Below are 112,260 nucleotides of genomic sequence, written 5' to 3' on the forward strand. Positions count from 1 at the left end.
CACCCTCGTCGGCGGCGACGGGGCGGACGTGCTGAACGGCGGCGCCGGCATCGACACGGCCGCCTACATCTTCAGCACGGTCGGGGTGGTCGCCACGATCGGCGGCACCGGTGTCGGCGGCGAAGCCCAAGGTGACAGGATCGGTGCCGACATCGAGAACCTCGCTGGCACCGCATTCGCCGATACGCTGGTCGGCTCGGCCGGCGCCAACACCTTCGATGGCTTCGACGGCAACGATCATTTGCAGGGGCTGGACGGCAATGACGTCCTCGCAGGGGAGAACGGGGATGACCTGCTCGACGGGGGCAACGGCGACGACACGCTCGTCGGCGGCGCCGGGGGAGACGTGCTGAGCGGCGGCGCCGGCAACGACACGGTCGACTACTCCAACAGCGCCATCGGGGTGGATGTTGCGATCGGCGCCGCCGGTTTCCAGGGCGATGCCCAAGGCGACACGGTCGGCGGCGACATCGAGAACTTCATCGGCTCGCAGAGCGGCGACATATTGGTCGGGTCGGCCGTCGACAACATCCTGACGGGGGCCGGGGGCGACGACCGTCTGCTGGGGCGGAACGGCGACGACACCCTTGTCGGGGGTGATGGAAACGATCAGCTCGAAGGGGACGACGGCAACGACAATCTCATCGGGGGCAACGGGGACGATCAGATCACCGGGGGCAGCGGCGACGATGCCATCGTGATCAATATGGGGGCAGCGGTGGTCGACGGCGGCGACGGTTTCGACACTCTTGTCGTCAACCGGGTCGCTTCGACGGTCGGGGGCATCTTCTCCGTCAACGACAGGGACGCCCCCGATGGCCTGCATGCGATCGGCATCGAGAGCCTGACCTACAACGCCGGGTCCGGCATCGACATCGTCATCGGCAGCAGCGGCGCCGATGCCCTCTTCGGCAACGGCGGCGACGACGCACTCAGCGGACGGGGCGGCAACGACACGCTCTCGGGCGGCGACGGCAGCGACGACCTTGCCGGAGAGGACGGGAATGACCGGCTCGACGGGGGCAACGGCGATGACGTCCTGACCGGTGCCGGCGGCGCCGATGCGCTGAACGGCGGCGCCGGCAGCGACCTAGCCGAGTATTCCAACGGCCTGCTCGGCGTGACGGTGAACCTCGCCACCGGAATCGGCAGCGGCGGCGAGGCCCAGGGCGACACCCTGACGGCGATCGAAAATCTCGACGGCAGCCAGGGCAACGACACATTCGACGGCAACAGTGCCGACAACATCCTGCTCGGCAACAACGGCAACGACGTGCTCCGCGGCGGTGCCGGGGCGGATCGGCTCGACGGCGGCGACGGGGTCGACCTGGCCAGCTACTCCACCAGCACCACGGGCGTCTCGGTCAGCCTCATTTCCGGGATCACCAGTGGCGGCGATGCGCAGGGCGATGTCCTGATCAATATCGAGAATCTCGACGGCAGCCAGGGCAACGACACGCTCGAAGGCGATGCCGGGGCGAACACCCTGTCGGGCCTCGGTGGCAATGATGTGCTGCGTGGCGGCGTGGGGGCGGATCATCTCGACGGCAGCGCCGGGATCGACACCGCCGATTACGGGCACGGCATGGCCGGTGTGACGGTGAGCCTGGCCACCGGTACCGGCTCCGGCGGTGAGGCCCAGGGCGATAGCCTGACCGCGATCGAAAGCCTGATCGGCAGCCAGGGCAACGACACCCTTGAGGGCAGCAGCGTCAGCAACGTCCTGTCCGGCGGGAATGGCAATGATGTGCTCCGCGGCGGCGCCGGGGCGGACCATCTCGACGGCGGCGCCGGCATCGATTCCGCGATCTACTCGGAGAACACGACCGGCGTGGCGATCAATCTCGGCACCGGCACGGGCGCCGGCGGCACCGCCCAGGGCGACACGCTGACTGGTATCGAGAATGTCTATGGCGGCAGCGGCAACGATGCGCTGATCGGATCCAACGCCAATGACGGGCTGGTCGGCGGTGCCGGCAACGACGTCCTGGTCGGGATGGGGGGCAAGGACACCCTGATCGGCGGGGCCGGGGCCGACCGCTTCACCTATGGCAGCATCGGCCAGAGTCCGGTCGGCGCCGGGGCCGACCTGATCACCGATTTCAGCCATGTCCAGGGCGATCGCATCGACCTCGCGGCCGTCGACGCCAACACGGCGGCGGCCGGCGACCAGGCGTTCAGCTTCATCGGCTCGGGCGCCTTCACCCACCATGCCGGCGAGCTGCGCGAGGCGGTGGCCGGCGGCGTCGCCACGGTCAGCGGCGACGTCAATGGCGACGGCGTCGCCGACTTCAGCATCACCCTGACCGGCGGTATCACCCTCGGGACCGGCGATTTCGTGCTCTAGCGGGGTAGGCCACCCCGCCCCGAGGTGCCCGACAAGCCGCTGACGTCTGGGTACTCAAATGCCGAAGCTGCATCGAGATTGGATCAGCAGCTACAGATTGTCGCCCTCGGCAAAATATCATCGCCTGGCAAGAGATGTGCGTGGAGCTAGCTTTTCCGCGAATATTTCCAAAATATAGAGGCCAGAAACAAAACAATACCCCAACCACAACGAGGTAGAAAATGAATATCACCGGAGACGACGGCAGCAATTCCATCACCGGCACCGACGATCCTGACTTCATTGTTGGTCAGGGCGGCGACGATTCGCTGTTCGGCGCCGGCGGGGACGACCTTCTGGATGGCGGCGAAGGCAACGATCTGATCATCGGCGGAGCCGGTGCCGATTGGATGGCCGGCGGCAATGGCGATGACAGGTTGGACGGCGGCGATGGCAACGACCTCCTGGCCGGTGGAGACGGGGCCGATCAGTTGACCGGTGGCAATGGCATCGACACCGTCACCTATGCCGTCAGCACGGAAGGCGTGTCGATCGATCTCGCCTTCAACGTGTATGGGGGCGGGGCCGCGGGAGACCAGCTGTCCCTCATCGAGAACGTGATCGGAACCAAGTTCAACGACACGATCACGGCCTCCAACTTCGGGTCCGATGCCGGCAACCAGTTCGACGGCGGCGCCGGCGACGATACGTTGAGCGGCGGCGCCGGGATGGACGGCCTCAACGGCCAGGACGGCAATGACATCCTGCTGGGCGGTGTCGATGCGGATGCGCTGAACGGCGGTGCCGGGCAGGACCGCCTCGAAGGCCAGGACGGCAATGATAGCCTGCTGGGCGGCGACGGTGCAGACACGCTGCGCGGTGGCGCCGGGGCGGACCATCTCGACGGCGGTGCCGGCACCGATTCCGCGCTCTACTCCGAGAACACGGCCGGTGTGGCGATCAACCTGAGCACCGGCACAGGCGCCGGCGGCACCGCCCAGGGCGATACGCTGACCGGGATCGAGAATGTCTATGGCGGCAGCGGCAACGACTCGCTGATCGGGTCCAGCGGCAATGACGGGCTGGTCGGCGGCGCCGGCAATGACGTGCTGACGGGCCTGGCGGGCAAGGACACGCTGATCGGTGGCGCCGGGGCCGACCGCTTCACCTATGGCAGCATCGGCCAGAGCCCGGTCGGCGCCGGGGCCGACCTGATCACCGATTTCAGCCACGCCCAGGGCGACCGTATCGACCTGGCGGGCATCGACGCCGTCACCACGGTGGCCGGCGACCAGGCCTTCCACTTCATCGGCAGCGCCGCCTTCACCCACCATGCCGGCGAGTTGCACGAAAGCGTGGCCGGCGGGGTCACCACGGTCAGCGGCGACGTCAACGGCGACGGCGTCGCGGATTTCAGCATCAACCTGACCGGGTCGATCACCCTCGCCGCCGGCGACTTCGTGCTCTAGCGGGGCGGGGCGGGCCTCGCCGCCCCAGCCAGCATGCCCGTGCGCCACAGCGACCTAGTTCGTTGGCGCCTCAGCGCTGTGGGGCCGGATCTCGGCCATGCCCGAGCGGGCTCTGACCCCAGGTCAGGCCGACTGGTGGGTCAGCCGGGCGCGGAGGTAGCCGACCGCCATCACCAGCAGCAGGATGCCGCCCCAGATGGCCAACGTCAGATGGGTGCTGAAGCCGAGCAGGTTGAAGCCGCTGGAGATGGCCTGGAGGATGACCAGCGCCAGCACCAGCCCGCCGACCTTGCCGAAGCCGCCGAACGGGTCGGTGCCGCCCAGCACCGCCGCCAGGATGGTGACCAGCAGGTAGCTTTCGCCGTAGCTGGCATTGGCCGAGTTGAACCGCGCCATCAGCACCAGCCCGGCGACGCCGCACAGCAGGCCGGACAGGGTGTAGGTCCACAGCAGCATCCGCCGGGTGTCGACGCCGGAGAACCGGGTCGCCTGCTCGTTCGACCCGATCAGGTACAGGTTCACGCCGAAGGGCGTGCGGTTCAGCAGCAGCGCCACCGGCAGGGCGCACAGGATGAAGACGAAGAGCGGCATCGGCACCGGCCCGACCATGCCGTTGCCGAGGAACAGGATTCCGTCCGGGAACCCGCCGATGACGTTGCCGCGGGTGAAGCCGATGGCCAGGCCCTTGAACAGGATCATGGTGCCCAGAGTCGCCAGGATCGGCGACACGCCGCAATAGGCGATGATCACGCCGTTGATGGCGCCGCAGATCGAGGCCACCACCAGCCCGGCCAGGATGGCGAGCAGGATGCCCCCCAGCCCGGCATCGATGCCGCCATATTGAGTCATGATCCACCCCATCACCAGGGCCGCGCAGTTGGCGGTGGAGATGACAGACAGGTTCAGCCCGCCGCAGACCAGGGTGATCATCATTGCCAGCGCCAGCACGCCGAGCTCCGGCAGCTGGAAGGCGATCGACTGCAGGTTGGCGGCGGACAGGAAGCGGTCGCCGACCATCAGCGAGAACACCAGGACCACGGCGACCAGCAGGACCGACAGCCCGGTGAGAACCGGGTCGATGCGCAGCTTCGGGCGGACGCTGGTCTCAGACGACGCCACGGCTCTTCCTCCTGGTCTTCATGCGGTCGCTCAGCGCGGTGATGCAAACGCTCACCAGGATCACCAGGCCGGTGCAGACCTGGGTCCAGTAGGAGGACACGCCGATCATGATCAGCCCGTTCTGCAGGATGGCGAGCAGCGCGATGCCGAGCACGGTGCCCAGCACGGTGCCGACCCCACCGAGCAGGCTGGCGCCGCCCAGCACCACGGCAGCGAGCACGTCGAGCTCGCGCCCCACCAGCACGTTCGGCGCCACCTGCTGCTGCAGCTGGGCGTGGATGATGGCGGCGACCCCGGCCATCACGCCGAGATAGCCGAACACGAAGAGATGCAGCCGGAACACGCCGAAGCCGAGCCGCTTCGCCGCCTCCGGATTGCCGCCCAGGGCGTAGATCTGGCGGCCGATCGCGGTCTGGTTCAGCAGCGCCCAGGTCGCCAGCAGCGACAGCACCAGCGCCAGCATCTGGATGGTGAAGCGGAACGACCCGCCATCCGGCAGCGGCAGCTGGAACAGGATGCCTTTGAAGAAGTACGGCGGCAGGTTGAAGATCTGCTTGCCGCGGGAGAAGAACATCAGCAGCCCGAAGAACAGGTTCATCGTCGCGATGGTGACGATGATCGACGACGCCCTGAACTTCGAGACGATGACGGCGTTGACCAGGCCGAGCCCCAGCCCGACCGCCATGGCCACGGCGAAGACGATCGCCCAGTCCAGCACCGGCACGCCGAGCCCCGGCTTGCCCACGACGTAGAGCGCGAACAGCGCCGCCAGGTACTGCGCCACCATGGTGGTGGCGGCGAACGAGATGTCGATGTTGCCGGAGATCAGCACCACCAGCAGCCCCGCCGCCAGCACGCCGGTGACAGCGTAGGAGTTGGCGAGGTTGGAGAAGTTCGACAGCGTCAGGAAGTTCGGCGTGGCCACGCCCAGCCCGACCACCGCCGCCAGGATCACCACCACGAGATAGAACTCGGTGCGCCGCAGCAGGCGTCCGAGCAGCGGGCTGCGGCCTTCAGACAAGGTCACGGCGCTATCCATTGACGCTCTGCCTCAGCTCGGCCTCCGTGGTCTGGTGCGGCCGGAACTCGCCGGCGATCCGCCCCTGCCGCATCACCAGGATGCGGTGGCAGTGGTACAGCACCTCGGGGATCTCGTCGGAGATCATGATCACGGCCATGCCCTCGGCCGCCAGCCGCTTCACCACCTCGTAGATCCCGTCCTTGTTGGCGATGTCGACACCGACGGTCGGGCTGTCGAGGATCAGCACCTTGGGCTGGGTCGCGATCCATTTCGCCAGCACCACGCGCTGCTGGTTGCCGCCCGACAGGGTACGCACCGCGTTCTCCGGGTCCGACACCTTGATGTTGAGCGACCGGATGGCACCCTGGACCTGGTCGTTCGCCGCCCGGCGCCGGATCAGCCCGAAGGCCGAGGTCAGCCGGTCGAGGATGGTGACGGTGGCGTTGCGCGCGATCGACTGCGGCAGCACCAGGCCCAGCGTCAGCCGGTCCTCGGAGACATAGGCGATGCCCTGGCGGATCGCCTGCTTCGGCGACCCGGTGCGCACCGGCCGGCCTTCGATCCTGACCTCGCCGGCATCGGCCGGGTTCATGCCGAACAGCGACAGCGCCATCTCGGTGCGGCCGGAGCCGAGCAGCCCGGTGATGCCCAGGATCTCGCCGCGATGCACGGTGAAGCCGATATCGGCGAATTCCCCCGCCTTGCCGAGGCCGGCCACTTCGAGCACCGGCTCGGCCCGGGTCGCGCCCGGGTCCAGCACGTCGTAGTGGAATTCCTTGCCGGTCATCAGGAACGCCATGCGCCCGGCATCGATCTCCGCCGCCGGCCAGGTGCCGACCTTGCGGCCGTCGCGCATCACCGTGACCCGGTCGGCGATTTCCATCACCTCGTCCAGGCGGTGGCTGACGAACAGGGTCGAGATGCCATGCGCCTTGAGGTCGAGCACCAGGCGCAGCAGGGCGTCGACCTCGGTCCGGGTCAGCGACGCCGTCGGCTCGTCCATGATCACCAGCTTCGCGTCGGCGGCCAGTGCCCGGCAGATCGCGACCAGTTGGCGGCTGGCGATGTTGAGGGTGCCGACCAGGGCGTCGGGGTCGAGCCGCACGCCGATCCGCGCCATCGCGCCACGCGCCGAGTCGCGGATCGCGGCCCAGCGCGCCGGGCCGAAGGAACGGCCGACATGGTGGCCGATGCCGATGTTCTCGGCCACGGTCAGGTTCGGGAACAGCGACAGGTCCTGATAGATCACCTGGATGCCGCGGCGGACCGATTCGACCGGGTTCAGATGCGTGGTCGCCTCGCCGCCGATGGCGATGCGGCCGCCCGGCTCGGGCGCCAGCACCCCGGCGATGACCTTGATCAGGGTGCTCTTGCCGCAGCCGTTCTCGCCGACCAGGCAATGCACCTCGCCGGCGGCGAGATCGAAATCGACCTCGCGCAGGGCATGCACGCCGCCGAAGCGCTTGCCGATGCCCTGGAGGTCGAGGAACAGATCCGTCATGCGGGGCGGGGCCCCCTCTATGGCCTCCCCCTCCCCTCGCGGGAGGGGGTAGGGGGAGGGGGTTGTTTCCGGAGCAGCGGCGCCGGCCTTTGGTCGCCGCCTTGATCAGCCTGTTCGACGGATCGGAGATCGGGCTTCAACGGCCCGAACCCCCTCCCCCTACCCCCTCCCGCAAGGGGAGGGGGAGTGACGGAGCCAGGGCCGGGGCCGATTCGGCCTCACAGCCCGGCGTCGACCAGCTTGTCCACCGAGTCCTTGTTGATGTGCAGGATCAGGTTGGCGCGGATGTTGTGCGTCGCCGCATCCACCGCGACCTTGCCGACGCCCGGAATCTCCATGCCGTCGGTGATCGGCTTCTTGTCGAGTACCAGCTTGGCCACCGCCATCATGGCGTAACCGGCGTCGATCGGGTTCCACAGGAAGCATTCCTGCACCACCCCATCGGTGATCAGCGCCCGGCCCGGGCTGGGCAGGCAGGTGCCGGTGACGAACACCTTGCCCTGCATGCCACGCTCGCGCACCGCGTTGCCGGCGCCGATCGGGCCGTTCGAGCCGAAGCCGATGATGCCCTTCAGGTTCGGATAGGCGGTGATGGCGTCCATCGCCACCTTGTAGGAGCTGTCGACCTCGTCGGCGCCCGGGAAGCGCTCGGTGGCCAGCTTCATCTTCGGGTACTTCGCCTTCTGATAGGCGATCGCCGAATCGGCCCACAGGTTGTGCAGCGGCGTGGTCAGGGTGCCGACCATGACGATGTATTCGCCCTCGCCGCCCATCGACTGGGCCAGCCGCTCCATCTGGACCTCGCCGAACTCCTTCGAATCGATCAGCTCGATGTTCCAGGTCTTGGTCTTCTGCTCCGGCGCCTCATGGGTGATGATCGGGATGCCGGCCGCGGCGGCGCGCTGCAGCACCGGCTCCATCACGTTGATGTCCAGCGGGATCAGGCCGATGGCATCGACCTTGCGGGCGATCAAATCCTCGACCAGTTTGACCTGCTGCGCCGGGTCGACGGTGTTGGGGCCGACCATCGAGGCGTTCAGGCCGAACTCCTCACCGCCCTTCTGGATGCCCTGCTCGACCGCGTTGAACCAGGGGATGCCGGCGATCTTCACCACCGTCACCACCTCGGGCTTGTCGGCGGCGAAGGCGGCGCCGGCCAGCAGCATCGCGGCCGCCGGCAGGGCGTATTTCAGGAAATTCCGGGTCATGTCTTGGCCTCCCTCTGTTGCGTTCTTGTCGCCGCCGCTGGGTCTTGCGCCCGGTGGCGATGCATCGCGTGGCAAACGTTTGCGTCAAACCCTCGGAATGGTCAAGGCCGCCTTCCGGCGGTTTTGATCCGACAAATGTTCGAGGCGAAGAACGTTTGAAGTCAAGGGGCTGCGCGCAGCGACGGGTGCAGCTCGGGCCGATAGCCGGCGGCGAGCACGGCGACGCTGGGCAGCGGCGTCAGCAGCCCGACCCGGCCGGAGGCGGGGCGGGGCCGGGCGGCGCCATAGCCCGCCATGTCCCAGCGCCGCAGCGTGCCACCGAGCACCAGCCAGGCACCGCCGGGGTCGTCGGGCAGCGCCACTATCGCCGCATCCGGCAGGGTCGCGATCGGGTGCGACACGGTGCGCTGGCGGCGGGTGGCGGGATCGATCCGGGCGGGATGCATCACCCGGTCCATCGCCTCGGCCGAGGGCAGAGCCGCCAGGCCTTCGGCCCGGGCCCAGGCGGCGCGCCAGGCGTTGTAGGCCTCGCGCCGGCATTCGGCGCAGGGGCGGTGGCCGGCGGCGATCGCCACCGCCTCGTCCAGGAAGAACAGATGGGTCCAGCGATTCGGCGTCATCACCTGGCGCCAGCGCCCCTTGAACTGCAGCCGGCAGCAGATCCAGCGCGTGGTCGACCACGGCCGGCGGATGCGCCCGTCGGCATCGTGCAGCACGCCGCGGTTGCCCAGCATGGCGCCGCGAGCGGGGTCGGCGACGATCTCGCCGAAGGGCGTGACGCGGTTGCAGCGAGTCATGCCTGGATCATGGCATGGCGGCCATGCCGCACCAGAGATTGTCACTATACCGACCAGTCGGTATAGTGATCGCCATGAGCAAGCCCGACACCAAGACCCGGATCCTGAGCGCCGCCGAGCTGGTGGTGCTGGAGCGCGGCGTCTCGGCCCTCACGCTGGACGCGGTGGCCGAGGCCGCGGGGCTGAGCAAGGGCGGGCTGATCTACCATTTCGACAGCAAGGAAGCGCTGATCCGCGCCATGATCGCCCGGATCGGCACCTGCATGCAGGAGCGGATGGACCGCCTCTGCGCCAATGACGGCCGGCCGGGCACCTGGACCCGCGCCTATCTCGACGCCGCCTTCCCGCCGCCGGGAACCGAGGACGACAAGGACGCGGCGCGCGAGGCGGCGCTGATCGCGGCGCTGGGCAACGACCCCGCCCTGCTGGCGCCCTACGCCACGCAATACGCCGGCTGGGTCGAGCAGCAGAAGGCGGACGGCATCGACCCGGTGCTGTCCGCCATCATCCGGCTGGCCGCGGACGGGCTGTGGCTGAACGAGGTCTTCGGCATCCGCGCCGTCGGCGAATCCGACCGCGCGGCGCTGCTGCAGCGGTTGCGGGCGATGACACGGCCCGGCGACGCCTGATCTTTCATATCGAGGAGCGACACATCATGGCTTGGGTGATCCTGATCATCGCCGGCCTGTTCGAAGTGGGCTGGGCCATCGGCCTGAAATACACCGAGGGCTTCAGCCGGCTGTGGCCCAGCCTGGGCACCGCCGCGGCCATGATCGTCAGCCTGGTGCTGCTGGGCGTGGCGCTGAAGACCCTGCCGCTGGGCACCGCCTATGCCATCTGGACCGGCGTCGGCGCGGTCGGCACCGCGATCCTGGGCATCTACCTGTTCGGCGAATCCGGCGACCCCGCCCGCCTCGCCTGCATCGGCCTGATCGTCGCCGGCATCGTCGGCCTGAAGCTTGTCACGCCCCACTAACCCCCAATCCGTCGCCGCGAGTCCACTGCCATGACCTGGGTTCTCCTGCTCGCCGCGATCGGCTTCGAGGTCGCCGGCACCGTCTGCATGAAGCTGTCGGACGGGTTCCGCAATCCGCTGCCGTCGGTGCTGATCTTCGTGTTCTACGCCGCCGCCTTCGGCCTGCTGACCCTGACCCTCAAGCGGATGGAGCTGAGCATCGCCTACGCGGTCTGGGCCGGCATCGGCACCGGCCTGACCGTGGTCATCGGCGTGCTGTGGTTCGAGGAGGCGCTGACCATGCTGAAGCTGGTCTCGGTCGCCCTGGTCATCGCCGGCATCGTCGGGCTGAACCTGGGCGGCGCCCATTGAGGACCCCAGAGGAAGGGGCTGGATTTGTTCCGCCGCCTGGGCTCAACTGGCGCCGTTTCAGGCCCGTGTTAGCGCTCGAGGATTCCGAAGGATGCAGGAGATTTCCATTGCCGGCCGCAAGATCGGCCCCGACCATCCGCCCTACGTCATCTGCGAGCTGTCCGGCAACCACAATGGCGAGCTGGCCCGGGCGCTGAAGATGATGGAGGCGGCGAAGGCGACCGGCGCCGACGCGGTGAAGCTGCAGACCTACACCGCCGACACCATCACCCTGAACCATGACAGCGACCAGTTCCGGATCAAGGGCGGGCTGTGGGACGGGCGGCTGCTGTACGATCTGTACCAGGAGGCCTCGACCCCCTGGGAATGGCATGACGCGCTGTTCGCCAAGGCGCGCGAGCTGGGCATCACCATCTTCTCCACCCCCTTCGACAAGACCGCCGTCGACCTGCTGGAGGGGCTGGGCGCCCCGGCCTACAAGGTCGCGTCCTTCGAAGTGGTCGACCTGCCCCTGGTCGAGTACATCGCCAGCAAGGGCAAGCCGATGATCATCTCCACCGGCCTGGCCAACCTGGCGGAGATCCATGAGGTGATCGCGGCGGCCCGCCGCGGCGGCGCCAACCAGCTGGTGGTGCTGCACTGCATCAGCTCGTACCCCGCGCCGATGGAGGACGCCAACCTCCGCACCATGCCGAACCTGTCGCAGACCTTCGACGTGATCAGCGGCCTGTCCGACCACACCATGGGCACCGCCGCCTCGGTCACCGCGATCGCGCTGGGCGGGTCGGTGATCGAGAAGCACTTCACCCTGGCGCGCGCCGATGGCGGCCCGGATTCGGCCTTCTCGCTGGAGCCCGAGGAGTTCACCCGGCTGGTCGAGGACTGCAAATCCGCCTGGGCGGCGCTGGGCCGGGTGCGCTACGACCTCAAGGGGTCGGAGGCCGGCAACATCGTCTTCCGCCGCTCGCTCTACGTCACCCGCGACGTCAAGGCCGGCGAGACGCTGACCGAGGACAATGTCCGGTCGATCCGCCCGGGCTACGGCCTGGCGCCGAAGCACCAGCCCGAGGTGCTGGGCCGCCGCGCCAGCCGCGACCTCGCCCGCGGCGAGCCGCTGGCCTGGGAGATGGTGAGGTAAGAAGGAATGGCCTCCCCCTCCCCTTGCGGGAGGGGAGACAAAGAAGAATGCGGGCCGGCGTCATGCCAGGGTCCACCAAGGCAGGAAGCGCATGTCCGTCGTCGCGGTCCTCGATGTCGGCAAGACCAATCTGAAGCTGCTGGCGGTGACGCCGGAGGGCGCGGTGCTGGAGGCGATCCGCGCCCGCAATCTGTCGCTGCCCGGCCCGCCCTATCTGCGGGTCGACCTGGCGGCGATCGAGGCCTGGCTGCTGCGGGCGCTGGGCGAGCTGGCCCGCCGCCACCGGCTTTCGGCCTTCGTCGCCACCGGCTACGGCTCGAGCGGCGTGCTGGTCGACGAGACCGGCCCGGCCCTGCCGATGCTGGATTACGAGACCGAGGCGCCGGACTGGCTGCACGACGCCTATGCCGCCGAGGCGCCCGGCTTCGCCGAGACCGGCTGCGCCATCGGCGCCGGGGCGCAGCGCCTGGCCAAGCAGCTGCTGTGGCTGGAGCGCGACTGGCCCGAAGGCTTCGCCCGCGCCCGCCACCTGCTGGCCCTGCCGCAATACTTCGCCTGGCGCCTGGGCGGGGTGGCGGCCAGCGAGATCACTACCCTGGCGGCCCAGACCCATCTGTGGAACCCGCAGGCCGGCGACGTCACCGCCATCGTCGACCGGCGCAGCTGGCGCCGGCTGATCCCGCCGCGCCGCAACGCCTGGGACGTGCTGGGCACCATCCGGCCCGACCTGGCCGCCGCCCATGGCCTGCCCACCGACCTGGCCCTGCTGTGCGGCGTGCATGACAGCAACGCCAACTACCATCGCTTCCTGGCCGCAGGCCTGGGCGACGTGCCGCTGCTGTCGACCGGCACCTGGATCATCGGCTTCCGGCCGGGGCTGGCGCTGGACCGGCTGGACGGCCGCCGCGGCATGGTCGCGAATGTCGATGTCGATGGCCGGCCGATCGGCTGCACCCTGCATATGGGCGGCCGCGAGTGGGAGCGGATCGCCGGTGAAGGCCCGGCCGACGCGTCCACGGCCGATGTCGCCGCGCTGGTCGCGGCCGGAACCCTGGCGCTGCCCGGTTTCGCCGACAGCGACGGGCTGTTTCCGGGGCGGGGCGGCCGTGGCGAGATCCTGGGTCCCCCACCGCAGGGGTCGGCGGCCCGTTCGGCCCTGGCCACGCTGTATACCGCCCTGTGCTGCGCCACGGCGCTGGACCTGCTGGACGCCCGGGACCGGGTGATCGTCGATGGCGGCTTCGCCGCCAACCCGCTGTTCGCCCCGCTGCTGGCGGCGCTGCGGCCCGGCCATCGGGTCGAGGTTTCCGCCGCACCGGACGGCAGCGCGGTCGGCGCGGCGCTGCTGTGGGCCCGCCACCAGGGCGCACCGCCGGCCACCGTGGCGCTGCTGCCGGCGCCGCCGCTCGCCGTGCCCGGCCTCGCCGCCTATGCCGAGCGCTGGAGGTCCCTGACTGGCGCGCCGGGCCGTCCGGCGCTATAGATCGGACGTATCAGCGCCGCCCGTCCAACGACAAGCCCCGAGGAAACCGATGCCCGCCCCCAGCCACCTCGCCCTGCGCCAGGGCATCATCGACATCTGCCGCGAGATGAATTCGAGCGGGCTGAACCAGGGCACCTCGGGCAATGTCTCGCACCGCATCGACGGCGGCATGCTGATCACCCCGACCAGCCTGCCCTACGACCAGATGCAGCCGGAGGACATCGTCGAGATGTCGTTCGACGCCAGCTATGAGGGCCGGCGGATGCCGTCCTCGGAATGGCGCTTCCACCGCGACATCCTGAAGAACCGGACCGACGCCAATGTGGTGCTGCACACCCATTCGGTGTTCTCGACCACGCTGGCGGTGCATGAGAAGGGCATTCCCTGCTTCCACTACATGGTGGCGGTGGCCGGCGGCATCGACATCCGCTGCGCCCCCTATGCCTGCTTCGGCACCCAGGAGCTGTCGGACTATGCCCTGGAGGCGCTGGAGGGCCGCACCGCCTGCCTGCTGGGCCATCACGGGCTGATCGTGCTGGCCGAGAATTTCGCCCGTGCGATGTGGCGGGCGATCGAGGTCGAGGTGCTGGCCAAGATGTATGTCCACGCCCTGGCGATCGGCGAGCCGCCCCGGCTGACCGAGGCCGAGATGACCCGGGTGATGGAGCAGATGCGGCGCATGAGCTACGGCCAGGCGCCTGACATCGACGGCGTCGACGACACGCCGCGACCGCGCAACGTCGCCTGAGGCCCCGCTTCCGCATCCGCCCCGCATCATGAGACGCGCTTTTGCCGTGATCGCCGGATGGCTGGTCGCGTTCGGCCCGGCCGTCGCCGCGGCGGCAGACGCGCCGGCGCCGTCGATCGACGTCCAGGTGATCGCCGCGACCACCAGCGCGCGGAACGACGTCAGCCTGGTGCTGATGGTGACCGGTGACGGGCTGGATCCCAGCGCCCTGCCGGCCGATTCGGACCAGTGCGACGGCACTGGCTACACCCGTGGGGAAGATCCGCCCGAGGTCGCCTGCTACAAGATCGTCGCCACCGAGAACGGCCAGCCCGTCTCCGCCCTGTCGTACCAGCAGCTGTTCAACCACGGCACGGTCGGCTACCTGCAGCTGCGCTACCACACGCCGGTCGAGCCACGCTATGCCCGCACCCTGCGCATCGACCTGTCCTTCACGCTGGGGAACGACGTGGTCCGCAATCACAATCCCGAGGCGGGGATCGACATGGCCGGCTTCTCCAGCGACGCCTTCCCCGACCCGGACAACCCCTGGGCTCCGCTCTACGCCTTCCAGGACCGGCGGCTGAACGCGCTCTATGCCGGGCTGACCGACAGCCCGCAGGTGACCGGCGACCCGGCGCTGCGGTCGCTGCTGGTCAAGGCCGAGCGGGACTGGGTGGCGTCCAAGGAGGCCGATTGCACGGCCCCGCTGATGCCGACGCCGCTGGAGGCCGATTGGTGCCGGACGCTGCGCACCACCGACCGCATCAACCACCTGACGCTCCTGCGCCGCAGCGTGGCCGGGGCGACGCCATGATTCGCACCGGGCTGCTGGTGCTGGCGGCCGCCCTGCTGGGGACAGCCCTGCCGGCCCGGGCGGAACAGGTACTGACCGTGGAGATCCTGGCGGTGAAGGCCGCACCGGCAGACACCGGTCCGGCCGAGGTCAACATGCTGCTGCGCCTGACCGACGAGAGCGGCATCGACGTGCTGCGCCCCGAAGGCGACTGCGACAGCACCCTGCCCGGGATCGGCCAGACCACGACCGAGTGTTACGCCCTGGCCATCGTCGAGAACAGCGTGCCGATCGGGCGCTATGCCTATCACATCCTGGAGACCCGCAGCACCGACAGCTTCCTGCTGGTCACATATCCCTCCACCGCCACCGGCGACCGCGGGGTCAGCCTGCGCATCGACTACAACGGCTTCTATAACCACGATCCCGAAACGGTGCTGATGCTGTCGGACTACGACAACGGCACCCTGGACCCGAAGGACCCGTTCGAGAGCCTGCATCGCCTGTATGCCGGCAAGCTGAAGGCCTTCGCCGCCGAGCTGGCGGAGAACCTGCCGTCCGAGGTCAACGACGCCGCGGCCAAGAGCTGGCGCGACGCCTTCATGGCGGCGCAGCGCAAATGGGCGCAGTTCGTCGAAAGCGACTGCGTGCTGGCCGCGCGGCTGGCCGGCGAGGCCCAGCGGAGCCGCTGCCTGGCCGACCGCACCATGGAGCGGATCGACCAGCTGGACACCAGCTTCAGCCCCGATTGATCCCCGCACGGCCCGGCGCCGCACCGATTTCACGGAACTTCCGCGCCGATTGCCCCTTTCTCGTGACGCGTTCGCGATTCCGCGCTTCTGGAGAAAAGACCATGCGTTCCATTCGCCTGCCCCTGGCCGCCCTTACCACCATCGCCCTCCTGGCCGGACCGGCATTCGCGCAGAGCGACGTCCAGAACCTGCTGGATCAGGCCGGCAATGCGCTCGACAAGGCCGGCCGCACCGTGCAGCAGGGCTACCAGGACACCGCCAAGGCGATCGACGAGGCCATCGCCAACCCGCAGGATCCGTCCTACGGCTCGTTGGCCAGCCGCCTGGTGAAGTCCGACGTGCTGGATTCGGCCCACCGGCCGATCGCCGAGATCGCCGATTTCGTGATCGCGCCGAACGGCCAGGTGCTGCTGGCCATCATCCGCATCGGCGGCACGCTGGGCGTCGGCGGCCGGCTGGTGGCGGCCGACTACAGCCAGCTGACCCCGGTGCTGCAGAAGGGCCATCCGGCCTTCGTCTACAAGGGCGACCTCGGCGCCCTGCCGGACTACAGGGTCGCCACCGGCGGCTGAGGGGGCGGGCGGCCGGAGCACACCCGGCCGCCCACACCGCCGAAGGCCCGGCCAGGACCGCCCGGCCGAAGATCACAAGACCGTAAGTTGAATCCATGGCCCCACCCCGCCGATAGTCCTGGCGGGTATGGATTCACATGCCCGCGCGGCCGGCGGATCCGGTCCCGCGGCACCGGATAGCAGAAGACGGATAGTCATCGCACGGGCTCACCCGGCCCGATTCCGGTCAAGCACAGCGACGGTCGGAATCATGCGGGTGAAACCCCTTGCCAGCCCGGCGCAGAGTGCCGGTGTGACTGGCACCGCCAGTCCGGCTCCTTGGCTGGACGGCGGCGCGGAGGATCGCTCGTGATCCCGCGCCTCGTCATGTCGCTGCTGCTGCTCCTGCCGCTGCTCGGCTGCCTTTACATCCTGGCCGGCGCGGTGGCGGTCGGGCGCTATGCCCGGCGCCGGCCCCATCCGGCCGCGGCCTTCCCCTCGATCACGCTGCTGAAACCGCTGCACGGCGCCGAGCCCGGCCTGTACGAGAACCTGGCCTCGTTCTGCGCCCAGGACTATCCGGGCCCGGTCCAGCTGGTGTTCGGCGTCACCGATGTGCGCGACCCCGCCGTCCTGGTGGTCGAGCGGCTGCGCCACGCCTTCCCCCTGAAGGAGCTGACCCTGGTGATCGACCCGCGCCGGCACGGGTCGAACCCCAAGATGTCGAATCTGGCCAACATGGCGGAGGTCATCCGCCACGACACCGTCATCCTGTCCGACAGCGACATGCGGGTGGGGCCCGACTATCTGCGCCGGGTGGCGGGCGAGCTGCAGCGGCCGGGCACCGGCGGGGTGACCTGCCTGTACCACGGGGTTGCCGCCGCCGGGGTGTGGTCGCGGCTGTCGGCCCTGGCGATCGACACCCATTTCCTGCCCGGCGTGGTCACCGGCCTGGGCTGCGGCCTGGCCCAGCCCTGCTTCGGGTCGACCATCGCGCTGGGCCGCGGCACCTTCGACGCCATCGGCGGGGCCGAGGCCTTCGCCGACCAGCTCGCGGACGACCATGCCATGGGCGCCGCGGTGCGCGCCCAGGGACTCGGCGTCGCCGTGCCGTCCTTCACCATCGGCCATCTCTGCAGCGAGGCCTCGCTCGGCGCGCTGTGGGCGCATGAGTTGCGCTGGGCCCGGACGATCAAGAGCATCGACCCGGCCGGCCATGCTGGATCGATCATCACCCACGCCTTTCCGCTCGCGCTGGTCGCCGCGGCGCTGGGCGGCGGCCTGCCGGCCCTGGCCCTGGCTGGGCTGGCCGTGGTCGGTCGTGTCGCATTGTGCCTGCGGCTGGAACGTGCCTACGGTCTGCCACGCCATCCCTATTGGCTGATTCCGGCCCGCGACCTGTTGTCCTTCGCGGTGTTCGTGACCAGCTATCTGGGCCATGGCGTGAACTGGCGGGGACATCTCTACCGGCTGGTTCCCGACGGCACCCTGATGACGGATCGGCGGCCCCCTTCGCGATGACGCACCCTTGGTTCCTGCAGATCCTGCCGACCGGCGGCCGCGATGCCCGGTCCGGGCCGCTTCTGGCGCCCGGCCGGCTGCCGTGAAATTTAGCGATTCCCTAAAGTGAGCCGACTGCGTAGCCTGCCGCCAATGATTCCGGGTGCGGGCAGCCTGTGCCGGACCCGGCATGGACGACCGGAGAGCCCGTCGGGCCCGGCCCCTCGCGCCGGCGGATCGGTGCGGACGGCACAGGGGAAACGCGCAGGAACCGGACGATGACGACGCTCGAATCCCTGCCGGCGATTCTGCTCATGGTCATGGCCCTGGCCGGCTGCCTGTATCTCGGGCTCGGCATCGTGATGATCGGCCGCCACATGCGCCGCCGCGCCGCCGATCCCGGCAGCTTCCCGTCGGTGACGGTGATCAAGCCGCTGCACGGCACCGAACCCGGCCTGTTCGAGAACCTGTCCTCCTTCTGCATCCAGGACTATCCCGGCCCGATCCAGCTGCTGCTCGGCGTCGCCGATGCGCGCGACCCGGCCATCGCCGTGGTCGAACGGCTGCGCCACGCCTTCCCCAAGGTGGCGCTGGAGCTGGTGGTCGACCCGCGCCGCTATGGCTCGAACCGCAAGGTCTCGAACCTGATCAACATGTCGGAGGCGATCCGCCACGACGTGGTGGTGTTCTCCGACAGCGACGTGCGGGTGCGGCGCGACCATCTGCGCCAGGTGGTGGCGGAGTTGCAGGCCCCCGGCGTCGGCTGCGTCACCTGCCTGTATCACGGCCTGCCGACCGGCGGCCTGTGGTCGAAGCTGATCGCGCTGGGCATGGACGCGCATTTCACCCCCAGCGTGATCGTCGGCCTGGGCCTGAACATGGCCGAGCCCTGCCTCGGCACCACCATCGTGATGGAGCGGACCATGCTGGCCGAGATCGGCGGCATGGAAGCCTTCGCCGACCTGCTGGCGGAGGATCACGCGATCGGCGTGGCGATCCGCGCCCGCGGCCGCACCGTCGCCATCCCGGCCCAGCCGATCAGCCATCTCTGCAGCGAGGATTCGCTGCGGGCGCTATGGGCGCATGAGCTGCGCTGGGCGCGGACGATCAAGAGCATCGACCCCCTCGGCTATGCCGGGTCGATCATCACCCATCCCCTGCCGCTGGCCCTGCTGGCCTGGGCGCTGGGCGGCGGGCTGCCGGCCCTCGTCCTTGCAGGGCTGGCCCTCATCGGCCGGATCGCACTGTGCATCCGGCTGGAACGCGCCTACCATCAGCCGCGCCATCCCTATTGGCTGATACCCGCGCGCGACATCCTGTCCTTCGCGGTTTTCGTCGTGAGCTATCTCGGCCACGGCGTGAACTGGCGAGGGCATCTCTACCAACTCGTCCCTGACGGCACATTGATGACGGATCGGAGGCCCCCCTCCCCATGACCATGAAAACACTCTTCCTGCAGGCCCCATCCTTCGACGGTTTCGACGGCGGTGCCGGGTCGCGCTACCAGGCGAAGCGCGAGATCAAGTCCTTCTGGTACCCGACCTGGCTGGCCCAGCCGGCCGCGCTGGTCGAGGGATCGAAGCTGATCGACGGCCCGCCGTCGCGCATCACCCCGGCCGAAGTCGCCGCCCAGGCCAAGGATTACGACCTCGTCGTCCTGCACACCTCGGCCCCCTCCTTCGGCTCCGACCTGAAGATGGTCGAGGCGCTCAAGGCGGTGAACCCGTCGATCAAGGCGGGCTTCGTCGGCGCCAAGGTCGCGGTCGATCCCGATGGCGGGCTGGAGGGGTCGCCGCTGGTCGACTTCGTCGCGCGCAACGAGTTCGACTTCACCATCAAGGAAGTGGCCGACGGCCGCGACTGGTCCGGGATCGACGGCCTGTCCTATCGCAACGCCGAGGGGGTGATCGTTCACAACCCCGAGCGGGCGATCCTCGAGAACATGGACAAGCTGCCCTTCGTCACCCCGGTCTACCATCGCGACCTGAGGATCGAAGACTACTTCATCGGCTACCTCAAGCACCCCTACGTCTCGATGTACACGGGCCGCGGCTGCAAATCGCGCTGCACCTTCTGCCTGTGGCCGCAGACCGTGGGCGGGCACCGCTACCGCACCCGCAGCGTCGGCCATGTCATGGACGAGATCCGCTGGGCCAAGCAGGCGATGCCGCAGGTCCGCGAGTTCTTCTTCGACGACGACACCTTCACCGACGACCTGCCGCGGGCCGAGGCGATCGCCCGCGAGATGGGCAAGCTGGGCATCACCTGGTCGTGCAACGCCAAGGCCAATGTGCCGCGCGAGACGCTGAAGGTGATGCGCGACAACGGCCTCAGGCTGCTGCTGGTCGGCTACGAATCCGGCAACCAGCAGATCCTGTTCAACATCAAGAAGGGCATGCGGATCGAGGTCGCCAAGAAGTTCACCAAGGATTGCCACGAGCTCGGCATCCAGATCCACGGCACCTTCATCCTCGGCCTGCCGGGTGAGAACAAGGACACGATCCAGGAGACGATCCGCTTCGCCACCGAGATCAACCCGCACACCATCCAGGTGTCGCTGGCCGCGCCCTATCCGGGCACGCACCTGTACAAGGAAGCGCTGGAGAACGGCTGGCTCGACGCCGCCAACGCCGAGCTGGTCGACGACAAGGGCGTTCAGATCGCGCCGCTGCACTACCCGCATCTGAGCCACCAGGAAATCTTCCATTCGGTCGAGGACTTCTACCGGCGCTTCTACTTCCGCGCGCCGAAGATCGCCTCGATCGTCGGCGAGATGGTGCGCAGCCCGGAGATGATGAAGCGCCGGCTGCGCGAGGGCGTGGAGTTCTTCCGCTTCCTGCGTGAGCGTAAGGCCGCCTCGCTCTGAGGCTGCTGGCGGTCACGGCCGATGACTTCGGCATCGCGCCCGAGGTCAACGAAGCCGTGGAGCTGGCCCATCGCGACGGCATCCTCAGCGCCGCCAGCCTGATGGTGGCCGGGCCGGCGGCGGCAGACGCCGTCGCCCGCGCCCGCCGGCTGCCCAACCTGCGGGTCGGCCTGCACCTCGTGCTGATCGAGGCCTGGCCGACGCTGCCGCCGGAGCAGGTGCCGGACCTGGTCGACGGCAACGGCCGCTTCCGCATCGACATGGCCCGGCTGGGGCTGGAGATCGCCCTGCGTCCGGCGGTGCGGCGGCAGCTGCGGGCCGAGATCGAAGCCCAGTTCGCCGCCTATGCCGCGACCGGCCTGCCGCTCGCGCATGTCGACGCCCACAAGCACTACCACCTGCATCCGGTCATCGCCGCGGCGGTGATCGCCATCGGCAAGCGCCATGGCATGCGCAACCTGCGCGTGCCGGTCGAACCGGCATCGGTGCTGGCGGCGGTCGAGCCGGGATCGCGGCGCCCCCTGGCCACGTCGGCCGGCCCCTGGGCCCGGCTGCTGAGCCGCCGCGCCCGCCGCGCCGGGCTGACCACGCCGGATGCGGTGTTCGGCCTGGCCTGGTCCGGCGCCATGACCGCGGAGCGGGTCGCCGGCCTGCTGCACCGCCTGCCCGAGGGCCGGGTCGAGATCTACACCCACCCCGCGACCTCCGGCGGCTTCGACGGCGCCGCGCCGGGCTATCGCTATGCCGACGAGCTGACCGCGCTGCTGGCGCCGGAGTGCATCGCCGCCGCCCGCCGGCCGGGCGTGCGCCTGGGCGGCTATGGCGACCCGCAGCCGCGATCCGGCCTTCCCGCCGCCTGACGAAAACCATCTTCCCCGGGCATCAATGCTGTGCCCGGCGGGGGTTCCGGCGATGATCCCGAACCGGTCCGGGCTCAGGGAGGGGCATCCAATGCGTGCGACCCGTTTCGTCATCAGCCTGCTGGCCTTGCTCGCGCCCGGCAGCGCGCTGGCCATGACCACTTATGTCTACTGCATCAACGACCGGATCGAGGTCGACCCGCGCGACCCGCAGGAGATGCGCTCCGACCGTGGGGATTCCGAGATCTGCATCATCGGGCCGAGCTTCGATTTCGGGCCGGATGCCACGCGCTGGGTCGAGGCCAATCTCAAGGCCGGCGTCGGCGGGGCCTGCAGCTGCAAGTGATCCATCAGCCGGCCAGGAGACATGTCGCCTGCTGACCGTCGCCGAGGTCGACCGGCGGCGGGTCCTCCACGGCGCAGCGGTCGAAGGCCAGCGGGCAGCGGGTGCGGAAGCGGCAGCCGGACGGCGGGTGGCGCGGGCTGGGCGGGTCGCCCTCCAGCAGCATGCGCTCGGCCCCCGGCCGCGGATGCAGCCGCGGCACCGCCGACAGCAGCGCCCTTGTGTAGGGATGCCCCGGCCGGGCCCAGACCCGCGCGGTCGGCCCGGTCTCGACGATGCGTCCGAGATGCATCACCGCCACCCGGTCGGCGACGTGGCGCACCACCGCCAGGTCGTGGCTGATGAACAGGTAGGCGAGGCCGAATTCGGCGCGCAGCTCGGCCAGCAGATCGAGCACCTGGGCGCGGATCGAGACGTCGAGCGCCGACACCGGCTCGTCGCACACCACCAGCTTCGGCCGCAGCGCCAGGGCCCGGGCGATGGCGACGCGCTGGCGCTGGCCGCCGGACAGCTCATGCGGGTAGCGGTCGGCAAAGCCGCCGCCGAGCCCCACCCGGTCCAGCAGCCAGGCGACCCGGTCGCGCCGCTCGGCCCTGGGAAGGCCGGAGACGCGCAGCGGGTCGTCGACCGCGCGGCCGACCGTGTCGCGCGGGTTGAGCGAGGCGTAGGGGTCCTGGAACACCAGCTGGATCTGCGCCCGCAGCGGGCCGAGGGCGCGGCCCTGGCGGTGGGTGACGTCCTGGCCGTCGAAGCGGATGCTGCCGGCGTCGGGGTCGGCCAGCCGCGCCACCAGCCGGCCCAGGGTCGACTTGCCGCTGCCGGATTCGCCGACCAGCCCGACCACCTCGCCCGGCGCGATCGCCAGCGACACGCCGTCGACCGCCTGCACCGCATCCGGCGCCCGGCCGAAGCGCTTGACCACCCCATCGAGCTGCAGCAGCGGCGCGGTCATGCCGCCGCCCCGCCATCCAGCGACAGCGTCGCCGCCAGCAGCTGCCTGGTGTAGCCGTGCTGCGGCGCGTCGAGCACCCGCCGCGCCGGCCCGGTCTCGACCACCCTTCCCGCCTGCATCACCGCCACCCGGTCGGCCAGCTCGGCCACCACGCCGAGGTCGTGGGTGACCAGCAGCAGCGCCATGCCGCGGCGGTCGCGCAGGCGGCGGAACAGGTCGAGGATCTGGGCCTGGATGGTGACATCGAGCGCCGTGGTCGGCTCGTCGGCGATCAGGATCGCGGGGTCGGCCGCCAGCGCCATGGCGATCATCGCCCGCTGCCGCATGCCGCCCGACAGCTCATGGGCATAGGCGCCGGCGCGCGACGCCGGATCGGCGATGCCGACCTCGGCCAGCAGTTCCACCACCCGGGCCCGCACCGCCCGGCCGCGGCCGAGGCCATGCGCCTCCAGCACCTCGCGCACCTGCTCGCCGATGGTCAGCACCGGGTTCAGGCTGGTCATCGGCTCCTGGAACACCAGGCCGATGCGGCGGCCGCGGAGGACGCGCAGCGCCGGCTCGGCCAGTCCCACCAGCTCCTGCCCCGCCAGCCGGATCGAGCCGGCGATCCGGGCCGAGGGCGGCAGCAGGCCGGGCACCGCCAGCGCCAGGGTCGACTTGCCCGAGCCGGATTCGCCGACCACCGCCAGGGTCTCGCCGGGGTCGAGGTCGAGATCGACGCCGTCGACCGCGCGCACCGCCCCGCCCTCGCCGAAGAAGTCGACCACCAGGCCGCGGATCGCGAGCATCGCCGGCTCTCCGCTCATCGCCGGCCCCGCCTCGGGTCCAGCGCCACGGTCAGCGCCTCGCCCAGCAGGCTGATCGACAGCACGGCGACGGCGATGGCGAGGCCGGGGATGGCGGAGAGAGTCCAGGCGGTGCGCAGCACGGCGCGGCCATCGGCGATCATGCTGCCCCAGCTGACCCGGTTGGGGTCGCTGAGGCCCAGGAAGGCCAGCGCCGATTCGATCAGGATCGCCGCCGCCGCGGTCACCGTCGCCAGCACCAGCACCGGCGCCAGCGCGTTGGGCAGCAGCTTGGCGAAGGCGATCTCGCCCCACCCCATGCCCATGCAGCGATAGGCGTCGACATAGTCGCGGCGCGACAGGGCCATGATCTCGGCCCGCACCACCCGGGCCGGGCCGGGCCAGGCGCCGACCCCGATGGCGACCACCACGCTGGCCAGCGACGGCCCCAGCACCAGGATCAGCGCCAGGGCCAGGACGAAGCTGGGCACGGTCTGGAACGCCTCGGTCAGCCGCATCAGCGCCTCGTCGGCCCAGCCGCCGAGGAAGCCGGCGACGGTGCCGACCAGGGTGCCGATGCCGATCGCCATCGCCGCCGCCGCCGCCCCGACGCTGAGCGAGACCCGGGCGCCGTGGAACAGCTGGGCCAGCACGTCGCGGCCCAGCCGGTCGGTGCCCAGCCAATGGGCGGGGTCCTGGAACGGCGGCAGCTGCGCCGGGCCGGTGATGGCCAGCGGGTCGCCCGGGAACACCCAGCCGGCGGACAGCGCCATCAGCACCACCAGCCCGACCCCGGCGAGGCCGAGCCAGCCGTTGCGGTCGCGCAGCAGGCGGCGGAGCACGCGCATCAGCGGCGCCTCAGGCGCGGGTCGAGCCGGCTGTACAGCAGGTCCACCGCCAGGTTGACCAGGATCACCATCACCGCGCTGGCCAGGATGATGCCGAGCAGCAAAGTGAGGTCGCGCCGGGTCACCGCCTCGAAGGCCAGCCGGCCGAGGCCGGGGATGGCGAAGACGCTCTCGATCACCACGCTGCCGCCCAGCGCCGAGCCGAAATGCACCCCGAACAGGGTGACCATCGGCAGCAGCGCGTTGCGCACCACATGGCGCCAGGTGATGCGGCGCGGCGACAGCCCCTTGGCCCGGGCGGTGCGGACATAGTCGCTGCCGGCCACCTCCAGCATGCCGGCGCGCATCAGGCGCAGGTAGATCGCGACATACATCAGCGCCAGCGCCACCGCCGGCAGCACCAGGTGGCGGGCGGTGTCGGCGACCGCGGCCCAGCCGGTGTAGAGATCGGGCACCTCGGCCAGGCCGGCCAGCGGCAGCCAGCGCAGCTTGACCGCGAAGGCGACGATCAGCATCAGCCCGATCCAGAAGCCCGGCATGGCGTAGAGCAGCAGGCCGAAGCCGGTGATCAGCGTGTCGGCCCAGCGGCCGGCGCGCCCCTTTCCGCTCTGCCGGGCCGCGGCGACGCCGAGCAGCGTGCCGCAGGACAGCGCCAAAGCGAGGGCGGCGGCCATCAGCAGCGCGGTGTTGCCCGCCCGCTCCAGCACCAGGTCGAGCACCGGGCGGGAGAAGCCGACCGACCAGCCGAGGTCGAGCCGCACGACATGGGAGAGGTAGAGGCCGAGCTGCACCGGCCAGGGCTGGTCGAGCCCGTAATCGGCGCGCAGCTGCGCCACCAGCCCGGCGTCGCTGCCGCCCAGCTCGACCGCCAGCGCGTCGACCGCATCCCCCGGCGCGAGGTGCAGCAGGAGGAAGTCCAGGCAGATGACGATCAGCAGCACCGGCACCGCCTGGACCAGGCGCCGGACGAGGAGCGACTTCATGCGATGATGGCCCCGGCGATCCGCGACGCCGCCAGCTTACCCCGCGGAGTCCCCGACGCCACAGGCTTGTGCGCGGCCCCGCGCCCCCAACCCCCCATCGTCATTGCGAGCGCAGCGAAGCAATCCATCGGGCCGCTCGTGCGGGCCCATGGATGGATTCGTCGGCTTCGCCTCCTCGCAATGACGAAGAAGGGTGCGGGGCGAGGCCACGCCCCCACCCCTCAGCTGCTGTCCGGCTTCCGCGGCCGGGCCGGAGGCCGGCCGCCCGCAGGGCGATCCGGCCGCGACGGCCGACCGTCCCCGGCCGGAGGCTCGCCGGCCGCCTCGACGTCCCCGTCGGAAGGCTCGTCCAGCACCTCGGGCGCCTCTTCGTCTCCGTCGGCATCGTCCCACGCCCAGGGCAGCAGGGCCGGGTCGGGCGAGCGGCCGAGGCGGCGGCAGATCCGCCGCACGATCTCGTCGACCGGCAGGGTGTCGAGCTCGACATCGGGCGTCTCGGCCTCGGTCAGGCTCTCCCGCAGCTTCGCCTGCAGGCCCGCATCGGCGGACGCCTCACCCCCGACCGCCGCGACCACGGCGCGGGCGACCTGCGCCCGCCGCCGCTGCCGGCGCTCGCGCAGCGCGACCGCGGCCTTCTCCCTCTCGTCCTTGCGGGCGCGGTAGGCCTCGCGGATGCGCTCGGTCATGGCGATGGACAGGCGCACGGCGCGGGCGATTCGCGCCTGCATCAGCGCGAAATCGGGCGGCGGCGGCACGATCGGCGTCGCCATCTGCTGGACCTCGATCCGGCGGGCGGTGCGCATGTCGATATCGACCAGCTCGCGCAGCGTGCCCAGCGCCCACCCCGTCCACTCCCGGTCGGGATCGACCGGCTGGATCTCGGTGGCTTCGGAATCGGATGGCGCTTTGTCCATGGAACGTATCATGAACAAAAGCGACGAGTAATGCAACTGCGATCACGGGACCGATCTCGCCAAACCTCGACCTCACTGGCCCCAACAGCCCCCTGTCACCCGAACTCCACTGTCTCACCCATGGGATGCAGCCCAGGCTTGGCTTGCCGCGCGTTGGCAAGCATCGAGCCTTAGGAGCGCGCCCGCCCCGACCGGGACAGGCGCGTGTCAGTCAGAGCGTGAGGATGGCGATGATGATGTGCGTCAGGCCGGCAACGATGTGTTCGCGCTTCTCGTCAAGATCCTTCCCTCTTGCGGCAACGCTGGCACGGACAATGGTGGCGGCGCCAAAGGCGGCATAGAGGCAGAAGTGCAGATTGCAGCCATGCAGGGAGGCGGCGATAGTGTCGATGATCGGGAGCATCGGGGCATCTCCAGGGTGAACCTGGCCCCTTAGAAATGCCGTTGACGTGGAAAACTCGATGCAGTCGTCGGAAGGCCCGGAAAAGCCTGGAAATCCGCCCCCTTACCCCAAGAGGGCAGGCTTTGCTAAACTGCTGGACTGGCACCTGAATTTCGGCACACGCCCGAAGGGAGCTGCTGGCCGCCCTGGTAAACGGTGGGGGAACAAGGAATTTTCCGACGCCTGCGGCTGCGGCGACCGGACGGTGCGCAACTGGCGCACGGGTCGCAGCCAGCCTCCCGACCTGGGCGGCATTGAGCGCGAGCTGTTCGGGGACAATGCCGCCTATGACGAGTGGCGCGTCGATCTTCGGGCTGCCTATGACCCAGACGCGGGCATTGATGTCGTATCGATTCCGCGGCCGACACCGCATTTTTTGGGGCGCGACAGCGACATCGCGAGCCTCCTGGATGCCCTCCTGGCCCCTTCCGACCCCGTCGCCATCCTGGTCCAGGGTGGCCCGGGAATCGGCAAGACGACGCTCACCCAGGCCGTCGCGGCCCACCCGGACGTGGTCGGGCGCTTCGGGGAGGAGCGCCGATGGTTCGTCGCCCTGGAAACCGCAGTCTCTGCGGCAGCCATGCAGGACGCCATCATGCGCGCGATCGGCGGTGATCCCGCCGCGGGGTTCAAGAACGCGCTCGACAGCCTGCGCCCTCGGGGCGGCCTTCTCATCCTCGACAATCTTGAAACGCCCTGGGAACCTGCAGCGGAACGGCGCGCCACCGAGGCAACTCTTGCCGACCTTGCAGACGTGCGGAACCTAGCCGTCCTTGCCTCGTTCCGAGGCCGCGATCGTGTCGCTGGTCGAACCTGGAGCCGTGTCCATCCCGTCTCCGAGCTTAGCCCCACGGCGGCGGAGGACCTCTTCTGCCGCATCGCCGGCGAAAAGTTCCCGGGCGATCCCTTCCTGGGAAGCCTCATCAAGGCACTCGGCGGCGTGCCGCTGGCCATCGAACTCGTGGCCCATCAAGCTTTCGGGACATCGTCGCTCACATCGCTCTGGAACCGGTGGACGAAGATCGGTTCCGATCTGGCAGCGCACCCCGACCTCGAAGCGGGTCGCCTCACCTCGCTGCCTCATTCGATCGAGCTATCCTTGCAATCGAGCCGGATGCTCCCTTCCGCAATGCGGCTCTTCCGCCTTTTGGGTCAGCTTCCCGCGGGTATTGCGGGTAAGGATCGGGACGCCCTGCTCGCGGACGACGGTGATGATGCGCAGAACCGGCTGCGGCGCATCGGCCTTGCCGTCGAACGAGGAGGCAGGCTCGATCTGTTGCCGCCGATCCGCGAGCATGCTCGGCGCCATCATGCGCCGCACTCCCCCGATGCTACAGCATGGTGGGAGCATTATCTCGCCCTGGCCAGAAGTGGCGAGGCCATCGGCACCAAGGGCGGGGAAGGAGCCTTTGCACGGCTGCTGCCCGAGCATGTGAATATCGAGACAGCCCTTCTGGCTGCGCTGCGAGCAGGGCAGCGCACCCGAGCGATGACGGCCCTCCAGGGTCTCGCGCGCATGGCCTACATCGGTTCCCTGCCGACCCCCGTGTTGGCCGAGCTCGCAGCATCGTGCCGCATCGACGACGACGTCTTGGGTGAGGCCGGCTGCATCAGTAGCCTCGGCGACATCGCTCTTGGCCGCTCCGATCACGCCGCGGCCCGCACGGCTTATGAGCAGGCTCTCACGCTCTACCGGGAGGTCGGGTCCATCCTGGGCGAGGCCACTTGCATCAGCAATCTCGGCGACATCGCCCTTCGCCGCTCCGATCACGACTCGGCCCGCGCGGCCTACGAGCAGGCCCTGCCACTCTACCAGGAGGTCGGGTCCATCCTGGGCGAGGCCAACTGCATCAAGAGCCTCGGCGACATCGCCTTTCGCCGTTCCGATCATGGCGCGGCCCGCACGGCCTATGAGCAGGCCCTGCCGCTCTACTGTGAGGTCGGGCACGTCCTGGGCGAAGCCAGTTGCATCCAGAGCCTCGGTGACATCGCCCTTCGCCGTTCCGATCACAACGCGGCTCGCATGGCCTATGAGCAGGCCCTCACGCTCTACCGACAGATGGGGGACGTCTTGGGCGAGGCCAACTGCATCAGGAGTCTTGGTGACATCGCCCTTCGCCGCTCCGATCACAACGCGGCCCGCACGGCCTATGAGCAGGCCCTCACGCTCTACCGACAGATGGCGGACGTCCTGGGCGAGGCCAGTTGCATCATAGGCCTCGGCGACATCGCCCTTGGCCGCTCCGATCACGACGCGGCCCGCACGGCCTACGAGCAGGCCCTGCCGCTCTACCGCCAGGTCGGGTCCGTTCTGGGCGAGGCCAACTGCATCCAGGGCCTCGGTGAAATCGCCCTTCGCCGCTCCGATCATGATGCGGCCCGCACGGCCTATGAGCAGGCCTTGCCGCTCTATCGGGAGGTCGGGTCCGTTCTGGGCGAGGCCAACTGCATCCAGAGCCTCGGTGATATCGCCCTTCGCCGCTCCGATCACGACGCGGCCCGAACGGCCTACGAGCAGGTCCTACCGCTCTATCGCCAGATTGGGGACGTCCTGGGCGAGGCCAATTGTATCCACAGCCTCGGCAACATCGCCCTTGCCCGCTCGGATCACGGCACGGCCCGCGCGGCCTATGAGCAGGCTCTGCCGCTCTACCGTGAGGTCGGGCACGTCCTGGGCGAAGCCGGTTGCATCCAGAGCCTCGGTGACATCGCCCTTCGCCATTCCGATCACAACGCGGCCCGCACGGCCTATGAGCAGGCCCTCACGCTCTACCGACAGATGGGGGACGTCTTGGGCGAGGCCAACTGCGTCGCAAGGCTCGGCGAGATCGCCCTTCGCCGCTCCGATCACGGCGCGGCCCGCACGGCCTATGAGCAGGCCCTCACGCTCCACCGGCAGGTCGGGTCCATCCTGGGCGAGGCCAACTGCATCCGGGCCCTCGGCGAGATCTCCCTTCGCCGCTCCGATCACGACGCGGCCCGCACGGCCTACGAGCAGGCCCTGCCCCTCTACCGTCAGGTCGGGGACATCCTGGGCGTGGCCAGTTGCATAAAAGGCCTCGGCAACATCGCCCTTCGTCGCTCCAATCACGACGCGGCCCGAACGGCCTATGAGCAAGCTCTACCCCTCTACCGTCAAGTCGGGGATGTCCTGGGCGCGGCCAACTGCATTAAGAGCCTTGGGGACATTGACCTGCACCGCTCCGATCACGACGCGGCCCGCACGGCCTATGGACAGGCCCTCACGCTTTACCACCAGATCGGGGACGTCCTGGGCGAGGCCAACTGCATCAGGAGCCTCGGCGACATCGCCCTTCACCTCGCTGATCACGACGCGGCCCGTAGCACCTATAAGCAGGCCCTCACGCTCTACCGCCAGATTGGGAACGCCCTGGGCGAGGCCAGCTGCATCAGGAGGCTGAAGGAAATCGAATAGCAGGCGTGCGGCCGTTCAACCGCCGGACCGGGCGCAACCCGGGAAGACCGAAATGCATGGCATGAGCCACCGATCGATCGAGGTCGCCCTCCCTCTAGGCTGGCAGCAATGACGATGGGGGTTGAGGTTCCAGCGGCGCGACTCGCCCCCTATCCCTCCAGCCACGTATCCGCCCAGGACGACGTCGCCCATCGCGGATTGGTCGCCACGTTGTGCAGCTTGCGGCTGGCCACGGTGATGAAGGTGAACTCCGCCGCCACGATCAGCGGCAGCTGGTCGGCCGCGCGGGCCTGGAACTGCTGGTACAGCGCGATCCGCTTCGCCGGGTCCAGCTCCACCGCCGCCTGGTCGATCAGCGCGTTCATCGCCGCGTCGTCATAGCCGTACTGGTTGGCGAAGGGCACGCCGGCCGGCAGCCCGCCGCGGTACAGGATGGTGGTCGAGATCGCCGGGTCGTTGCGGTAGACCGGCGAGCCGATCGCCAGGTCGAAGTCGTGGTCGGTGTACACCGCCTTGATGTGCGCCGCGTCGTCATTGCCCACCAGCGTGGCGTCGATGCCCACCGCCTGCAGCGCCTGGCGCAGATAGTCGCCCATCTGGCGGGTCTGCTCGAACCACGGCGCCGGCAGCAGGCGGATGGCGAAGCGGGCGCCGCCGCCCTGGCGGGGATAGCCGGCCTCGTCCAGCAGCGCCTCGGCCTTCCTGGGGTCGAAGGCGTAGGTCGCGACATCGGCGGTGTAGAACGGCACCCCGGTCTTCGGCACCGGCCCGGTCGACGCCGCCGCGAAGCCGCGGAAGATGGTGTCGACGACATAGCCCTGGTCGATGGCATGGGCGATGGCGCGGCGCACGCGCACATCCGCCAGCTCCTTCCGGCGGTGGTTGACCTCGACCGTCAGCTGGTAGGTGATGCCCTCATAGCCCTTGCGCACCACCGCCAGGTCCGGCAGCGCCTTCAGCCGCTCCAGCTCCTCCAGCGGCACGGCGGAGAAGGCGGAGAGCTGGATCTCCCCCGCCTCATGCGCCGCGGCGATGGCGCCGCGGTCCGGCAGCACGCGGTAGACGATGCGGTCGAGATAGGGCTGGTTCTCGCCCCAGTAGCTGGGGTTCCGCTCCAGCAGGTAGTATTCGCCCGGCTTGTGCTCCTTGTACAGGAACGGGCCGGTGCCGATCAGCTGCTCGTTGTGCGGGTTCTTGTCGATATCGGTGCCGTCGAACAGGTGCTTGGGCAGCACCGCGGTCACCGCCGGCAGCGCGTTCTCGATCAGCTGCAGCGGGGTCGGCTGCCTGAAGCGGAAGATGGCGGTGCGGTCGTCCGGCGTGTCGACCGCGTCGAGGTCCTTGAACAGCACGCGGCCGAGATTCTGCTTCTTGGCCCAGATTTCGGTGGCGGACCAGGCGACGTCGGCCGCGGTGAAGGGCTTGCCGTCGTGCCAGGTGACGCCGTCGCGCAGGGTGAAGGTGATCGACCTGCCGTCGGGGCTGCCGGTCCAGCCGGTGGCCAGCAGCGGGGTCAGCTGGCCGTCATAGGCCATCTCGGCCAGCGGCTCGACCACCTTGCTGGCGACGTAGAACACGCCGTTGGAGGCGACGATCGCCGGGTTGAGGTTGCGCGGCTCGGTGTCGGCCGCGACGGTCAGGGTGCCGCCCTTCACCGGGTCCGCCGCCCGGCCGGGGACCGGGCGCAGCACCGCGAGCGCCGCGGCGGCGCTGACGCCGGACAGGAGGGCACGACGGGACAGCGGGAACCGGGCGGACATGGGGGCACCTCGTCAACGGATGCCGCAGTCTATCGGAGTGGCGGCGGCGGGCAAGGCGGGGCCGGCCCCCCCTGTGGAGACTGAACGATGCCGCGCGAGCGTTGCACCGATCGCCGCCCCCGTGGCAATACTCGGTGCGGAGGGCCGGCGGTCGAGGCGGCGCGCGCTTCCCGCCCGGGGCCCGGGTGCAGCAGGGATGACGATCATGGCCCATGACGAGATGGCGGCGCAGATCCACGGGAAGGCCGGCTTCATCGCCGCGCTGGACCAGAGCGGCGGGTCCACCCCGGGCGCCCTGCGCCTCTACGGCATCCCCGACAGCGCCTATAGCGGCGACGCCGAGATGTTCCGGCTGATGCACGAGATGCGGGTGCGGATCATGACCGCGCCGGCCTTCACCGGCGACAAGGTGATCGCCGCCATCCTGTTCGAGGCCACCATGGACGGCCAGGCCGGGGGCAAGGCGGTGCCGGACTTCCTGTGGCAGGACCGCGGCGTGGTGCCGTTCCTCAAGGTCGACAAGGGGCTGCAGCCCGAGGCCGACGGCGTCAGCCTGCTGAAGCCGATCCCGGGGCTCGACGCGCTCTTGGACCGCGCGAAGAAGCTCGGCGTCTACGGCACCAAGGCGCGGTCGGTCGCCAACCTGCCGTCGCCGGCCGGCATCGCCGCCCTGGTGGCGCAGCAGTTCGAGCTGGGGGCGCAGATCGCCGCCCACGGGCTGATGCCGATCCTCGAGCCCGAGGTGCTGATCAAGAGCCCGGACAAGCAGGGTGCCGAGACCATCCTGCGGGCGGAGATCCTGAAGCAGCTCGACGCGCTGCCGGCGGGCCGCCAGGTGATGCTGAAGCTGACCATCCCGGAGGAGCCGGATTTCTATGCGCCGCTGATCACCCATGACCGGGTGCTGCGGGTGGTCGCCCTGTCGGGCGGCTACACCCGCGCCGATGCCTGCCGCCGGCTGGCCGCCAACCACGGCATGATCGCCAGCTTCTCCCGCGCCCTGATCGGCGACCTGCGCCTGTCGATGACCGAGGCCGAATTCAACGCCGCGCTGACCACCGCGATCGACGAGATCTTCCAGGCCTCGACCGTGAAGCTGTGAGAGGCCGGGGCGGCGCCGGGCCGCCCCGCAGCCTCCGGGAACAATTCGTGACCATCGGGCATCGCAGGGGCTGGTTCCGGCGCCGCGGGTCCCTATAGTGCGCGCATGATCGCGCCCCCCGCCTTGTCCCTTCTGCTGCCGGATGCCGAGCCGCTGGTGCTGGCGCCCGAGGGCGGCGTGCTGCTGACCGCCGATGGCGAGCTGGCGGTGCTGACCCCGCCGGAGCTGCGCCGCCGTGTCGACGGGCCGCCGCTGCTGCTGTGCCACGCCCGCGCCATCGGCCGGCGCTGCGGCCTGGACGTGCTGGGCGCCTTCGACCTCTTGGAGCTGTTCGCCTTCGCCCGGCCCGGCCGCTTCTGCCGCCCGACGCCGCGCGGCCTGGCCGAGGCGCTGGGCCTGGCGGTGCCGACGACGCTGGAGGACCAGGCCATCGCCCTGCCCCGCATCGCCGAGACGCTGCTGCGCGGCCTCGGCGTGCCGGCCCCTGACGAACGCAGCGACCCGGCCGGTCTGGCGACCCGGATGGGCGAGGCCGGCTGGAGCTGGGCGCCCTATGTCCTGGCCGCGCTGGGGATGCGCGTGGCGGTCGACGACCACCGCAAGCGCGGCGCCTACCAGGTCTGGGCCCATCTGCCGGAATGGGAGGCCGAGCCGCCGAACCCGCCGCCGTCGCAGCATGGGGTCGACCCGCGCGAGGCCCGCGCCCGGCTGGCGCAGATGCTGGGCGAGGGCGCCGAGGCGCGGCCGCAGCAGGGCGACTATGCCAGCGCGGTCAGCGCCGCCTTCGCCCCGCGCCCGGCGCCGGACGATCCCACCGTGGTGCTGGCCCAGGCCGGCACCGGCACCGGCAAGACGCTGGGCTACCTCGCCCCCGCCACGGTCTGGGCCCAGAAGAACGGCGCCCCGGTCTGGGTCTCGACCTACACCCGCAACCTGCAGCACCAGATCGACGGCGAGATGGACCGGCTGTTCCCGGACCCCATCCTCAAGGCCCGCCAGGTGGTGCTGCGCAAGGGGCGCGAGAACTACCTGTGCCTGCTGAACTACGAGGACGCGGTGCGCGGCCTGGCGCTGAACCCGCGCGACGCGGTGCCGCTGGGGCTGATGGCGCGCTGGGCGGCGGCGACCCGCGACGGCGACCTGACCGGCGGCGACTTCCCGGGCTGGCTGGCCGACATCATCGGCCGGCCCAACAGCCTGGGCCTGGCCGACCGCCGCGGCGAATGCATCCATTCCGGCTGCGCCCACTACACCCGCTGCTTCATCGAGCGCGGCATCCGCCGGGCGCGCAAGGCGCAGATCGTGATCGCCAACCACGCGCTGGTGATGATCCAGGCGGCGCTGGGCGGCGCCGACGACCGCGACGCGCCCAGCCGCTATGTCTTCGACGAGGGCCACCACCTGTTCGAGGCCGCCGATTCGGCCTTCGCCGGCCACCTCACCGGGCTGGAGGCCACCGACCTGCGGCGCTGGCTGGTGGGGCATGAGGAGGGCGGGCGCCGCGCCAGCCGCGGCCGCGGCCTGCGCCGCCGGGTCGAGGATTTGCTGCCGGGCGAAGAGTCGCTGGTCACGCTGGACGACATCGAGCGCGCCGCCCGCGCCCTGCCCGGCCCGGGCTGGGGCCGGCGCATCCACGACGAATCGCCGCGCGGCCCGGCCGAGCAGTTCCTGGCCCTGGCCCGCGCCCAGGTCTATGCCCGCACCCAGGGCGCCGACGGGCCCTACAGCCTGGAATGCGACACCGCCGACCCGGTCGAGGGGCTGGTCGAAGCCGCCCTGGCGCTGGACGTCGCCTTGGCCGAGCTGCAGGCGCCGCTGCAGGCGCTGGCGAAGGCCTTCCGCGACCGGCTGGACGACGAGGCCGGGTCGCTCGACCCCAACCAGCGCCAGCGTCTGGACGCCTCCGCCCGGTCGCTGGAGCGCCGGGCGAAGATGGAGATCGGCGGCTGGCGCGGCATGCTGACATCCCTGAGCGAGCCGACGCCGCCCTGGCTGGTCGACTGGTTCGGGATCGAGCGGATCGAGGGCCGCGAGGTCGATTTCGGCTTCTACCGCCACCATGTCGACCCCACCCGGCCCTTCGTCGATGCGCTGGTGCGGCAGGCGCATGGCGTGGTCGTCACCTCGGCGACCCTGACCGACGGCGTCGGCGACCAGCCGGACGACTGGCGCGCGGCGGAGGACCGCACCGGCGCCGGCCACCTCGCCCGGCCGGCGATCCGCGCCCAGGTGCCCTCGCCCTTCGACTACCCCGCTTTGACCCGGGTGCTGATCGTGCGCGACGTCCGCAAGGACGATCTGGAGCAGGTGGGCGCCGCCTATCGCGAGCTGTTCCTGGCGGCGGGCGGCGGCGCACTGGGGCTGTTCACCGCCGTCACCCGGCTGCGCGCGGTGCACCACGCCTTGGCCCCGGCGCTGCAGGCGGCCGGCCTGCCGCTCTACGCCCAGCACCTCGACGGCATGGATGTCGGCACCCTGGTCGACATCTTCCGCGGCGAGACCGACGCCTGCCTGCTGGGCACCGATGCGGTGCGCGACGGCGTCGACGTGCCGGGCCGCGCCCTGCGGCTGATGGTGTTCGACCGGGTGCCCTGGCCGCGCCCGGACATCCTGTCCCGTGCCCGCGGCGTGCATTTCGGCAAGCAGCGCTGGAGCGACATGCAGACCCGGTTCCGGCTGAAGCAGGCCTTCGGCCGGCTGGTGCGCCGGGCCGACGACCGCGGCGTCTTCGTGCTCTTGGACCCGATGATGCCGACCCGCCTGTGCAGTGCCTTCCCGCCCGGGGTCGAGGTCCAGCGCATCGGCCTGGCCGAGGCGGTGGCGATCACCCGGGAGTTCTTGTCGGTTGCACCAGTGGCCGCGATTTCCCATCTAGACAGTCTAGACAGGAGCGATCGATGAGCTGGCAGCTGCAGGACGCAAAGAACCGCTTCAGCGAGGTGGTGGAGAAGGCCCTGACGGAAGGCCCGCAGCATGTTACCCGGCGCGGCAGGCCCGCCGTGGTCGTGATCGCCGAGGCGGAATACCAGAAGCTGCGCAAGCCGGGCCCCAGCTTCGTCGACCACCTGCTGGCCATGCCCAAGGTCGACATCGAGTTCGAGCGCGTGAATCCCCCGTCGCGCGACGTCGATCTGTGAGCCACCTGCTCGACACCAACATCCTGTCCGAACAATCGCGGAGCAGGCCTGACGCCAATCTGACCGCCTGGCTGGCCTCTCAAACTCCAGAATCGCTGTGGATCAGCGTCATCACCATCGGCAAGATCGAACGCGGGGTTGCCCGACTCGAAGCGCGCGAGCCGGAACGGGCGCAGCGTCTGGCTTCTTGGCTTGAGCGGACGGTCACGCACTTCCAGGATCGGATCATCCCGATGGACCAGGAGATCGCGCAGCGCTGGGGCCGGATGACGGCGGCGACGCCGGGGCTGGATGTCGATGCAATCATCGCCGCGACCGCTGCGGTCCGCGGCCTGACCGTCGCCACGGGGAACATCCGGGATTTCAGCCGTTTTGGCGTTGCGGTCGTCGATCCGTTTTCCCTATCGCCCTGACACGGCTTCGACCAACTCCGTCACCGCCTGCCCCAGCAGCGCCAAATCCTGCGGCCGGGACAGGCGGTGGTCGCCGTCCTTGACCAGGGTCAGGCGCACATCGGCGCCGGCCAGCGCCTCGGTCAGGCGCAGGCTCTGGCGCCAGGGCACGTCGGGGTCGGCCAGGCCGTGCAGCAGCCGCGCCGGGCCGGCGAAGGGCACCGGGCCGCGCAGCAGCAGGTGGGACCGCGCCTCCTGGATCAGCCGCCAGGTGATGCGGTAGGGGCCGTCGCCATAGGCCGAGGGCCGGTCGATGAAGCCGTCGCGGCGCATCCGCGCCAGCCCCATCTCGCCCAGCGCCGGCAGCATCAGGTCCTCGGTGAAGTCGGGCGCCGCGGCGATGCCGACCAGCCCCGCGATGCGGTCCGGCCGGGCGACCGCCGCGCAGGTCGCCACCCAGGCGCCCATCGACGACCCGACCAGGATCTGCGGCCCCGCCGTCAGCGTGTCGACCGCCGCCAGCGCGTCCGCGATCCAGTCGCCCAGCACCAGGTCCGGGAACACGCCGCCGGAGATGCCGTGGCCGCGGTAGTCGAAGCGCAGGAAGGCCAGGCCGCGGTCGGCCGCAAGGCCGTCGAGGAAGGTCGCCTTCTCGCCCGCCATGGCCGAGCGGAAGCCGCCGCAGAACACCAGCCCAGGCCGGCCGTCCCCCGCACCCGCGCGGCGGCGCCAGGCGACCGGTGTGCCGTCGGCCGCCGCGATGGTTCCGGTCTCCTCGCTCATGCCGTGGCCAGCAGTTCGCGGTACAGCGCGACATAGTCGACTGCCGCGCGCTCCCAGCTGAAATCCTGGGCCATGGCGCGGCGCTGCAACTGGCGCCACAGCCCCTGGTCGCGCCACAGGCCGCAGACCCAGCTGAGCGTGCCGGCCAAGGCCGACGCGGTCGGGTCGTCGAAGCTGAAGCCGGTGGCGCGGTCCTCCAGGATGGCGTCGTGGGTGGCGTTGACCACGGTGTCGGCCAGCCCGCCGGTGCGGCGCACCAGCGGCAGCGTGCCGTAGCGCAGGGCGTAGATCTGGGTCAGGCCGCAGGGTTCGGTGCGCGACGGCACCAGCAGCACGTCGGCCCCGGCCTGCAGCAGGTGCGACAGCGCCTCGTCATAGCCGATGCGGACGGCGACGTGGCCGGGATGCGCCGCGGCGGCGGCCTGGAACCCGGCTTCGAGCTCGGCGTCGCCGGAGCCTAGCAGCACCAGCCGCCCGCCGGCCGCGACCAGCGCCGGCAGGGCGTCGAGCAGCAGGTCGCAGCCCTTCTGCCCGGTCAGCCGGCTGACCATGGCGAACAGCGGCGCGCCGTCATCCGCAGGCAGGCCGAATTCGGCCAGCAGCGCCGCCTTCGACGCGGCCTTGCCGTCGAGGTCGTCCGGCCCGTAGGGCTGCGGCAGGTGCGGGTCGCGGCGCGGGTCCCAGATGGCGTAGTCGGCACCGTTGACGATGCCGACCAGATCCGCGGCGCGGCTGGCGAGCAAGCCCGCCAGGGCATAGCCGTATTCCGCCGTCTGGATCTCGCGCGCATAGGTGCGGCTGACCGTGGTGATGCGGTCGGCGTAGTAGAGGCCGGCCTTGAGGAAACCGACGCCGCCGAAATACTCCAGCCCCTGGATCGACAGGCTCTCCGGCGGCAGGCCGAGCTCCGCCGCCGCCGTCGCCGGAAACCAGCCGGGAAAGCCGATGTTGTGGATGGTGGTGACGGTGCGCGGCCGCCGGATGTCCGACTGGGCGGCGCCGGCCCAGAACGAAAGATAGGCCGGGGCGAGTCCGGCCTGCCAATCATGGCCGTGCACGATGTCGGGCCGCCAGCGCGGGTCGGCGCCGAGGCCGAGCCGGGCGGCCGCCCAGCCCAGCGCGGCGAAGCGGCGGTGGTTGTCCGGCCAGTCCAGCCGGTCGGGGCCGAGATAGGGGTTGCCCGGCCGGGCGAACAGGCCGGGGCAGTCGAGCAGGTAGGTCGGCACGGCGATGCCGTCGACCCGGGCCAGCAGCAGCCGCGCCGGCCCGCCGCCGAACAGGTCGGCATCCTGCAGCACCGTCTCGGCGCCCTGCGCCGCGTCCAGCATCGCCGGATAGGCCGGCACCAGCGGCCGCGCCGCGACCCCGGCCACCGCCAGCGCCGGCGGCAGCGCCGCGGCCACGTCGGCGAGGCCGCCGGTCTTCACCAGCGGATAGATCTCCGACACCGCGTGCAGGACCTTCATGGGGTCAGGCTCTCGCTTCAGGAAGGAGTGTCATCCCCGCGGAGGCGGGGCCTCCGCAGGATATCCGGCCCCGATCGTCATTGCGAGGAGGCGAAGCCGACGAAGCAATCCATGGGGCCGGTGCAAACGGCACGATGAATTGCTTCGCTGCGCTCGCAATGACGACTTTGGCGATTCCGAAAGAGCCCTGCCGTCCGCCACAGGAGCGGTTCAGGCTCCGCCCCCTCACTCCAGCGCGTCGATCATCGGCTGGGTGATCAGGACGACGCCGGTCTCGCTGCGGTGGAAGCGGCGGGCATCGGCCTCGGGGTCCTCGCCCACCACCAGCCCTTCCGGGATGCGGACGCCGTGGTCGATCACCACCCGGGTCAGCCGGGCGTGGCGGCCGATGTCGCATTCCGGCAGCACCACCGCCTCATGCAGCTTGGCGAAGGAGTTGACCCGCACCTTCGAGAACAGCACCGACTGGCGGACGGTCGAGCCGGAGACGACGCAGCCGCCGGAGACGGTGCTGTTCACCGCCTTGCCGACCCGGGCCCCGTCCTCGAACACGAACTTCGCTGGCGGCAACTGCTCCTGATAGGTGTGGATCGGCCAGTCGCGGTCGTAGAGGTCCAGCGCCGGGGTCACCGTGGTCAGGTCCATGTTGGCGGCCCAGTAGGCGTCGATGGTGCCGACGTCGCGCCAGTAGGGTTCGGCGTAGCTGGGGTTCGGGATCGCGCTTTCCGAGAAGCGGTGCGCCCGGACATGGGCCGAATCGACCAGGAAGGGCACGATGTTCTTGCCGAAGTCGTGCTCCGAGGTCGGGTCGGCGGCGTCGCGGCGCAGCTGCTCGGCCAGGAAGCGCATGCTGAAGACATAGATGCCCATGCTGGCCAGGGCGATGTCCGGCCGGCCCGGCATCGCCGGCGGATCGGCCGGCTTCTCCAGGAAGCTGGTGACGCGCCACTGGTCGTTGACATGCATCACGCCGAAGGCCGTCGCCTCCATGCGCGGGACCTCGACGCAGCCGACCGTCACATCCGCGCCGGTGCGGACGTGGTCTTCGATCATCGCGGCGTAGTCCATCTTGTAGACATGGTCGCCGGCGAGGATCAGCACATGGTCCGGCCCCTCGGCCTCGAAGATGTCGAGGTTCTGCCAGACCGCATCGGCGGTGCCGCGGTACCACATCGCCTCGTCCACCCGCTGCTGCGCCGGCAGCAGGTCGACGAACTCATGCATCTCGGCCCGCAGATAGCCCCAGCCGCGCTGCAGGTGGCGCAGCAGGCTGTGCGACTTGTACTGGGTCAGCACATAGATGCGGCGGATGCCGGAATTGATGCAGTTCGACAGGGCGAAGTCGATGATCCGGAACTTGCCGCCGAAATAGACCGCGGGCTTGGCCCTGCGGTCGGTCAGCTGTTTGAGCCGGCTGCCCCGCCCCCCGGCCAGGACCAGGGCGATGGTGCGCTTCGGAAGCTGGCGGATCGGACCTTCGTCGCGCATCTGGGACCTCCCGGTTCCACGCTATTTCCCGGAGAGTAACATCAGGATTTGCGATCCCGCACCGTCCCGTCGCGTCAAACTTCGCTAATTATCGTGCAAGTTTCGGGGAGTGCCGTCAGCCGGGTGGAAACTGGGGCGCATAGATCGCCAGCAGCAGCGACAGGGTCAGCACCGAGACCACGGTGTTGACCAGGATCACCGCCGAGGTGCGCTCGACATAGACGCCGTAGCGCTGGGCGACGACGAAGGTCAGCGCCCCGGTCGGCAGGGCGGCGAGGATCACGGCGCTGGCGGTCCAGAACGGGTCCATCGGGAACACGGTCACGGCCAGGCCCCAGGTGATCAGCGGCTGCCACAACAGCTTGAGCACGGTGATCCAGCCGACCTCGCCCAGCCCGGTGCGCAGCGCCTGCCCGGCCATGAACAGGCCGATGGCGAACAGCGCGCAGGGGCTGGCGGCGCCGCCCAGCAGGGACAGCATGGTGACCGCCGGGGCCGGCACCGACAGCCCGGCCCAGGACCAGCCGACGCCGAGCACCGGCGCCACCACCAGCGGGTTCTTCAACAGCGCCACCAGCACGTCGCGCAGCGCGCGCAAAATGCCGCGGCCGCTGCTGCCGGTGAGTTCGAGCGAGACCACGGCGATGCCGACGCAGACCACGCTCATGATCACGGTGGCCAGCGAGGCCGGCGGCAGGCCGCGGGTCGGGCCGAAGGCGGCGACGAACAGCGGGATGCCCATGTAGCCGGTGTTGGAGAAGCCGGCATTCATGCCCTGCATCGTGGCCTCGCCGGCATCGGCGCGATGCAGCAGCGCGCCGAGCACCGAGCCGATCAGCCACACCGCCAGGACGCCGCCGAGGAAGGCGCCGATGAAGTTGAGGTTCAGGATGTGCTGCACCGGCGTCCGCGCCATGGCCAGGAACAGCAGCGCCGGCAGCGCGATCCAGTAGACGAAGGCGTTCAGCGCCGCGGACTGGCTGCGGCCGAGCAGCCGGATGCGCCCGACGAAGAAGCCGAGGAAGATGATGCCGAAGACCGGCAACGCGACATCGATGACCGCCTGCATGGCCCCGTCATGCCATGCCCGCCCCGGACGGGGAAGCGCGGTTGTCGTCGCGCCCTCTGAAGGCGATCCGAAGGCGGGCCCGGGGCGGGTCGCCTTGACGTTCCACGGTGATCCACGGCATATCCGGGACGCGTCCTTGCCCTCGACTCGCCGCGCTTCCCGGAGACTGCCATGACGACCGACGCCCACGGCGCCCTGATCTACACCATGGTGCTCGCCTCCGTGGCCGACACGAACATGACCGACGCGGAGCTCGAGACCCTGTCGGAGATGGTCCGCTTCCTGCCGGTGTTCCGGGATTTCGACGTCGCCCGTATGCCGGACCTGACCCGCGACTGCATCGACCTGCTGCAGGAGGATGACGGCATCGACCGCGCCCTCGACATCATCTCCGAGGTCCTGCCGGAGCACCTGCACGAGACCGCCTACGCCATCGCCTGCGACGTGGTAGCGGCCGACGGCAGCGCCAGCCAGCCGGAGCTGCGGCTGCTGGAGCTGATGCGCGACCGCTTCGGGGTCGACCGGCTGGTGGCGTCGGCGATCGAGCGCAGCTCCGGCGCCCGGCACCGCACCTTGTAACCACGACGACAGCGCGCGGCGGCGCCAGCCGACCGAGCCCAGACAGCACAGGGGGACGCATGTTCGGGACCATGGTCGTTCGTTCCCGGGTCGGCGGAGTTCGGGCCGGCCGCGCCGGGATCTGGCCCGCCGCGATCCTGCTGGCCGCCATCGCCGGGCCGGCCGGGGCGCAGACCGCGGCGCCCGCCGCACCCGAGACCCCGGCCCCTGAGGCTCCGGCCGCGACCATCACGGTGGGGGGGCTGACCCTGACCGCCTGCCAGCCCGATTTTGGCGGTTTCTGCGGCCAGATCGCCCGCCCGCTCGACCCTGCCGGCAAGCTGCCGGGCAGCCTGACCATCGGCTTCGAGTTCTATCCGCACCGCGACGCCGCCCAGCCGGCCGAGGGCCTGATCCTGACCCAGGAGGGCGGGCCCGGCTATTCCTCGACCGGCACGCGCGAGGGCTATCTGCGCCTGTTCGACGGGCTGCGCGACCGGCGCGACGTGCTGATCGTCGACAAGCGCGGCACCGGCCTGTCCGACCCAATCCACTGCGGGGCGCTGCAGCAGGCGGCGGAGTTCGTGCCCGCGGCGGTGGCCGCCTGCGGCAAGCAGCTGGGCCCCGCCGCCTGGATGTACGGTACCGCCCTGGCGGCCGACGACGTCGCCGCGGTGCTGGACGCGCTGCGGGTCGAGAAGGTCGACTATTACGGCGACAGCTACGGCACCTGGTTCGGCCAGGTCTTCGCCCAGCGCCATCCGGACCGGCTGCGCACCATCGTGCTGGACAGCGCCTATCCGACCGTCGGCCTGTCGCCCTGGTACGAGACCGAATGGGACACCGCCCGCGACGGCTTCGAGCTGGTGTGCCAGCGCTCGCCGAGCTGCCGCGACCTCGGCGGCCGCTCGCTCGACCGCATCGAAAGGCTGGTGGCGGCCCTGCGCGACAAGCCGGGCAAGGCCGAGGCGAAGGACGGCGACGGCACCGTCCTGACCATCACGGTCGACGCCCCGCGTCTGTTCATGGCGATGAACGGCGCCGGCGGCAGCCCGACCTTCTACCGCGAGCTGGACGCCGCGGCGCGGGCCTATCTCGACGCCCGCGACCCGGCGCCGCTGCACCGGCTGCTGGCCGAGGCCACGGCCTGGAGCACGCCCGGCACCGACCCCACCGCCTTCTCCACCGGCCTCTATGTCGCGGTGGTGTGCAGCGACTATCCCCGGCTGTACGCGCCCGGCGTGTCGCGGGCCGAGCGGCAGCGCCAGCTGCTGCGCGCCACGGAACGGCAGACGGCGGACGACGCCGCGATCTACGCCCCCTTCACCATCGCCGAGGTCAACACCTCGCCGCACAAATGGGAGCGGCGGGACCTGTGCCTAGACTGGCCGGCGCCGCCCAAGGGCGTGACCGCCGCCAGCGCGGTCGACCCCAAGGTCCATTTCCCGGCGGTGCCGACCCTGGTGCTGTCCGGCGACCTCGACAGCACCACCTCGCCGATCGAGGGGCTGGAGACGGCGCGGCTGTTCCCGAACGCGACCTATGTGCCGGTGCGCAACCTGACCCACATCACCGCCATCACCGACCAGGCGATCTTCGTGCCGCCGATGGGCGGCGACGCCACCGGCTGCGTCGCCGCGATCGTGCTGAACTTCGTGCGCAGCGGCAGCGAGGCCGGCGACACCTCCTGCACCCAGCGGATCCGGCCGATCCGCACCGTGCCGGCCTTCGCGATCAAGGCGGCGCAGGTGGCGCCGGCCAGGGCGACCGACGGCAATGCCGGCACCGAGGCCGACCTGCGGCTGGCCTCCGCCGCGGCGGAGACCGCCGGCGACGTGCTGGCGCGCTATTTCGTCAATGGCGGCGGCAGCGGCGTGGGGCTGCGCGGCGGCAGCTTCAGCTTCGAGGCCTTCGACGCCGGCTTCGCCTTCACCCTCGACCATGTGCGCTGGGCCGAGGACCTGGCCGTGTCCGGCACCATCCGCTGGAACCAGGCGACCGGCGCGGTGACCGCCGACCTGACCCTGGACGGCGCCACCACCGGCACGGTGACCCTGGCCTGGAACGACCGCGAAACCGACGCCATGGCCCAGATCACCGGCCAGATCGGGGATCGGAAGCTGGCGGCGGAGCGACTGGCACCCTGATGGGGTGGAGCTACCTCCCCCTTCCTGTCATTGCCCGGCTTGCCCTCGGATCAAGTCCAAGGGGGGCAATCCAGGGGCCACAGGCACCGCTCTCGATGGCCCCTGGATCCTCGGGTCAAGCCCCGAGGATGACAGAGTGGGGTGGATCGGGACGCCTGCCCTGACGCCTTCCGCCTGCCCTCAGAAGTACTTGGCCAGGTTCTTGCGGATGCGCTCCAGCACCGGTGTGCCGGTGTCCGGCAGCTCGAAGCGCTGGCCGGTGATGGTCTCGAAGGCGCGGACATAGACCTGGGCGGTGGCCTGGATGATTTCGGCCGGGATCTCCGGGATCGGGTCCTTGTAGGGGTCGCAGCGCGCCGCCACCCAGCTGCGCACGAAATCCTTGTCGAAGCTCTCCGGCCGCTCGCCGCGGGCGAAACGGTCGTCGTAGCTGTCCTGCAGCCAGTAGCGGCTGCTGTCCGGGGTGTGGATCTCGTCGGCCAGGACGATGCGGCCGTCTGCATCCGTGCCGAACTCGTATTTGGTGTCGACCAGGACCAGCCCATGCTGTTTGGCGATCTCCTGCCCGCGGGCGAACAGGGCGAAGGCGTAGCCGCTGAGCTGCTGCCACTGATCCGCGGTCAGCAGGCCCTGGCTGACGATCTGGTCCGGCGTCAGCGGCTCGTCATGGCCGCCGTCGAAGGCCTTGCTGGTCGGGGTGATGATCGGCTGCGGCAGCCGCTGGTTGTCGCGCAGCCCGTCGGGCAGGCGGATGCCGTACATCTCGCGCTGGCCGGCCTTGTACAGGGTCAGGACCGAGGTGCCGGTGGTGCCGGCGAGATAGTCGCGCACCACGATCTCGACCGGCAGGATGTCCAGCCGGCGGCCGATGACCACATTGGGGTCGGGGTACTCGATGACGTGGTTCGGGCAGATGTCGCGCGTCGCCTCGAACCAGAAGCGGGCGGTCTGGGTCAGCACCTGTCCCTTCAGCGGGATGGCCGCCAGGATGCGGTCGAAGGCGCTGATCCGGTCGGTGGCGATGATGATCCGGCGCCCGTCCGGCAGGTCGTAATTGTCCCGGACCTTGCCGCGATAATGGGCCGGCAGCTCCGGGATCGTCGCGTCGTCCAGCGTCGGGTAGGGGCGATCGCCCAGGGCCGTGAAATCCATCATCCCAGTCCTTCGAGCCTGCCGGGGCGGTCCGGCTGCGGCGATCTTTAGCGCGGTATGGCCGGCTTGTCAGGCCGCAACGCCGCGCGCCGCCGGCATGGCCGACAGCCGGGTTCCGCACCGCCGGGAAATGGATCATCCTGGGTCGGTGCCGGCGACAGCGGCGCCGCGGGTGCATCTGTCGGAGGAAGCGCATGGGAACCCCCTACAGGCGGCTGCTGCTGAAGCTGAGCGGCGGCGCCATCGCCGGCGAGGACGGCTCGATCTTCGGCGCCGCCGCGATCGACCACATCGTGGCGGAGATCCTGTCGGTGCGCAGCCTCGGCATCGAGGTCGCCATCGTCATCGGCGGCGGCAACGTGTTCCGCGGCCGGGTGTCCGAGGATTGGAACATCGAGCGGGCGGAGGCCGACAACATCGGCATGCTGGGCACCGTGATCAATGCGGTGATGCTGCGCGCCGCGCTGACCGCCCGCGCCGGACAGGAGGTGCGGGTGATGAGCGCGGTGCCGATCCCGTCGATGGCCGAACCCTACATCCGGCTGCGGGCCGACCGGCACCTGGGCAAGGGCGCCATCGTCATCCTGGCCGGCGGCAACGGCCAGCCCTACGTCACCACCGACTACCCCGCGGTGCAGCGCGCCATCGAGCTGCGCTGCGACGCCGTGCTGGCGGCGAAGGACGGGGTCGACGGGGTGTTCACCGCCGATCCGCGCCTCGACCCCGCCGCCCGGAAATACGCCTCGCTGGCCTTCGCCGATGTGGTCAGGCGCGACCTCCGGGTGATGGACCAGGCGGCGATCCTGCTGGCGCGCGACCACGGCCTGCCGCTGCACATCTTCAACTTCACCCTGCCCGGCGCGATGCGGCGGATCTGCGAGGGCGAGAAGGTCGGCACGCTGGTGGCGCCCTCGGCCCGGACGGTGCTGGCGGAGTCCTGATCCCGACCGCCGGGCGACAAGCCGGGCGCTGTCAAGATCCCGTGTCTTGAGGGGTTGCCCGGCCGCCGCCCGATCCCGATTCTGATCGCAGGCCTTGCCGTGGCCAGCGGTCGGAGAATCCAAGCATGTTCGTGAAAACCATCGGAGAAGACGAGGCGAAAGGCTGGGTCGCCGAATCCTACGCCGCGGATCGGTCGCGCCTCGGCTTCGTCATGTCCGCCACCGCCTGCTGGACCGCGCGCCCCGACCTGCTGCCGGCCTGGGAGGATTTCTACACCAAGGTGAAGGCGGGCTTCTCGCTGTCGTCGCGGGACTGGCGCCTGATCACCTTCATCGCCGCCCGGCACGTGCCGTCGACCTACTGCTCGATGGTGTACGGCAAGATGCTGGTGGACGACCTCGGCTCCAAGGACAGGGTCCTGGCGGTGCAGGCCGACTTCCGCACCGCCGGGCTGTGCGAGCGCGACGTCGCCATGCTGGCCTATGCCGAGGCCATCGCCCGCAACGCCTCGCAGGTGACCGGGCTAGATGTCGACGCCCTGCGCGCCGTCGGCTTCCGCGACGTGCAGATCGCCGACATCGCCCTGTGTGCGTCGCTGCGATGCTTCATGGCGCGGTTCTTCGACGCGACCGGCGCCGAGCCCGAACCCGCCTTCATCGACCAGGACAGCGATTTCAGCGACGCGCTGACGGTCGGGCGCAAGCCGCGGCACATGTCCTGACCTGGGCCTCACGGCGGCAGGCGGCCTGAGGCGCGGGGTCGCCGCGGTCAGTTCACGCCCTGGATCGAGCGCAGCGCGAAGTCGCCGCCGAAATTGACCAGCATCACGCCATTCCAGCCGTCGCGGAATCCGTTGTCGCTGCCTTCGATGATGGTCTTGCCGTCCAGCGCCACCACCATCCGGCCGGCGGCGTCGCGGGTCCAGGTCAGGCGGGTGCGGTCTTCGCGGCGCAGGGCGGCGGTGTTGGTGGTCTGCGCCACCTGGGTGATGCCGGAGCGGCCAGCGCGGTACAGCGCGAAGGTCGGGCTGCTGGTCGGCAGGTAGACCAGGCGGAAGCCGGAATCCTTCGACGCGCCCTGGTAGACCCGGATCTCGAACTGGCCCTGGTTGGCGAGGTCGGCGAGGTCGAATTCGAGCCCGAAATTGTTCTTCAGCCCCTGCTGCAGCGCGATCGCGGCGACGCCGCCCTGGGTCTGGCCCTTGGGCGCACGGGTGTCGCTGTGCAGGCCGCCGCTGTCGACCGTCCAGGTGCCCTGCAGCGAGGTCCAGGCCGGGTTGGCGGTGTAGTTGCCGTCGCTGAAATCGTCGCTGAAGACCCGGGTGCCGGCCAGCGAGGCCGCGGCCGGCGGCGCCGGCGCGGGGGCCGGTGCTGCGGCGGGCGCCGGGGCCGGGACGGGCGCCGCCGGCGGCACCGCCGGGACTGGCACGGTGGAGGGCGGGGCCGCGGAGGCCGAGGCCGAGTAGCGCTGCTCCAGCCGCTTCAGGTCCGTGATGAAGTCGGGGCTGGCCGCCTTGTCGCGCTCGGCCTGGTCGATCATCCGCGACAGCTCGTCGAGCAGGGCTTTGGTCTGGTCCGACTGCGGCGGTTGCCACGGCGCGTAGCGCGGCGTGGTCTGTGCCATGGCGGTGCCGGACAGGAGGGCTGCGGCGAGGACGGGGAGAAGGGTGGCTCGGACGGGTCTCATCAAAAGGCTCCGCTTCCAGGTCGCGACGGCGTCGTCACGCCGTTCTGACGTGCCGGACGGGTGGGCTCAAGCCTTTCCGACCGCCGCCCGGGAAAAACGCCCGGCGGAGGCGACGGTTCCGGATCGGCGATCGGGGATCGATTTCCGTTAGAGGCAGAGCGAGATGCCGGTGTAGGTCACCGTCACGTTCAGGCTGTCCGTGTAGCTGCCCGGGGAGATTCCGGTGCTGACCGGAATCCGCCCGTAGAAGGTGATGGGTTCGACCCAGGAGCTGCCGATGGCGCCGAGCAGCCGGCAGCGCGTCGGCATCGCCGTGCTGCCGGTGCCGTCGCCCCAGATCGTGGTGCGGGCGGCGGTGGTGTAGCCGTTGTAGGGCAGCTTCGGTGTGCCGGCGCTCATCCGTCGCGGCGAGAAGGTGCCGGATCCACCGAAGCTGACCGCCACCGTGTAGTTGATGCCGAGGCACACCAGCGTGCACGTGCAGGTCACCGTGACGGTCGAGGTGACGTCGAGCACCGAACCCGACAGCGGCGCGAAATTGCCGAAGGCCAGCGGCGTCGCGACGACCGAGCAGTTCTCGCCCAAGGCGAAGGCCGGGCCGCCGCGGAGGAGACAGACCAGCAGCACCAGGAGGGCCGGCAGCAGGGACCGTCTCATGGCATTCCTCCGCAGGTGACGGGGCCGATCTGGGGCAGCTCGCCCGCAACCGGGGCGAAGGCGAAGGCGATCCGGCACTGGGTGCCGTCGGGCAATGTCACCGTCCCGGCATTGTCCGGCTGCAGGCCGATGGCATAGGCCATGCCGTCATAGCCGACCGGCAGCGGCCCCGCCCCCCCGTCCAGCGCCAGGGTCGCCCCCGGCGGTACGGCGCTGCCGTCGGGCCGGTGGATCAGCACCGTCGCGGCGTCGCCGATCTGGACCGGGAAATGCACCACGATGCCGCTGCGGTCGGCCGGCACCACGCTGCGGCGGGTGTCGTCGAAGGCGGCGTCGGCCGGCAGGTCGGTGACGTCGATCGCCATCTTGTTCGCCTCATAGGCCCGCAGGCCGCGCACCAGCAGCTGGCCCCCGCCATCGGTGCGGCCGACCGGGCGATTCTCCAGCGTCACGCCGACATCCGGCACGCCGGTGTCGATCACGGCGAAGCTGTCGTCGATGCGCTGGTTGAGGAACACCCCGCCGGCGGCGGCGGTGATCGAGCCGCGGACCTCGCCGCGCACGTTGGTCGACCCGTCGATCTGGTCGGCCGAGGCGGTGAAGTCGGCCAGCCCGGTGCGGTAGTCGACCTGGCCGTAGTAGCGGCGCAGGTCGCCTTCGGTCGCCTGCACATTGACCGCCAGGCCGCGGTCGGTGACGCCGGTGTCCTGGGTGTAGCTGCCGCGCTGGGTCAGCCAGCGCTGGCCGTTCTGGGAGGTGGCGTCGACACCGACATTGGCGGTGGTGCCGAGCGGCACCGACAGCGAGAGGGTGACCCCGGCATTCGAGCGGTCGTTGAGGTCGAGGAAGGCCGACCCCATCAGCTGCACATTGTCGAACACGGTGACCGTGTAGCTGCCGGACGCGATCTGCAGCCGGCCGAAATCCGACTGGTCGGTGTCGATGTAGGCGACGCCGAGCGCGCCCCAGCGGTCGAGGTTGAGGCTTAGGTTCACGCGGGTGGTGCCGCGCAGCAGGTTGCGGTCCTCGACCGCGGCCAGGTCCCGGTAGGTGCCGATGGTGCCGGTGCGCTGCAGGCCGGCGCTCCAGCGCGGATCGAGATGCTCGAAGCCGACCGAATACTGCAGCCCGCTGTCGCCCCCGGCGCGGCTGGCGGCCAGCGAGGCGTTGACGGTGCCGAGGGTGCCGACGCCGTAGACCGCGCCGACGCCGCCGAGCAGCAGGTCGCCGCTGCCCTCGAAATGCGACTCCAGGGTCAGGTCGTCGTCGAGGCCGTAGCGCAACGAGGCCACGCCGGCGAAGCCGGAATAGTCGGCGCTGTCCTCGCCATAGTGCCGCCGCACCGAGCCGGCCTCGAAGGAATAGTCGGCGAAGCCTTCGCGCAGCAGGTCGCGGCTGGCGTAGAAGGGCAGCGTCTGCACCGTCTCGCGGCCCAACGCGTCGCGCACCACGACCTGGGCGTTGCCGCCGCCGGTCAGCACCGGCAGGTCGTTGATCTCGAACGGCCCGGGCCGCACCTCGGTCGAGAACTGCTTCACGTTGTCGACATAGACATCGACCGTGGACGGCACCGCCGCGTCGCCGCCGAATCGCGGCACCGGGAAGGTGACGAGGTCGGGCCGCAGCGCGTAGTCGCGGTCGATCTGCGCGCCGATCATGCGCACCGGCCGGGTCCAGGCCAGGCCGCCGCTGATGAAGTCGCCCAGGCGGTAGCGCCGCAGCAGGTCCGGGTCGGAATAGGTCCAGGTGGTGTCCAGCCGGATCAGCCGGCTGCCGTCGCCGGTGCCGTCGTTGCGGCCGTTGTCGCCGGAGCCGATGTCGCCGATGAAGCTGCCGTCGAGCACGCCGAGCGGGCCGAAGACGCGGCCCTCGAGCAGGCCGGACCCGGAGGTGGTGCCGCCGCTGCGGGTGGCGAGCAGGTCGTAGTTCAGCAGCACGCCGTAGTCGCTGTCGGCCTGGGTCACGCGCGTGTCCCGCGCGCCGATCGCGACCGGCTGGCGCCCGGCCTCGGGCAGCGTGATGCGCAGCGCCTGGCCGGGCTCGTCATAGTCGTACTGCAATCCGGAGACGTCGGACAGCCGGACCAGGCCGTCCGCGGTCGGGCCGGAGCTGTCGGGGGGCCTGACCCCCACCGCCTGCAGCTCCTGCGGCGTCGCATAGAGGGTGCCGTCCCGCTCCACGAAGCCTCCGATCAGCTCCTGCTTCTGGCCGTTGATGGTGACGTCCAGATACAGCTCGCGGTCCTGCGCCAGGGCCGGGGCCGCGGCCACGCCAGCGACCGCGATCGTCATCACGATCGCACCGGCGCTGCGCCTAAGGCTGTCCGTCCAGGGCGAGCGTGACATTGACGTCGCCCTGATCGCCCGCGCCCTTGAGCGCCACCTGGCCGGCGCGGTCGAGCCCACGCGCCGCGATCCTCCACCGCTTCTCCTGGCCGGGCAGGACGTAGCCGCCGAAGGCCGCGCTGGCCGCGCCACCGCGGGTGGTCACGCTCAGCCCGTCGAACCGGGCGTGCCGGGTGCCGCTGTTGCGCGCCACGAGCTCGATCGCGCCGCCGCCGGCCGGCCGGGCCGACCAGGCGACCTGGGCGCGGACAGCTGCCCCGCTGGACACGAAGATCGGCAGCGACAGGTGAAGCGCCACGTTGAGCCGGCCCGGCACCAGCACCGGGATCTCGTCGACCGTCAGGCGGTATGCCTGCTCCACGGTGCCGGAGGCCGGGCGCCGCAGCAGCACGCGAATCACCTGCTCCCGCCCCGGAGGGATGGTGACGATCGGCGGGCTGGCGACCACGGCGTCGGTCGGCGCCAGCCGTTCGACACCGCCGGGCTGCGACCATGCGAAGGTCCGCAACTGCACCGTCGCCGGCGCATCGGCCCTGTTGGTCACGGTGATGATCTGGGCCATCTGGCCCGCGTTGAAATCGACCCCGATCGGGGCGACCTCCAGCCCGCCGGCCCGGGCTTCCCCGATGCCGAGCCACAGGCCGGCGCAGGCCGCCGCGATCAGGATCAGGCGCAGCCGGATCGCCGTCATCGGCCGCCCCCGATCAATAGGTGACGGTGACGTTGATGAGGTCGGTGTAGGCGTCGGGGGCCGAGAATTGGCCGGCCGGGACGCGGCCGTAGACCGTGGAGATGATGGGCACCGCGCCGGCCGTGAGACTCACCGTGTCGGTGCCGACGGTGTTGCCCCAGTTCACGGTGCGGCCCGTGTCGCTGTACAGGAAGTAGTTCAGCCGGGCGGCGGTGACGACCGTGCCGCTCATCTGGCGCGTGGTCACGGTGGCGCCCGCCGTCGCGCCGGCGTCGAGGCCGATGTCGTAGGTGGTGCCCGCCGTGCAGGTCACCGTGATGGTGGACGTGCTGATGGCAGCGGTGGAGCTGGTGTAGTTGCCGAACACCATCGGCGTCGCCAGCACCGTGCAGAACTTCAACACGGTCGCGGTCACCGCGAAGGTTGTGGTCGCCGTCGCGGCCAGAACAATGCTGCTGGGTGCGAGAAAGGCGATTGTCACGCCGATCAAGAAACAAAATGGGACCCGCATAACAAACTCCTGAAATATCGATTCTCATATTCGCGCTTCGAAGAAACGCCATTCCTATAATGGCCACAGAGTGTAGAATTAATCAAGCAAAACGCTACGCCTCGGCGACTGCGAGTCGCTCACAAAAATAATCGTCCGATCTAATCGAGATAGAAGAGCAGTCCTGATCTGCATACTATGATATGCAGCGACTTGCCTGGGCTGCGCATCGAAACGAAGCGGTAACTGTCGCCCTTACTGCCCCGCGCGAAGAAAAGCCGCGGCGCTGGGCCGCGGCTGGTCGATCCGATGCTGCGAGCCGCTCAGGCGGCGCGGGTGCCGCCCACGGTCAGGCCGTCGATCCGGAGGGTCGGCTGGCCGACGCCGACCGGCACGCCCTGGCCTTCCTTGCCGCAGGTGCCGATGCCGGGGTCGAGCGCCATGTCGTTGCCGACCATCGACACCTTGGTCAGCGAATCCGGGCCGTTGCCGATCAGGGTCGCGCCCTTCACCGCGGGGCCGATCTTGCCGTCCTCGATCAGATAGGCCTCGGAGGCGGAGAACACGAACTTTCCGTTGGTGATGTCGACCTGGCCGCCGGCGAAGTTGACCGCGTAGAGGCCGCGCTTGACCGACGCCAGGATCTCCTCCGGCGCCTTGTCGCCGCCGAGCATGACGGTGTTGGTCATCCGCGGCATCGGATGGTGGGCGTAGCTCTGCCGCCGGCCGTTGCCGGTCGGCGCCATGCCCATCAGCCGGGCGTTCATCCGGTCCTGCATGTAGCCGACCAGGATGCCGTCCTCGATCAGGGTGGTGCTGCGGGTCGGGGTGCCCTCGTCATCGACGGTCAGGCTGCCACGCCGGTCCGGCATGGTGCCGTCGTCGATCACGGTGACGCCGGGCGACGCCACGCGCTGGCCCATCAGGCCGGAGAAGGCCGAGGTCTTCTTGCGGTTGAAGTCGCCTTCGAGGCCGTGGCCGATCGCCTCGTGCAGCAGGATGCCGGGCCAGCCGGGCCCCAGCACCACCGTCATCTCGCCGGCCGGCGCCTCCTCCGCGTCCAGCCGGACCAGGGCCTGGCGCAGCGCTTCGTCGGCCGCCGCCTGCCACTGCGCCGGCTCGAGGTAGAAATCATAGCCGGTGCGGCCGCCGGCGCCATGGCTGCCGCTTTCCATCCGGTCGCCCTCGCCGACCACGACCGAGACGTTGACCCGGACCAGCGGCCGGATGTCGGCGGCGTGGCGGCCGTCGCCGCGGATGATCCGCACCGCCTGCCAGCTGCCGCTGATCGAGGCGCTGACCTGGCGCACCCGCGAATCCTTCGACCGGGCATAGGCGTCGATCGCGGCCAGCAGGTTGACCTTGGTCTCGAACGGCACCGCCGAGAGCGGGTTGGTGTCGGTGTAGAGCTGTCGGTTGGTGCCCTGCGGCGGTTCGGCCAGGCTGCCGCCATGGCCGGCCTGCACCGCCCGCACCGTCTCGCCGGCCCGCTTCACCGCGTCCTCGGTCAGGATCGAGGCATGGCTGTAGCCGGTGGTCTCGCCGGCCACCGCGCGCAGGCCGAAGCCCTGTGATGTGTCGAAGCTGGCGCTCTTCAGCTTGCCGTCGTCCCAGCTCAACCCCTCGGACTGGGTGTATTCCAGATACAGTTCGCCATCGTCGGCGCCGTGCAGGCTGTCGCCGACGAGTCGCTCGAGCCGGGCGCGGTCGAGCCCCGCCTGGGTGAAGAACAGATCGTCGGTCTGATCGATGGCGCTCATGATCGGGCTTCCCGGACAACGGATCGGAACCCTTGAGATAATGCCGCCGGAGCCGCCGGAACAGCCCCGATCGACGGATCGCCGCGACTCGGCGATTCAAGAGGATGCGACCATTTGTTCTTGGGTTCCCGGAGCAGGGTGGTTGTTGCCCGGGAAACCGCGATGTACTTTCGGCGCGGTCGCGATCGTACCGACTTCGTGCGCCATGGATTCCGTGGGGGCTTCAACCCCGTCCGATCCATCGGTATAAGGCCGGACGAGTTCCGATAACGGCGAACGCCGGATGGGCCATGGGAACGGCAGTGACAACGAAAGAGCGGCACGGCATGCGATCGGGCAGACTGGGTGGATTACTGGCTGGCGCGACGGCGCTGCTTCTCCTCGGCACGGGCGCGGCCCTGGCCGACGGACCCCCGCGCAACTGGGAAATGGGGTTCCAGGGCGCGGCGACGGCGGTGCGGGAGCAGATGGACAGCTTCCACGACCTCCTTCTGATCATCATCACCGTCCTGACCGTCTTCGTGCTGGGGCTGCTGGTCTATGTGATGTGGCGCTTCAGCGCCAAGCGCAATCCGGTGCCCTCGAAGACCGCACACAACACCGTGATCGAGGTGATCTGGACCATCGCGCCGGTCCTGATCCTGCTGATCATCGTGGTGCCGTCCTTCCGGCTGCTCTATTTCGGCGACCGCACGCCGAACCCGGAGATGACCCTGATCGCTCATGGCTACCAGTGGTACTGGGGCTATGAGTATCCCGACCAGAAGGTCGCGGAGTACACCAGCTACGGCGTGAAGGACGAAGACCTGAAGCCGGGCCAGGTGCGCATGCTGTCGGTCGACAACCCGGTGGTCCTGCCGGTTGACACCGACATCCAGATCCTGACCACCGCCGGCGACGTGATCCATTCCTGGGCCATTCCCGCCTTCGGCGTGAAGAAGGACGCGGTGCCGGGCCGGACCAACGAGACCTGGGTCCGGATCGACAAGCCGGGCGTCTATTTCGGCCAGTGCTCGCAGCTGTGCGGCACCGACCACGCCTACATGCCGATCGAGGTCCATGCGGTGAGCCGCGCGGAGTTCGACAAGTGGGTGGTCGAGAAGGTGGGACCCAACCCCGCCGAGAAGCCCAAGCTTCTGACCATGACCTGGGATCAGGCCCAGGCGCGCACCAAGCTGGCCCAGGCCGGCCAGTGATCCCAATCGGGGAGTGATCCCACTCGGGGCCGGCGGCGGCCCCGACAGGCAAGGCCCCGGACGGGGGAGAGGTTGACACGATGGCTCACGCCGACGCGCACGCACATGGTCACGACGACCACCACGGCCACAAGCCGGGTTTCTTCACCCGCTGGCTGTTTTCCACCAACCACAAGGACATCGGCACGCTGTACCTGATCTTCGCGATCTGCGCGGGTCTGATCGGCGGCGTGTTCTCGCTGATCATGCGGCTCGAGCTGCAGAACCCGGGGCTGCAGTTCCTCAGCGGCGGCCAGGAATGGAACGTCATCGTCACGGCCCATGGCCTGATCATGATCTTCTTCACCGTCATGCCCGCCATGATCGGCGGCTTCGGCAACTGGTTCGTGCCGCTGATGATCGGCGCGCCCGACATGGCCTTCCCGCGGCTGAACAACATCTCGTTCTGGCTGCTGGTCCCGGCCTTCTGCCTGCTGGTCGGCTCGGCCTTCGTCGGCCAGGGCGCCGGCACCGGCTGGACCATCTACCCGCCGCTGTCCGAGGCCGGGCAGCCCGGGCCGTCGGTCGACATGGCGATCTTCGCCCTGCATCTGGCCGGCGCGTCGTCGATCTTGGGCGCGGTGAACTTCATCACCACCATCTTCAACATGCGCGCCCCGGGCATGACGCTGCACAAGATGCCGCTGTTCGTCTGGGCGATGCTGGTGACCGCGTTCCTGCTGCTGCTGGCCGTGCCGGTGCTCGGCGGCGCCATCACCATGCTGATCACCGACCGCAACTTCGGCACCAGCTTCTTCAAGCCGGAAGGCGGCGGCGACCCGATCCTGTTCCAGCACCTGTTCTGGTTCTTCGGGCACCCCGAGGTCTACATCATGATCCTGCCGGGCTTCGGCATGATCAGCCACATCGTGTCGACCTTCTCGAAGAAGCCGGTGTTCGGCTATCTCGGCATGGCCTACGCCATGGTCGCGATCGGCGTCGTCGGCTTCGTCGTGTGGGCGCACCACATGTTCACCACCGGCATCGACGTCGACACCCGTGCCTATTTCACCGCCGCCACCCTGATCATCGCGGTGCCGACCGGCATCAAGATCTTCTCGTGGATCGCGACGATGTGGGGCGGGTCGATCGAGTTCAAGACGCCGATGCTGTGGGCCGTCGGCTTCATCTTCCTGTTCACGGTTGGCGGCGTCACCGGCGTCGTGCTGGCCAATGCCGGCATCGACACCGCCCTGCACGACACCTACTACGTCATCGCGCACTTCCATTACGTGCTGTCGCTGGGCGCGGTGTTCTCGATCTTCGGCGGCTTCTACTACTGGATCGGCAAGATGTCGGGCCGGCAGTACCCGGAGACCTGGGGCAAGATCCACTTCTGGATGACGTTCATCGGCGTCAACCTGACCTTCTTCCCCCAGCATTTCCTCGGCCTGGCCGGCATGCCGCGGCGCCAGCCGGACTATCCGGACGCGTTCCACGGCTGGAACATGGTGTCGTCCTTCGGCGCCTACATCTCGGTCGCGGCCGCCTTCCTGTTCGTCGGCATCGCCATCTACACCCTGAAGTACGGCCGCAGGGTCGAGGCCAACTACTGGGGCGAAGGCGCCACGACGCTGGAATGGACCCTGCCGTCGCCGCCGCCCTTCCACCAGTTCGAGATGCTGCCCCGGGTCAAGTAGACCCAGGCAGGTTGTGAAAACGGGCCGGGCCGCGCGGATACCCCGTGCGGCCCGGTCCGCTTGAGGTTTAAGATGGTTGACGTGACCCTGGACCGGATAGCCAAGCCTGCCGCGGCAGATGCCGCCGCCGGCGCCACCTGGCAGGACTACTTCGCACTGCTGAAGCCGCGGGTGATGACGCTTGTCGTGTTCACCGGCATCGCCGGGCTGGTGGTCGCGCCCGGCCACATCCACCCGGTCCTGGCTGCGACCGCGATCCTGTGCATCGCCGTCGGCGCCGGCGCGGCCGGCGCGATCAACATGTGGTACGACCGCGACATCGACGCGATCATGAGCCGGACCTGCGGCCGCCCGATCGTGCGCGGCCGCATCGCCCCCAGCGAGGCCTTGGGCTTCGGCGTCTTCCTGTCGGTGGCCGCGGTGCTGCTGATGGGCCTGGCGGTCAACTGGACCGCCGCCGGCGTGCTGGCGCTGGCCTCGGCCTTCTACGTCTTCGTCTACACGATGTGGCTGAAGCGGCGGACGCCGCAGAACATCGTGATCGGCGGCGCCGCCGGCGCCTTCCCCCCGATGATCGGCTGGGCCGCCGTGACCGGCGACGTCACCCTGCCCTCGATCCTGCTGTTCGCGCTGATCTTCATGTGGACCCCGCCCCATTTCTGGGCGCTGGCGCTGTTCCGCAGCGGCGAATACGCCAAGGCCGGGGTGCCGATGCTGCCCGTGGTGTCCGGTGCGCGCGAGACCAAGCGCCAGATGCTGGCCTACACCCTGCTGCTGTTCCCGATCGGCATCGGCCCCTGGCTGGTCGGTATCGCCGGCCTGACCTACGCCGTCGGCGCGGCGCTGCTGGGCCTGCTGTTCATCCTGTGCGCCGTGCGGGTGATGCGCGAGGACGGCGAGGAGACCCGCCACCGCGCCGCCAAGCAGATGTTCGGCTATTCGATCTTCTATCTGTTCGCGATCTTCGGCCTGCTGATCGTCGACCACACCGCGGTGCATTTCTGAGATGGCCGCCCGCCCCACTGCCAAGCCGGCCCCGCGCCCGGCGCCGGCCGCCGACGCCCGGCAGCGCCTGCGCGGCCGCAACATCGCCGTGGCCCTGGGCCTGCTGGCCTGGGTCGTCCTGATCTTCGTGATCACCATCGTGAAGCTGAAGGGCGGCTGAGATGGATCCGAAGGTCCAGCGCCGCAACCGCATCATCATGACGTCGCTGTGCGGCGTCGCCTTCACCATGGGCCTGCTGGCCTTCGCCTCGGTGCCGCTGTACCGCATGTTCTGCCAGGTCACCGGCTATGGCGGCACCACCCAGGTCGCCGATTCGGTGACCGGCCAGGTGCTGGACCGCAAGGTGCGGGTGCGCTTCGTCGCCAACACCGATGCCGGCCTGCCCTGGACCTTCAAGGCCGAGCAGTCCGAGGTCGAGGTCCGGCTGGGCGAGCCGGCGCTGATCTACTTCCAGGCCACCAGCACCGCCAAGGAGCCGACCGCCGGCCAGGCGGTCTACAACGTCACGCCGGACAAGGTCGGGCTGTACTTCTCGAAGGTCGAATGCTTCTGCTTCACCGAGCAGATCATCCAGCCCGGCGAGACGGTGGAGTTCCCGGTCTACTTCTATGTCGACGCGGCGATGGATGCGCAGCCGAACCTCAACGACGTGCAGACCATCACCCTGTCCTACACCTTCTACGGCCAGCGCTCGAAGGCGCTGGAGAATGCGGTCGCCGCCTATTATCGTGCGGCGGCCGAGCGCAACGGCTGAGCACGGGCCGGACCACCAGAATGAACATCGGACGCGAGACCGAGAGGGCACCAGGATGAGCACCACCAACGTCCATGCCGACGGGCACGAGACGCATTACGAACTGAACGCGGTCCCGCACCCGTACCACCTGGTCGAACCCAGCCCGTGGCCGCTGCTCGGCTCGCTCGCCGCGGGCTGCATGGCGATCGGCGGCGTCGTGTACATGCATGAGAATTGGCCGTGGCTGCTGATCGCCGGCTTCCTCGGCGTGCTGGCGGTGATGTTCGGCTGGTTCCGCGACATCATCAAGGAAGCGACCTTCCGCAAGCTGCACTCCCCGGTGGTGAAGATCGGCCTGCGCTACGGCATGATGCTGTTCATCGCCTCGGAGGTGATGTTCTTCGTCGCCTTCTTCTGGGCGTTCTTCGACTCCAGCCTGTTCGTCGGCGAGGCCGCGCAATACGCCCGGGTCGCCGCCACCGGCGGCGTCTGGCCGCCGAAGGGCATCACCCCGGTCGACCCGTTCCACTTCCCGTTCCTGATGACCATGGTGCTGCTGCTGTCGGGCTGCACCGTCACCTGGGCCCATCACGAGATGGTCGAGGGGAACATGAAGGAGGCGGCCAAGGCGCTCGGGATCACCGTGCTGCTGGGCGCCATCTTCACCTGCATCCAGCTGTGGGAATACACCCACTCCGAGTTCGGCTTCACCGACGGCGTCTTCGCCTCGACCTTCTACATGGCGACCGGGTTCCACGGCTTCCACGTGCTGGTCGGCACCATTTTCCTGGCGGTGTGCTGGTTCCGCACCAGCCGGGGCGACTTCACCAAGGACAGCCATTTCGGCTTCGAGGCGGCTGCCTGGTACTGGCACTTCGTCGACGCGGTCTGGCTGTTCCTGTTCGTCGCCATCTACTGGTGGGGCGGCCATGGCGGCGCCGCCGCGGTGCACTGAACCATAGCTAACCGGTAGTGCCATTTCCTCCGGTCTCACCCCTCGCCGCGGCGCTGGGCTGCAAATGCCCGCGCTGCGGCAAGGGGCCCTTGTTCAAGGGCCTCCTGACCGTCGCCGACCGCTGCACCGTCTGCGACCTCGACCTCTCCGCCATTGATTCGGGCGATGGCCCGGCGGTCTTCCTGATCTTCATCCTCGGCTTCACGGCGGTGCCGCTGACCCTTTGGCTCAGCTTCGCCACCAGCCTGCCGGATGGCGTCCCGATCCTGATCGGCGCCGCCTACATCATCGGCCTCGCCGCCCTGCTGCTGCGGCCGGCCAAGGCTTATATCGTGGCGTTGCAATACCGGCACCGCAGCATCGGCAATTGAGGCGCGGATGACAGCGCGGATGACGTCCCGGTTGCGGCCGGAGTTCTGGCCGACCGTCTTCCTGATCCCCGCCCTCGCCCTGCTGATCGGCCTCGGCATCTGGCAGCTCGAGCGCCGGGTGTGGAAGACCGACCTGATCGAGCGGATCGAGCACGGCCTGGCGGCAACCCCGGCACCGCTGCCGGCCGAGATCTACGACCCCGCCTTCGACTACCGCCACGTCACCGTGACCGGCCGCTTCGACCCGGCGCATGAATTCCGGCTGCTGGCCCGGGTGCATGACGGCAGTGCCGGCATCCAGGTGGTCAGCCCCCTGATCCGCGACGACGGCGGCCCGGCGGTGATGGTCAACCGTGGCTGGGTGCCGCTGGGCGCCGACGGCAAGCCCGCTGCCTACGACCCGCCGCCCCCAGGCCCGGTGACGGTCGAGGGCGTCGCCCGCCGGCCGCTGCCGCAGGGCTGGATGCAGCCCGCCAACAACGCCGCGACCAATGAGTGGTTCTGGGTCGACCTGCCGGCCATGGCCGCCGCGGCCGGGCTGGCCGGGGCGGCGCCGGTGGTGGTGGAGCTGACGCCCGGACCCGACCAGACCCGCCCGCCGATCGGCGGGCAGACCATCGTCGAGCTGCCGAACGACCACCTGCAATACGCGATCACCTGGTTCAGCTTCGCCGCCATCCTGATCGCGATCTACCTGCTGCATCATCTGCGGCGCGGCCGCGCCGCCCGGAAGGAGTCCTAGGGATGACCGCCTATTCCGACATCTCCGCCCATTTCGGCCGCATCGCGGCCCTGTCCAACGCCATCGGCATCCTGGACTGGGACAACGCCACGATGATGCCCAAGGGCGCCGCCGGCACCCGGGCCGAGAGCCTGGCGCTGCTGCAGGTGCTGCGCCACGGCATGATGACCGACCCGCGGCTGGGCGACTGGCTGCCCGAGGCCGAGGCCGACAACGCGCTGGGCGACTGGGAGCGCGCCAACCTGCGCGAGATCCGGCGGCTATGGACGGTGCAGACGGTGCTGCCGGCCGACCTGGTCGAGGCCTCGAGCAAGGCGACCTCGGCCTGCGAGATGGCCTGGCGCCAGGCCCGCGCCGATTCGGATTTCGCCGCCCTGCTGCCGCAGCTGCAGGAGGTGCTGGCCCTGCAGCGCGAGATCGGCCGGGCCAAGGGCGAGGCGCTGGGCCTGTCGCCCTATGACGCGCTGCTGAACGATTACGAGCCCGGCGGCCGGTCGGAGCGGATCGACGGGCTGTTCGACGACCTCGCCGCCTTCCTGCCCGGCTTCACCGAGGAGGTGCTGGCGGCCCAGGCACGGCGCCCGGCGGTGGCGCGGCCGGCAGGCCCCTTCCCGGTCGAGTCGCAGCGGGCGCTGGGCGTCGAGATGATGGGCGTGCTGGGCTACGACTTCGAGCGCGGCCGGCTGGACGTCTCGACCCACCCGTTCTGCGGCGGCGCCGACAACGACGTGCGCATCACCACCCGCTACGACGAGGCGGACTTCACCCGCGCCCTGATGGGCGTGCTGCACGAGACCGGCCATGCGCTGTACGAGCAGGGCCGGCCGCAGGCCTGGATGACCCAGCCGGTCGGCCAGGCCCGCGGCATGAGCCTGCATGAGAGCCAGTCCCTGCTGATGGAGATGCAGGCCTGCCGCAGCCGCGAGTTCATCACCTTCGCCGCGCCGCGGATGCGGTCGGCCTTCGGCGGGACCGGCCCGGCCTGGGAGGCCGAGTCGCTGTGGCGCCACTACACAAGGGTCGAGCGCGGCTTCATCCGCGTCGATGCCGACGAGGTGACCTATCCCGCCCATGTCATCCTGCGCTACCGGCTGGAGAAGGCGATGATCGCCGGCGACCTGGCCCTGGCCGACCTGCCCGGGGCCTGGAACGAGCAGATGCGCGCGCTGCTCGGGGTGGCGCCGCCGGACGACCGGCTGGGCTGCCTGCAGGACATTCACTGGCCGAGCGGCGGCTGGGGCTATTTCCCGACCTACACGCTGGGCGCCATGACCGCGGCGCAGGTGTTCGACGCCGCCTGCCGGGCCGAGCCGGAGATCCTGCCGTCGATCGGCCGCGGCGACTTCGCCCCGCTGGTCGGCTGGCTGCGGGCCAACATCCACGGCCAGGGGTCGCTGTGGCAGACCGACGAGCTGCTGACCCGCGCCACCGGCCGGCCGCTCGACGCCGCGGTGTTCAAGGCCCATCTGCGCCGGCGCTACGGCGGCGAGGGGTAGAGAGAGGGCCAAGGCCCCCTCTTGTTCTGTCATTGCCCGGCTTGACCGGGCAATCCAGGGGCGGCCAGGAGCCGCTCTCGGTGGCCCCTGGATCCTCGGGTCAAGCCCGAGGATGACAGTGAAGGAAGGCGGAGGGGCATCCGACCAAGCCCCGGCCACAGCCCGGGAGCCTGACGCCTGAAACTTGCATGCCTCCAATGTGAAATCGGCGCGCAGGATTCAGGCTCACCGGACGAGTCAGAACCGGAACCTCCGCTGCCAGGGGGGCCGCGCCGCTGCGGCCGCAGACATTGACGACCCGCCTTCCGCGCCAGGTGCTGATCCCGCTGATCATCGCCTGCGCGCTGTTCATGGAAAATCTCGACTCGACCGTGATCGGGACGTCGCTGCCGGATATCGCCAAGTCCTTCGGCACCGATCCGCTGCATCTCAGCCTCGCCATCACCTCCTATCTGCTCAGCCTCGCCGTGTTCATCCCGGCCAGCGGCTGGGTCGCCGACCGCTTCGGCGCCAAGAACGTGTTCCGCGCCGCGATCGTGGTGTTCACCCTGGGCTCGATCCTGTGCGGCCTGTCGAATTCGACGGTCGAGCTGGTCGGCGCCCGCGTCATCCAGGGCCTCGGCGGCGCCATGATGGTGCCGGTCGGCCGGCTGGTGCTGCTGCGCAGCGTGTCGAAGTCCGAACTGGTGCGGGCGATGGCCTACCTGACCACCCCGGCCTTGCTGGGCCCGGTGCTGGGCCCGCCGCTGGGCGGCTTCATCACCACCTACAGCTCCTGGCGCCTGATCTTCTTCATCAACGTGCCGATCGGCATCATCGGCGTGATCCTGGTGACGCTGTTCATCGACGACGTCCGCGAGACCGAGCGGACGCCGTTCGACGGCCGCGGCCTGCTGATGACCGGCGTCGCCCTGGCCTGCATGGTCTTCGCCTTCGAGTCGCTGGGCCGATCGATCCTGCCGCTGCCGGTCACCGCCGGGCTGTTCGCCGTCGGCATCGCCTCGCTGGTCCTCTATGTCAGGCACGCCCACCGGGCGCCGGCGCCGATCCTGGACCTGACGCTGCTGCACATCCGCACCTTCCGCATCTCGGTGGTCGGCGGCACCATCTTCCGAGTCGGCATCGGCGCCATCCCGTTCCTGCTGCCGCTGATGCTGCAGCTGGGCTTCGGCATGACCCCATTCGAATCGGGCATGCTGACCTTCATCAGCGCCGCCGGCGCCCTGCTGATGAAGATGACCGCGACCCGGATCATCCGCCATTTCGGCTTCCGCCCGGTGCTGGTGTGGAACGCGGTGATCAGTTCGCTCTTCCTGATGAGCTATGCGCTGTTCCGGCAGGACACGCCGCATCTGCTGATCCTGGGGCTGCTGCTGGTCGGCGGCTATTTCAGGTCGCTGCAGTTCACCAGCCTGAACACCCTGGCCTTCGCCGACATCGCGCCGCAGCGCATGAGCCGGGCGTCGAGCTTCAGCAGCACGGCGCAGCAGCTGTCGGCCAGCCTGGGCGTGGCCGGTGGTGCAGTGCTGCTGAACCTGACCCTGATGCTGCGCGGCGGCGGAACTCTGGTGGCGGCGGACTTCACCTGGGCCTTCGCCGTGGTCGGCCTGCTGTCGCTGTCCTCGGTGCTGATGTTCATGCGCCTGGCCCCGGATGCCGGCGCCGAGGTTTCCGGCCACGCCATCGCCCCGGTCCCGCCGCCCGCAAGCCAGGGTTCGGCCCGAGTCCAGCCCGGGGAGTGAGGGCGGAGGGAGCGGCTCAGGCCCCTCAATCCCCCAGCAGCCGGTCCCGCGCGGCGTTGAGTTTGGCGGCCATCTCCGCCGTACCGCCATGGTCGGGATGGTGCCGCTTCATCAGCCGGCGATGGGCCGCCTTGACCGCCGCGGGCGTGGCCCCGGCGGCGAGGCCCAGCAGGGCATGGGCCTCGGCCTCCGACATCCGGCCGCCGCGGCCCGCGGCCGGGTCCTGCTTCGCCCAGTCCTGGCCGAAGCGGCGGTCGAGATAGGTTTCCAGCACCCGCGCCGAATCGGCGTCGTCGGCGCGGCATTCCGCCAGCAGGCGCAGCAGCGCCGGCAGCGGCAGCGACGCCAGGCTGCGGCCCTGCAGCGCGCCCGGGCGCAGGACATAGCCGTCCATCGCGCCGGTGGCGTGGTCGAGCTGCATGTCCAGACTGCGCGTCTTCAGCCCCGAGGCGCCGCCCGGCGCCGGGCCGGTGGCGCCGCGGCGCGACTGATGCCAGCGCACCGCCCAGGGTGCCATCCGGATCAGGACCGGCGACAGCCGCATCAGCCACAGCAGGACCGCGCCGAGCACGGCGAAGACGCCGGCCAGCCGGCCGGTCAGCACCAGGAACAGCCCCAGCGCCGCCAGCAGCAGCACGCCGCCCCAGCGGGCGCCGCGCAGCACCTGGCGCGGTTCGGTGCTGGCGAACCAGCGCAGCACCAGCGGCACGCCCAGGCCGAGCGCCAGGACCAGGATGAGGAGTTGGAGCACGGCCGCCGCTCAGCCTCCGCCCATCCGGCCGATCAGCGCCGTCACCCCGGCACCGCGGCGCCGGCCGAGATCCTCCAGCGCCGCGCGGCCGCCGGCGGCGTAGACCGCGACCGCCGCCAGCAGGTCGCGCAGCTGGCCGGGGCTGGACGCGTCGAACGGGCAATAGGCGCCGCGGGTCAGCCGCGCGATCTCGCGGAAGGCGCGCGCCGCCAGCGGGTCGTGCCCCTCATGGAACAGGAAGGCCGGCACGCCGCGCAGGGCAAGCTTGCCGGCCAGGGCGCAGATCCGGTCGAGCGATTCCTCGAAGGCGTCGCCGACGAAGACCAGGGCGTCGACCTTGCCGCGCCCCGCCTCCGCCTCGGCATGGATCAGCACCCGGCCGAGTTGGGTCTCGCCGGCGCGGCAGCGCACCTTGCCCATCAGCCGCGCCAGCTCCGCCGTGTCCGAGACCCAGCCGGTGGATTTGCACTCGCTGAAGCCGCGGTAGAAGACGAGCTGGAGGTCGAGCCCGCCCAGGGCGGCGGTCTCGACGAACATCTCGCCCTGCAGCCGGCAGGCGCGGTCCCAGGCGGCCTCGCGGCTCTGCGTCGCGTCGAGCGCGAAGATCAGCCGGCCGCGGCGTTCGCCCTCGCGTCGCGCCGGGGTCGCCGCGACCTTGCGCAGGAAGGCGTCGATCTCCGCCCGGCCCTGGCCGGCCGGCAGCTTCTGGTCGGGCCCTGTCATGTGTTCGATCCCATCCCCGATATGATGGGGACCGGCGGAGTGAAATCCAATCGGGAACGGTCACGATCCGGCCGGTGCGGGTGGGATTCGGCGTCGGCGTGGCGGCGCCGCGCCGGGGAACGGATCTTGGATCACGCCGTTCCGGACGTGGCTTCTGGCGCAAAGTGCGGCCGACCGCTAGCCTCGGACCCGTCGCCACTGTCCCGGACCGATGATGCCCCTTCCGCGCGCCACCCTTTCGCCCGGCCTGGCCGCCGCCCTCCTCCTGCTCGGCCTGGCCGCCGGCCCGGGCGCGCAGGCCCAGACCGCGGCGCCCGCCGCCCCGGTCGCGCCGGAGGTCATCGTCGCCACCGCGCCGATCAACTCGCCGCTGGGCCGCTGGGGCACCGCCTTCGTGGAGCGGCTGAAGGCCGAGGCCGGCACGGCGGCGGCCCAGGCCGCCACCGGCGGGGCGCTGCCGAACAGCGCGCTGCTGCAGAGCGGCCGGGTCGCCATCGGCCTGGTCTCGCTCGACGTCGGCACCGCCGCCTGGGCGGGCAGGAGCCCGATGGCGCCGGGCCTGAAGTTCGACCATCTCCGCGCCCTGGCGCCGGTGGCCCCGGCCGCGGTGCTGCGCTTCGTGGCCCCGGCCGCCCGCGGCATCGCCGACGCCGCCGGCCTGGCCGGCAAGCGTGTGGCGCTGGCGACCGACGACGCCATGACCGAGCCGATGCTGACGGCGCTGGGCATCACCGCCAAGCTGCGGCGCATGCCGCTGTCCGAGACCGCCAAGCAGCTGGCCGCCGACAAGATCGACGCCGTCGCCGTCACCGGGCTCGACCCCTTCGTGCTGCCGCCGGAGCTGGCGGCGGTGACGATCGGCCTGAGCGCGCCGGACGTTGCGAAGCTGGCCGAAGCCATCCCCGGCGTCGCCGCGGCGCCGGTGCCGCTGCCGCCGCCCGCGCCGGTCGCACCGGTCGCACCGGTCGCACCGGTCGAGGCCCCGGCCGTGGATCCGGCGGCTGCCGATCCGGCCGCCCCGGCGCCGGCCCCCGTGGCCGCCGCGCCGCAGGCCCTGCCGCCCAGCGCCGGCATGTGGACCTGGCTGGTCGCGACCGATGCCCTGCCCGAGGACGTCGCCCGCCGCGCCACCGAGATCGCGATCGGCGAGGCCGGGCCGCTGGCCGAGGCCGCCGGCTTCGATCCGGTCCCGGCGCTCGACCCGCTGACCAACCGTGCCCTGCCGTTCCATCGCGGCGCAGCCGCCGCCTGGGCCGCGCATGGCGTCACCCTGCCGGCGGACCGGGTGCAGTGATGCCGCAGCGCCCGGGCGGGAGACCGCTCGCCGCCGTCCTCGCCGCGCTGCTCGCCTGCGCCGGACCGGCGGCGGCGCAGCCGGCGACGCCCGGCTCGATCTACGCCAACGGCGCCCGCACCTATTACGAGGCGATCGACCTCGGCACGGCCGAGGCCGCGGCGCAGGCCTTCCTGGCGGCCTGGGCGCGGCGCGACTACGCCACCGCCAATGTGGTGCTGTCACCGATGGCGCAGCAGGGCTGGCTGAACCAGATCGCCCGGACCTTCAGCTTCAGGACGCTGCTGCCGAAGCAGGCCGATGCGGTGATGAAGGTGTCGGCCTACGGCCCGAACGGCGCGGACTGGGCGGAGCTGATGAACGACCCCAACCTGGTGTTCGACAACATCATGCGCTCGGCGGAGGGATTCGACGCCCTGCCCTTCAGCATCGGCCTGGTGGCGAAGGCCGGCAAATCGGCGGGCTCGGGCGACGCCGTCACCGTAACCGCCGAAACCGGCGGCACCCCGGCGACGCTCGAGCTGCAGCTGGTGCGGCTGCCGAGCGGGCATTGGAAGGTCGACCGGATCGTGCTGCCAAACGCCGACCCGGCGCTGAAGCCCTGGGGCTTCAAGCCGAAACAATAGCGCGCGTAGGTTGGGTTCGCGCCTGGCGAACCCGACCTACGCCCGTCAGCCCGCCTTCAGCTGGTCCTCGACCAGGGTCGCCAGCAGCGAGGCGCCGAGGGGCAGGACCTCGTCGTTGAAGTCGTAATGCGGGTTGTGGACCATCGTGTCCCCCGCCACGCGCGCCTGGCCCAGGAACAGATAGGCGCCCGGCCGGGCGTTCAGGAGATAGGCGAAGTCCTCGCCGCCCAGCGACGGTTCGACGTCGCGCTGGACATTGCCGGCGCCGACCACCTTCTCCGCCACCTGCGCCATGGTCTCGGCCTGCTCGGCATGGTTCACCGTCGCCGGATAGCCGTACTGGTAGTCGACCTCGATCGACACGCCGAAGGCGGCGGCGATGCCGTCGGCGATCCGCCGGATGCCGGCGACCATCATCTCCTGCACCTCGGGCCGGAAGGTCCGCACCGTGCCGTTCAGATAGGCCTCGTCCGGGATCACGTTGTGGGTGGTGCCGGTGTGGATCTGGGTGATCGACAGCACCGCCGAATCCATCGGGTTGACGTTGCGGCTGAGCAGGGTCTGCAGCGCGCCGACCAGCTGGGCCGCGATCACCACCGGGTCCTTGGCGGTCTGCGGGATCGCGGCATGGCCGCCGACACCGCGGATCCTGATGTCGAACATGTCGGCCGCCGCCATCATCGGGCCGGGCCGCACCCCCACCGTGCCGGTCGGCAGCAGCGGCCAGTTGTGCAGGCCGTAGACCTCGTCGCAGGGGAAGCGGTCGAACAGGCCTTCCTTGACCATCACCTCGCCGCCGCCGCCGCCCTCCTCGGCCGGCTGGAAGATGAAGTGCACGGTGCCGTCGAAGTTCCGCGTCTCCGCCAGGTACTGGGCGGCGCCGAGCAGCATGGTGGTGTGGCCGTCATGGCCGCAGGCATGCATCTTGCCGGGCACGGTCGATTTGTGGGCGAAGTCGTTGAGCTCGTCCATCGGCAGGCAGTCCATGTCGGCGCGCAGGCCGATGGTGCGGCCGCCGTCGGTGCGGCCCTTGAGCACGCCGACCACGCCGGTCTTGGCCAGGCCGCGATGCACCTCGATGCCCCAGGAGGCGAGCTTTTCCGCCACCAGGTTCGAGGTCCGCACCTCCTCGAAGCCGAGCTCCGGATGGGCGTGGATGTCGCGGCGCCAGGCGGTCATCTCCTCCTTGCGGGCGGCGATCGAATTGATGACGGGCATAGGTCGAACTCTTCTTGCGCTGGCTGGAAGGGAAACCCCGATACTGGGCCGTCCGCGGCGCCGGGGCAACCCGGCGTGGGCAAAGTACGGATGATCGGGGCCGGCCTCACTCGACCTCGGCGACGCAGGCGATGTGCCCGCCCTCGCGGATCAGCCGGATCGGCACGCCATAGGTCTCGGACAGGCGCTCCGCGGTCAGCACCGCCCGGGTCTCGCCCAGGAGCGGCGGGTGGCGCGGCGACAGCACCAGGGTGCGGTCGGCCAGGGCATAGGCGTGGTCGGGCGCATGGGTGGTGAAGATGATGCCGAGCCCCTGCCTGGCCAGCCGCCGCACCAGGGCCAGGAAGCGGGCCTGGTTGGCGAAGTCGAGATGGGCGGTGGGTTCGTCCAGGATCATCAGCCGCGGCGCCTGCGCCAGCACCCGGGCGATCTGCACCAGCTGCTGCTCGCCGCCGCTGATCTCGGTGTAGGGCGCATCGGCGAGATGGGCGATGCCCAGCGTTCGCAGCGCCTCGACCGCGCGCTCGGCATCCTCCGGCCCCGGGCTGCCGAACCAGCCGAGATGCGGCGCCCGCCCCATCTCGACCACGGTGCGGACCGGGAAGGCGAACACCGTCTGGTGGCTCTGCGGCACCAGCGCCAGCTGCCGGGCGATCTCGGCCCGCCCGAGTTCGGCGATCGGCCGCCCGGCGACGTGGACGATCCCGGCCGAGGGCGGCGCCAGCCCGGCCAGGCAGCGCAGCAAAGTCGATTTGCCGATGCCGTTGGGCCCGAGGACGCACAGGATCTCGCCATCCGAGATGTCGAGCCCGACATCGCCGAACACCGGACGCGGACGCCCGGGATAGGCGAAGCCGAGGCCCTCGGCCGCCAGGATCACGCCCATCCGAACGACCCGCGCCGCAGCAGCAGCATGAACACCGGCGCCCCGACCAGGGCGGTGAGGATGCCCAAGGGCACCTCGGCGCTGGTCATCACCCGGGCGAGGTCGTCGATCACCAGGAGGTAGCAGGCGCCGAGCGACAGGGTGGCTGGCAGCAGGCGGCGGAAATCCGGCCCGACCACCATGCGGGCGAGATGCGGGATCACCAGCCCGACCCAGCCGATGATGCCGCTGATCGAGACGGTCGAGGCGGCGATCAGGGTGGCGAACAGCACCACCACCAGCCGCAGGCGCCCGGCCTCGACCCCGAGGATGCGGGCCTGTTCGTCGCCCATCGCCAGAATGCTGATGCGCCAGCGCAGCAGCAGCAGCACGGCGGCGGACGGCACGGTGACGGCGAGGACGACGACGACATCCGCCATCGACACCGAGGACAGCGACCCGAGCAGCCAGAATTCGATCACCGGCAGCTTGGAATTGGGGTCGGCGACGTATTTCAGCAGCGACAGCAGCGCGGTGAACAGCGACCCGACGATGACGCCGGCCAGCACCAGGATCAGGGTCGACCCCAGCCGGTACAGCCGGCTCATGAAGAAGCACAGGCCAACGGCGACCAGGCCGAACACGAAGGCCGAGAGCTGCACCGCATAGCGCTGCTGGAACAGCAGGATGGCGACCGCCGCGCCGAAGCCGGCGCCGGAGGACACGCCGAGGGTGAAGGGCGACACCAGCGGGTTGCGGAACACCCCCTGGTAGCAGGCGCCGGACATCGCCAGCCCGCCGCCGACCACCATGGCGGCGATGACCCGCGGCAGCCGGACGTCGAGCACCACCGACCCGACCACGGCCGGCCAGTCCTGGGCGATCGGCAGGATCTGGGCGGCGATCACCCTGATCACCGTCAGCGGCGGCACCGGATAGCGGCCGAGCAGGAAGGACAGCAGGAACAGGGCGACCGGCAGCGCGACCAGCGCGACCGTCATCAGCCCGGCCAGTGGCCGCGATCGAGGCACCTCAGAGGCCACGGCCTAGTTCGGGCCGGTGTAGGGCTGGCCGTAGAAGCGCTGGTAATAGGCGGTCGCCTCGGCCTGCATGTCGATGTCGGCGAAGCGGTCGGGGTACAGCGTCTTGGCCATCCACAGCTCGCCCAGCGCCAGCGCCTCGGGCAGCGGATAGCCCCAGGGCTTCACATATTCCGGGGTGATGTAGATGCGGCCGGCCTTCACCGCGTCGACATGCTGCCAGGCGCTGCCCTGGCGGATCTGGTCGGCCACCGGGGCGTAGCGGTCCTGGACGAAGATCACCTGCGGGTCCCAGGCCAGGATGTCCTCCATCGACACCTTGGTGGCGCCGCGGACGCCGGCGGCGACGTTGACGCCGCCCGACCGCGCCATGATCACGCCGGTGTACTTGCCCGAGCCGTAGGTGCTGAGGTCCGGGTTGGCCATGTACAGGCGGACGCGGTCGGCCTGCGGCAGATCGGCGACACGCTGCTGCACCATCGCGCGCCGGCTGAAGGCGTAGTCCAGCAGCTGGTCGGCGCGCTCGGACTTGCCGACGATGGCGCCGATCAGCTTGACTCCGGCCTTCAGCCCCTCGGCATAGGCCACGTCGTCATCGGCGAAGGTCGGGTTCAGCTTCGGCGCCTCGACCCCCTCGCCCTGGGACAGCGAGATGGCGACGACCGGGACGCCGGCCTTGGCGATCTGGTCGATCATCGCCGCCGGGGCGTAGTTGGTGACGAACACCACGTCCGGCTTCAGCCGCAGCAGCTCCTCGACATTGGCGGTCGACAGGTCGCCCGGCGTCGGCAGCCCGACCAGCTGCGGCGCGTATTTGTCCAGGCCCGGGATCAGGCTGGGCCAGCTGCGCAGCACGCCGACGATTTTGTCCGCGGCGCCGAGTTCGACCAGGATGTCCAGGGTCTGGTGCTGCAGCACGACGATGCGCTGGATGTCGGCCGGGACGGTGACGGTCCGGCTCAGCTGGTCGGTGACCGTGCGGGTCTCCGCCGCCGTCGCGGCCGGCGCCGCCGCCAGCAGCCAGCCGGCGCAGAGCAGCGCCAGCGCGCCGATCAGGCCACGATGCAATGATGTCGGCATGCCCTCGAACCCTTTTCGATCACGGTCGGCGGTTGGGGGATTCGCGATATATGTGACCGTATATAGCGATCGCGGCAGGCCGGCAACGGGGCCCGCCACCCCCGGCAGGACTCAGCGCTCTTCGGACAGGGCGACGGGCCGGAAGCCGGATTGCCGCAGCAGCGCCTGCCCGTCCAGCGACAGCAGGAACAGCGCGAAGCGGGCGGCTGCCGGGCGGCCATCGTTCAGCAGGGACAGGCCGTATTCGGGGCCGACGGCCAGCCCGGCCGGCAGCTCGACCAGGTCGAGATCGGCGTGGCCGGCGGCGAGCGACCCGAGGCCGCTGGCATAGCCGAGGAACAGGTCGACCGTGCCGTCCTCCAGCGCCCGGGCCACCGGGCTGTAGGGCGCGGAAACAGCAGCGCCTGGCGGCGGTTCGGTCCCGCCGACCAGCGTCTTCGCCTTGACGTCGAGCCGGGCGAAGGCCCCGGGCCGCAGCGCCTCCGCCCGGCGGAAGATCGCCCAGGCATAGTCGCCGGACGGGTCCTTCAGCGGCGTCGAGGTGCCGATGCCGATGGCGGGGTCGAGCATGCGCTCCAGCAGATTGGCGGTGGTCGCGCCCGCCCGGCGATGGGCCACCGCCACCATGGCGTTGCGGGCGAACAGCACCGGCGGGCCGGACAGGCCGGCTTCGGCGAGGCGGGCGGGGTGGCCGAGATCGGCCGACAGGAACAGGTCGGGCCGGTCCCCGGCCTCGATCCGCTCGCGCAGCAGCCCGGCCGGGCCGTGCCGCACCGCGACCGCGGTCCCGGTCGCTGCGGTGAAGGCGGCGGTCAGGGCCGGCAGAGCGACCCGCAGGCTGCCGGCGGCATAGACGCTGATGCGGTCCGGGGCGGCGGGGCTGGTCATCGGGCGAAGGCTCCTGCGGGTGCGCCGCTCAGCCGATCGGCGTGTTCGGCCCCAGCCGCGGCAGCGCGGCGTCGATGGCGGCGGCGGTCGGCATGCTTTCCTGCGCGCCGAGGGCGAGGCAGGCCAGCGCCGCACCGACGCTGGCCCGGCGCATCGCCTGGTCGAGCGGCAGCCCGGCATCGAGGCCGGCGGCCAGCACCCCGGTGAAGGTGTCGCCGGCGCCGGTGGTGTCGACCGGCTGGATCGGCAGGGCCGGCACCGCGAAGTCGGCCTCGCGCCCCACTGCGATCGCCCCGGCGCCGCCGAGGGTGACGACGCAGGTCAGGTCCAGCGTGTGGCTGAGCGCGGCGGCGGCGGCCTGCGGCGTCGAAATGTCGAGGCCGAGCGTGCCGGCGATCGACAGCGCCTCATGCTCGTTCACCACCAGCAGGTCGAGGTCGCGCAGCGCCGATTCCGGCACCGGCGCGGCCGGGGCGACGTTGAGGATGGCGCGGCAGCCCCGCACCCGGGCGCGCTTCAGCAGCGCCCAGTTCTCCTCCGGCGGCAGCTCCATCTGCAGCACCAGCAGGGTGTCCGGAGTCAACCGGTCGTCCGGCACCTGGTCGGCGCGGACCGCGAGGTTGGCGCCGCTGCCGACCGCGATGAAGTTCTCGGCCGCGGCGTCGACGCAGATATAGGCGACGCCGGTGGGGCGCTCGCTGGTCGCGATCAGGGAGGTGTCGATGCCGTCCTTCGCCAGGGTGGCGCGCATCACCTGGCCGAAGCCGTCGTCGCCGACCGCGCCGGCCATGGCGACCCGGGCCCCCGCCCGCGCCGCGGCCACCGCCTGGTTCGAGCCCTTGCCGCCCGGCTTGGTGACGTAGCCGTCGCACAGCACGGTTTCACCCGGCCGCGGCAGCGCCGCCACCACCATCACCAGGTCCATGTTGATCGAGCCGAAATCCAGGATCACGCGAAGGGTCCTCCCACCGAAGCGGGCGATCCTGGCGCGTCGCGGGGCGGAAGGCAACCGGCGGGGTGGCGACCGGCCGGACGATCCTGTCGGGCGGCCGCGCCGCGACACCTGGGCGCAGGACAGAAAACCTGCAAAGCTGGCGCCCGGCCCGCCGCCCCGACGCGTCGCGGCCCCGAACCAGACGACCAGACAGAGAGGCACGCGAGTGACCGCCGACCCGAAGACCGTGCTGGACGCGATCAAGGCCTATGAGGCCGATCTGGTCGCCATCCGCCATGACATCCACGCCCATCCCGAAACCGGTTTCGAGGAGGTGCGCACCGCGGCGCTGGTGGCGAAGACGCTGCGCGGCTGGGGCATCGAGACCCATGAGGGCATCGCCAAGACCGGCGTGGTCGGCACGCTGAAGGGCGACCGGCCGGGCCAGCGCGCGGTGGCGCTGCGCGCCGACATGGACGCGCTGTTCATCGACGAGAAGACCGGCGCGGCGCACAGCTCGACCGTGCCCGGCAAGATGCATGCCTGCGGCCATGACGGCCACACCACCATGCTGCTGGGCGCGGCCCGCTACCTCTCGGAGAACCGGGACTTCGCCGGCACCGTGCACTTCGTCTTCCAACCCGCCGAGGAGGGGCTGGGCGGCGGCCAGCTGATGGTCGAGGAAGGGCTGTTCGACCGCTTCCCGGCCGACGCGGTCTACGGCATGCACAACAATCCCGGCCGGCCGGTCGGCGAATTCGGCATCCGCCCGGGCGCGATGATGGCGGCGGCCGACACCTGGACCGTCAGCTTCGGCGGCACCGGCGGGCATGGCGGCTCCGCCCCCCACCTCGCCACCGACCCGACCGTGGTGCTGGCGCATTTCATCCTGGCGGCCCAGGCCATCGTCGGCCGCAACGTGCCGTCGGTGGAGCCGGCGGTGATCAGCGTCGGCCACATCGCCGCCGGCGCCGCCGGGTCGCCCAACATCATCCCGCCCGAGGTGGTGGTGTCGGGCACGGCGCGCAGCTATTCGCCCGCGGTGCGCGACACGCTGGAGCGCCGGCTGCGCGAGACCGCCGAGGGGCTGGCCGCCACCTATGGCTGCACCGCCGAGGTCCATTATCACCGCCGCTATCCGCCGCTGATCAACCATCCGGAGCAGACCGCGATCGCCGCCGGCGTGGCCGCGGGCATCGTCGGCGCCGACAAGGTGGCGACCGACATCCCGCGCCTGACCGGGGCGGAGGATTTCTCCTTCATGCTGCAGCAGCGGCCCGGCGCCTTCATCCTGATCGGCAACGGGGTCGAGCCGGACGGCAGCTACCACTACGTTCACACCCCGCACTACGACTTCAACGACGCGATCATCGCCCTCGGCGCGACCTACTGGGTCAGCCTGGTCGGCCATGAGCTGGGGGTGGAGGGGTAAAGGGCGGGGCCTTTCCCGCCCCTTTCATCGTCATTGCGAGCGTAGCGAAGCAATCCATCGGGCAGCCAGTACCGGCACCATGGATTGCTTCGTCGGCTTCGCCTCCTCGCAATGACGGAGGAGGGCTGAGAGGCGGCCAGGCGCCGCCCTCAGGCCTTGGTCGTGTCGGAAACCTCGGTCATCCGCGAGAAGTCGCTGCCGATGGTGCCGTCGGGGCGGAGGCGGACGGTGAAGGGGTCGGCGATCTCGCCGGTGACGCTGAGATGCGACACCCAGCCGCTGACCTCGATGCTGCCGTCGTCCAGGGTGCGGGCGGCCGCGGGGTGGATGGCGCCGTCAGGCGCCGGCGGCACCATGTCGCCGCCGCTGCGCAGCACCTCGCCGCCCATCACGATCTCCTCGACCCAGCGCAAGGCGATGGCCTCGCGGGTCAGCGCGTCGGCCGCATCCCAGCCGGTGTCGGGCAGCAGCAGCGGGGCCAGGTCGTCCGGGCTGGCGACCGTCTGCCAGATGCCGTCGATGGCGACGCCGCGCCACAGCGGCCCGGCATCGGGCACGGCGTGGCCGATGAAGGTGACGCGGTGGAAGCTGTCGGGGCGGTAGAGATAGAGTGGCGCGCCGGCCGGGCCGTCGTCATTGGCGGCCACGGCGGAGCCGAGATAGGCCGCCAGCGCGTCGCCGTAGGGCGGCCGCTCGCTGGCCACGGCAAGGTCGGCCTGGCCCAGGCTGAGCAGAACCGACATGCCCCAATAGCGGAACTTCGCCATCTGCTTTCCCTTCGTCGGTGCCCCTTCGCCTCCCGGAAGTAAGGGGCAATTGCGGCGAAACAAGGGTCCGGACCGCGGCTTACGACACTGTATAGGCTCGGCGGAACACCGCCACGGCGCGCTGCGCCATCCGCCGGATCTCGCCGGCATCCGGCGCCCGCTCGATTCCGAAGAGGTAGCGTTGCCGCCGGCCGCCCTGCAGCAGGGCGACGAAATCCTCCGCCGCCTCGTCCGGATCGACCGGGCGCAGTTCGCCCTGCTCCACCTTCGACCGCATGAATTCCACCAGCGCCTCGCGCACCCGCCCGGGGCCGGCGGCGTAGACGATCCGCGCCAGGTCGGGGAAGGCGTCGGCCTGGGCGATCATCAGCCGCTGGATGCCCAGGGTCTCGGGGTCGAACAGCTTGCGCATCATGTGGTCGCCGAAGGCCAGCAGCTCGGCCCCCAGGTCGCCGGCCGGGTCCAGCCCGCGCAGCGTGTCGTGCTTGAAGCGGTCGGAGACGGCGCGGAGCAGCCCCTCCTTGCTGCCGAAATGGCTGTAGAGGGTCTGCTTGGCGACGCCGGCCCCGGCCGCCACCCGGTCCATGCTGGCGGCATAGCCCTCGGCCATGAAGACCTTCAGCCCCGCCGCCAGGATGGCCTCGCGCTTGCGGCGGCCGCGCGGGGTGGCCGCCGCCCGCGGAATCTCGTCCTGCTCACTCATACCGGGCAAACCAAATCCGTTGCCCCCCACGCCAGGGGATCATGCCGTACGACGCCTGCGGACACCAAATCCTTCGGGCCTCGCTTTCGTCGCATATCCAACAAACCTTCCCTAGTGGGAAGCGGGCTACGGCCGTAACCATCTGGCCGCCGCCGGACCGCCGCGGCGGCGTGCGGCGGATCGCCGCCCGAGACGCCGCCAGTCTCGCGTCCTGCCCCAGTTCGACTATGGTGCCATTTCACGCAGGCGCGACAGATGCGTTACACTGGGTGCGTGCTCAGAACCTTGCCCGCGGCTCGGCGAGACGGTGGAATGGACTACGAGAGCATTTTCCAGACGGCGATCGAGACGCTGAAGGCCGAAGGCCGCTACCGCATCTTCGCCGAACTCGAACGCCACGCCGGGGCCTTCCCGCGCGCCGCCCATCACGGCATCGAGGGTTCGCCCGACGTCACCGTGTGGTGCTCGAACGACTATCTCGGCATGGGGCAGCACCCGGCGGTGCTGGCGGCGATGCATGAGGCGCTGGACCGTTGCGGCGCCGGCGCCGGCGGCACCCGCAACATCTCCGGCACCCATATCTACCACCACGCGCTCGAGGCCGAGCTGGCCGACCTGCACGGCAAGGAAGCGGCGCTGCTGTTCACCTCGGGCTTCGTCTCCAACGACGCCTCGCTGTCGACCCTGGCGAAGCTGCTGCCGAACTGCGTCGTGTTCTCCGACGCGCTGAACCACGCCTCGATGATCGCCGGCATCCGCCATTCCGGCTGCGAGAAGCGGATCTTCCGCCACAACGACCCGGCCGACCTCGACCGGCTGATGTCGGAATACCCGGCGAACCGGCCGAAGCTGGTGGCGTTCGAGAGCGTCTATTCGATGGATGGCGACATCTCGCCGATCGCCGCGATCTGCGACGTCGCCGACCGGCACGGCGCCATGACCTATCTCGACGAGGTCCATGCCGTCGGCATGTACGGCCCGCGCGGCGGCGGCATCGCCGAGCGCGACGGCCTGACCCGCCGGCTGACCGTGATCGAGGGCACGCTGGGCAAGGCCTTCGGCGTGATGGGCGGCTACGTCGCCGGCTCGGCCATGCTGGTCGACGCGCTGCGCAGCCACGCCCCCGGCTTCATCTTCACCACCTCGCTGCCGCCGGTCGTCGCCGCCGGGGCGCTGGCCGCGATCCGCCACCTCAAGGCCAGCGGCGCCGAGCGCGAGCGGCACCAGGAACGGGCGGCGACGCTGAAGCGCCAGCTGCACGCCGCCGGCCTGCCGGTGATGCCGTCGGCCAGCCACATCGTGCCGGTTTTCGTCGGCGACGCCCGACTGTGCAAGGCGGCCAGCGACCTGCTGCTGGAGCGGCACCGCATCTACGTCCAGCCGATCAACTACCCGACCGTGCCGCGCGGGGCGGAGCGGCTGCGCATCACCCCGACGCCGCTGCATGACGATCTGCAGATGGCCCGGCTGGTCGAGGCGCTGCGCGACGTCTGGTCCACCCTTGCCATCCCGGCCGCCGCCGCGGCCTGAAAGGTTTGCGTCGGTGAGGCACCGCGCTTCATCGCGGTAGTATTAGCCGCTGCGCACGTTCATGATACGTTCCATGAACAAGACGCAGACCGCCCAGACACCAGAGGCCCCAGCCGCTCCTGAAGGGGAGCGGGCGGCTCGGCATCTGCGGCTGCTGGCCCGGGCGGCCGAGATCCAGATGGAGGTGATGGAGGCGACCCGCACCGAGGCGCTGGGCGCGTCGCAGCCGGGCGTCGACTATTGCGGCCGGCTGGCCGTCCTCGCGCGGTCGCTGCGGCTGACCCTGCTGCTGGAAGAGAAGATGGCCCGGCCGCGCGAGGAGCCGGGGGCGGCGGTGCCGGTCAAGGACTGGCACCGGCGGCGGGTGAGCCTGGCCATCGCCTCGGCGATCCGCGAGACGGCCGAGAGCGCGGATGAGGTCTACCGCCGGTGCGCCGAGACGCTGGAGCGGCTGGAGGAGCCGGAGCTGGCGGAGAAGGTCGATGGCTGGCCGGCGGAGCTCGCCGTGGCGCAGCTGTGCCGGATGTACGGGTTGCCGCTGGAGGTCCAGCGCTGGCTCGACGAGGCCGACGACCTGCTGGCGAAGGAGGAGGAGCCCGCGCCTGTCGACCGGCCCGCGGATCCGCCAGAGCCTCGCGCCGCCCTGGCCGCAGGCGAAAGGCTCCGGACACGGGGTAGATGCGTAGGTTGGGTTCGCCTTGGGCGAACCCAACATCCCGCCACCCGATGATCCGTTGGGTTCGCGAACCGCGAACCCAACCTACGAAGATGGTGTCACCTCTCCCGTTCACGGGAGAGGTCGGAGGCGCTTGCGCCTTCCCCAACCGTCGTTGCGAAGCGGCCCCGGGCCCATTGACATCCGCTCGAGTCCAAAACATAAGGACATAAAGATCTATTTATATATAGGAGCAAGCCATGGCCGTCAGCCTGATCGATGCGGGGTTGTTCTCATTGGCCGCGATCGTGCTGCTGGGGTCGCCCGGGCCAGGGATCGCGGCGCTGGTGGCGGTCGGCAAGGCCGAGGGCTTCGCCCGGGGCCTGCGCTTCTACGGCGGGCTGCAGGTCGGCTTGGCCGTGGCCGCGGCGGTCAGCGCCGCCGGGCTGTTCTCGGCGATCCAGGCCCTGCCCTACGCCGTGACCGCGATGATGGTGGCCGCGACGGCCTATCTGCTCTACCTGGCCTGGCGGATCGCGACCGCACCGGTCGGCGCCGGCGGCCCGGCGGCCGCGACCGTCGCCGCGACCTCGGCCGGCGGCTTCCTGCTCGGCGTCACCAACCCGAAGGCCTACATCGCCTTCGCCTCGCTGATGGCCTCGGCCTCCCTCGTCCGCTCCGACAGCTCCGCCGACGCCGCCCTGAAATGGCTGCTGTGCGTGGTGGTGATGATCGTGGCCGACATCCTGTGGCTGTGGCTGGGCGCCGCGATCGAACGCGCGAAGCCACGCCCGTCGACCGAACGCGCGATCAACCTCGCCATGGCGGCGACCATCGCCGGCACGGCGCTGGCCGCGGTTCTCTAAGCAAGGCCCCGGGGGCCTTCGTCAGAAGGTCGAAGCGCCGAGCCTTGCCTCGTAATGCGCCTTCTGGCGGCGGGTGGCGACCACGGTGTTGCGCATCAGCACCGCCACCGTCACCGGCCCGACGCCGCCCGGCACCGGGGTGATCCAGCCGGCCACCGGGGCCACGCTGTCATAGTCGACATCGCCGACCACCCGGCTCTTGCCCTCGTCGTCGATCACCTCGTTGATGCCGATATCGATCACCGCGGCGCCCGGCTTGATCATGTCGCCGGTCACCAGCTTGGGCTTGCCCACGGCGACGAACACCGCATCGGCCCGGCGCGAATGCACCGCCAGCGACCGGGTCATGTGGTGGCAGACCGTGACCGTAGCGCCCTCGGACAGCAGCAGGAAGGCAATCGGCTTGCCGACGATCTCGGAATGGCCGATCACCACCGCCTCCAGGCCTTGCAGCTGCAGGCCGGTGCGCTTCAGCATCTCGACCGCGGCCAGGGCGGTGCAGGGCGCCAGCTCCAGCTCGTTGTAGACGATGTTGCCGATCGAGGCCGGGTTCATGCCCTCGACGTCCTTCAGCGGATGGATCGTCGTCTGCATCGCCTTGATCGAGATGTGCTTGGGCACCGGGCGCTGCAGGATGATGCCGCTGACCTGGGGGTCGACATTGAGCGCGGCGATGGCGGCCCGCAGCTCCTCCTGGGTGATCCGCTCCGGCAGGCGCCGGGTCTCGAAGGCGATGCCGACGCTCTCGGCGGTGCGGCGCTGGTTGCGGACATAGACGTCGACCGCGCTTTCGTCGCCGACGGTGATCGACACCAGCTTCGGCGGCCAATGCGCCTCGCCCAGCGCCTGCACCTCGGCCGCCACCTCGGCCAGGATGCCGTCCGCCACCGCCCGCCCGGTCAGGTCCCGCTCGCCCATGGTCCGCTCCACCGCATCCCGGAATGCGCGGCTTGTGGCCCGGTCGCGTGGCAGCGTCAACCCACGGTCGCGGATGGCACCCTTGCTGCTTATTTCGCCTGGTGGGCGAAGCCGCGCAGCAGGTGCTTCTGGATGTAGCCCGCGACCAGCAGCACCGGCAGCGAGGACAGGAGGCCGATCGCCATCAGCCGGCCCCACAGCGTGCCGTCCTCGGTGATGAAGGTGGCGACGTAGAGCGGCAGGGTGAAGCGGCTGGGGCGCTGCAGGTACAGGAGCGCGAACAGGAACTCGTTCCAGCACAGGATCAGGGCGAAGATCAGCGTCGCCACCAGCCCGGGCAGGGCCAACGGCAGCACGATGTGCCACAGCCGGCGCAGCAGGCCGGCGCCGTCGATCGCCGCCGCGGCCTCGATCTCCACCGGCACCTCACGCACGAAGCCGAGCAGCATCCACAGGCAGAAGGGCAGGGTGTAGAGCTGGTACACCAGCACCAGCCCGGACAGGGTGCCGAGCAGGCCGAGATCGAGCAGCAGCTGATGCAGCGGCAGCGCCACCACGATCGGCGGCATCAGCTTGACCACCAGCACCAGCAGCAGGAACAGCACGTCGAGCCGCTTCGGAAAGCGGTACCGGGCCAGCGCGTAGGCGGCGAGGAAGCCGGCGAACAGCGACAGCAGGGTGGCGCCGAAGGCGACGATGGCGGTGTTCTTCAGCCGGATGAGGAAGCCGTCGTCGAGCACCGCCCGGATGTTGTCGAGGGTCGGCGCCGTCGGAAAAAAGCCGCGGCCGGCACGGGCCGAATCCTCGAAGGCGGCGCCGACCATCCAGATCACCGGCAGGGCGAAGACCAGCACGAACAGGGCGATGCCGAGATAGGGCAGGGTGCGGCGGATCACTTGGACGAGCCCCGCATCGCCTGGGCGGCATAGACGGCGCACAGCGCGCAGGCGATCGCCATCATCACCACCGAGGCGGCGGCGGCGAGGCCGACATCGAAGAACTTGAAGCCCTTCTGGTAGACATACATCGACATCGTCTCGGTAGCGTTGCCGGGGCCGCCGCCGGTCAGGGCATAGACCTTGTCGAACAGCTTGAAGGTGTCGATCAGGCGCAGCAGCAGGGCCAGGAAGATCTGGCCGCGCACCAGCGGCAGCACGATCCGGGTCAAGAGCACCCAGCCGCGGGCGCCGTCGGTGCGCGCCGCCTCGACCACCTCGGGCGGGATCGACTGCAGCCCGGCCAGGACGATCAGCGTCGTCATCGGCGTCCACTGCCAGCTATCGACCAGCATCACCGACCACAGCGCGATGGCGGGGTCGGACAGCCAGGCCACCGGCGGCAGGTGCAGCCAGGTCAGCGCGCCGTTGAGGATGCCGACGTCGTAGTGGAACCAGGACCGCCAGATCGCCGAGCACACCAGGGTCGACAGCATCATCGGGTAGACCACCACCGACAGCACCGCGCCGCGGCCGCGGAATTCGCGGTTCAGCAGCAGCGCCAGGGTGGTGCCGAGCCCGACCTGGACCAGCGAGGCCACCACCGCGAACCGGACCGTGTTGCCGATGTCGACCCGGAAGAACCAGTCGCCGAACAGGGTGATGTAGTTTTCGAGGCCGACCCAGCGCGAGGTGTCGGCCGCGTAGTCGATGTCCTGGAAGGAGTAGATCGCGACCTGCACCACGGGCGCGAGCGCGAACACGACCAGCAGCAACGCGGCGGGAAGCAGGAGCAGGACGAGCTGCCGGCGATCGGTGAAGAGCATGGGGTTCTGTACGGTCCTGCGCGCTTTAGATCCTCCCCCTCCCTCTACCCCCTCCCGCAGGGGGAGGGGGAGGCCGGAGAGAGCAGACCGCCGTTACTTCTTCGCCAGCGCCACGTCGATGTCGGCCGAGGCCTTCTTCAGGGCCTCCTCGGGGGTGACCTGGCCGACCAGGGCGAGCTGCAGGTAGTCGCCGAGGATCGATTCGACCTGCGGCCACTGCTTGATCCGCGGCCGCGACACCCCGACCTCGAGCGCCTTCAGCTGGTCCGGGTACCAGCGGTACTTGGCGACCAGGTCCTTGTCGGCGTAGAGCGCGGTCAGCGTCGGCGGCAGGCCGAAGCGCAGGGCCAGCTCCTTCTGCATGTCGGCGCCGTTCAGGAAGGCCAGGAACTTCTGGGCGCCCGCGGCATTCGGCGCGCCCGACGGCACCCCCACCTGCCAGATGCCCAGCATCGGCGCCGGGCCCTTGGTCTCGCCCGGGGCCGGGCCGATCGCGACCTTGCCGACCACCTTGGACTTGTCGGCATCGTCCAGCGACGGCACCCAGGCCGGCCAGACCTCGATCGCCATCGCGGCGCGGCCCTGCTGCAGCGCGTCGCGCACCTCGGTGGCGTTGTAGGTCTCGACCCCGGTCGGGGCATAGGCCTTCAGCGACAGGAACTGCTGCAGCGCCTTGACCCCGGCCGGCGACGCCAGCGCCGCCTTGCCCGAGCCGTCGATGATCTCGCCGCCATGGGCCCAAAAGATCGGCAGGAAGCCGGTGACGATCGGGTTGCCCTTGGTGCCGCGGAACACCACGCCGGCGACATTCGGGTCCTTGGCCTTCAGCAGCTCGGCCGCCTTGACCACGTCGCTCCAGCTCTTCGGCGCGGCCAGGCCGGCCGCCTGGAACAGGTCGGTGCGGTAGGCGAACATCTCGACATTGCCGGCGAAGGGCAGGGCCACGACCTGCCCGTCATTGCCCTTGGACAGGGCGGTCAGGCTGGGGATCACGCCCGACAGGTCGGCGGTGACCGGCTTCAGCCAGCCATTGGCGGTGAATTCCGGCATCCAGGTGTCGTCGGCGACGATCACGTCATAGGCGTCGGCACCGCCGCGCAGCGACACCACCAGCTTCTCGTACAGGCTGGCATAGGGCAGCTTCAGCAGCTCGACCTCGGTGTCCGGCGACACCTTCTTATAGGCGTCGATCGCATAGGTCAGCGCATCGCCGTAGACGCCGTCGCGGCCGGCGATCACCAGCTCGTCCGCGTTCGCCACACCGCCCGCCAGCAGCAGCGCGGCAATGCCCGCCAGGCCGGCCACTTGACGTTTGGCCGCGCGCAGCGCGGCGCGGCTGATCAACTTCGTCCCTGTCATCACAATCCCTCCCAGTCCGCAGGATGGTCGACGGCGCCGATGGAAGCGTGAACACGTGTTCATAACTGCCCATTCCCGACGTCCGGCCGCGCCGCTCTCCGGCAGCTTGTCTATCATGGCTCGGGGACCCGCACGTTTTCAAGGAAATGAATGTTTGGTGACGGTCCCGTGACAATGCCGGAAACGGTCTGTCGGCCCCTCCAAGCACCCTCGTCTTCGTGAACACGTGTGCGCTATATTTCCCGAAACGGAGCGAGCATGGCACGGCGACGGCAGGACAGGACAGGGCGGCCGGTGACGGCGCAGGCGGTGGCGGAGCAGGCCGGCGTGTCGCGCGCCACGGTCTCGCGCATCATGTCGGGCCAGGCCCGGGTGGCGGCGGAGACGCGCGACCGGGTGCTGGAGGCGGCGGCGGAACTGGGCTACCAGGTCAACATGCTGGGCCGCGGCATGAACCGGCAGCGGTCCGACCTGGTCGGCATCGTGGTGCGCGGCGCCACCGACCCCTACCGCGCCAGCCTGTTCGAGGCGCTGCTGCGCGAGATCGACGCCCGCGGCCTGCAGTCCCTGGTCAGCGAGATCGGCGACGAGGCGGCGCTGGACCGCACCATCGCCCGCTTCCTGCAGTACCGCGTCACCGGGGTGCTGGTGACCTCCGGCGCGCCGCCGATCGCGCTGGCGGAGCAATGCGCCCGGCTGGGCATCCCGGTGGTGGCGATCAACCGGGCGGTGGCGATCGACGGCGTCGACGCGGTGCTGTCGGACAACGCCACCGGCGGCCGGCTGGCGGCCGAATCGCTGCTGGCCGCCGGCTGCCGCCACCTGGGGTTCCTCGGGGTCGAGGGCGGCACCTATAGCGGCCTGGCCCGCAGCGCCGCCTTCGTCGCCGCGCTGGCGCCGGCCCTGGCCGCCGGCCGCGCCACCTTCCGCCCGATCACCGCGGCCGGGCCCGACCACGAGGCCGGGGCCGCGGCCGCCGCCGGGGCCTGGGCGCAGCCGCTGGACGGTTTGTTCTGCGCCAGCGACGTGCTGGCCTGCGGCTTCCTGGACGGGGCGCGCGCGGCCGGCCGCATTGCGCCGCGCGACTTCTCGATCATCGGTTTCGACGACGTGCCCCCGGCCGGGCTGGCGCCCTACCGCCTGACCACCATCCGCCAGGATGCCGGCGGCGTCGCCGCCCGGGCGGTGGCGCTGATGCTGGAGCGCGCCGAGACCCCCGGCCGCCCGGCCACGATCGAGGCCGTGCCGGTGGCGCTGGTCAAGCGGGCGACGGTCGGCCCGGCCGGCTGAGACGTCAGCCCACCCGGCGCTGCACGCCGTCGATCGGCGAGAGATGCGAAATCAGGCGGCTGCCGGTCCAGTACAGCAGCCGGATCATCGGCGGCTCGATGCCGACCACCAGTTCGGCCCCCGGCTCGAGGTTGAACCCGACCGCATGCGACGGGCTGGGGCCGATCGAGGCCGGGATGCCGGCGAAGGTGGTGTCGACGGCGCGGTGGACATGGCCGCACAGCAGATGCACCACTTGGCGGTGGCGGGCCAGGATCGGCGCCAGCCCTTCCGGGTTGCCGCAGCGCCAGCCATCCATCCGGGTCAGCCCGGTCTCGAAGGGCGGGTGGTGCATGAACACCAGCGCCGGCTGCTGCGGCGCCTCCGACAGCCGGGCGTCGAGCCAGGCCAGCCGGTCCTCGCACAGCACGCCCTCGATCCGGCCGGGGATGGTGGTGTCGAGGCCGATCAGCCGCAGCCCGCCGGTCTCGCCGGCGATGTTGAGGAACGGCCCGTCGGTGCCGATGCCGGCATGGCCGACGAAGGCGTCGCGCATCACCTCGCGCGAATCATGGTTGCCCGGGATCGCCAGCATCGGCAGGCCCAGCGGCGCCAGCGCCTTCTGGAACAGGCGGTAGGAATCGAGATCGCCGCGATCGACCAGGTCGCCGGTGACGAGCAGCAAATCGGGCCGCGGCGACAGGCTGGAGAGATGCTCGACGCAGCGGCGCAGCGCACCGATGGCGTCGACCCCGGTCTCGACCGCGACCTCGGGCGTCGTCACATGGGTGTCGGTGATCTGGGCGATCAGCATGATCTCTATGATCTCTCCAACCAAACCTGGCGCCGGGGGTGAGGCGGGGATCGGCCCGGTCGCAGGCCGTCGCCCAGAGGTCGACGCCCAGCACCGTTACAACGGCGGCGAGGCCGGGCGCCAGCGCCAGATGAGGGGCGGCCCGTCGGCCGCCCCCGGGGAGAGGACGGGCGCTATTGCCCGCCGAGCGCCACCGGCACGCTGAGCGTGTCCTTGCCGCGGACCACCGTCAGCGTCACCGAGGTCTGCGGCCGCATCAGGCCGACCGCGTTGCGCAGCGCGGTGGCGCCGTCGATCGGATGCCCGTCCAGCGCCGTCACCACATCGCCGACCTTGAGCCCGGCCGAGGCCGCGACGGTGCCGGGGACGATGCCGGTGACCAGCGCGCCGCGGGTCACCCCGATGCCGCGCGACGCCGCCTTGGCCGCGGTCAGGTCCTCGATCGCGACGCCGAGCCGGGCGCGCGACACCGAGCCGAACTGGGTGATCTGGTCGATCGAGTTCTTCACCATGTGCATCGGGATGGCGAAGCCGATGCCGGCATTGGCGCCGGAGGGGCTGAGGATCGCGGTGTTGATGCCGACCAGCCGCCCTTCGAGGTTGATCAGCGCGCCGCCGGAGCTGCCGGGGTTGATCGCCGCATCGGTCTGGATGAAGTCCTCATAGCCCTCGATGCCGAGGCCGCTTCTGCCCGTGGCGCTGATGATGCCGAGCGAGGCGGTCTGGCCGAGGCCGAAGGGGTTGCCGATCGCGACCACGAAATCGCCGACCTTGGGCGCGTAGCTGTCGTCGACCGGCAGCTGGGTCAGCCCCCGGGCCGGGATGCGCAACACCGCGATGTCGATGTCGGGCGCGGAGCCGACCACCTGGGCCGGTACTTCGCTGCCGTCGCCCAGGGTCACGCCGATCTCGGTGGCGTCCTCGACCACATGGGCGCTGGTGACGACCAGGCCCTTGGCGGCGTCGACGATGACGCCGGAGCCGACGCTGCGGAACGACTTCTCCTTCTCGCCGCCGAAATAGCGCCGCATGTCGGGGTCGCGCAGCATCTCCGCATTGGGGCGGACGCTGCCACGGACCTGGATGTTGATCACCGCCGGCATGACCTTCACCAGCAGCGGATTCAGCGACAGCGGCAGGGCGCCCCCGATGGGGCTGCCCGAGCCGGCGGTGTTGCACGCCGCCAACGCCAGCAGCACGGGAACGATCAGCAGCGATCTGACGCGGCGCATTGTTTGTTCTCCTTCCGATCCCCTGGAGATGTGCGCCGGTTTGCGCCAAGCGTCCAGATCTGGGTTCACTCCGTCCACCGAACCCCCGAGAGCGGTGAAAGTTCACCGCCATAGGAACCGGAAGCCTTGGCATCCCGCTGCGAGGGTGACCGCAAGCCCGGCCCGCGGGCAAGGGTTTTACGGCCGCAGGCCGGCCTCCCCCTCCGGGACTCTCCCATTGCCCGCCGCACCCGTCTATAGTCCGACGATTGCGGCTGCGGTACGCCGCCCGGCCCGGCGCGAATCAGGCGCGCCGGATCACCGCGCAGCCAGTCGATCCTGGAGGACCAATGACCGAGCAGATGCAGCAGATTCACCCCGGCGGCGCGGATGCCGAGGCTTTGACGAAATTTTTGTCGGATTTCGGTTCGGCCGCGGTTGCGCCCTACGCCCTGGTGCGCCGGGGCAAGGTGATGTGCTTCTTCAGCGATGCCGCGACGGCGACCGAGAGCGGGACGCGCGCCTATGCCGACCAGGCGTTCTCGGTCTTCGACATCCACACCCGCAGCGCCGTCCGCCGCCGCTGAGGCGGGGCGGGCTTAGGGGCACGTCAATCATCGGAGCGGAACGGCTCGCGCATCGCTTCCCTCGGCCCGTCTGGCAGATCAGTACCGCCAAGCCGCTTGAATCGCCGCCGGATCGCGTCAGCCAGATTTATCTCCGGCCCGGGATCCCTCGACAGGGTGGTTCGAAGAATCTCCAGCACCTCCTCCTCGACCGACCGACCGTTGCGGGCGGCGCGTCGGCGAAGACGAAACTGCAGCTGCTCGTCAAGCTGGCGGATTGTGATGCTCGTGACCGAACACTCCTGGGATCAATCGTCCGGATCGAACTCTCCCGCAGCCCGGCCTTCGCCACAATCCCCATGGTCGTCATCCCCGCGGAAGCGGGGATCTCGTCGCGCTCTGACCGGTGAGAGCTTCCCGCTTTCGCGGGAATGACGTTCAGGGAAGCAGGGCGCCCGCCTCAATCCCAGGGTTCGATGGCGCGCTGGCGCAGCAGGTGGTCGGCCAGGACGCAGGCCATCATCGCCTCGCCCACCGGCACGGCGCGGATGCCGACGCAGGGGTCGTGCCGGCCCTTGGTCAGGATCTCGGTGTTGTGGCCCTCAATGTCCACGGTCCGCCGCGGCGTCAGGATCGAGCTGGTCGGCTTGACCGCGAAGCGCACCACCACCGGCTGGCCGGTCGAGATGCCGCCGAGAATGCCGCCGGCATGGTTGGCGGTGAAGCGCACCGTACCGTCATTGCCCATCAGCATCTCGTCGGCGTTCTCCTCGCCCGACAGCGCCGCGGCGCCGAAGCCGGCGCCGATTTCGACCCCCTTGACCGCATTGATCGTCATCATCGCCCGGGCGAGGTCGCTGTCGAGCTTGTCGTAGATCGGGTCGCCCCAGCCCGCCGGCACGCCTTCGGCCACCACCTCGACGATGGCGCCGGTCGAGGAGCCGGCCTTGCGCACGCCGTCGAGATACTCCTCCCACCGCGAAGCGGTCTCGGCGTCGGGGCAGAAGAACGGGTTGCGGTCGACCTCGTCCCAGTCCCAGCGGCCGCGGTCGATCGCGTGCGGGCCGATCTGCACCAGGGCACCGCGCACCGTCACCCCGGCCAGGATCTTGCGGGCGACGGCGCCGGCCGCGACCCGGCAGGCGGTCTCGCGCGCGCTGGACCGGCCGCCGCCGCGCGGGTCGCGGATGCCGTATTTCTTCCAATAGGTGTAGTCGGCATGGCCGGGCCGGAACTTGGCCGCGATGTCGGAATAGTCCTTGCTGCGCTGGTCGGTGTTCTCGATCAGCAGCGAGATCGGGGTGCCGGTGGTCTGGCCCTCATAGACGCCGGACAGGATCTTGACCTCGTCGGCCTCGCGCCGCTGGGTGACGAAGCGCGACTGGCCGGGCTTGCGCTTGTCCATCCAGGGCTGGATGTCGGCCTCATCAAGGGGAATCCGCGGCGGCACGCCGTCGACCACCGCGCCGATGGCGGGCCCGTGGCTTTCGCCCCAGGTGGTGAAGCGGAACAGGGTTCCGAAGCTGTTGCCGGCCATGATCTCGTCCCGTCCGGACTAGCTGTCCGCTTTCGCCAATCGCTGGAAGGCGTCGCCCTCCAGCCGATAATAGACCTTCTGCGGCTGTCGCGCCGCCCCAAGCCGGTCGTAGAGGCGCTGCGCCCCTTCGTTCCAGGTTTCGGTGGTCCAGTCGAGCCGGCTGCCGCCGCGCTCCTGCGCCAGCCGCGCCAGGAAGCGGATCAGCGCCTCGCCGGCGCCCAGCCCGCGCGCGCCGTCGCGCACGAACAGGTCCTTCAGCTGCAGATGGCCGCTCAGGCCCGGCCCCGGGAACAGCATGCCGAAACTGGCGAGGCCGACCGGCGCGCCGTCGACCTCGGCCAGCGCGATCTCGGTCGGATGGTCGCCGAACAGGTGCCGCTCGATCCGCTCCGCCGTCACCGCCGCGGGGGCCACCGGCCGGTCCTTGGCGTAGAAGCGGTCGAGCTCCTGGAACAGGGCGATCAGCGCCGCCCGGTCGGAGTCGCCGGCCAGCCGGACCGCGACCCGGGTCACGACCCCGACGGCGGCTTCGGCGCCAGGCCCTGCAGCAGCTCCGCCGTCGCCGCGGCGTTGTCGACCGCGACCATGCCGACGGTGTGGTAGCCGCTGTCGACGTGGTGGACCTCGCCGGTCACGCCGGAGCCGAGATCGGAGAGGAGGTACAGCCCGGCGCCGCCGACCTGCTCGATGGTGACGTTGCGCTTCAGGGGCGCGTTCAGCTCGTTCCACTTCAGGATGTAGCGGAAGTCGCCGATGCCGCTGGCCGCCAGGGTCTTGATCGGGCCGGCCGAGATGGCGTTGACCCGGATGCCCTTGCCGCCGACATCGACCGCGAGGTAGCGCACGCTGGCCTCGAGCGCCGCCTTGGCCACGCCCATGACGTTGTAGTGCGGCATCACCCGCTCGGCCCCGTAATAGGTCAGGGTCAGCAGGCTGCCGCCGTTCTTCATCAGCGGCACGGCGCGCTGGGCCACGGCGGTGAAGCTGTAGCAGGAGATGTCCATGGTGCGCAGGAAGTTGTCCCGCGACGTGTTGAGGTAGAGGCCGTCGAGTTCGTTCTTGTCCGAGAAGGCGATGCCGTGCACCAGGAAGTCGAGTTCGCCCCAGGCTTCGCCCAGCGTCTCGAACACGCTGTCGATGCTGGCCTGGTCGGTGACGTCGCAAGGCAGGACGTGCTTGGAGCCGACGCTTTCGGCGAGCGGCTTGACACGCTTGTGCAGGGCGTCACCTTGGTAGGTGAAAGCGAGTTCCGCACCATGGGCGGCGCAGGCGGAGGCGATGCCCCAGGCGATCGAGCGGTCGTTGGCGACGCCCATGATCAAGCCGCGCTTGCCTTGAAGGAGCGGAGAGGGGACCGTCATTGCTGAGCCTCAGTCTGGGTCAGGAAACCCGAACGGGGCGCGCCGCGGGTCCTCGATTAAAGTCGCGCGGATCGTACACGAACGCCCTAGCGGGTCAAATGTGGGCTGATCGATGACATCGGGACCGGGAGAACGGCAAGACAGCAGCTGGCGGGTCGGGCCCGGCATCGCCGGCTTCGCCCGGGCCGTTTATACTTTCGCCCGCTATGCCGGGCTGCGCTTCTGGAACGACCGCGGGGCGCAGGCGGCGTCGGCCCTGACCTATTCCTCGCTGCTGGCGATGGTGCCGATCGCCACCATCGCCTTCTCGATCCTGTCCGCCTTTCCCGCCTTCGGGCTGATCAAGGGCGCCGCCCAGAACTGGCTGGTCGAGATGCTGGTGCCCGAGGTCGGGCACACCGTGCTGAACTATCTCGAAGGCTTCAGTCAGAACACCGGGCGGCTGACCGCGATCTCGATCGTCGGGCTGGTGGTCAGCTCGGTGCTGCTGCTGGCCACCATCGAGGACGCCTTCAACGGCATCTGGCGGGTCAAGGAGCAGCGGGCCTGGGCGGTGCGGATCGTCACCTTCTGGGCGATCCTAACGCTGACGCCGATCCTGGTCGTCGCCAGCTTCTCCTTCACCATCACCTTCTTCGGCACCTATGGCGGCGGCGGGCAGGAGCTGTGGGCGCCGTTCATCGGCTTCGTGCCGCTGATGCTGCAGTTCATCGGCTTCTCGCTCTTGTACCAGCTGATCCCCAACCGGTCGGTGCGCTGGGTCGATGCGGTGATCGGCGGGCTGATCGCGGCGGTGCTGTTCGACCTGTCGAAGCGGCTGTTCGCCTGGTACCTGCGCGCCTTCCCGGCCTATGAGACGATCTACGGCGCGCTGGCGACGATCCCGATCTTCCTGCTGTGGCTGTACCTCGCCTGGTCGATCGTGCTGATCGGCGCGGTGATCGCCGCCGCCCTGCCCGACTGGCGCTCCGGCCGCCTGCTGGGCGCCGAGATCGACGCCCTGCTGCCGGGGCCGCGCCTGACCATCGCCGTCGCCATGCTGCGCGAGCTGGCGGCGGCCAGCCGGCTGGGCGTCGGGCTGCACCGCCGCACGCTGGTCGAGCGGGTGCCGGTCGGCATCTCCGCCCTCGACGGCATGCTGGAACAGCTGCGCCGCGCCCGCTTCGTCGAACGCTCGGCCTCGGACACCTGGCTGGTGTCGCGCGACCTGCGGGTCACCACCCTGGCCGACCTGATGCGAGGCCTGGGCATCGGCATGCGCGGCAAGATCGGTGAAGTGCCGGGGCTGGAGGGACCATGGCTGCAGGCGCTGGCCGACCGGATCCACGCCGCCGAGGAATCCCATCAGGACAGCCTGGACACGCCGCTGGCGGCGGTGCTGGTCGACGAGCCGCCGCCGGCCGACCGGCTGCCCGGCCGGCGGCCCGACCCGCCGATCGCGCTGCATCGCGCGCCCCCGAATGCGGAAGGCCCGCCGTGACGGACACGGCGGGCCTTCGTCAAATCGTCGGGATGATCGCCGTCAGCCGTTGACGATCGCCCAGGTGCCGTCGCCGTTGCGGCAGGCGGTGCCGGTGCCGGTCTGGGCCCGGCCCTGGATGTAGATGGTCTGGGTGAATTCGCGGCAGTCGCGCCCGGCGTTCTGGTAGGTGCGGGTTGGGGTGACGGTGCCGTAGTTCCCCGAATCCGGGTTGCGCCAGGAGCTTTCGGTGCCGCTGCGGGTGCCCTCGAAGGCCTGGTTGTAGGTCCGCTCGGCATAGAGCTGGTCGGACCGGTCGAGCGAGGAGCCGACCGAATTGCCGAGCCAGGCGCCGATCAGCACGCCAGCGGCCGTCGCGGCCAGCTTGCCGCCGCCGCTGCCGAACTGCGAGCCCAGCAGGCCACCGCCGGCGGCACCGATCAGGGTACCGGCGCCCTGCTTCGGGCCGAAGTCCTGGCAACCGGCCAGTGCGACGGCGCCGACCAGCGCGGCGACGATGGTGAACTTCTTCATCACTTCGGATCCTCCTGCGATGCCCGTGGCGGGCATCGGACCTGTCCTGCGCGCCATGGACTTCACGGCGTCGATCCCTAATGTAGCCGAAATTCGACCGAATAAAGGCCGAGTCGCCATGACGACCCCATCCTCGACCCCGAATCCCGGCGGTGCCGGATCCGAACCCGCTAACCGGGATTTCGTTCCGCCGGGCGACCCCTTCGACCTGTTCGGGGACTGGTTCGCGCTGGCCACGGCGCATGAGCCCAACGACCCCAATGCGATGTCCCTGGCGACCGTGGCCGCGGATGGCGCGCCGTCGGTCCGGATGGTGCTGCTGAAGGGCGTCGACGGCGCCGAGGCCGCCGCCCGCGGCTTCGTCTTCTACACCAACCTGGAAAGCCGCAAGGGCGGCGAGCTGGCCCGCAACCCGCGGGCGGCGCTGTGCTTCTACTGGAAGAGCCTGCGCCGGCAGGTGCGGGTCGAAGGGCCGGTGACCCCGGTCGACCCCGATGAGGCCGACGCCTACTACGCCAGCCGCGCCCGCGGCAGCCGGATCGGCGCCTGGGCGTCGGCCCAGTCGCGCCCGCTGGCCGACCGCCCGACACTGGAGGCGGCGGTGGACGACGCGACGCGCCGCTTCGGGCCTGAGGAGACGGATGGGCCGGTGCCGCGGCCGCCGCACTGGTCCGGCTTCCGCCTGGTGCCGTGGCGGATCGAGTTCTGGCAGGAGCGGCCGTACCGGCTGCACGACCGCGTGGTCTACGAACCCGGCCGCGGCGGCTGGCGGCACCACCGGCTGTATCCGTGACCGGCACCGACCCGGTCGACCCCAGCCCGGCCAGCTCCGAGCCGGCCGGCCCTGCCCCGGCCGACAGCGACCAGACCCGGCGCGACCGGCTGCTGCGCGCCGCGACCACGGTCAGCGTCTCGGTCGCCTCCTGCCTGTCGCTGCTGAAGCTGGCCGCCTGGCTGGTGACCGGGTCGGCCGCGATCCTGTCCTCGCTGCTGGACAGCCTGGTCGACGTCGCCGCCTCCGGCATCCTCCTGATCAGCGTGCGCCACGCCTTGCGGCCGCCCGACCGGTCGCACCGCTTCGGCCACGGCAAGGCCGAGCCGCTGGGCGCCATCGCCCAGGCGGCCTTCGTCGGCGGCTCGGCCCTGCTGCTGATCTTCGAATCGGCGGGGCGCTTCATCACGCCCGAGCCGGTCTCCGACCCGCCGGTCGGCATCGCCGTGATGATGGTGTCGCTGGTCGCCACCGTGGCGCTGGTGATCTTCCAGCGCAGCGTCGCCCGCCGCACCGCCTCGACCGCGATCGCCGCCGACCGGCTGAACTATGTCGGCGACACCGCGACCAGCATGGTGGTGCTGGCGGTGTTGCTGATCGGGCAGAGCCCGGGCTGGCTGTGGCTGGACCCGGCGGCGGCGATCGGCGTCGCGCTGTGGCTGCTGGTCAGCGCCGCCCGCATCGCCCGCAACGCCGTCGACCACCTGATGGACCGCGAGCTGCCGCGCGAGGACCGGCTGCGGATCGCCGAGATCGTCCGCGCCGACCCGGAGGTGGTCGACCTGCACGATCTGCGCACGCGGAGCGCCGGCGGCACCCGCTTCATCGAGCTGCATGTCGAGATGGAGGGCGGCCTGACCCTGTGGCAGGCGCACACCGTCTGCGACCGGGTCGAGGCCTCGCTGTCGCGCGCCTTCCCCGACGTCGAGGTGATCCTGCACCAGGAGCCGGCGGGGCTGGACGACGACCGGCTGGACCACCGCATCGCCAGGCGGCCGGGCTAGGGCCGGACGGCCCGGGATGCACCGCGGCGCGGGTTCGACCGCCGTGCGGCCGCCTGCTAGGGTGCCGCGGCGCGAGCAACAGGAGACGAGTCGTGCCGCAGCCCGACCATGTGATGGCCTTCCCAATCCCGCCCGAGGCGGCGCTGGACGACGACCTCAAGGCCTATTACGCCAAATGCCTGGAAAAGCTGGGCCTGGTGCCGAACGTGATCCGCGCCTACAGCCTGCGGCCGAAGAAGCTGCGCAACTTCATCGCCACCTACAACGAGCTGATGCTGGGCGACAGCGGCCTGACCAAGCTGGAGCGCGAGATGATCGCGGTCACCGTCTCCTCGGCCAACCGCTGCTACTACTGCCTGGTGGCGCACGGCCAGGCGGTGCGCAGGCTTTCGGACGACCCCGAGCTGGGCGAGATGCTGGCCTTCAACCACCGCGTCGCCCGGCTGCCGCCGCGCCAGCGCGCCATGCTGGACTTCGCCTGGACCCTGACCACCGAGCCGCACCGCGTCGGCGACGCCGAGCGCGCGGCGCTGCACGCGCAGGGCTTTTCCGACGAAGACATCTTCGACATCTGCGACGTGGTCGGGTTCTTCAACATGTCGAACCGGGTCGCGTCCGGCGTCGACATGATGCCGAACCCCGACTATCACGCGATGAACCGCTGACCCCAAGCCAGGACTCATCATGGGCCGCTTCATCCGCGCCATCCTCATCATCTGCGGCGTGCTGTTCCTGCTGCTGGCCGCCGTGGTCGGTGGCCTGGGCTGGTACCTGGCCGACCGCACGCCGCAGCTGCCGAAGGGCGACCTCGCTTTGGTGCTCGACCTGCGCAAGGGCGCCCCGGACCAGGTGCCGGCCGGCCGCTTCAGCCTGAGCGAGAGCCCGCTGACCCTGCACCAGACCATCGACGCGATCGACCGCGCCGCCGCCGATCCGCGGGTCGGCGCCATCGTCGCGCGGATCGCGACGGATTCGGTGCCGCTGGCCTCGGCGCAGGAGCTGCGCGACGCGATCGACCGGGCCCGGCGGGCGGGCAAGCTGACCGTCGCCCATGCCGACGACCTCGGCAGCTCCGGCCCCGGCAACGTCGCGATCTACCTCGCCGCCGGCTTCGACCAGAGCGTGATGATGCCGCTGGGCGGCGTCGGCCTGACCGGCATCACCGTCGAGGTGCCGTTCGTCCGCGACCTGCTCGACACCGTCGGGGTCCAGGCCGAGGTCAGCAAGCGCGGCCAGTACAAATCGGCGCCGGAGACCTTCACCGAGCGCGACTTTACCCCGGCCAGCCGGGCGATGAACGAGGCCATGGCCCAGGGGCTGTACGACCAGCTGGTCGCCGGCATCGCCCAGGGCCGCGGCCTGGTGCCGGACGACGTCAAGCGGCTGATCGACGGCGGGCCCTACACCGCCAAGGAGGCGGTCGATGCGCGGCTGATCGACAAGCTGGCCCATTGGGACGAGGTCGATGGCCTGGTCGAAGCCCGGATCGGCCACAAGCTGACCCAGGTGAAGGCCCGCGACTACCTCGCGGCCACCGAGCCGGAGATCAAGGACGACCAGCCGCGGATCGCGGTGATCTACGCCACCGGCGCGATCGTCGACGCCAGCTCCGACGGCAGCTTCGGGCACGAGATCGTCGGCCAGACCCTGGCCGAGACCATCGACGACGCGGTCGAGGACAGCAAGATCAAGGCCATCGTGCTGCGGATCGACAGCCCCGGCGGCTCGGTCGTCGCGTCGGCGCTGATCGGCCGGTCGGTGCAGCGGGCACGCGACGCCGGCAAGCCGATCGTGGTGTCGATGGGCGAGACCGCGGCGTCCGGCGGCTACTGGATCGCCGCCCAGGCCAAGGCGATCGTGGCCGAGCCGGCGACCCTGACCGGGTCGATCGGCATCTTCGGCGGCAAGCCGGTGCTGCAGGCGCTGTGGAAGAAGATCGGCGTCAACTGGGGCAGCGTGCAGCGCGGCCGCAACGCCGGGATCTGGACCCTGAACGAGCCGTTCGACGCCGGCGAGAAGAGCCGGTTCGAGACCGGCATCGACGCCGGCTACGACGCCTTCCTGCAGCTGGTCGCCAAGGGCCGCAGCATGGACACCAAGGCGGTCGACGCCATCGCCCAGGGCCGGGTGTGGCTGGGCACCGAGGCGTCGAAGAATGGGCTGGTCGACCGGCTGGGCGGCCTCGACGCGGCGATGGTCATCGCCCGCCAGGCGATCGGGCTGGGCCCCGACGCCAAGGTGGCGGTGGTGCGGCTACCGCACCCGCCTTCGGCGCTGGACACGCTGCGCCGCCTGATCTCGGGCGGCCCCTTCAGCGAGGAGGCGCTGGTCCGTGTCGGGCTGGGGCCGGTCACCGAGCAGTTCGGCGCCCTCGCCGCGGCCGCCGATGGCCCGGTGGCGGCGATGCAGCCGCTGGTGCTGGGACGTTGAGCTTTTGGGGTGGGTTCGCCACAGCGAATCCACCCCAAAATGGGACCATTCACCCCTCGAATCGCCCGCCGATCAGGAATTCGACATTGCCCTCGGGGCCGGTGATCGGGCTGACGGTGACGCCGAGCACGCACCAACCCGGCCGGGCAGCGAGCCAGGCCTCGATGCGGTCGCAGACCTCGCGGTGCAGTTCCGGGTCGCGCACCACGCCGCCCTTGCCGACCCGGTCGGGCCCGACCTCGAATTGCGGCTTGATCAGCGCCACCAGCCAGGCCCCCGGCGCCGCCAGGGACAGGGCGGCCGGCAGCACGATCTCCAGCCCGATGAAGCTGGCGTCGCAGACCACGATGCCGACCGGGTCGGGGATCAGCGCGCGGTCGAGATGCCGGGCGTTGGTCCGCTCCAGCACCACCACGCGCGGATCCTGGCGCAGCGACCAGGCCAGCTGGCCGTGGCCGACATCGACGGCGTAGACCTTCGCGGCGCCGCGGTTGAGCAGCACGTCGGTGAAGCCGCCGGTCGAGGCGCCGACATCCAGCCCGACCAGCCCGGCCGGGTCGATGCCGAAATGGTCGAGGCCCTTGACCAGCTTCAGCCCGCCGCGGCTGACCCAGGGGTGGTCGCGGCCGCGCACCGACAGCGCCTCGGGCACGGCGACGCCGTCGCCCGGCTTGTCGACCCGGCGCGTGCCCTCATAGACCAGCCCGGCCAGGATCAGCGCCTGGGCCCGGGCGCGGCTCTCGGCCAGGCCGCGTTCGACCAGAACCAGATCCGCCCGCGGCCGCTTCGCCATCGATCCTCTCCGACAACCCGTCAGATGCGGTTTACACCGTTTGCGGTTCTGGAGTGTGATTCCGATCAGATCCCGAGTCGATGGCTCCGAGTCCCGAGGGAACGATCCCATGCCGCCCTGCAACTTCGCCATCGTCGGCCCCGGCTGGCGCACCGAGTTCTTCCTGCGCGCCGCCCGGGCGCTGCCCGACCGCTTCCGCATCGACGGGGTGGTGGTGCGCGACCCCGCCCGCGGCGCCGCCTTCGAGGCGCAATGGGGGCTGCCGACCTTCCGCTCGACCGAGGCGCTGCTGCGCCTGACCCGGCCGCGCTTCGCCGTGGTGTCGGTGCCGCAGCCGGCCGCACCCGGGGTGATCGCCGAGCTGGCGGCCGCCGGCATGCCGGTGCTGAGCGAGACGCCGCCGGCGCCGGACCTGGAGGGGCTGCTGCGGCTGGCCGAGCTGGTCCGCGGCGGTGCCCGGCTGCAGGTTGCGGAGCAGTATTTCCTGCAGCCGACCCACGCCGCCCGGCTGGCGCTGATCGCCGCCGGCCGGATCGGCACGCCCAGCCACGCCCATGTCTCGGTGGCGCATGGCTATCACGGCACCAGCCTGATCCGGAAATATCTCGGCCTGGGCTTCGAGAACGCCGCCATCCGCGCCCAGGGCTTCGCCAGCCCGATCGTGGCCAGCCCGACACGGGCCGGGCCGCCGGACGAGTTCCGCATCGCCCGGTCGGAGCAGACCATCGCGACGCTGGATTTCGGCGAGCGGCTGGCGGTGTTCGACTTCACCGGCGACCAGTACCATTCCTGGATCCGCGGCCCCCGCGTGATGGTGCGGGGCGAGCGCGGCGAGATCCGCGACGACGAGCTGCGCTATCTGGAGGACCACCGCACGCCGGTGACGCTGCGGCTGCTGCGCCAGGATGCCGGGCAGTACGCCGACATCCAGGGCCATCACCATCTGGGCATCCTGGCCGGGGCGGATCGGGTGTACCGCAACCCCTTCCCCGGCGCCCGGCTGAACGACGACGAGATCGCCGTCGCCGCCTGCCTGGAGGGTATGGCGACCTATGTCGAGACCGGGGCGGATATCTACAGCTTCGCCGAGGCGGCGCAGGACCAGTATCTGGCGCTGTCGATCGCGGCGGCACGGGCGTCGGGAGAGGTGGTGCGGACCACCACGCAGCCCTGGGCGCCCCAGCCCTGACGCGGGCTGCAGGGCCGGAGCCGGCAGATCAGTGGATGCTGGCTTCGCGGCCGACGGCGAAGATCGACTGCACCAGGCCGGAGAAGCGGCGCGGGTCGTAGGGCTTGGGCAGGATCGGCAGGTTGCGGTAGGCGGCGGGCAGGCTTTCGCGCGGATAGCTGGTCGCCAGGATCACCGGCACGCCGCGCTGCAGCAGAATGTCGATGGCGGGAAAGGCCGCGGCGCCGGCGAGGTTGAGGTCGACCATGGCGCCGTCGATGGTCTGGTTGCGCGCCATCTCGACCGCGCGCGACACGGTCGTCGCCGGCCCGACCACGGTGCCGCCCCAGGTCCGGAGCGTCAGTTCGAGGTCGAGGGCGACGATCTGTTCGTCCTCGACGATCAGGATGCGGCGGCCATGCAGATCGACCGCATCCTCCGCTTCGCTGTAGAGCAGTCCCATTTTCCACTTACCCACGGTGGCCGGCGCGCTGCGCGCCGGCCCGTCGGGCCCCTTCCTTTTGCCTGCCGAAAAAGGCGGCGGGAATTCGTCATCTCGATGCCATAAACACGCGATCGCATGGCCGGTTCCCCAATGGCAGCGATGCCACGACGGAATCCCGCCCCTGTGCCGTGAAGGATGCGCAAGGCGGAAACCAACAAGAAACGGGCCATTTGGACTACACTGTGCCGGCTGAACCGGCGCGGCGACGGAAGGGGGCTTCGCGGACGCATGCGCGTGTGGAAACAATTTCTGGTGATCGGCCTGCTTGCCGTCGCGGCGGCGGGCGCGTGGCATTTTGCGCCGTGGCGGGCGGACGGCGCGGTCGCGCCGCACCGTGACGCGTCGGTTCCGGTGATGCTGGCGCCGGTGCGCAGCGGCACGGTGACCGAGGCGGTCGACGCCGTCGGCACCACCCGGGCGCGCGAGGCGGTGACCATCACCGTCAAGACCACCGGCATCGTCGGCACCATCGCCTTCGAGGACGGCCAGACCGTCACGGCCGGGACGCCGATCATCCGGCTGGACAGCGCCGAGCTGGAGGCCGCGGTCGCCTCGGCCGAGGCCGAGCTGAGGAACTCGCGCCAGGCCCTGGACCGGGCCGAGACGCTGTCGAAGTCGCGCAACGTCGCCCAGGCCCAGGTCGACGCGCTGCGCGCCGACCTCGAGGTCAAGACCGCCGCCGTGGCGGCGCAGCAGGCGCGGCTGGCCGAACGCGTGATCACCGCGCCCTTCGCCGGCACGCTGGGAATCCGCCAGGTCAGCCTCGGCGCGCTGGTGTCGCCCGGTACCCCGATCGTCACCCTCGACGACCTGACCCGGGTGAAGGTCGACTTCAACCTGCCCGAGATCCTGCTGTCGCGCCTGTCGCCCGGCCTGGCCCTGGAGGTGCGCAGCGACGCCTATCCCGACCGCGCCTTCACCGCCGTCGTGACCTCGGTCGGCACCCGGATCGATCCGGCCACCCGGTCGGTCAACACCGTGGCGGAGATCGACAACCGCGACGGGCCGCTGCGCCCCGGCATGTTCATGACCGTGCGGGTGCAGCTGTCGTCCAACCCCGCCGCCCTGCTGGTGCCGGAGCAGGCGCTGGTGCCGCTGGGCACGCGCCAGTTCGTCTACATGATCGTCGGCGGCCGGGCGGCGCGGCGCGAGGTGACGCTGGGCATGCGGATGCGCGGCGAGGTCCAGATCCTGACCGGCCTGGAGGCGGGCGACCTGGTGGTGACCGAAGGCACCCAGCGGCTGCGCGACGGCGTGCCGGTCGAGGTGCAGGAGGCCGGCGCCACGCCGGCGGCGACCTGAGATGGTCCTCTCCGACACCGCGATCCGGCGGCCGGTCTTCGCCGTGGTGGTCAGCCTGCTGCTGGTGGTGCTGGGCGTCTTCGCCTTCCAGCGGCTGACCGTCCGGGAATACCCCAACATCGACCCGCCGATCGTGTCGGTCAGCACCGCCTATGAGGGCGCGTCGGCCCAGGTGATCGAGAGCCAGATCACCCAGGTGATCGAGGAGGGCGTGGCCGGCGTCGCCGGCATCCGCACCATGCGCTCGACCAGCCAGGAGGGCCGGTCCAGCGTCCGGCTGGAATTCGCCATCGACCGCGATGTCGAGAGCGCCACCAACGACGTCCGCGATTCGGTCGGCCGGGTGATCGGGCAGCTGCCCGACAATGCCGACACCCCGATCATCCGCAAGGTCGATTCCGACGCCAGCCCGATCATCTACGCCACCCTGACCAGCGAGGGCCGGTCGGCGCTGGAGCTGACCGACCTGGCCCAGCGCTATGTCGTCGACCCGCTGTCGGCGGTGTCGGGCGTGGCGCAGGTGACGATCGGCGGCGAGCGCGAGCCGTCGATGCGGATCTGGCTGGACCGCAACGCCATGGCGGCACGCGGCGTCACCGTGCAGGACGTCAGCAGCGCGCTCGAGGCGCAGAATGTCGAGTTGCCGTCCGGCCGGGTCGAATCGAGCGACCGCGAGCTGACGGTGCGGACCAACACCCGGCTGTCGACCCCGCCGGAATTCGCCCGCATCGTGCTGCGCCGCGAGGGCGAGACGCTGGTGCGGCTGGGCGACGTGGCCCGGGTCGAGGTCGGCGCCCGCGACGACCGCAGCGGCTTCCGCGTCGACGGCCGCCCGGCCATCGGCGTCGGCGTGGTCAAGCAGTCGACCGCCAACACGCTGGACGTCGCCGCCGATGTCCGTCAGGCGATGGACACGCTGCGCCAGTCGCTGCCGCCGGACGTACAGATCGAGATCTCGTCCGACGACAGCGTCTTCATCGACAAGTCGATCGACGAGGTGTTCATCACGCTGGGCATCGCCCTGGCGCTGGTCATCGGCATCGTCTTCATCTTCCTGCGCAGCGTGCGCGCCACGCTGATCCCGGCGGTCGCCGTGCCGGTGTCGATCACCGCATCCTTCATCATCCTCGCGGCGCTGGGCTATTCGATCAACGTGCTGACCCTGCTGGCGATGGTGCTGGCGATCGGCCTGGTGGTCGACGACGCCATCATCGTGCTGGAGAACATCAGCCGGCGGATCGAGCTGGGCGAGCCGCCGCTGGTGGCCGCCTATCTCGGCTCGCGCCAGATCGGCTTCGCCGTGGTCGCCACCACCGCGGTGCTGACCGCGGTGTTCGTGCCGATCTCGTTCCTGCAGGGCAATGTCGGCCGGCTGTTCAGCGAATTCGGCATCACCGTCGCCTCCTCGGTGCTGTTCTCGGCCCTGGTCGCCCTGACCCTGACCCCGGCGATGTGCAGCCGGCTGCTGCGGCCGGCGAATGAGGAGACCTGGCTGCACAAGGTCACCGAGCACGGCTTCGACCTGCTGAACCGCGGCTACCGCGCGGCGCTGGGCTTCGCGCTGGGCGCCCCGGTGCTGGTCTGCGCCATCGCCCTGGCGCTGAGCGTCGGCGCCGCGGCGCTGCTGCACGGCCTGCCGCAGGAATTCGTGCCGACCGAGGACCGCGGCCGGGTGGTCGTCAGCGCCACCGGGCCCGAAGGCTCCAGCATCGACTACACCGGCGCCCAGCTGGCACGAATCGAGAGTGCGCTGTCGCCCTATGTCGCGGCCCAGGACGTCACCCGCCTGCTGTCCATCCTGGCGCCGGGCTGGGGCCCGACCGGCGTCAACCGGGTCACCGTGATCGGCCAGATGAAGCCGTGGGACGAGCGCACCCGGTCGCAGCAGCAGGTGGTGCGCGAGCTGTCGGCCAAGCTGTCGGACATCCCGGGCATCCGCGCCGTCGGCATCAACCCCAGCGGCCTCGCCCGCGGCTCCGGCGCGCCGGTGCGCTTCGTCATCGGCGGCAACACCTATGAGCAGCTGGCGGCCTGGCGCGACCAGCTGCAGGACCGGCTGCGCGGGTCGCCGGTGCTGCGCAACCTGCAGGCCGACTACGACGAGACCAAGCCGGAGCTGCGCGTCGCCATCGACCGCGACCGCGCCGCCGACCTGGGCATCTCGATCCGCGCCATCGGCGAGACGCTGGAGACCATGTTCGGGTCGGTCGCCGTCACCCGCTACGAGGATGACGGCGAGGAGTACGACGTGGTGCTGCAGGCCCGGGCCGAGGACCGGCAGACGCCGCGCGACCTGTCCAACATCTTCGTCCGGGCATCCGGCGGCACGCTGGTGCCGCTGACCAGCCTGGTCAAGCTGCAGGACGTGGCCGGCCCGGCCAGCCTGGGCCGGTTCGACCGGGTGCGCGCCATCACCTTCACCGCCAGCCTGGCCGACGGCGCCACGCTGGGCGACGCGGTGACCGAAGTCCGCGTCGCCGTCGCCGACACGCTGCCGGCCGAGGCCCGGCTGTCCTGGGACGGCGACACGCGCGAGTTCCTGGAGAGCAGCGCCTCGCTCTACATCACCTTCGGCACCGCGCTGCTGATCGTGTTCCTGGTGCTGGCGGCGCAGTTCGAGAGCTTCGTCCACCCGGTGACGATTCTGCTGACCGTGCCGCTGGCGATCTTCGGCGCGCTCGGCTCGGTCGCGCTGCTGGGCATGACGGTGAACATCTACACCCAGATCGGCATGGTCATGCTGATCGGGCTGACGGCCAAGAACGCCATCCTGATCGTCGAATTCGCCAACCAGCTGCGCGACGAGGGGCGGGACGTGCTGGCGGCGGTGCATGAGGCGTCCGCCACCCGGCTGCGGCCGATCCTGATGACCTCGATCGCCACCGCGCTGGGCGCCCTGCCGCTGGCGATCGCGACCGGGGCCGGCGCCGAGTCGCGCCAGGCGATCGGCGTGGTGATCTTCGGCGGCGTCATGGTCTCGACCCTGCTGTCGCTGTTCCTGGTGCCGGTGATCTACCAGGCCCTGGCCCGCTTCACCGCCCCGGCCAGCCGCACCTCGAAGGAGCTGGAACGCCAGCTGCTGGTCCATCGCAGCGAGAATCCGGCGGCGGAGTAGGGAACGCCGCCGGGCCTGGGAAAATCCGCCGAAGCGTGGCGGAATTTTCGCCGGGCGCCCTCACCCTTCATGCCCCACCCCAGGCGGCCGGCCGCCTGCCGCTGCGGCACGCCGGTTGCTAGGCACCCCATGCCGGCCGAACCGGCCGTGGATGCAGGTGGGGGGGAACAGCCATGAGGCGATGGGCGATCGCGGCCGGGATCGGGGCCGTGCTGATGGTGGCGGCCGGGGCGGCGGCGGGGGCCGCCTATCTGGTGGTGGTGCGGCCCAACTACCCGCAGCTGGCGCCGGCCGACTTGCCCGCCCCCGGCACCCGGGCCGAGGCGCAGCGCCAGGACCTGGAGCGGCTGCGCCAGCTGCCCGAGATCGACCGCAGCTTCTCGCCCGAAGCGCTGGGCCGGTTCGACCAGCGGATCGACGGCCTGCTGGCCGAGGTCGCGGCGGCGGCGCCCGGCGGGCTGGATGACGCCGGGTTCGAGCTGGGCGTCACCCGCGCCGTCGCCCTGGCCGAGAACGGCCACACCTATGTCCGCGGCGTCGCCATGGGCCGGTCGCTCAACGCGCTGCCGCTGCGCCTGGTGTGGTTCGACGACGGCCTCTATGTCGTCTCTGCCCGGGCCGCGCTGGCCGACCTGCTGGGCGCCCGCGTGGTGACGCTGGGCAGCCGCACGCCGGAGGCGCTGGCCGGCACGCTGCGCCCCTATTTCGGCGGCCGCGACAGCCGGGCGCGGCTGCTGTCGGTCTCGCTGATCTCGTCGCCGGCGGCGCTCCACGCCCTGGGCCTGCTGCCGTCGCCCGATGTGGCTTCCCTGGTGCTGGACCTGGCGGACGGCCGCCGCGTGACCCGCGAGATCGCCGCCGACCCGCGGCCGGCGATGCGCGGAGAGGGCGCGGTCCGCCAGCCGGCCATCGACCTGCTGCCCACCGCCCTGCCGCGGGATGACGGGCCGTGGCGGCATGTGCTGTCCGGGGCCGCGACCCTGCCGCTGTACCTGCAGCAGGGCGACCGCACCTACTGGCAGGCCTATCCCGACGCCGGCACGCTGTTCGTGGAGCTGCGCGGCATCAGCGACGATGCCGGGACCGGCCTGGCGGACTTCCTGGCCCAGGTGGTCGAGGAGGCGTCACGGCGCAAGCCGAAGAGCGTGATCGTGGACCTGCGCGCCAACCCCGGCGGCAACTATGTGCTGACCGCGGATTTCACCCGGCGCCTGCCCCAGGCGCTGGGGCCGGAGGGTCGGATCTATGTGCTGACCGGGCCCGACACCTTCTCCGCCGCGATCACCACCCTGGCCCGGCTGAAGTATTTCGCCCCTGGCAATGTCGAGATCGTCGGCCAGGCCACGGGCGATTTCACCGCCTTCTGGGCCGAGGGCGGGCGCACGGCCCTGCCCAATTCCGGCATCTCGATCCGCTATGCCAGCGCGTTCCACGACTGGCGCAACGGCTGCGGCCTAGCCGAGATCGGCCGCTGCTTCTGGCTGAACTATGTGTACGGCGTCGCCGCCGGCGACCTGTCGCCGACCGTGCCGACCGGCTTCACCTTCGCCGACTACCGGGCCGGGCGCGACCCCGCCCTCGACGCCATCGCCGCCCGCGGGCCGGCCGCCTCGGCCGGCGGCTGACCCTCGCCCGTCAGCGAATTACGAAACTTTAACCGGTGCCGCGGGTTGAAGCCGGGTTCCCAAACCGGCTGGGTTCGTTCACAAGCGATCCGGCCGCATCATCCCGGAGAGCACCGTCTTGGACCATCTGAGCGCGATCATCCTCGGGGTGATCGAGGGCATCACCGAATTCCTGCCGATCTCGAGCACCGGGCACCTGATCATTGCCGAGCATTGGCTGGGCGAACGGTCGGACACCTTCAACATCGTGATCCAGGCCGGCGCGATCCTGGCGGTGACGGTGATCTACTGGCGCCGCCTGCTGGACCTGATCCTGGGCTGGCGCCAGCCGGAAAACCGCCGCTACGGCATCCGGCTGCTGGTCGCCTTCGCCATCACCGCGGTGCTCGGGCTGGTGGTCAAGAAGCTGGGCTTCACCCTGCCGGAAAACATAGCGCCCATCGCGTGGGCGCTGATCATCGGCGGCGTCTGGATGATCTGGGCGGAACGCCAGGCGGCGAAGCAGCCCGACAGCTCCCGGGTGACCTGGCTGGTCGCCATCGTGGTCGGCCTGGCACAGGTCGTCGCCGGCGTTTTCCCCGGCACCTCGCGGTCGGCCGCGACCATCTTCGTCGCCATGCTGGCCGGCACCAGCAACCGCGCCGCCGCCACCGAATTCGCCTTCCTGGTCGGCATCCCGACGATGTATGCGGCCAGCGCCTACCAGCTATACGGCGCGTTCAAGGAGGGCGCCCCGCACGAGGATTGGAGCGCGCTGGGCATCGCCTTCGTGGTCTCCACCATCACCGCCTTCATCGCGGTGAAATGGCTGCTGGGCTACATCCAGTCGCACCGCTTCACCGCCTTCGCGATCTATCGGATCGTGTTCGGCGTGCTGTTGCTGGGCGCCGCCGCGCTGGGCTGGATCGCCTGATTCGCGAAGGCGTTACCCGACGGTTCTAACGGCTGCGGCCGTAGCCGCCATATCCGCCATGGCCGTATCCACCATAGCCGCCGCGGTAGCCGTAGCCGGGCTGGCCATAGTAGCCGCCGCGATTGCCGTAGTAGCGCGGATAGCCGCCGTAATAGTTGCGATACCCACCGTAGTAGCGTGGGTAGCCGCCATAGTAGTAGTTCGGCTGCACATAGGCGTAGCTGTCGCCATAGCCGTAGCCGTCATAGCCGCCGTAGCCCACGGGATAGGCGACGCAACCACCGAGACCGACCGCTGCTGCGGCCAAGACGCCGGCCAGAACAAACCGGCGCAGACGGGTCCGTGACATGACCTGATACTCCATCAGGTCGCGGGCTGTTGCCGCAGTCATCGCGGCATCCGCGACCTCATGGAATAACGTTGGGCGGCGTTGCAGGTTCCACCAGGAGCCTCGGCGTCACAGCGGATGCACCCTCCGTACGCCTCTGCTGTACGCTTCTGGCATACGTTCGCACCTATCCGCGGATCCGCTGCTGCAGCCAACCCCAGCTGGCCTTCGGCTGTGGCACGTCGGCCCGGTCGGCCCAGGCCACCAGCCCGGCGGGCGGGGCCCGGCCGTCGTCCAGCACCGGGCCGGCGAAGACGGTTGCGACCGGCACCCCCGCCGCCCAGGCCGCATGGGCGGCCTCGAAATGCGCGTCCAGCCGGGCGATGCGAACCGTGTCCTCGATCCGCCCCTCCTGGGCCGGCGGGTCGTCGACGGCGAGGCGCAGCGACAGCTGGACCGGCAGCTTCGGCCAGGCCTGGACAAGCCGGTCGAGCGCCCGGCGCAGCGAGTCGGGGCCGGCGGTCTCGATCGCTACGGCGCCGCGCGGCCGTTCGGCCAGCGCCACCCCGCCCGGCGCATCCGCCTCCATCCGGGCCCACAGCGGCCCGGCATGGTCCAGCAGCAGCAGGTCGACCGGGCCGCGGCAGCGCGCCGCGTCGTCGTCCACCACCACCCGGCCCAGCCGCTCCAGCGCCAGATCGGGATAGCGGCCGTCGCGCAGCGTCGCCACCGACGCCTCCCAGCCCAGCGCGTCGGCGAAGGCCACGGCGTCGGACGAGGCCAGAGTGTCGTCCCAGGGGTCGGGCGGCGGCGACGCCAGGGCGGCGCCGAGGCGCCAGCGCGTGCTTTCCTGGCGCAGCGCCGCCAGCGCCAGGCCGCGGCCGAGCAGCAGGTGGTGCAGCGCGGCGGTGAAGGCCGCGGCTTCGGCCATGCCGATCGGCCGGTCGCGCCATGCCGCCTCGTCGCGGGCGAAGCCGGGCGCGCCGGCATCGATCGCCAGCGCGGCCATGCGGTCGCCGATGCGGTCGGCCGCGCGGCAGGCGAATTCGGCGAAGCGCCAGGCGGTGTCGCGCCCGGTCCAGCCGCCGCGCAGCCGCAGCTCGCGCGGCAGCCGCGCCGGCGCCAGCACCGGCCACGGGGCCAGCCCGGCCTCGCCCAGCGCATCGACATGGCGGTCCAGCCGGCCCAGCGCCGCGGGGTCGAGGCGGCCACGGCCTTCCGGCTGCAGCGTACCCCAGTCGAGCGCGAAGCGGCCGGCGACGGCCCCCATCTCAGCGGCCAGGCGCAGCGCCTCGGCCGCCTGCTGCGGCGGCGCCTCCGCCCCCGGGCCGAGATCGGCGCCCCAGCGCGGTTCGGCCGGCGCCGGCTCTAATTCGTCTCCCCGCCCTCCGGGCCCCAGAAGATCACCCATGTCGCAAAATCATCGCTGAACTCCTCGAACCGGTGCTCCATATGCGCCGGAACGAAGATCACGTCACCCGGCCCGAACGGCTTGCGCTCGCCGTCGCGGAAAAAGACGCCGTTGCCGCGCCACACGACATAGAGCTCGTCGCGCTTGTGTGGGCCCTGCGGATCGGTGCCGCGCGGGGCGTACAGCCCGGTCTTCATGGTGCCGTGCTGCATGCGGTCGATGAACTGCTCCGCCGGCAGCCCGGGGATCAGCGCGGCGGTCTGGGCTGCGGTGATCAGCCAGTCCTGGTCCATGGCGTCCTCCTTCGTCCCTGTTTTCGGAAACGGTAGGACGATGCGGGCCGCCGGGCGACCGGAACCTTGTCTCGCGACAACCGGCGGCTTTGCACTGGGGCCGATTCGGGTCTATGTCGCGGGAAGCCCCGCCCGGAGAGCGACATGACCGAGACCAGCTTCGATCCTACAGATCCCGCCTCCTATCCGCATTGGGCGGACGAGCGCGTGCGCTATTCCGACACCGACGCGCTGGGCCATGTGAACAACAACGCCTATGGCGTCTATTTCGAGACCGCCCGCCTGCACTTCTTCCTCGATTCCGGGATCAAGCTGGGCAAGAGCCGCGGTGCCGTGGTGGTGCGCATCACCATGAACTTCCTGCGTGAGCTGACCTGGCCGAACGACGTGCGCATCGGCACCCGGATGACCAGGCTGGGCGGCAAGTCCTTCACCTATGCCCAGGCCCTGTTCGTCGGCGACCGCTGCCACGCCACGGCGGAGACGGTGAGCGCGATGTTCGACCTGGAGACCCGCCAGTCCTTCCCGCTGCCGGAGGAGCTGCGCGCCCGCTTCGCGTCGCAGGTCTGATCCCGTCCGACCGCGCCCGGCCGGCGCTTCCCATCGGCCCGGCGCTTCCATAAAGTCCGCCCGAAAGCCGCTTCGGGCTTGCCAGGAGACCCCTCCCATGCCGAAACCCGCCCTTCATGTCGCCGTCACCGGCGCCGCCGGCCAGATCTGCTACTCGCTGCTGCCCCGCATCGCCCAGGGCGACGTGTTCGGCAAGGACCAGCCGGTGGTGCTGCAGCTGCTCGACCTGCCGCAGGCCCTGAAGGCGGTCCAGGGCGTGGTCATGGAGCTCGAGGACTGCGCCTTCCCGCTGCTGGCCGGCATCGTCGTCACCGACGACCCGAAGACCGCCTTCCGCGACATCGACGCCGCCTTCCTGGTCGGCTCCCGCCCCCGCTCCCAGGGCATGGAGCGGCGCGACCTGCTGTCGGCCAATGCCGAGATCTTCAAGGTCCAGGGCCGCGCCCTGAACGAGGCGGCCAAGCGCGACGCCAAAGTGCTGGTGGTCGGCAACCCCGCCAACACCAACGCCTACATCGCCACCCGCAGCGCGCCCGACCTGCCGCTGGGCAACATCACCGCCATGGTCCGGCTGGACCACAACCGGGCGCTGGCGCAGCTGGCGGCGAAGGCTGGCGTTGGCACCGCCGCGATCGACAAGCTGGTGATCTGGGGCAACCATTCGCCCACCATGTTCGCCGATTACCGCTTCGCCACCGCCAACGGCCGCAAGCTGCCGGAGCTGATCGGCGACGAGACCTGGTACCGCGAGACCCTGATCCCGACCGTGGCCCGCCGCGGCACCGCGATCATCGAGGCGCGCGGCTCCTCCTCCGCCACCTCCGCCGCCAATGCGGCGATCGACCATATGCGCGACTGGGTGCATGGCAGCGACGGGCGCTGGGTGTCGATGGCGGTGCCCTCCGACGGCTCCTACGGCGTCCCCGAAGGCCTGGTCAGCGGCGCGCCGGTGATCTGCGCCGGCGGCAGCTACAGCCGCGTCACCGGGCTCGAGATCGACGGCTTCGCCCGGTCGATGCTGGACAAGACGGTGGCCGAGCTGACCGAGGAACGCGACGCGGTCGCCGCCCTCCTGGCCTGATCCTGATGCGGCCGGGGGCGTGCCCGAAGCGGGCATGCCCCCGGCTTGCTGCACCTGCGAAATCGCGCTAGGACACCGCCTGTCTTTTCTGCGGCTCATCGGAAGGATGGCACGTCATGGCGCGCAACAAGATCGCCCTCATCGGCGCGGGGCAGATCGGCGGCACCCTCGCCCTGCTCGCCGGGCTCAAGGAGCTCGGTGACATCACCCTGTTCGACGTGGTCGACGGTGTGCCCCAGGGCAAGGCGCTTGATATCGCCGAGGCCTCGCCGGTCGAGGGCTTCGACGCCGTGCTGAAGGGCGGCAGCGACTATTCCGCGATCGCGGGCGCCGACGTCGTCATCGTCACCGCCGGCGTGCCGCGCAAGCCGGGCATGAGCCGCGACGACCTGATCGGCACCAACACCAAGGTGATGCAGGCGGTCGGCGCCGGCATCAAGCAATACGCCCCGGACGCCTTCGTCATCTGCATCACCAACCCGCTGGACGCCATGGTCGGCGTGCTGCGCGAGGCCTGCGGCCTGAAGCCGGAGAAGGTGGTCGGCATGGCCGGCGTGCTCGACTCCGCGCGGTTCCGCTACTTCCTGGCCGAGGAGTTCAAGGTCTCGGTCGAGGACGTCACCGCCTTCGTTCTGGGCGGCCATGGCGACAGCATGGTGCCGCTGGCCCGCTATTCCACCGTCGCCGGCATCCCGCTGCCCGACCTGGTGAAGATGGGCTGGACCACGCAGGAGAAGCTGGACCAGATCATCCAGCGCACCCGCGACGGCGGCGCCGAGATCGTCGGCCTGCTGAAGACCGGCAGCGCCTTCTACGCCCCCGCCTCCTCCGCCATCGCCATGGCCGAGAGCTATCTGCGCGACAAGCGCCGCGTGCTGCCCTGCGCCGCCTACCTGACCGGCCAGTACGGCGTCACCGGCCTGTACATCGGCGTGCCGGTGGTGATCGGCGCCAACGGTGTGGAGCGGATCGTCGAGGTCCAGTTCACCGCCGAGGAGAAGGCCGCCTTCGACACCTCGGTCGCCGCGGTGAAGGGCCTGGTCGAGGCCACGAAGAAGCTGATCGCCGCGGCCTGATCCGCCGCCCACTCTCGATCGCCCGGAGCGGCCGGCGCATTGCCGGCCGTTTGCGTTTCAGCCGGTAAAGGGCAGCGTATACCGGCCGCCGCCATCGGCCCGGCGGCCCGTCACCGCATCGCTGGCCGTGCCCTTCAGCACCTGGACGATGTCCGCCGCCACGCGTGGGATGCGCCGATAATACTGGTGGGTGTCGAGATCGGCCTGGTCCACCGGCACCACCGGCGAGCAGTTCACCACCGCGACATTCGCGGCCAGCCCGGCCGGCAGCGACGGCCCCTGGCGGCCCAGCCGCAAGGGATTGGCCATCACGGACCAGCTGAACCAGAGCGGCACGTCCTGCTGGTTGAGATAGACCGTGACCCGGTCGGTGAGGCCGCAGAGCCGCTGCAGCTTTCCCGCGTCGGTCAGGGTGTCGAAGTCCTCGTCCGCCGCGGCCAGGATGGTCTCATCGGCCAGCCGCGTTGCCGGGAGGATCTGGCCCCGCTGCAGCAGCGATTGCACACCGTTCCGCAGGGCCCAGTTCCCCATGCTGTGGGCAAGGAGGATACGGCGCGGCTGCGATGGCAGCGTGGGGCCGAAGTTCGACCAGCGGATCAGCGCGTCGCCGCAGGCGATGCCCGAGCGCTGCGCCGCATCTCGATCGGCGCGATAGGCGGATTTGCCCTCGCCGACCAGGGACCCGAAATCGATGACCTTGCCCAGGGATGGCCAGCAGAACACGAAGGGGCAGAGCGGGCCGGAGCCTTGCGCCTGGTAGAAGCCGGTCAGCTGCGCCGCGCGCGCCAGCGCGTTGCGGAAGGTGTTGGCGAAACCGTGGACGAAGAACATCAGATCCGCCGGCTCGGCCTGGATCTGCTGCCGCAGCGTGTCGAAAGTGGCGGTGACGCCGTGGCGCCCGGCCCCGGCATCGTCCGATTCGCGCGGCACGTTCAACCCGGTGGCGTTCCCGTTCGAATCGACATCCGCCCAGCCGAACCAGATTTCGTCCGCCGCGATGCTGGACAGTTCGGCGGTGAAATCCGTCGGGTTGGATCGCGGGCTGGGCGCCCGGTTGGTCGCGAAATAAACGCGGGTCATGGTCAAATCCCCTTTGACTATGGGCCGCGTCGCGCCGCCGGGGCGGAGCCGCGCGGATCGGCGATGATACCACCACTCGCGCGGCTCGGTCGCCGTGAGCCGTCTCACGGCGCCCACCGGTTCACCCTTCCGATTTCCGCCGCAATCGCACGGCAGCCTGCGGGCCGGCCAGGGGCTGCGGCGCCCCCTCGCCTTGGCCTGCCCGGATGACTACAGTGCCCGCCGATCGAGACTGGAGGACTGACCGATGACCCGCCTGATCCTGGCCGCCGCGGCCGCCACCCTGCTGCTGGCCTCCTGCGGCAGCGACACCATTCCGATCGACAAGTCGCAGCAGGCCGAGCCTTCGCCGCCGGCGGTTCCGGCCGAGCCGATCGAGCGCCAGCCGCTGTCGGCCCCGCCGGCATCGCTGACCGGCGCGCCCGACCCGTCGCAGACGACGCCGCAGACCCCGCCGAAGTAGGGCCTTACGCGACCGGCAGGTTGTCGAGCAGCCGCGTGGCGCCGAGCCGGACCGCGGCGATCAGGCGCCGCGGCCGGCCCGGCACCGGGTCGGCCAGGGTCTCGGCATCGCGCAGCACAAGATAGTCGACCGCATCGAATCCCGCGTCGCGCAGCCGGTCGGGCCCGGCCGCCAGCCGGCCCGGCTCCGCCGCGATCTCGGCCAGGATCCGGTTCAGCCGCCGGGCCACCGCCAGCTGCGCCTCGGTGAGGAAGGCGTTGCGCGACGACAGGGCGAGGCCGTCGCCATCGCGCACCGTCGGCACGGCCAAGATGGCGCAGGGCAGGTCGAGGTCGCGCACCAGCCGGCGCACCAGCAGCAGCTGCTGGTAGTCCTTCTCCCCGAAGGCGGCAATGTCGGCCCCGGCCTGGATCAAGAGCTTCGCCACCACCGTCGCCACCCCGGCGAAATGGCCGGGTCGGATCGCGGCCTCGAGAT

Annotated in this window: 108 protein-coding genes (2 of these 108 cut by a window edge); 57 read left to right on the top strand and 51 right to left on the bottom strand. The window is 70.5% G+C overall.

What is annotated here, in order from left to right; all coding sequences use genetic code 11:
* A protein-coding gene (locus tag E9232_RS22865; protein ID WP_309797839.1) for a beta strand repeat-containing protein crosses the window boundary here: on the top strand, window positions 1–2,347 show its 3' portion. Its footprint begins 194 nt before the window's first position; 2,347 of the gene's 2,541 nt are visible here — the last part of the coding sequence; its start codon lies off the left edge, out of view; the stop codon is at window positions 2,345–2,347.
* Window positions 2,348–2,568: 221 nt separating this feature from the next.
* Window positions 2,569–3,795: a calcium-binding protein gene (locus E9232_RS22870; RefSeq protein WP_309797841.1), complete on the top strand. Its 1,227-nt coding sequence runs from the start codon at window positions 2,569–2,571 to the stop codon at window positions 3,793–3,795.
* A 123-nt stretch (window positions 3,796–3,918) separates the two neighbouring features.
* On the opposite strand, the gene E9232_RS22875 is transcribed toward E9232_RS22870, so the two are convergent.
* The 5 genes from E9232_RS22875 to E9232_RS22895 form a co-directional block, all read right to left on the bottom strand.
* Window positions 3,919–4,914 (bottom strand): ABC transporter permease, encoded by a 996-nt coding sequence (locus E9232_RS22875; RefSeq protein WP_309797843.1) that lies wholly within the window; start codon window positions 4,912–4,914, stop codon window positions 3,919–3,921.
* On the bottom strand, window positions 4,901–5,941 hold the full coding sequence (locus E9232_RS22880; RefSeq protein WP_309797844.1) for an ABC transporter permease: 1,041 nt from the start codon (window positions 5,939–5,941) through the stop codon (window positions 4,901–4,903). Before E9232_RS22880 ends, E9232_RS22875 begins: the two co-directional genes overlap by 14 nt.
* A 4-nt stretch (window positions 5,942–5,945) precedes the next feature.
* Window positions 5,946–7,436 carry a sugar ABC transporter ATP-binding protein gene (locus tag E9232_RS22885; RefSeq protein ID WP_309797846.1) on the bottom strand — a complete coding sequence of 497 codons (1,491 nt, stop codon included), beginning with the start codon at window positions 7,434–7,436 and terminating at the stop codon, window positions 5,946–5,948.
* Between the two features lie 218 nt (window positions 7,437–7,654).
* A complete protein-coding gene (locus tag E9232_RS22890; protein WP_309797848.1) occupies window positions 7,655–8,644 on the bottom strand; it encodes a substrate-binding domain-containing protein in 990 nt (329 codons plus the stop codon).
* Window positions 8,645–8,805: 161 nt separating this feature from the next.
* The gene (locus E9232_RS22895; protein WP_309797850.1) at window positions 8,806–9,441 is read right to left on the bottom strand and encodes a hypothetical protein; all 636 of its coding nucleotides are present in this window, start codon (window positions 9,439–9,441) and stop codon (window positions 8,806–8,808) included.
* Between the two features lie 74 nt (window positions 9,442–9,515).
* Here E9232_RS22895 and E9232_RS22900 point away from each other — a divergent pair, with 74 nt between their 5' ends.
* The 14 genes from E9232_RS22900 (at window position 9,516) to E9232_RS22965 (ending at window position 21,787) form a co-directional block, all read left to right on the top strand.
* A complete protein-coding gene (locus tag E9232_RS22900; RefSeq protein ID WP_309797851.1) occupies window positions 9,516–10,070 on the top strand; it encodes a TetR/AcrR family transcriptional regulator in 555 nt (184 codons plus the stop codon).
* A 26-nt stretch (window positions 10,071–10,096) separates the two neighbouring features.
* Window positions 10,097–10,417, top strand: coding sequence for a quaternary ammonium compound efflux SMR transporter SugE (gene sugE / locus E9232_RS22905; protein WP_309797853.1), 321 nt, complete (start codon window positions 10,097–10,099; stop codon window positions 10,415–10,417).
* Between the two features lie 30 nt (window positions 10,418–10,447).
* Window positions 10,448–10,768 carry a DMT family transporter gene (locus E9232_RS22910; RefSeq protein ID WP_309797855.1) on the top strand — a complete coding sequence of 107 codons (321 nt, stop codon included), beginning with the start codon at window positions 10,448–10,450 and terminating at the stop codon, window positions 10,766–10,768.
* Window positions 10,769–10,859: 91 nt separating this feature from the next.
* Window positions 10,860–11,906 (top strand): pseudaminic acid synthase, encoded by a 1,047-nt coding sequence (gene pseI, locus E9232_RS22915; protein ID WP_309797857.1) that lies wholly within the window; start codon window positions 10,860–10,862, stop codon window positions 11,904–11,906.
* A 91-nt stretch (window positions 11,907–11,997) separates the two neighbouring features.
* Window positions 11,998–13,389, top strand: coding sequence for an FGGY-family carbohydrate kinase (locus E9232_RS22920; RefSeq protein ID WP_309797859.1), 1,392 nt, complete (start codon window positions 11,998–12,000; stop codon window positions 13,387–13,389).
* Window positions 13,390–13,438: 49 nt separating this feature from the next.
* On the top strand, window positions 13,439–14,137 hold the full coding sequence (locus tag E9232_RS22925) for a class II aldolase/adducin family protein (protein ID WP_309797860.1): 699 nt from the start codon (window positions 13,439–13,441) through the stop codon (window positions 14,135–14,137).
* A gap of 28 nt (window positions 14,138–14,165) precedes the next feature.
* A complete protein-coding gene (locus tag E9232_RS22930) occupies window positions 14,166–14,933 on the top strand; it encodes a lysozyme inhibitor LprI family protein (RefSeq protein ID WP_309797862.1) in 768 nt (255 codons plus the stop codon).
* Window positions 14,930–15,664, top strand: coding sequence for a lysozyme inhibitor LprI family protein (locus E9232_RS22935; RefSeq protein WP_309797863.1), 735 nt, complete (start codon window positions 14,930–14,932; stop codon window positions 15,662–15,664). The genes E9232_RS22930 and E9232_RS22935 overlap by 4 nt, the downstream gene beginning before the upstream one ends.
* Window positions 15,665–15,765: 101 nt before the next feature.
* A complete protein-coding gene (locus E9232_RS22940; protein ID WP_309797865.1) occupies window positions 15,766–16,236 on the top strand; it encodes a hypothetical protein in 471 nt (156 codons plus the stop codon).
* Between the two features lie 348 nt (window positions 16,237–16,584).
* Window positions 16,585–17,736 carry a bacteriohopanetetrol glucosamine biosynthesis glycosyltransferase HpnI gene (hpnI, locus tag E9232_RS22945; protein WP_309797866.1) on the top strand — a complete coding sequence of 384 codons (1,152 nt, stop codon included), beginning with the start codon at window positions 16,585–16,587 and terminating at the stop codon, window positions 17,734–17,736.
* Between the two features lie 257 nt (window positions 17,737–17,993).
* A complete protein-coding gene (gene hpnI, locus E9232_RS22950) occupies window positions 17,994–19,151 on the top strand; it encodes a bacteriohopanetetrol glucosamine biosynthesis glycosyltransferase HpnI (protein WP_309797868.1) in 1,158 nt (385 codons plus the stop codon).
* Complete coding sequence (gene hpnJ, locus E9232_RS22955) at window positions 19,148–20,581, top strand: hopanoid biosynthesis associated radical SAM protein HpnJ (RefSeq protein WP_309797870.1); 1,434 nt, start codon at window positions 19,148–19,150, stop codon at window positions 20,579–20,581. Before hpnI (E9232_RS22950) ends, hpnJ begins: the two co-directional genes overlap by 4 nt.
* 5 nt (window positions 20,582–20,586) lie before the next feature.
* Window positions 20,587–21,441 carry a hopanoid biosynthesis-associated protein HpnK gene (hpnK, locus tag E9232_RS22960; RefSeq protein ID WP_309798267.1) on the top strand — a complete coding sequence of 285 codons (855 nt, stop codon included), beginning with the start codon at window positions 20,587–20,589 and terminating at the stop codon, window positions 21,439–21,441.
* Window positions 21,442–21,532: 91 nt separating this feature from the next.
* A complete protein-coding gene (locus E9232_RS22965) occupies window positions 21,533–21,787 on the top strand; it encodes a hypothetical protein (RefSeq protein ID WP_309797872.1) in 255 nt (84 codons plus the stop codon).
* 4 nt (window positions 21,788–21,791) lie between these two features.
* Here E9232_RS22965 and E9232_RS22970 read toward each other — a convergent pair whose 3' ends face one another.
* The 6 genes from E9232_RS22970 to E9232_RS22995 all read right to left on the bottom strand — a co-directional run bounded on the left by E9232_RS22970 (window position 21,792) and on the right by E9232_RS22995 (window position 26,669).
* Window positions 21,792–22,736: an ABC transporter ATP-binding protein gene (locus E9232_RS22970; protein WP_309797874.1), complete on the bottom strand. Its 945-nt coding sequence runs from the start codon at window positions 22,734–22,736 to the stop codon at window positions 21,792–21,794.
* Window positions 22,733–23,524, bottom strand: coding sequence for an ABC transporter ATP-binding protein (locus E9232_RS22975; protein ID WP_309797876.1), 792 nt, complete (start codon window positions 23,522–23,524; stop codon window positions 22,733–22,735). Before E9232_RS22975 ends, E9232_RS22970 begins: the two co-directional genes overlap by 4 nt.
* A 14-nt stretch (window positions 23,525–23,538) precedes the next feature.
* On the bottom strand, window positions 23,539–24,369 hold the full coding sequence (locus E9232_RS22980) for an ABC transporter permease (protein ID WP_309797878.1): 831 nt from the start codon (window positions 24,367–24,369) through the stop codon (window positions 23,539–23,541).
* A complete protein-coding gene (locus E9232_RS22985) occupies window positions 24,369–25,352 on the bottom strand; it encodes an ABC transporter permease (protein ID WP_309797880.1) in 984 nt (327 codons plus the stop codon). Before E9232_RS22985 ends, E9232_RS22980 begins: the two co-directional genes overlap by 1 nt.
* Before the next feature lie 221 nt (window positions 25,353–25,573).
* Window positions 25,574–26,266 (bottom strand): hypothetical protein, encoded by a 693-nt coding sequence (locus E9232_RS22990; protein ID WP_309797882.1) that lies wholly within the window; start codon window positions 26,264–26,266, stop codon window positions 25,574–25,576.
* A gap of 211 nt (window positions 26,267–26,477) precedes the next feature.
* Entirely contained in the window at window positions 26,478–26,669 is a 192-nt protein-coding gene (locus tag E9232_RS22995; RefSeq protein WP_309797884.1) for a hypothetical protein, read from the bottom strand.
* Between the two features lie 58 nt (window positions 26,670–26,727).
* Here E9232_RS22995 and E9232_RS23000 point away from each other — a divergent pair, with 58 nt between their 5' ends.
* Window positions 26,728–30,144, top strand: coding sequence for a tetratricopeptide repeat protein (locus E9232_RS23000; protein WP_309797885.1), 3,417 nt, complete (start codon window positions 26,728–26,730; stop codon window positions 30,142–30,144).
* A gap of 149 nt (window positions 30,145–30,293) precedes the next feature.
* Here the strand turns inward: E9232_RS23000 and E9232_RS23005 are convergent, their stop codons facing one another.
* Entirely contained in the window at window positions 30,294–31,904 is a 1,611-nt protein-coding gene (locus E9232_RS23005; protein ID WP_309797887.1) for an ABC transporter substrate-binding protein, read from the bottom strand.
* Window positions 31,905–32,109: 205 nt separating this feature from the next.
* Here E9232_RS23005 and E9232_RS23010 point away from each other — a divergent pair, with 205 nt between their 5' ends.
* The 4 genes from E9232_RS23010 to E9232_RS23025 all read left to right on the top strand — a co-directional run bounded on the left by E9232_RS23010 (window position 32,110) and on the right by E9232_RS23025 (window position 36,556).
* Window positions 32,110–33,006 (top strand): fructose bisphosphate aldolase, encoded by an 897-nt coding sequence (locus E9232_RS23010; protein ID WP_309797890.1) that lies wholly within the window; start codon window positions 32,110–32,112, stop codon window positions 33,004–33,006.
* Between the two features lie 105 nt (window positions 33,007–33,111).
* Window positions 33,112–35,907, top strand: a complete 2,796-nt coding sequence (locus E9232_RS23015; RefSeq protein ID WP_309797892.1) for an ATP-dependent DNA helicase — start codon at window positions 33,112–33,114, stop codon at window positions 35,905–35,907.
* Complete coding sequence (locus E9232_RS23020; protein ID WP_309797894.1) at window positions 35,904–36,143, top strand: type II toxin-antitoxin system Phd/YefM family antitoxin; 240 nt, start codon at window positions 35,904–35,906, stop codon at window positions 36,141–36,143. Before E9232_RS23015 ends, E9232_RS23020 begins: the two co-directional genes overlap by 4 nt.
* Window positions 36,140–36,556 (top strand): type II toxin-antitoxin system VapC family toxin, encoded by a 417-nt coding sequence (locus tag E9232_RS23025; protein WP_309797896.1) that lies wholly within the window; start codon window positions 36,140–36,142, stop codon window positions 36,554–36,556. Before E9232_RS23020 ends, E9232_RS23025 begins: the two co-directional genes overlap by 4 nt.
* On the opposite strand, the gene E9232_RS23030 is transcribed toward E9232_RS23025, so the two are convergent.
* The 4 genes from E9232_RS23030 to E9232_RS23045 all read right to left on the bottom strand — a co-directional run bounded on the left by E9232_RS23030 (window position 36,545) and on the right by E9232_RS23045 (window position 41,341).
* Entirely contained in the window at window positions 36,545–37,318 is a 774-nt protein-coding gene (locus E9232_RS23030) for an alpha/beta hydrolase family protein (RefSeq protein WP_309797899.1), read from the bottom strand. The genes E9232_RS23025 and E9232_RS23030 overlap by 12 nt on opposite strands.
* Window positions 37,315–38,784 (bottom strand): glycogen synthase GlgA, encoded by a 1,470-nt coding sequence (gene glgA / locus E9232_RS23035; protein WP_309797902.1) that lies wholly within the window; start codon window positions 38,782–38,784, stop codon window positions 37,315–37,317. Before glgA ends, E9232_RS23030 begins: the two co-directional genes overlap by 4 nt.
* Window positions 38,785–39,009: 225 nt before the next feature.
* Window positions 39,010–40,272 (bottom strand): glucose-1-phosphate adenylyltransferase, encoded by a 1,263-nt coding sequence (glgC, locus tag E9232_RS23040; RefSeq protein ID WP_309797904.1) that lies wholly within the window; start codon window positions 40,270–40,272, stop codon window positions 39,010–39,012.
* Between the two features lie 115 nt (window positions 40,273–40,387).
* A complete protein-coding gene (locus E9232_RS23045; RefSeq protein WP_309797909.1) occupies window positions 40,388–41,341 on the bottom strand; it encodes an AEC family transporter in 954 nt (317 codons plus the stop codon).
* 171 nt (window positions 41,342–41,512) lie between these two features.
* Between E9232_RS23045 and E9232_RS23050 the strand changes: the two genes are divergently transcribed.
* Window positions 41,513–41,920, top strand: a complete 408-nt coding sequence (locus E9232_RS23050; RefSeq protein WP_309797911.1) for a tellurite resistance TerB family protein — start codon at window positions 41,513–41,515, stop codon at window positions 41,918–41,920.
* 71 nt (window positions 41,921–41,991) lie between these two features.
* The gene (locus E9232_RS23055) at window positions 41,992–44,046 is read left to right on the top strand and encodes an alpha/beta fold hydrolase (protein ID WP_309797914.1); all 2,055 of its coding nucleotides are present in this window, start codon (window positions 41,992–41,994) and stop codon (window positions 44,044–44,046) included.
* A gap of 180 nt (window positions 44,047–44,226) precedes the next feature.
* Here the strand turns inward: E9232_RS23055 and E9232_RS23060 are convergent, their stop codons facing one another.
* Entirely contained in the window at window positions 44,227–45,201 is a 975-nt protein-coding gene (locus E9232_RS23060) for a phosphoribosylaminoimidazolesuccinocarboxamide synthase (RefSeq protein WP_374710647.1), read from the bottom strand.
* A gap of 191 nt (window positions 45,202–45,392) precedes the next feature.
* On the opposite strand from E9232_RS23060, the gene pyrH reads away from it, so the two are divergent.
* Both pyrH and E9232_RS23070 read left to right on the top strand, forming a co-directional pair.
* Window positions 45,393–46,139 (top strand): UMP kinase, encoded by a 747-nt coding sequence (gene pyrH, locus E9232_RS23065; protein ID WP_309797915.1) that lies wholly within the window; start codon window positions 45,393–45,395, stop codon window positions 46,137–46,139.
* A gap of 125 nt (window positions 46,140–46,264) precedes the next feature.
* Complete coding sequence (locus E9232_RS23070) at window positions 46,265–46,861, top strand: carboxymuconolactone decarboxylase family protein (RefSeq protein ID WP_309797917.1); 597 nt, start codon at window positions 46,265–46,267, stop codon at window positions 46,859–46,861.
* Window positions 46,862–46,908: 47 nt separating this feature from the next.
* Here the strand turns inward: E9232_RS23070 and E9232_RS23075 are convergent, their stop codons facing one another.
* The 6 genes from E9232_RS23075 to tldD all read right to left on the bottom strand — a co-directional run bounded on the left by E9232_RS23075 (window position 46,909) and on the right by tldD (window position 53,769).
* Window positions 46,909–47,826 carry a hypothetical protein gene (locus E9232_RS23075; RefSeq protein ID WP_309797919.1) on the bottom strand — a complete coding sequence of 306 codons (918 nt, stop codon included), beginning with the start codon at window positions 47,824–47,826 and terminating at the stop codon, window positions 46,909–46,911.
* A 147-nt stretch (window positions 47,827–47,973) separates the two neighbouring features.
* Window positions 47,974–48,483, bottom strand: coding sequence for a spore coat protein U domain-containing protein (locus tag E9232_RS23080; RefSeq protein ID WP_309797920.1), 510 nt, complete (start codon window positions 48,481–48,483; stop codon window positions 47,974–47,976).
* The gene (locus tag E9232_RS23085) at window positions 48,480–50,774 is read right to left on the bottom strand and encodes a fimbria/pilus outer membrane usher protein (protein ID WP_309797921.1); all 2,295 of its coding nucleotides are present in this window, start codon (window positions 50,772–50,774) and stop codon (window positions 48,480–48,482) included. Before E9232_RS23085 ends, E9232_RS23080 begins: the two co-directional genes overlap by 4 nt.
* Before the next feature lie 22 nt (window positions 50,775–50,796).
* Complete coding sequence (locus tag E9232_RS23090; protein WP_309797923.1) at window positions 50,797–51,519, bottom strand: fimbrial biogenesis chaperone; 723 nt, start codon at window positions 51,517–51,519, stop codon at window positions 50,797–50,799.
* Window positions 51,520–51,532: 13 nt separating this feature from the next.
* The gene (locus E9232_RS23095) at window positions 51,533–52,030 is read right to left on the bottom strand and encodes a Csu type fimbrial protein (protein ID WP_309797925.1); all 498 of its coding nucleotides are present in this window, start codon (window positions 52,028–52,030) and stop codon (window positions 51,533–51,535) included.
* A 302-nt stretch (window positions 52,031–52,332) separates the two neighbouring features.
* The gene (gene tldD, locus E9232_RS23100) at window positions 52,333–53,769 is read right to left on the bottom strand and encodes a metalloprotease TldD (protein WP_309797927.1); all 1,437 of its coding nucleotides are present in this window, start codon (window positions 53,767–53,769) and stop codon (window positions 52,333–52,335) included.
* 326 nt (window positions 53,770–54,095) lie between these two features.
* On the opposite strand from tldD, the gene coxB reads away from it, so the two are divergent.
* The 10 genes from coxB to E9232_RS23150 all read left to right on the top strand — a co-directional run bounded on the left by coxB (window position 54,096) and on the right by E9232_RS23150 (window position 63,692).
* Window positions 54,096–54,965, top strand: a complete 870-nt coding sequence (gene coxB / locus E9232_RS23105) for a cytochrome c oxidase subunit II (RefSeq protein WP_309797929.1) — start codon at window positions 54,096–54,098, stop codon at window positions 54,963–54,965.
* Window positions 54,966–55,045: 80 nt separating this feature from the next.
* Window positions 55,046–56,644, top strand: a complete 1,599-nt coding sequence (gene ctaD, locus E9232_RS23110) for a cytochrome c oxidase subunit I (RefSeq protein ID WP_309797930.1) — start codon at window positions 55,046–55,048, stop codon at window positions 56,642–56,644.
* Between the two features lie 72 nt (window positions 56,645–56,716).
* Entirely contained in the window at window positions 56,717–57,649 is a 933-nt protein-coding gene (cyoE, locus tag E9232_RS23115; RefSeq protein ID WP_309797932.1) for a heme o synthase, read from the top strand.
* A 1-nt stretch (window position 57,650) separates the two neighbouring features.
* A complete protein-coding gene (locus tag E9232_RS23120) occupies window positions 57,651–57,809 on the top strand; it encodes a cytochrome c oxidase system small membrane protein (RefSeq protein ID WP_309797934.1) in 159 nt (52 codons plus the stop codon).
* A gap of 1 nt (window position 57,810) precedes the next feature.
* A complete protein-coding gene (locus E9232_RS23125; protein ID WP_309797936.1) occupies window positions 57,811–58,404 on the top strand; it encodes a cytochrome c oxidase assembly protein in 594 nt (197 codons plus the stop codon).
* 55 nt (window positions 58,405–58,459) lie between these two features.
* Entirely contained in the window at window positions 58,460–59,341 is an 882-nt protein-coding gene (locus tag E9232_RS23130) for a cytochrome c oxidase subunit 3 (protein ID WP_309797937.1), read from the top strand.
* Window positions 59,342–59,430: 89 nt separating this feature from the next.
* On the top strand, window positions 59,431–59,712 hold the full coding sequence (locus tag E9232_RS23135) for a DUF983 domain-containing protein (protein ID WP_309797940.1): 282 nt from the start codon (window positions 59,431–59,433) through the stop codon (window positions 59,710–59,712).
* A gap of 19 nt (window positions 59,713–59,731) precedes the next feature.
* Entirely contained in the window at window positions 59,732–60,454 is a 723-nt protein-coding gene (locus E9232_RS23140; protein ID WP_309797941.1) for an SURF1 family protein, read from the top strand.
* A 2-nt stretch (window positions 60,455–60,456) separates the two neighbouring features.
* Window positions 60,457–61,950: a carboxypeptidase M32 gene (locus E9232_RS23145; RefSeq protein WP_309797944.1), complete on the top strand. Its 1,494-nt coding sequence runs from the start codon at window positions 60,457–60,459 to the stop codon at window positions 61,948–61,950.
* Between the two features lie 290 nt (window positions 61,951–62,240).
* Complete coding sequence (locus E9232_RS23150; protein WP_309797946.1) at window positions 62,241–63,692, top strand: DHA2 family efflux MFS transporter permease subunit; 1,452 nt, start codon at window positions 62,241–62,243, stop codon at window positions 63,690–63,692.
* 25 nt (window positions 63,693–63,717) lie between these two features.
* On the opposite strand, the gene E9232_RS23155 is transcribed toward E9232_RS23150, so the two are convergent.
* Window positions 63,718–64,443: a J domain-containing protein gene (locus E9232_RS23155; protein ID WP_309797948.1), complete on the bottom strand. Its 726-nt coding sequence runs from the start codon at window positions 64,441–64,443 to the stop codon at window positions 63,718–63,720.
* A 9-nt stretch (window positions 64,444–64,452) separates the two neighbouring features.
* Window positions 64,453–65,166: a VWA domain-containing protein gene (locus E9232_RS23160; protein ID WP_309797951.1), complete on the bottom strand. Its 714-nt coding sequence runs from the start codon at window positions 65,164–65,166 to the stop codon at window positions 64,453–64,455.
* Window positions 65,167–65,380: 214 nt separating this feature from the next.
* Here E9232_RS23160 and E9232_RS23165 point away from each other — a divergent pair, with 214 nt between their 5' ends.
* Window positions 65,381–66,460, top strand: a complete 1,080-nt coding sequence (locus tag E9232_RS23165; protein ID WP_309797953.1) for a TAXI family TRAP transporter solute-binding subunit — start codon at window positions 65,381–65,383, stop codon at window positions 66,458–66,460.
* The gene (locus E9232_RS23170; protein WP_309797955.1) at window positions 66,460–67,086 is read left to right on the top strand and encodes a YqhG/Tai3 family protein; all 627 of its coding nucleotides are present in this window, start codon (window positions 66,460–66,462) and stop codon (window positions 67,084–67,086) included. Before E9232_RS23165 ends, E9232_RS23170 begins: the two co-directional genes overlap by 1 nt.
* Before the next feature lie 45 nt (window positions 67,087–67,131).
* On the opposite strand, the gene E9232_RS23175 is transcribed toward E9232_RS23170, so the two are convergent.
* From E9232_RS23175 to E9232_RS23200, 6 genes are all read right to left on the bottom strand, one after another.
* Entirely contained in the window at window positions 67,132–68,304 is a 1,173-nt protein-coding gene (locus E9232_RS23175) for a M20 aminoacylase family protein (protein WP_309797957.1), read from the bottom strand.
* A 106-nt stretch (window positions 68,305–68,410) separates the two neighbouring features.
* Complete coding sequence (locus E9232_RS23180; protein WP_309797959.1) at window positions 68,411–69,190, bottom strand: ABC transporter ATP-binding protein; 780 nt, start codon at window positions 69,188–69,190, stop codon at window positions 68,411–68,413.
* Window positions 69,181–70,170, bottom strand: a complete 990-nt coding sequence (locus tag E9232_RS23185; RefSeq protein ID WP_309797961.1) for a FecCD family ABC transporter permease — start codon at window positions 70,168–70,170, stop codon at window positions 69,181–69,183. Before E9232_RS23185 ends, E9232_RS23180 begins: the two co-directional genes overlap by 10 nt.
* A gap of 45 nt (window positions 70,171–70,215) precedes the next feature.
* Window positions 70,216–71,289 carry an ABC transporter substrate-binding protein gene (locus E9232_RS23190; RefSeq protein WP_309797962.1) on the bottom strand — a complete coding sequence of 358 codons (1,074 nt, stop codon included), beginning with the start codon at window positions 71,287–71,289 and terminating at the stop codon, window positions 70,216–70,218.
* 111 nt (window positions 71,290–71,400) lie between these two features.
* The gene (locus E9232_RS23195; RefSeq protein WP_309797967.1) at window positions 71,401–72,177 is read right to left on the bottom strand and encodes a substrate-binding domain-containing protein; all 777 of its coding nucleotides are present in this window, start codon (window positions 72,175–72,177) and stop codon (window positions 71,401–71,403) included.
* Window positions 72,178–72,205: 28 nt separating this feature from the next.
* Window positions 72,206–73,129 carry a ribokinase gene (locus tag E9232_RS23200; protein ID WP_309797969.1) on the bottom strand — a complete coding sequence of 308 codons (924 nt, stop codon included), beginning with the start codon at window positions 73,127–73,129 and terminating at the stop codon, window positions 72,206–72,208.
* Window positions 73,130–73,337: 208 nt separating this feature from the next.
* Here E9232_RS23200 and E9232_RS23205 point away from each other — a divergent pair, with 208 nt between their 5' ends.
* Window positions 73,338–74,543, top strand: a complete 1,206-nt coding sequence (locus E9232_RS23205; protein ID WP_309797972.1) for a M20 aminoacylase family protein — start codon at window positions 73,338–73,340, stop codon at window positions 74,541–74,543.
* Between the two features lie 149 nt (window positions 74,544–74,692).
* Here E9232_RS23205 and E9232_RS23210 read toward each other — a convergent pair whose 3' ends face one another.
* Together E9232_RS23210 and E9232_RS23215 are read right to left on the bottom strand one after the other, a co-directional pair.
* On the bottom strand, window positions 74,693–75,310 hold the full coding sequence (locus E9232_RS23210) for a hypothetical protein (RefSeq protein ID WP_309797974.1): 618 nt from the start codon (window positions 75,308–75,310) through the stop codon (window positions 74,693–74,695).
* Window positions 75,311–75,389: 79 nt separating this feature from the next.
* A complete protein-coding gene (locus E9232_RS23215) occupies window positions 75,390–76,013 on the bottom strand; it encodes a TetR/AcrR family transcriptional regulator (protein ID WP_309797976.1) in 624 nt (207 codons plus the stop codon).
* Between the two features lie 312 nt (window positions 76,014–76,325).
* Between E9232_RS23215 and hemA the strand changes: the two genes are divergently transcribed.
* From hemA to E9232_RS23230, 3 genes are all read left to right on the top strand, one after another.
* Window positions 76,326–77,543, top strand: coding sequence for a 5-aminolevulinate synthase (hemA, locus tag E9232_RS23220; protein WP_309797978.1), 1,218 nt, complete (start codon window positions 76,326–76,328; stop codon window positions 77,541–77,543).
* A gap of 73 nt (window positions 77,544–77,616) precedes the next feature.
* Complete coding sequence (locus tag E9232_RS23225; protein ID WP_309797981.1) at window positions 77,617–78,273, top strand: hypothetical protein; 657 nt, start codon at window positions 77,617–77,619, stop codon at window positions 78,271–78,273.
* A gap of 185 nt (window positions 78,274–78,458) precedes the next feature.
* Window positions 78,459–79,064, top strand: coding sequence for a LysE family translocator (locus tag E9232_RS23230; protein WP_309797983.1), 606 nt, complete (start codon window positions 78,459–78,461; stop codon window positions 79,062–79,064).
* A gap of 21 nt (window positions 79,065–79,085) precedes the next feature.
* Here E9232_RS23230 and E9232_RS23235 read toward each other — a convergent pair whose 3' ends face one another.
* From E9232_RS23235 to E9232_RS23250, 4 genes are all read right to left on the bottom strand, one after another.
* Window positions 79,086–79,982 (bottom strand): bifunctional 5,10-methylenetetrahydrofolate dehydrogenase/5,10-methenyltetrahydrofolate cyclohydrolase, encoded by an 897-nt coding sequence (locus tag E9232_RS23235; protein ID WP_309797984.1) that lies wholly within the window; start codon window positions 79,980–79,982, stop codon window positions 79,086–79,088.
* 89 nt (window positions 79,983–80,071) lie between these two features.
* Window positions 80,072–80,878 carry a carbohydrate ABC transporter permease gene (locus tag E9232_RS23240; protein ID WP_309797987.1) on the bottom strand — a complete coding sequence of 269 codons (807 nt, stop codon included), beginning with the start codon at window positions 80,876–80,878 and terminating at the stop codon, window positions 80,072–80,074.
* Complete coding sequence (locus E9232_RS23245) at window positions 80,875–81,744, bottom strand: carbohydrate ABC transporter permease (protein ID WP_309797989.1); 870 nt, start codon at window positions 81,742–81,744, stop codon at window positions 80,875–80,877. Before E9232_RS23245 ends, E9232_RS23240 begins: the two co-directional genes overlap by 4 nt.
* A 93-nt stretch (window positions 81,745–81,837) precedes the next feature.
* Entirely contained in the window at window positions 81,838–83,103 is a 1,266-nt protein-coding gene (locus E9232_RS23250; RefSeq protein WP_309797991.1) for an ABC transporter substrate-binding protein, read from the bottom strand.
* 258 nt (window positions 83,104–83,361) lie between these two features.
* On the opposite strand from E9232_RS23250, the gene E9232_RS23255 reads away from it, so the two are divergent.
* Window positions 83,362–84,393: a LacI family DNA-binding transcriptional regulator gene (locus E9232_RS23255; protein WP_309797995.1), complete on the top strand. Its 1,032-nt coding sequence runs from the start codon at window positions 83,362–83,364 to the stop codon at window positions 84,391–84,393.
* 4 nt (window positions 84,394–84,397) lie between these two features.
* On the opposite strand, the gene E9232_RS23260 is transcribed toward E9232_RS23255, so the two are convergent.
* Both E9232_RS23260 and E9232_RS23265 read right to left on the bottom strand, forming a co-directional pair.
* A complete protein-coding gene (locus E9232_RS23260; protein ID WP_309797997.1) occupies window positions 84,398–85,186 on the bottom strand; it encodes a phosphodiesterase in 789 nt (262 codons plus the stop codon).
* A gap of 173 nt (window positions 85,187–85,359) precedes the next feature.
* Window positions 85,360–86,418, bottom strand: a complete 1,059-nt coding sequence (locus tag E9232_RS23265; RefSeq protein WP_309797999.1) for a trypsin-like peptidase domain-containing protein — start codon at window positions 86,416–86,418, stop codon at window positions 85,360–85,362.
* Between the two features lie 329 nt (window positions 86,419–86,747).
* On the opposite strand from E9232_RS23265, the gene E9232_RS23270 reads away from it, so the two are divergent.
* Entirely contained in the window at window positions 86,748–86,984 is a 237-nt protein-coding gene (locus E9232_RS23270) for a hypothetical protein (protein WP_309798001.1), read from the top strand.
* A 23-nt stretch (window positions 86,985–87,007) separates the two neighbouring features.
* On the opposite strand, the gene E9232_RS35860 is transcribed toward E9232_RS23270, so the two are convergent.
* The 4 genes from E9232_RS35860 to fabI all read right to left on the bottom strand — a co-directional run bounded on the left by E9232_RS35860 (window position 87,008) and on the right by fabI (window position 89,861).
* The gene (locus E9232_RS35860) at window positions 87,008–87,247 is read right to left on the bottom strand and encodes a FitA-like ribbon-helix-helix domain-containing protein (protein ID WP_374710648.1); all 240 of its coding nucleotides are present in this window, start codon (window positions 87,245–87,247) and stop codon (window positions 87,008–87,010) included.
* Between the two features lie 176 nt (window positions 87,248–87,423).
* Window positions 87,424–88,500 carry a chorismate synthase gene (gene aroC / locus E9232_RS23275; protein WP_309798003.1) on the bottom strand — a complete coding sequence of 359 codons (1,077 nt, stop codon included), beginning with the start codon at window positions 88,498–88,500 and terminating at the stop codon, window positions 87,424–87,426.
* Window positions 88,501–88,518: 18 nt separating this feature from the next.
* A complete protein-coding gene (locus tag E9232_RS23280; RefSeq protein WP_309798006.1) occupies window positions 88,519–89,013 on the bottom strand; it encodes a GNAT family N-acetyltransferase in 495 nt (164 codons plus the stop codon).
* Window positions 89,010–89,861, bottom strand: coding sequence for an enoyl-ACP reductase FabI (gene fabI, locus E9232_RS23285; RefSeq protein ID WP_309798008.1), 852 nt, complete (start codon window positions 89,859–89,861; stop codon window positions 89,010–89,012). The genes E9232_RS23280 and fabI overlap by 4 nt, the downstream gene beginning before the upstream one ends.
* A 112-nt stretch (window positions 89,862–89,973) precedes the next feature.
* On the opposite strand from fabI, the gene E9232_RS23290 reads away from it, so the two are divergent.
* Window positions 89,974–91,341: a YihY family inner membrane protein gene (locus E9232_RS23290; RefSeq protein WP_309798010.1), complete on the top strand. Its 1,368-nt coding sequence runs from the start codon at window positions 89,974–89,976 to the stop codon at window positions 91,339–91,341.
* Between the two features lie 42 nt (window positions 91,342–91,383).
* Here E9232_RS23290 and E9232_RS23295 read toward each other — a convergent pair whose 3' ends face one another.
* Window positions 91,384–91,854 (bottom strand): RT0821/Lpp0805 family surface protein, encoded by a 471-nt coding sequence (locus tag E9232_RS23295; protein ID WP_309798011.1) that lies wholly within the window; start codon window positions 91,852–91,854, stop codon window positions 91,384–91,386.
* A 118-nt stretch (window positions 91,855–91,972) separates the two neighbouring features.
* Between E9232_RS23295 and pdxH the strand changes: the two genes are divergently transcribed.
* From pdxH to sppA, 4 genes are all read left to right on the top strand, one after another.
* Complete coding sequence (gene pdxH / locus E9232_RS23300; protein WP_309798013.1) at window positions 91,973–92,647, top strand: pyridoxamine 5'-phosphate oxidase; 675 nt, start codon at window positions 91,973–91,975, stop codon at window positions 92,645–92,647.
* Window positions 92,644–93,630 carry a cation diffusion facilitator family transporter gene (locus E9232_RS23305; protein WP_309798014.1) on the top strand — a complete coding sequence of 329 codons (987 nt, stop codon included), beginning with the start codon at window positions 92,644–92,646 and terminating at the stop codon, window positions 93,628–93,630. The genes pdxH and E9232_RS23305 overlap by 4 nt, the downstream gene beginning before the upstream one ends.
* Before the next feature lie 92 nt (window positions 93,631–93,722).
* Window positions 93,723–94,295 carry a peroxidase-related enzyme gene (locus E9232_RS23310; protein ID WP_309798016.1) on the top strand — a complete coding sequence of 191 codons (573 nt, stop codon included), beginning with the start codon at window positions 93,723–93,725 and terminating at the stop codon, window positions 94,293–94,295.
* A gap of 19 nt (window positions 94,296–94,314) precedes the next feature.
* Complete coding sequence (gene sppA, locus E9232_RS23315; protein WP_309798018.1) at window positions 94,315–96,060, top strand: signal peptide peptidase SppA; 1,746 nt, start codon at window positions 94,315–94,317, stop codon at window positions 96,058–96,060.
* A gap of 49 nt (window positions 96,061–96,109) precedes the next feature.
* Here the strand turns inward: sppA and E9232_RS23320 are convergent, their stop codons facing one another.
* Window positions 96,110–96,853: a TlyA family RNA methyltransferase gene (locus tag E9232_RS23320; RefSeq protein ID WP_309798020.1), complete on the bottom strand. Its 744-nt coding sequence runs from the start codon at window positions 96,851–96,853 to the stop codon at window positions 96,110–96,112.
* Between the two features lie 109 nt (window positions 96,854–96,962).
* Between E9232_RS23320 and E9232_RS23325 the strand changes: the two genes are divergently transcribed.
* Complete coding sequence (locus tag E9232_RS23325) at window positions 96,963–98,042, top strand: Gfo/Idh/MocA family protein (RefSeq protein WP_309798021.1); 1,080 nt, start codon at window positions 96,963–96,965, stop codon at window positions 98,040–98,042.
* A 28-nt stretch (window positions 98,043–98,070) separates the two neighbouring features.
* On the opposite strand, the gene E9232_RS23330 is transcribed toward E9232_RS23325, so the two are convergent.
* On the bottom strand, window positions 98,071–98,484 hold the full coding sequence (locus E9232_RS23330; RefSeq protein ID WP_309798023.1) for a response regulator: 414 nt from the start codon (window positions 98,482–98,484) through the stop codon (window positions 98,071–98,073).
* 276 nt (window positions 98,485–98,760) lie between these two features.
* On the opposite strand from E9232_RS23330, the gene E9232_RS23335 reads away from it, so the two are divergent.
* The 4 genes from E9232_RS23335 to E9232_RS23350 all read left to right on the top strand — a co-directional run bounded on the left by E9232_RS23335 (window position 98,761) and on the right by E9232_RS23350 (window position 105,481).
* Complete coding sequence (locus tag E9232_RS23335) at window positions 98,761–99,828, top strand: efflux RND transporter periplasmic adaptor subunit (protein ID WP_309798024.1); 1,068 nt, start codon at window positions 98,761–98,763, stop codon at window positions 99,826–99,828.
* Window position 99,829: 1 nt separating this feature from the next.
* On the top strand, window positions 99,830–102,943 hold the full coding sequence (locus tag E9232_RS23340; RefSeq protein WP_309798029.1) for an efflux RND transporter permease subunit: 3,114 nt from the start codon (window positions 99,830–99,832) through the stop codon (window positions 102,941–102,943).
* Between the two features lie 173 nt (window positions 102,944–103,116).
* A complete protein-coding gene (locus tag E9232_RS23345) occupies window positions 103,117–104,568 on the top strand; it encodes a hypothetical protein (RefSeq protein ID WP_309798031.1) in 1,452 nt (483 codons plus the stop codon).
* Between the two features lie 118 nt (window positions 104,569–104,686).
* Window positions 104,687–105,481 carry an undecaprenyl-diphosphate phosphatase gene (locus E9232_RS23350; RefSeq protein ID WP_309798033.1) on the top strand — a complete coding sequence of 265 codons (795 nt, stop codon included), beginning with the start codon at window positions 104,687–104,689 and terminating at the stop codon, window positions 105,479–105,481.
* Window positions 105,482–105,506: 25 nt separating this feature from the next.
* Here E9232_RS23350 and E9232_RS23355 read toward each other — a convergent pair whose 3' ends face one another.
* The 3 genes from E9232_RS23355 to E9232_RS23365 form a co-directional block, all read right to left on the bottom strand.
* A complete protein-coding gene (locus E9232_RS23355; protein ID WP_309798035.1) occupies window positions 105,507–105,830 on the bottom strand; it encodes a hypothetical protein in 324 nt (107 codons plus the stop codon).
* A gap of 166 nt (window positions 105,831–105,996) precedes the next feature.
* The gene (locus E9232_RS23360) at window positions 105,997–107,220 is read right to left on the bottom strand and encodes a family 1 glycosylhydrolase (RefSeq protein ID WP_309798036.1); all 1,224 of its coding nucleotides are present in this window, start codon (window positions 107,218–107,220) and stop codon (window positions 105,997–105,999) included.
* Window positions 107,178–107,513 carry a cupin domain-containing protein gene (locus tag E9232_RS23365; protein WP_309798037.1) on the bottom strand — a complete coding sequence of 112 codons (336 nt, stop codon included), beginning with the start codon at window positions 107,511–107,513 and terminating at the stop codon, window positions 107,178–107,180. Before E9232_RS23365 ends, E9232_RS23360 begins: the two co-directional genes overlap by 43 nt.
* A gap of 144 nt (window positions 107,514–107,657) precedes the next feature.
* Between E9232_RS23365 and E9232_RS23370 the strand changes: the two genes are divergently transcribed.
* From E9232_RS23370 to mdh, 3 genes are all read left to right on the top strand, one after another.
* Window positions 107,658–108,083 carry an acyl-CoA thioesterase gene (locus E9232_RS23370; RefSeq protein WP_309798041.1) on the top strand — a complete coding sequence of 142 codons (426 nt, stop codon included), beginning with the start codon at window positions 107,658–107,660 and terminating at the stop codon, window positions 108,081–108,083.
* A gap of 97 nt (window positions 108,084–108,180) precedes the next feature.
* On the top strand, window positions 108,181–109,164 hold the full coding sequence (locus E9232_RS23375; protein ID WP_309798044.1) for a malate dehydrogenase: 984 nt from the start codon (window positions 108,181–108,183) through the stop codon (window positions 109,162–109,164).
* A gap of 116 nt (window positions 109,165–109,280) precedes the next feature.
* The gene (gene mdh / locus E9232_RS23380) at window positions 109,281–110,240 is read left to right on the top strand and encodes a malate dehydrogenase (RefSeq protein ID WP_309798046.1); all 960 of its coding nucleotides are present in this window, start codon (window positions 109,281–109,283) and stop codon (window positions 110,238–110,240) included.
* A 57-nt stretch (window positions 110,241–110,297) separates the two neighbouring features.
* Here the strand turns inward: mdh and E9232_RS23385 are convergent, their stop codons facing one another.
* Window positions 110,298–111,320 (bottom strand): alpha/beta hydrolase, encoded by a 1,023-nt coding sequence (locus tag E9232_RS23385; protein ID WP_309798049.1) that lies wholly within the window; start codon window positions 111,318–111,320, stop codon window positions 110,298–110,300.
* A 247-nt stretch (window positions 111,321–111,567) separates the two neighbouring features.
* Here E9232_RS23385 and E9232_RS23390 point away from each other — a divergent pair, with 247 nt between their 5' ends.
* The gene (locus E9232_RS23390) at window positions 111,568–111,783 is read left to right on the top strand and encodes a hypothetical protein (protein ID WP_309798052.1); all 216 of its coding nucleotides are present in this window, start codon (window positions 111,568–111,570) and stop codon (window positions 111,781–111,783) included.
* A gap of 4 nt (window positions 111,784–111,787) precedes the next feature.
* Here the strand turns inward: E9232_RS23390 and panC are convergent, their stop codons facing one another.
* Window positions 111,788–112,260, bottom strand: the 3' portion of a protein-coding gene (gene panC, locus E9232_RS23395; protein ID WP_309798053.1) for a pantoate--beta-alanine ligase. 373 nt of this gene lie beyond the right edge of the window; the window shows 473 of its 846 coding nt (coding positions 374–846); the start codon falls outside the window, past its right edge; it ends in the stop codon at window positions 111,788–111,790.

This window comes from Inquilinus ginsengisoli (genome assembly GCF_031453975.1).
Classification (GTDB): Bacteria; Pseudomonadota; Alphaproteobacteria; order DSM-16000; family Inquilinaceae; genus Inquilinus; species Inquilinus ginsengisoli_A.

Coding starts and splice junctions, on each gene's coding strand:
- E9232_RS22870 (WP_309797841.1), top strand. CDS start 2,569: ATGAATATCACCGGAGACGACGGCAGCAATTCCATCACCGGCACCGAC.
- E9232_RS22885 (WP_309797846.1), bottom strand. CDS start 7,436: ATGACGGATCTGTTCCTCGACCTCCAGGGCATCGGCAAGCGCTTCGGC.
- E9232_RS22890 (WP_309797848.1), bottom strand. CDS start 8,644: ATGACCCGGAATTTCCTGAAATACGCCCTGCCGGCGGCCGCGATGCTG.
- E9232_RS22895 (WP_309797850.1), bottom strand. CDS start 9,441: ATGACTCGCTGCAACCGCGTCACGCCCTTCGGCGAGATCGTCGCCGAC.
- E9232_RS22900 (WP_309797851.1), top strand. CDS start 9,516: ATGAGCAAGCCCGACACCAAGACCCGGATCCTGAGCGCCGCCGAGCTG.
- sugE (WP_309797853.1), top strand. CDS start 10,097: ATGGCTTGGGTGATCCTGATCATCGCCGGCCTGTTCGAAGTGGGCTGG.
- E9232_RS22910 (WP_309797855.1), top strand. CDS start 10,448: ATGACCTGGGTTCTCCTGCTCGCCGCGATCGGCTTCGAGGTCGCCGGC.
- pseI (WP_309797857.1), top strand. CDS start 10,860: ATGCAGGAGATTTCCATTGCCGGCCGCAAGATCGGCCCCGACCATCCG.
- E9232_RS22920 (WP_309797859.1), top strand. CDS start 11,998: ATGTCCGTCGTCGCGGTCCTCGATGTCGGCAAGACCAATCTGAAGCTG.
- E9232_RS22925 (WP_309797860.1), top strand. CDS start 13,439: ATGCCCGCCCCCAGCCACCTCGCCCTGCGCCAGGGCATCATCGACATC.
- E9232_RS22930 (WP_309797862.1), top strand. CDS start 14,166: ATGAGACGCGCTTTTGCCGTGATCGCCGGATGGCTGGTCGCGTTCGGC.
- E9232_RS22935 (WP_309797863.1), top strand. CDS start 14,930: ATGATTCGCACCGGGCTGCTGGTGCTGGCGGCCGCCCTGCTGGGGACA.
- E9232_RS22940 (WP_309797865.1), top strand. CDS start 15,766: ATGCGTTCCATTCGCCTGCCCCTGGCCGCCCTTACCACCATCGCCCTC.
- hpnI (WP_309797868.1), top strand. CDS start 17,994: ATGACGACGCTCGAATCCCTGCCGGCGATTCTGCTCATGGTCATGGCC.
- hpnJ (WP_309797870.1), top strand. CDS start 19,148: ATGACCATGAAAACACTCTTCCTGCAGGCCCCATCCTTCGACGGTTTC.
- E9232_RS22965 (WP_309797872.1), top strand. CDS start 21,533: ATGCGTGCGACCCGTTTCGTCATCAGCCTGCTGGCCTTGCTCGCGCCC.
- E9232_RS22970 (WP_309797874.1), bottom strand. CDS start 22,736: ATGACCGCGCCGCTGCTGCAGCTCGATGGGGTGGTCAAGCGCTTCGGC.
- E9232_RS22975 (WP_309797876.1), bottom strand. CDS start 23,524: ATGCTCGCGATCCGCGGCCTGGTGGTCGACTTCTTCGGCGAGGGCGGG.
- E9232_RS22980 (WP_309797878.1), bottom strand. CDS start 24,369: ATGCGCGTGCTCCGCCGCCTGCTGCGCGACCGCAACGGCTGGCTCGGC.
- E9232_RS22985 (WP_309797880.1), bottom strand. CDS start 25,352: ATGAAGTCGCTCCTCGTCCGGCGCCTGGTCCAGGCGGTGCCGGTGCTG.
- E9232_RS22990 (WP_309797882.1), bottom strand. CDS start 26,266: ATGGACAAAGCGCCATCCGATTCCGAAGCCACCGAGATCCAGCCGGTC.
- E9232_RS22995 (WP_309797884.1), bottom strand. CDS start 26,669: ATGCTCCCGATCATCGACACTATCGCCGCCTCCCTGCATGGCTGCAAT.
- E9232_RS23000 (WP_309797885.1), top strand. CDS start 26,728: ATGCAGTCGTCGGAAGGCCCGGAAAAGCCTGGAAATCCGCCCCCTTAC.
- E9232_RS23005 (WP_309797887.1), bottom strand. CDS start 31,904: ATGTCCGCCCGGTTCCCGCTGTCCCGTCGTGCCCTCCTGTCCGGCGTC.
- E9232_RS23010 (WP_309797890.1), top strand. CDS start 32,110: ATGGCCCATGACGAGATGGCGGCGCAGATCCACGGGAAGGCCGGCTTC.
- E9232_RS23015 (WP_309797892.1), top strand. CDS start 33,112: ATGATCGCGCCCCCCGCCTTGTCCCTTCTGCTGCCGGATGCCGAGCCG.
- E9232_RS23020 (WP_309797894.1), top strand. CDS start 35,904: ATGAGCTGGCAGCTGCAGGACGCAAAGAACCGCTTCAGCGAGGTGGTG.
- E9232_RS23030 (WP_309797899.1), bottom strand. CDS start 37,318: ATGAGCGAGGAGACCGGAACCATCGCGGCGGCCGACGGCACACCGGTC.
- glgA (WP_309797902.1), bottom strand. CDS start 38,784: ATGAAGGTCCTGCACGCGGTGTCGGAGATCTATCCGCTGGTGAAGACC.
- glgC (WP_309797904.1), bottom strand. CDS start 40,272: ATGCGCGACGAAGGTCCGATCCGCCAGCTTCCGAAGCGCACCATCGCC.
- E9232_RS23045 (WP_309797909.1), bottom strand. CDS start 41,341: ATGCAGGCGGTCATCGATGTCGCGTTGCCGGTCTTCGGCATCATCTTC.
- E9232_RS23050 (WP_309797911.1), top strand. CDS start 41,513: ATGACGACCGACGCCCACGGCGCCCTGATCTACACCATGGTGCTCGCC.
- E9232_RS23055 (WP_309797914.1), top strand. CDS start 41,992: ATGGTCGTTCGTTCCCGGGTCGGCGGAGTTCGGGCCGGCCGCGCCGGG.
- E9232_RS23060 (WP_374710647.1), bottom strand. CDS start 45,201: ATGATGGATTTCACGGCCCTGGGCGATCGCCCCTACCCGACGCTGGAC.
- pyrH (WP_309797915.1), top strand. CDS start 45,393: ATGGGAACCCCCTACAGGCGGCTGCTGCTGAAGCTGAGCGGCGGCGCC.
- E9232_RS23070 (WP_309797917.1), top strand. CDS start 46,265: ATGTTCGTGAAAACCATCGGAGAAGACGAGGCGAAAGGCTGGGTCGCC.
- E9232_RS23075 (WP_309797919.1), bottom strand. CDS start 47,826: ATGAGACCCGTCCGAGCCACCCTTCTCCCCGTCCTCGCCGCAGCCCTC.
- E9232_RS23080 (WP_309797920.1), bottom strand. CDS start 48,483: ATGAGACGGTCCCTGCTGCCGGCCCTCCTGGTGCTGCTGGTCTGTCTC.
- E9232_RS23085 (WP_309797921.1), bottom strand. CDS start 50,774: ATGACGATCGCGGTCGCTGGCGTGGCCGCGGCCCCGGCCCTGGCGCAG.
- E9232_RS23090 (WP_309797923.1), bottom strand. CDS start 51,519: ATGACGGCGATCCGGCTGCGCCTGATCCTGATCGCGGCGGCCTGCGCC.
- E9232_RS23095 (WP_309797925.1), bottom strand. CDS start 52,030: ATGCGGGTCCCATTTTGTTTCTTGATCGGCGTGACAATCGCCTTTCTC.
- tldD (WP_309797927.1), bottom strand. CDS start 53,769: ATGAGCGCCATCGATCAGACCGACGATCTGTTCTTCACCCAGGCGGGG.
- coxB (WP_309797929.1), top strand. CDS start 54,096: ATGCGATCGGGCAGACTGGGTGGATTACTGGCTGGCGCGACGGCGCTG.
- ctaD (WP_309797930.1), top strand. CDS start 55,046: ATGGCTCACGCCGACGCGCACGCACATGGTCACGACGACCACCACGGC.
- cyoE (WP_309797932.1), top strand. CDS start 56,717: ATGGTTGACGTGACCCTGGACCGGATAGCCAAGCCTGCCGCGGCAGAT.
- E9232_RS23120 (WP_309797934.1), top strand. CDS start 57,651: ATGGCCGCCCGCCCCACTGCCAAGCCGGCCCCGCGCCCGGCGCCGGCC.
- E9232_RS23125 (WP_309797936.1), top strand. CDS start 57,811: ATGGATCCGAAGGTCCAGCGCCGCAACCGCATCATCATGACGTCGCTG.
- E9232_RS23130 (WP_309797937.1), top strand. CDS start 58,460: ATGAGCACCACCAACGTCCATGCCGACGGGCACGAGACGCATTACGAA.
- E9232_RS23140 (WP_309797941.1), top strand. CDS start 59,732: ATGACGTCCCGGTTGCGGCCGGAGTTCTGGCCGACCGTCTTCCTGATC.
- E9232_RS23145 (WP_309797944.1), top strand. CDS start 60,457: ATGACCGCCTATTCCGACATCTCCGCCCATTTCGGCCGCATCGCGGCC.
- E9232_RS23160 (WP_309797951.1), bottom strand. CDS start 65,166: ATGACAGGGCCCGACCAGAAGCTGCCGGCCGGCCAGGGCCGGGCGGAG.
- E9232_RS23165 (WP_309797953.1), top strand. CDS start 65,381: ATGCCCCTTCCGCGCGCCACCCTTTCGCCCGGCCTGGCCGCCGCCCTC.
- E9232_RS23170 (WP_309797955.1), top strand. CDS start 66,460: ATGCCGCAGCGCCCGGGCGGGAGACCGCTCGCCGCCGTCCTCGCCGCG.
- E9232_RS23175 (WP_309797957.1), bottom strand. CDS start 68,304: ATGCCCGTCATCAATTCGATCGCCGCCCGCAAGGAGGAGATGACCGCC.
- E9232_RS23180 (WP_309797959.1), bottom strand. CDS start 69,190: ATGGGCGTGATCCTGGCGGCCGAGGGCCTCGGCTTCGCCTATCCCGGG.
- E9232_RS23185 (WP_309797961.1), bottom strand. CDS start 70,170: ATGACGGTCGCGCTGGTCGCGCTGCCGGTCGCCCTGTTCCTGCTGTCC.
- E9232_RS23190 (WP_309797962.1), bottom strand. CDS start 71,289: ATGCCGACATCATTGCATCGTGGCCTGATCGGCGCGCTGGCGCTGCTC.
- E9232_RS23195 (WP_309797967.1), bottom strand. CDS start 72,177: ATGACCAGCCCCGCCGCCCCGGACCGCATCAGCGTCTATGCCGCCGGC.
- E9232_RS23210 (WP_309797974.1), bottom strand. CDS start 75,310: ATGGCGAAGTTCCGCTATTGGGGCATGTCGGTTCTGCTCAGCCTGGGC.
- E9232_RS23215 (WP_309797976.1), bottom strand. CDS start 76,013: ATGAGTGAGCAGGACGAGATTCCGCGGGCGGCGGCCACCCCGCGCGGC.
- hemA (WP_309797978.1), top strand. CDS start 76,326: ATGGACTACGAGAGCATTTTCCAGACGGCGATCGAGACGCTGAAGGCC.
- E9232_RS23225 (WP_309797981.1), top strand. CDS start 77,617: ATGAACAAGACGCAGACCGCCCAGACACCAGAGGCCCCAGCCGCTCCT.
- E9232_RS23230 (WP_309797983.1), top strand. CDS start 78,459: ATGGCCGTCAGCCTGATCGATGCGGGGTTGTTCTCATTGGCCGCGATC.
- E9232_RS23235 (WP_309797984.1), bottom strand. CDS start 79,982: ATGGGCGAGCGGGACCTGACCGGGCGGGCGGTGGCGGACGGCATCCTG.
- E9232_RS23245 (WP_309797989.1), bottom strand. CDS start 81,744: ATGCTCTTCACCGATCGCCGGCAGCTCGTCCTGCTCCTGCTTCCCGCC.
- E9232_RS23250 (WP_309797991.1), bottom strand. CDS start 83,103: ATGACAGGGACGAAGTTGATCAGCCGCGCCGCGCTGCGCGCGGCCAAA.
- E9232_RS23255 (WP_309797995.1), top strand. CDS start 83,362: ATGGCACGGCGACGGCAGGACAGGACAGGGCGGCCGGTGACGGCGCAG.
- E9232_RS23260 (WP_309797997.1), bottom strand. CDS start 85,186: ATGCTGATCGCCCAGATCACCGACACCCATGTGACGACGCCCGAGGTC.
- E9232_RS23265 (WP_309797999.1), bottom strand. CDS start 86,418: ATGCGCCGCGTCAGATCGCTGCTGATCGTTCCCGTGCTGCTGGCGTTG.
- E9232_RS23270 (WP_309798001.1), top strand. CDS start 86,748: ATGACCGAGCAGATGCAGCAGATTCACCCCGGCGGCGCGGATGCCGAG.
- aroC (WP_309798003.1), bottom strand. CDS start 88,500: ATGGCCGGCAACAGCTTCGGAACCCTGTTCCGCTTCACCACCTGGGGC.
- fabI (WP_309798008.1), bottom strand. CDS start 89,861: ATGACGGTCCCCTCTCCGCTCCTTCAAGGCAAGCGCGGCTTGATCATG.
- E9232_RS23290 (WP_309798010.1), top strand. CDS start 89,974: ATGACATCGGGACCGGGAGAACGGCAAGACAGCAGCTGGCGGGTCGGG.
- E9232_RS23295 (WP_309798011.1), bottom strand. CDS start 91,854: ATGAAGAAGTTCACCATCGTCGCCGCGCTGGTCGGCGCCGTCGCACTG.
- pdxH (WP_309798013.1), top strand. CDS start 91,973: ATGACGACCCCATCCTCGACCCCGAATCCCGGCGGTGCCGGATCCGAA.
- sppA (WP_309798018.1), top strand. CDS start 94,315: ATGGGCCGCTTCATCCGCGCCATCCTCATCATCTGCGGCGTGCTGTTC.
- E9232_RS23320 (WP_309798020.1), bottom strand. CDS start 96,853: ATGGCGAAGCGGCCGCGGGCGGATCTGGTTCTGGTCGAACGCGGCCTG.
- E9232_RS23325 (WP_309798021.1), top strand. CDS start 96,963: ATGCCGCCCTGCAACTTCGCCATCGTCGGCCCCGGCTGGCGCACCGAG.
- E9232_RS23330 (WP_309798023.1), bottom strand. CDS start 98,484: ATGGGACTGCTCTACAGCGAAGCGGAGGATGCGGTCGATCTGCATGGC.
- E9232_RS23340 (WP_309798029.1), top strand. CDS start 99,830: ATGGTCCTCTCCGACACCGCGATCCGGCGGCCGGTCTTCGCCGTGGTG.
- E9232_RS23345 (WP_309798031.1), top strand. CDS start 103,117: ATGAGGCGATGGGCGATCGCGGCCGGGATCGGGGCCGTGCTGATGGTG.
- E9232_RS23355 (WP_309798035.1), bottom strand. CDS start 105,830: ATGTCACGGACCCGTCTGCGCCGGTTTGTTCTGGCCGGCGTCTTGGCC.
- E9232_RS23360 (WP_309798036.1), bottom strand. CDS start 107,220: ATGGGTGATCTTCTGGGGCCCGGAGGGCGGGGAGACGAATTAGAGCCG.
- E9232_RS23365 (WP_309798037.1), bottom strand. CDS start 107,513: ATGGACCAGGACTGGCTGATCACCGCAGCCCAGACCGCCGCGCTGATC.
- E9232_RS23370 (WP_309798041.1), top strand. CDS start 107,658: ATGACCGAGACCAGCTTCGATCCTACAGATCCCGCCTCCTATCCGCAT.
- E9232_RS23375 (WP_309798044.1), top strand. CDS start 108,181: ATGCCGAAACCCGCCCTTCATGTCGCCGTCACCGGCGCCGCCGGCCAG.
- mdh (WP_309798046.1), top strand. CDS start 109,281: ATGGCGCGCAACAAGATCGCCCTCATCGGCGCGGGGCAGATCGGCGGC.
- E9232_RS23385 (WP_309798049.1), bottom strand. CDS start 111,320: ATGACCCGCGTTTATTTCGCGACCAACCGGGCGCCCAGCCCGCGATCC.
- E9232_RS23390 (WP_309798052.1), top strand. CDS start 111,568: ATGACCCGCCTGATCCTGGCCGCCGCGGCCGCCACCCTGCTGCTGGCC.